The organism is uncultured Mobiluncus sp., from assembly GCF_902488535.1.
Taxonomy (GTDB): domain Bacteria; phylum Actinomycetota; class Actinomycetes; order Actinomycetales; family Actinomycetaceae; genus Mobiluncus.
Map to the genome: position 1 here is coordinate 1 of NZ_CABTWO010000005.1, position 110,929 is coordinate 110,929.

General features: G+C 56.5%; 90 protein-coding genes, 2 tRNA genes and 1 pseudogene. 58 read left to right on the forward strand and 35 right to left on the reverse strand.

From position 1 onward, the window contains the following. Positions 1-713, reverse strand: a 713-nt coding sequence (locus RDL66_RS02705; protein WP_308535017.1) for an MFS transporter, incomplete at its 3' end; no start/stop codon positions are given. 110 nt (positions 714-823) lie between these two features. On the opposite strand from RDL66_RS02705, the gene RDL66_RS02710 reads away from it, so the two are divergent. Further along, a complete protein-coding gene (locus RDL66_RS02710; RefSeq protein WP_308535019.1) occupies positions 824-1,537 on the forward strand; it encodes a TetR family transcriptional regulator in 714 nt (237 codons plus the stop codon). Between the two features lie 774 nt (positions 1,538-2,311). Here RDL66_RS02710 and RDL66_RS02715 read toward each other — a convergent pair. Continuing rightward, a complete protein-coding gene (locus RDL66_RS02715; RefSeq protein ID WP_308535020.1) occupies positions 2,312-3,040 on the reverse strand; it encodes a hypothetical protein in 729 nt (242 codons plus the stop codon). Between the two features lie 743 nt (positions 3,041-3,783). Here RDL66_RS02715 and RDL66_RS02720 point away from each other — a divergent pair. Continuing rightward, positions 3,784-6,042, forward strand: coding sequence for an AAA family ATPase (locus RDL66_RS02720; protein ID WP_308535021.1), 2,259 nt, complete (start codon positions 3,784-3,786; stop codon positions 6,040-6,042). Between the two features lie 162 nt (positions 6,043-6,204). On the opposite strand, the gene RDL66_RS02725 is transcribed toward RDL66_RS02720, so the two are convergent. Beyond that, positions 6,205-6,278: transfer RNA gene (locus RDL66_RS02725), tRNA-Gly, on the reverse strand. Positions 6,279-6,352: 74 nt separating this feature from the next. Between RDL66_RS02725 and RDL66_RS02730 the strand changes: the two genes are divergently transcribed. Further along, positions 6,353-6,426, forward strand: a tRNA-Pro gene (locus RDL66_RS02730). Between the two features lie 437 nt (positions 6,427-6,863). Here the strand turns inward: RDL66_RS02730 and RDL66_RS02735 are convergent. Both RDL66_RS02735 and purU read right to left on the reverse strand, forming a co-directional pair. Further along, a complete protein-coding gene (locus RDL66_RS02735) occupies positions 6,864-7,946 on the reverse strand; it encodes a diacylglycerol kinase family protein (protein WP_308535022.1) in 1,083 nt (360 codons plus the stop codon). A gap of 23 nt (positions 7,947-7,969) precedes the next feature. Further along, positions 7,970-8,833: a formyltetrahydrofolate deformylase gene (purU, locus tag RDL66_RS02740; protein ID WP_308535024.1), complete on the reverse strand. Its 864-nt coding sequence runs from the start codon at positions 8,831-8,833 to the stop codon at positions 7,970-7,972. A gap of 126 nt (positions 8,834-8,959) precedes the next feature. On the opposite strand from purU, the gene RDL66_RS02745 reads away from it, so the two are divergent. Continuing rightward, entirely contained in the window at positions 8,960-10,360 is a 1,401-nt protein-coding gene (locus tag RDL66_RS02745) for a hypothetical protein (protein WP_308535026.1), read from the forward strand. Positions 10,361-10,414: 54 nt separating this feature from the next. Here the strand turns inward: RDL66_RS02745 and tsaD are convergent, their stop codons facing one another. Together tsaD and RDL66_RS02755 are read right to left on the reverse strand one after the other, a co-directional pair. Continuing rightward, entirely contained in the window at positions 10,415-11,527 is a 1,113-nt protein-coding gene (gene tsaD / locus RDL66_RS02750) for a tRNA (adenosine(37)-N6)-threonylcarbamoyltransferase complex transferase subunit TsaD (protein WP_308535028.1), read from the reverse strand. Between the two features lie 30 nt (positions 11,528-11,557). Then, positions 11,558-12,823, reverse strand: a complete 1,266-nt coding sequence (locus tag RDL66_RS02755) for a class I SAM-dependent methyltransferase (RefSeq protein WP_308535030.1) — start codon at positions 12,821-12,823, stop codon at positions 11,558-11,560. A 201-nt stretch (positions 12,824-13,024) separates the two neighbouring features. Between RDL66_RS02755 and groES the strand changes: the two genes are divergently transcribed. Both groES and ddaH read left to right on the forward strand, forming a co-directional pair. Continuing rightward, positions 13,025-13,318, forward strand: coding sequence for a co-chaperone GroES (groES, locus tag RDL66_RS02760; protein WP_036324231.1), 294 nt, complete (start codon positions 13,025-13,027; stop codon positions 13,316-13,318). A gap of 200 nt (positions 13,319-13,518) precedes the next feature. Then, positions 13,519-14,301, forward strand: a complete 783-nt coding sequence (gene ddaH / locus RDL66_RS02765) for a dimethylargininase (protein WP_308535032.1) — start codon at positions 13,519-13,521, stop codon at positions 14,299-14,301. Between the two features lie 177 nt (positions 14,302-14,478). Here the strand turns inward: ddaH and RDL66_RS02770 are convergent, their stop codons facing one another. After that, positions 14,479-14,769 carry a WhiB family transcriptional regulator gene (locus RDL66_RS02770; RefSeq protein ID WP_279107354.1) on the reverse strand — a complete coding sequence of 97 codons (291 nt, stop codon included), beginning with the start codon at positions 14,767-14,769 and terminating at the stop codon, positions 14,479-14,481. 261 nt (positions 14,770-15,030) lie between these two features. Here RDL66_RS02770 and guaB point away from each other — a divergent pair, with 261 nt between their 5' ends. From guaB to RDL66_RS02810, 8 genes are all read left to right on the forward strand, one after another. Next, positions 15,031-16,566: an IMP dehydrogenase gene (gene guaB, locus RDL66_RS02775; protein WP_308535034.1), complete on the forward strand. Its 1,536-nt coding sequence runs from the start codon at positions 15,031-15,033 to the stop codon at positions 16,564-16,566. Between the two features lie 43 nt (positions 16,567-16,609). Continuing rightward, positions 16,610-17,332, forward strand: a complete 723-nt coding sequence (locus tag RDL66_RS02780) for an exonuclease domain-containing protein (RefSeq protein WP_308535036.1) — start codon at positions 16,610-16,612, stop codon at positions 17,330-17,332. A 134-nt stretch (positions 17,333-17,466) separates the two neighbouring features. After that, positions 17,467-18,156, forward strand: coding sequence for a queuosine precursor transporter (locus tag RDL66_RS02785; RefSeq protein WP_374042900.1), 690 nt, complete (start codon positions 17,467-17,469; stop codon positions 18,154-18,156). Between the two features lie 17 nt (positions 18,157-18,173). Then, the gene (gene tgt / locus RDL66_RS02790) at positions 18,174-19,487 is read left to right on the forward strand and encodes a tRNA guanosine(34) transglycosylase Tgt (RefSeq protein WP_308535040.1); all 1,314 of its coding nucleotides are present in this window, start codon (positions 18,174-18,176) and stop codon (positions 19,485-19,487) included. 85 nt (positions 19,488-19,572) lie between these two features. Continuing rightward, on the forward strand, positions 19,573-20,691 hold the full coding sequence (locus tag RDL66_RS02795) for a GuaB3 family IMP dehydrogenase-related protein (protein ID WP_299296968.1): 1,119 nt from the start codon (positions 19,573-19,575) through the stop codon (positions 20,689-20,691). After that, the gene (locus RDL66_RS02800) at positions 20,688-22,409 is read left to right on the forward strand and encodes an ATP-binding cassette domain-containing protein (protein WP_308535041.1); all 1,722 of its coding nucleotides are present in this window, start codon (positions 20,688-20,690) and stop codon (positions 22,407-22,409) included. The genes RDL66_RS02795 and RDL66_RS02800 overlap by 4 nt, the downstream gene beginning before the upstream one ends. Then, the gene (locus RDL66_RS02805; RefSeq protein ID WP_308535043.1) at positions 22,406-24,289 is read left to right on the forward strand and encodes an ABC transporter ATP-binding protein; all 1,884 of its coding nucleotides are present in this window, start codon (positions 22,406-22,408) and stop codon (positions 24,287-24,289) included. Before RDL66_RS02800 ends, RDL66_RS02805 begins: the two co-directional genes overlap by 4 nt. A 268-nt stretch (positions 24,290-24,557) precedes the next feature. Further along, the gene (locus RDL66_RS02810) at positions 24,558-26,663 is read left to right on the forward strand and encodes a neutral/alkaline non-lysosomal ceramidase N-terminal domain-containing protein (RefSeq protein ID WP_308535045.1); all 2,106 of its coding nucleotides are present in this window, start codon (positions 24,558-24,560) and stop codon (positions 26,661-26,663) included. A gap of 124 nt (positions 26,664-26,787) precedes the next feature. On the opposite strand, the gene RDL66_RS02815 is transcribed toward RDL66_RS02810, so the two are convergent. Then, the gene (locus RDL66_RS02815) at positions 26,788-27,180 is read right to left on the reverse strand and encodes an MmcQ/YjbR family DNA-binding protein (protein WP_308535047.1); all 393 of its coding nucleotides are present in this window, start codon (positions 27,178-27,180) and stop codon (positions 26,788-26,790) included. A 215-nt stretch (positions 27,181-27,395) separates the two neighbouring features. On the opposite strand from RDL66_RS02815, the gene RDL66_RS02820 reads away from it, so the two are divergent. The 4 genes from RDL66_RS02820 to RDL66_RS02835 all read left to right on the forward strand — a co-directional run bounded on the left by RDL66_RS02820 (position 27,396) and on the right by RDL66_RS02835 (position 33,355). Then, positions 27,396-27,878, forward strand: a complete 483-nt coding sequence (locus RDL66_RS02820) for a DUF2975 domain-containing protein (RefSeq protein WP_308535049.1) — start codon at positions 27,396-27,398, stop codon at positions 27,876-27,878. Next, entirely contained in the window at positions 27,879-28,097 is a 219-nt protein-coding gene (locus tag RDL66_RS02825) for a helix-turn-helix transcriptional regulator (RefSeq protein WP_297724064.1), read from the forward strand. A gap of 350 nt (positions 28,098-28,447) precedes the next feature. After that, on the forward strand, positions 28,448-31,735 hold the full coding sequence (gene ileS / locus RDL66_RS02830) for an isoleucine--tRNA ligase (RefSeq protein WP_308535051.1): 3,288 nt from the start codon (positions 28,448-28,450) through the stop codon (positions 31,733-31,735). 369 nt (positions 31,736-32,104) lie between these two features. Further along, positions 32,105-33,355 (forward strand): AAA family ATPase, encoded by a 1,251-nt coding sequence (locus tag RDL66_RS02835; protein WP_308535053.1) that lies wholly within the window; start codon positions 32,105-32,107, stop codon positions 33,353-33,355. Between the two features lie 46 nt (positions 33,356-33,401). On the opposite strand, the gene RDL66_RS02840 is transcribed toward RDL66_RS02835, so the two are convergent. From RDL66_RS02840 to rlmC, 5 genes are all read right to left on the reverse strand, one after another. Further along, positions 33,402-34,292, reverse strand: a complete 891-nt coding sequence (locus tag RDL66_RS02840) for an aldo/keto reductase (protein WP_308535054.1) — start codon at positions 34,290-34,292, stop codon at positions 33,402-33,404. 46 nt (positions 34,293-34,338) lie between these two features. Next, positions 34,339-35,676 carry an MFS transporter gene (locus RDL66_RS02845; protein ID WP_308535055.1) on the reverse strand — a complete coding sequence of 446 codons (1,338 nt, stop codon included), beginning with the start codon at positions 35,674-35,676 and terminating at the stop codon, positions 34,339-34,341. 45 nt (positions 35,677-35,721) lie between these two features. Further along, positions 35,722-37,098, reverse strand: coding sequence for an MFS transporter (locus tag RDL66_RS02850; RefSeq protein ID WP_308535057.1), 1,377 nt, complete (start codon positions 37,096-37,098; stop codon positions 35,722-35,724). Positions 37,099-37,165: 67 nt separating this feature from the next. Beyond that, on the reverse strand, positions 37,166-37,645 hold the full coding sequence (locus RDL66_RS02855) for an ABC transporter permease (RefSeq protein ID WP_308535059.1): 480 nt from the start codon (positions 37,643-37,645) through the stop codon (positions 37,166-37,168). Positions 37,646-37,700: 55 nt separating this feature from the next. Then, the gene (gene rlmC, locus RDL66_RS02860; protein ID WP_374042902.1) at positions 37,701-38,753 is read right to left on the reverse strand and encodes a 23S rRNA (uracil(747)-C(5))-methyltransferase RlmC; all 1,053 of its coding nucleotides are present in this window, start codon (positions 38,751-38,753) and stop codon (positions 37,701-37,703) included. 277 nt (positions 38,754-39,030) lie between these two features. On the opposite strand from rlmC, the gene RDL66_RS02865 reads away from it, so the two are divergent. After that, entirely contained in the window at positions 39,031-40,296 is a 1,266-nt protein-coding gene (locus tag RDL66_RS02865; RefSeq protein WP_308535062.1) for an alpha/beta fold hydrolase, read from the forward strand. A 21-nt stretch (positions 40,297-40,317) separates the two neighbouring features. On the opposite strand, the gene RDL66_RS02870 is transcribed toward RDL66_RS02865, so the two are convergent. After that, the gene (locus RDL66_RS02870; protein ID WP_299297017.1) at positions 40,318-40,743 is read right to left on the reverse strand and encodes a Fur family transcriptional regulator; all 426 of its coding nucleotides are present in this window, start codon (positions 40,741-40,743) and stop codon (positions 40,318-40,320) included. 126 nt (positions 40,744-40,869) lie between these two features. Between RDL66_RS02870 and RDL66_RS02875 the strand changes: the two genes are divergently transcribed. From RDL66_RS02875 to RDL66_RS02885, 3 genes are all read left to right on the forward strand, one after another. After that, positions 40,870-41,949 (forward strand): metal ABC transporter solute-binding protein, Zn/Mn family, encoded by a 1,080-nt coding sequence (locus RDL66_RS02875; RefSeq protein ID WP_308535064.1) that lies wholly within the window; start codon positions 40,870-40,872, stop codon positions 41,947-41,949. Between the two features lie 125 nt (positions 41,950-42,074). Beyond that, the gene (locus RDL66_RS02880; RefSeq protein ID WP_308535066.1) at positions 42,075-42,923 is read left to right on the forward strand and encodes a metal ABC transporter ATP-binding protein; all 849 of its coding nucleotides are present in this window, start codon (positions 42,075-42,077) and stop codon (positions 42,921-42,923) included. Next, positions 42,923-43,771 (forward strand): metal ABC transporter permease, encoded by an 849-nt coding sequence (locus tag RDL66_RS02885; protein WP_308535067.1) that lies wholly within the window; start codon positions 42,923-42,925, stop codon positions 43,769-43,771. Before RDL66_RS02880 ends, RDL66_RS02885 begins: the two co-directional genes overlap by 1 nt. Before the next feature lie 28 nt (positions 43,772-43,799). On the opposite strand, the gene RDL66_RS02890 is transcribed toward RDL66_RS02885, so the two are convergent. Then, on the reverse strand, positions 43,800-44,633 hold the full coding sequence (locus tag RDL66_RS02890; protein WP_308535069.1) for an exopolyphosphatase: 834 nt from the start codon (positions 44,631-44,633) through the stop codon (positions 43,800-43,802). Between the two features lie 444 nt (positions 44,634-45,077). On the opposite strand from RDL66_RS02890, the gene recA reads away from it, so the two are divergent. From recA to miaA, 5 genes are all read left to right on the forward strand, one after another. After that, entirely contained in the window at positions 45,078-46,190 is a 1,113-nt protein-coding gene (gene recA, locus RDL66_RS02895) for a recombinase RecA (RefSeq protein WP_308535071.1), read from the forward strand. Beyond that, positions 46,187-46,717 (forward strand): regulatory protein RecX, encoded by a 531-nt coding sequence (locus RDL66_RS02900; RefSeq protein WP_308535073.1) that lies wholly within the window; start codon positions 46,187-46,189, stop codon positions 46,715-46,717. The genes recA and RDL66_RS02900 overlap by 4 nt, the downstream gene beginning before the upstream one ends. A gap of 30 nt (positions 46,718-46,747) precedes the next feature. Beyond that, positions 46,748-47,233 carry a CinA family protein gene (locus RDL66_RS02905; protein ID WP_308535075.1) on the forward strand — a complete coding sequence of 162 codons (486 nt, stop codon included), beginning with the start codon at positions 46,748-46,750 and terminating at the stop codon, positions 47,231-47,233. 78 nt (positions 47,234-47,311) lie between these two features. Further along, positions 47,312-48,808: a tRNA (N6-isopentenyl adenosine(37)-C2)-methylthiotransferase MiaB gene (gene miaB, locus RDL66_RS02910; protein WP_308535128.1), complete on the forward strand. Its 1,497-nt coding sequence runs from the start codon at positions 47,312-47,314 to the stop codon at positions 48,806-48,808. Between the two features lie 10 nt (positions 48,809-48,818). Next, positions 48,819-49,778 carry a tRNA (adenosine(37)-N6)-dimethylallyltransferase MiaA gene (gene miaA / locus RDL66_RS02915; protein WP_308535077.1) on the forward strand — a complete coding sequence of 320 codons (960 nt, stop codon included), beginning with the start codon at positions 48,819-48,821 and terminating at the stop codon, positions 49,776-49,778. On the opposite strand, the gene RDL66_RS02920 is transcribed toward miaA, so the two are convergent. From RDL66_RS02920 to RDL66_RS02930, 3 genes are all read right to left on the reverse strand, one after another. Further along, the gene (locus tag RDL66_RS02920; protein ID WP_308535079.1) at positions 49,719-50,648 is read right to left on the reverse strand and encodes a hypothetical protein; all 930 of its coding nucleotides are present in this window, start codon (positions 50,646-50,648) and stop codon (positions 49,719-49,721) included. The two genes, miaA and RDL66_RS02920, sit on opposite strands and share 60 nt — an antisense overlap. Before the next feature lie 171 nt (positions 50,649-50,819). Next, positions 50,820-51,464 (reverse strand): methyltransferase, encoded by a 645-nt coding sequence (locus RDL66_RS02925; protein WP_308535081.1) that lies wholly within the window; start codon positions 51,462-51,464, stop codon positions 50,820-50,822. Positions 51,465-51,482: 18 nt separating this feature from the next. After that, positions 51,483-52,466 carry a hypothetical protein gene (locus tag RDL66_RS02930; RefSeq protein ID WP_308535083.1) on the reverse strand — a complete coding sequence of 328 codons (984 nt, stop codon included), beginning with the start codon at positions 52,464-52,466 and terminating at the stop codon, positions 51,483-51,485. Positions 52,467-52,481: 15 nt separating this feature from the next. Here RDL66_RS02930 and hflX point away from each other — a divergent pair, with 15 nt between their 5' ends. Then, positions 52,482-54,050 carry a GTPase HflX gene (hflX, locus tag RDL66_RS02935; RefSeq protein WP_308535085.1) on the forward strand — a complete coding sequence of 523 codons (1,569 nt, stop codon included), beginning with the start codon at positions 52,482-52,484 and terminating at the stop codon, positions 54,048-54,050. 13 nt (positions 54,051-54,063) lie between these two features. Further along, positions 54,064-56,136, forward strand: a complete 2,073-nt coding sequence (locus tag RDL66_RS02940) for an ATP-dependent DNA helicase (protein ID WP_308535130.1) — start codon at positions 54,064-54,066, stop codon at positions 56,134-56,136. A 20-nt stretch (positions 56,137-56,156) separates the two neighbouring features. Here RDL66_RS02940 and lexA read toward each other — a convergent pair whose 3' ends face one another. Continuing rightward, entirely contained in the window at positions 56,157-56,840 is a 684-nt protein-coding gene (lexA, locus tag RDL66_RS02945) for a transcriptional repressor LexA (protein ID WP_308535087.1), read from the reverse strand. A gap of 236 nt (positions 56,841-57,076) precedes the next feature. Here lexA and RDL66_RS02950 point away from each other — a divergent pair, with 236 nt between their 5' ends. Both RDL66_RS02950 and nrdR read left to right on the forward strand, forming a co-directional pair. Next, a complete protein-coding gene (locus RDL66_RS02950; protein ID WP_308535089.1) occupies positions 57,077-57,514 on the forward strand; it encodes a LysM domain-containing protein in 438 nt (145 codons plus the stop codon). A 94-nt stretch (positions 57,515-57,608) separates the two neighbouring features. Further along, entirely contained in the window at positions 57,609-58,061 is a 453-nt protein-coding gene (gene nrdR, locus RDL66_RS02955) for a transcriptional regulator NrdR (RefSeq protein WP_308535091.1), read from the forward strand. 50 nt (positions 58,062-58,111) lie between these two features. On the opposite strand, the gene RDL66_RS02960 is transcribed toward nrdR, so the two are convergent. The 3 genes from RDL66_RS02960 to RDL66_RS02970 all read right to left on the reverse strand — a co-directional run bounded on the left by RDL66_RS02960 (position 58,112) and on the right by RDL66_RS02970 (position 63,844). Beyond that, complete coding sequence (locus tag RDL66_RS02960; RefSeq protein ID WP_308535092.1) at positions 58,112-59,905, reverse strand: AMP-binding protein; 1,794 nt, start codon at positions 59,903-59,905, stop codon at positions 58,112-58,114. 220 nt (positions 59,906-60,125) lie between these two features. Continuing rightward, complete coding sequence (serA, locus tag RDL66_RS02965; protein ID WP_308535094.1) at positions 60,126-61,367, reverse strand: phosphoglycerate dehydrogenase; 1,242 nt, start codon at positions 61,365-61,367, stop codon at positions 60,126-60,128. Between the two features lie 68 nt (positions 61,368-61,435). Continuing rightward, entirely contained in the window at positions 61,436-63,844 is a 2,409-nt protein-coding gene (locus tag RDL66_RS02970; protein WP_308535095.1) for an AAA family ATPase, read from the reverse strand. A 115-nt stretch (positions 63,845-63,959) separates the two neighbouring features. Here RDL66_RS02970 and RDL66_RS02975 point away from each other — a divergent pair, with 115 nt between their 5' ends. After that, complete coding sequence (locus RDL66_RS02975; RefSeq protein ID WP_308535097.1) at positions 63,960-65,009, forward strand: PAC2 family protein; 1,050 nt, start codon at positions 63,960-63,962, stop codon at positions 65,007-65,009. 31 nt (positions 65,010-65,040) lie between these two features. Here the strand turns inward: RDL66_RS02975 and RDL66_RS02980 are convergent, their stop codons facing one another. Next, on the reverse strand, positions 65,041-66,351 hold the full coding sequence (locus RDL66_RS02980) for a hypothetical protein (RefSeq protein ID WP_308535099.1): 1,311 nt from the start codon (positions 66,349-66,351) through the stop codon (positions 65,041-65,043). A gap of 164 nt (positions 66,352-66,515) precedes the next feature. Here RDL66_RS02980 and RDL66_RS02985 point away from each other — a divergent pair, with 164 nt between their 5' ends. The 13 genes from RDL66_RS02985 to RDL66_RS03045 all read left to right on the forward strand — a co-directional run bounded on the left by RDL66_RS02985 (position 66,516) and on the right by RDL66_RS03045 (position 82,179). Next, positions 66,516-66,935, forward strand: coding sequence for a DUF3040 domain-containing protein (locus RDL66_RS02985; RefSeq protein ID WP_308535101.1), 420 nt, complete (start codon positions 66,516-66,518; stop codon positions 66,933-66,935). 292 nt (positions 66,936-67,227) lie between these two features. Beyond that, on the forward strand, positions 67,228-67,659 hold the full coding sequence (gene mraZ / locus RDL66_RS02990; RefSeq protein ID WP_308535132.1) for a division/cell wall cluster transcriptional repressor MraZ: 432 nt from the start codon (positions 67,228-67,230) through the stop codon (positions 67,657-67,659). Between the two features lie 152 nt (positions 67,660-67,811). Beyond that, positions 67,812-68,951, forward strand: coding sequence for a 16S rRNA (cytosine(1402)-N(4))-methyltransferase RsmH (rsmH, locus tag RDL66_RS02995; RefSeq protein ID WP_308535103.1), 1,140 nt, complete (start codon positions 67,812-67,814; stop codon positions 68,949-68,951). Continuing rightward, positions 68,944-69,360 (forward strand): hypothetical protein, encoded by a 417-nt coding sequence (locus RDL66_RS03000; protein ID WP_308535105.1) that lies wholly within the window; start codon positions 68,944-68,946, stop codon positions 69,358-69,360. Before rsmH ends, RDL66_RS03000 begins: the two co-directional genes overlap by 8 nt. Positions 69,361-69,453: 93 nt before the next feature. Then, complete coding sequence (locus RDL66_RS03005) at positions 69,454-71,262, forward strand: penicillin-binding protein 2 (protein WP_308535106.1); 1,809 nt, start codon at positions 69,454-69,456, stop codon at positions 71,260-71,262. A 6-nt stretch (positions 71,263-71,268) separates the two neighbouring features. After that, on the forward strand, positions 71,269-72,819 hold the full coding sequence (locus tag RDL66_RS03010; RefSeq protein WP_299297069.1) for a Mur ligase family protein: 1,551 nt from the start codon (positions 71,269-71,271) through the stop codon (positions 72,817-72,819). A 72-nt stretch (positions 72,820-72,891) separates the two neighbouring features. Then, positions 72,892-74,343 carry a UDP-N-acetylmuramoyl-tripeptide--D-alanyl-D-alanine ligase gene (gene murF / locus RDL66_RS03015; protein ID WP_308535109.1) on the forward strand — a complete coding sequence of 484 codons (1,452 nt, stop codon included), beginning with the start codon at positions 72,892-72,894 and terminating at the stop codon, positions 74,341-74,343. Beyond that, positions 74,340-75,440, forward strand: a complete 1,101-nt coding sequence (gene mraY, locus RDL66_RS03020) for a phospho-N-acetylmuramoyl-pentapeptide-transferase (protein ID WP_307741780.1) — start codon at positions 74,340-74,342, stop codon at positions 75,438-75,440. The genes murF and mraY overlap by 4 nt, the downstream gene beginning before the upstream one ends. Beyond that, a complete protein-coding gene (murD, locus tag RDL66_RS03025) occupies positions 75,437-76,924 on the forward strand; it encodes a UDP-N-acetylmuramoyl-L-alanine--D-glutamate ligase (RefSeq protein WP_307741779.1) in 1,488 nt (495 codons plus the stop codon). The genes mraY and murD overlap by 4 nt, the downstream gene beginning before the upstream one ends. Further along, positions 76,899-78,251 (forward strand): FtsW/RodA/SpoVE family cell cycle protein, encoded by a 1,353-nt coding sequence (locus RDL66_RS03030; protein WP_307741778.1) that lies wholly within the window; start codon positions 76,899-76,901, stop codon positions 78,249-78,251. The genes murD and RDL66_RS03030 overlap by 26 nt, the downstream gene beginning before the upstream one ends. A 117-nt stretch (positions 78,252-78,368) precedes the next feature. Further along, complete coding sequence (locus tag RDL66_RS03035; protein ID WP_307741777.1) at positions 78,369-79,541, forward strand: glycosyltransferase; 1,173 nt, start codon at positions 78,369-78,371, stop codon at positions 79,539-79,541. A 2-nt stretch (positions 79,542-79,543) separates the two neighbouring features. After that, entirely contained in the window at positions 79,544-81,043 is a 1,500-nt protein-coding gene (gene murC / locus RDL66_RS03040; protein WP_307741776.1) for a UDP-N-acetylmuramate--L-alanine ligase, read from the forward strand. Beyond that, on the forward strand, positions 81,040-82,179 hold the full coding sequence (locus RDL66_RS03045) for a cell division protein FtsQ/DivIB (RefSeq protein WP_307741775.1): 1,140 nt from the start codon (positions 81,040-81,042) through the stop codon (positions 82,177-82,179). The genes murC and RDL66_RS03045 overlap by 4 nt, the downstream gene beginning before the upstream one ends. 45 nt (positions 82,180-82,224) lie before the next feature. On the opposite strand, the gene serB is transcribed toward RDL66_RS03045, so the two are convergent. Next, complete coding sequence (gene serB / locus RDL66_RS03050; RefSeq protein WP_307741774.1) at positions 82,225-83,145, reverse strand: phosphoserine phosphatase SerB; 921 nt, start codon at positions 83,143-83,145, stop codon at positions 82,225-82,227. A 3-nt stretch (positions 83,146-83,148) separates the two neighbouring features. Next, complete coding sequence (glgC, locus tag RDL66_RS03055; protein WP_307741773.1) at positions 83,149-84,387, reverse strand: glucose-1-phosphate adenylyltransferase; 1,239 nt, start codon at positions 84,385-84,387, stop codon at positions 83,149-83,151. A 166-nt stretch (positions 84,388-84,553) separates the two neighbouring features. Between glgC and glgA the strand changes: the two genes are divergently transcribed. From glgA to RDL66_RS03090, 7 genes are all read left to right on the forward strand, one after another. Further along, a complete protein-coding gene (gene glgA / locus RDL66_RS03060; RefSeq protein WP_307741772.1) occupies positions 84,554-85,783 on the forward strand; it encodes a glycogen synthase in 1,230 nt (409 codons plus the stop codon). Positions 85,784-85,819: 36 nt separating this feature from the next. Then, positions 85,820-86,608: an ATP-binding cassette domain-containing protein gene (locus RDL66_RS03065; RefSeq protein ID WP_307741771.1), complete on the forward strand. Its 789-nt coding sequence runs from the start codon at positions 85,820-85,822 to the stop codon at positions 86,606-86,608. Positions 86,609-86,667: 59 nt separating this feature from the next. Then, on the forward strand, positions 86,668-88,011 hold the full coding sequence (locus tag RDL66_RS03070) for a glutamine synthetase beta-grasp domain-containing protein (protein ID WP_307741770.1): 1,344 nt from the start codon (positions 86,668-86,670) through the stop codon (positions 88,009-88,011). Positions 88,012-88,072: 61 nt separating this feature from the next. After that, positions 88,073-91,276 (forward strand): bifunctional [glutamine synthetase] adenylyltransferase/[glutamine synthetase]-adenylyl-L-tyrosine phosphorylase, encoded by a 3,204-nt coding sequence (locus RDL66_RS03075; RefSeq protein WP_307741769.1) that lies wholly within the window; start codon positions 88,073-88,075, stop codon positions 91,274-91,276. Between the two features lie 260 nt (positions 91,277-91,536). Then, positions 91,537-92,703 carry a xylose isomerase gene (gene xylA / locus RDL66_RS03080; protein WP_296180704.1) on the forward strand — a complete coding sequence of 389 codons (1,167 nt, stop codon included), beginning with the start codon at positions 91,537-91,539 and terminating at the stop codon, positions 92,701-92,703. Positions 92,704-92,786: 83 nt separating this feature from the next. Then, a complete protein-coding gene (locus RDL66_RS03085; RefSeq protein ID WP_307741768.1) occupies positions 92,787-94,106 on the forward strand; it encodes an FGGY family carbohydrate kinase in 1,320 nt (439 codons plus the stop codon). A 34-nt stretch (positions 94,107-94,140) separates the two neighbouring features. After that, the gene (locus tag RDL66_RS03090; protein ID WP_307741767.1) at positions 94,141-95,280 is read left to right on the forward strand and encodes an ROK family protein; all 1,140 of its coding nucleotides are present in this window, start codon (positions 94,141-94,143) and stop codon (positions 95,278-95,280) included. 17 nt (positions 95,281-95,297) lie between these two features. Here the strand turns inward: RDL66_RS03090 and RDL66_RS03095 are convergent, their stop codons facing one another. Genes RDL66_RS03095 through yicI form a run of 4 tightly spaced genes read right to left on the reverse strand, consistent with a single transcriptional unit; the run spans position 95,298 to position 100,696 of the window. Further along, positions 95,298-96,146 carry an ABC transporter permease subunit gene (locus RDL66_RS03095; protein ID WP_307741765.1) on the reverse strand — a complete coding sequence of 283 codons (849 nt, stop codon included), beginning with the start codon at positions 96,144-96,146 and terminating at the stop codon, positions 95,298-95,300. Further along, complete coding sequence (locus RDL66_RS03100; protein ID WP_295026938.1) at positions 96,143-97,072, reverse strand: carbohydrate ABC transporter permease; 930 nt, start codon at positions 97,070-97,072, stop codon at positions 96,143-96,145. Before RDL66_RS03100 ends, RDL66_RS03095 begins: the two co-directional genes overlap by 4 nt. Before the next feature lie 13 nt (positions 97,073-97,085). Continuing rightward, a complete protein-coding gene (locus tag RDL66_RS03105) occupies positions 97,086-98,321 on the reverse strand; it encodes an extracellular solute-binding protein (protein ID WP_307741764.1) in 1,236 nt (411 codons plus the stop codon). A 20-nt stretch (positions 98,322-98,341) separates the two neighbouring features. Beyond that, complete coding sequence (gene yicI / locus RDL66_RS03110; protein WP_308535122.1) at positions 98,342-100,696, reverse strand: alpha-xylosidase; 2,355 nt, start codon at positions 100,694-100,696, stop codon at positions 98,342-98,344. 225 nt (positions 100,697-100,921) lie between these two features. Here yicI and RDL66_RS03115 point away from each other — a divergent pair, with 225 nt between their 5' ends. The 5 genes from RDL66_RS03115 (at position 100,922) to RDL66_RS03135 (ending at position 105,258) form a co-directional block, all read left to right on the forward strand. Further along, positions 100,922-101,134, forward strand: a complete 213-nt coding sequence (locus RDL66_RS03115; protein ID WP_307741762.1) for a hypothetical protein — start codon at positions 100,922-100,924, stop codon at positions 101,132-101,134. 182 nt (positions 101,135-101,316) lie between these two features. Next, the gene (locus RDL66_RS03120; protein WP_307741761.1) at positions 101,317-102,333 is read left to right on the forward strand and encodes a helix-turn-helix domain-containing protein; all 1,017 of its coding nucleotides are present in this window, start codon (positions 101,317-101,319) and stop codon (positions 102,331-102,333) included. 53 nt (positions 102,334-102,386) lie between these two features. Beyond that, a complete protein-coding gene (locus tag RDL66_RS03125) occupies positions 102,387-103,091 on the forward strand; it encodes a histidine phosphatase family protein (RefSeq protein WP_307741760.1) in 705 nt (234 codons plus the stop codon). A gap of 68 nt (positions 103,092-103,159) precedes the next feature. Beyond that, a complete protein-coding gene (locus tag RDL66_RS03130; RefSeq protein WP_299297101.1) occupies positions 103,160-103,801 on the forward strand; it encodes a serine/threonine protein phosphatase in 642 nt (213 codons plus the stop codon). Positions 103,802-103,956: 155 nt separating this feature from the next. Further along, positions 103,957-105,258 carry an ATP-binding protein gene (locus RDL66_RS03135; RefSeq protein WP_299297103.1) on the forward strand — a complete coding sequence of 434 codons (1,302 nt, stop codon included), beginning with the start codon at positions 103,957-103,959 and terminating at the stop codon, positions 105,256-105,258. Here RDL66_RS03135 and RDL66_RS03140 read toward each other — a convergent pair. The 4 genes from RDL66_RS03140 to RDL66_RS03155 all read right to left on the reverse strand — a co-directional run bounded on the left by RDL66_RS03140 (position 105,255) and on the right by RDL66_RS03155 (position 109,012). After that, a complete protein-coding gene (locus RDL66_RS03140; RefSeq protein WP_374042901.1) occupies positions 105,255-106,193 on the reverse strand; it encodes an amino acid ABC transporter ATP-binding protein in 939 nt (312 codons plus the stop codon). The two genes, RDL66_RS03135 and RDL66_RS03140, sit on opposite strands and share 4 nt — an antisense overlap. Beyond that, the gene (locus RDL66_RS03145; protein ID WP_307741759.1) at positions 106,190-107,113 is read right to left on the reverse strand and encodes an ABC transporter permease subunit; all 924 of its coding nucleotides are present in this window, start codon (positions 107,111-107,113) and stop codon (positions 106,190-106,192) included. Before RDL66_RS03145 ends, RDL66_RS03140 begins: the two co-directional genes overlap by 4 nt. Positions 107,114-107,219: 106 nt before the next feature. Continuing rightward, entirely contained in the window at positions 107,220-108,152 is a 933-nt protein-coding gene (locus RDL66_RS03150) for a transporter substrate-binding domain-containing protein (RefSeq protein ID WP_307741758.1), read from the reverse strand. Positions 108,153-108,298: 146 nt separating this feature from the next. Beyond that, entirely contained in the window at positions 108,299-109,012 is a 714-nt protein-coding gene (locus tag RDL66_RS03155; protein WP_307741757.1) for a DUF4191 family protein, read from the reverse strand. A gap of 124 nt (positions 109,013-109,136) precedes the next feature. Between RDL66_RS03155 and RDL66_RS03160 the strand changes: the two genes are divergently transcribed. Further along, positions 109,137-110,753 (forward strand): protein kinase, encoded by a 1,617-nt coding sequence (locus RDL66_RS03160; protein WP_308535124.1) that lies wholly within the window; start codon positions 109,137-109,139, stop codon positions 110,751-110,753. A 29-nt stretch (positions 110,754-110,782) separates the two neighbouring features. On the opposite strand, the pseudogene RDL66_RS03165 reads toward RDL66_RS03160, so the two are convergent. Then, positions 110,783-110,929 (reverse strand): annotated as a pseudogene (locus RDL66_RS03165) (biotin/lipoyl-containing protein); the annotation flags it as partial.

Here is a 110,929-nt window from a genome sequence, read left to right on the forward strand (position 1 = left end):
AACATGAGGAAACCGCAAGCCAGGAACACGAATACTCTTGAATCAAAATAGGAAACTTTTGCCGGTTGAGCGACTTTTTCTTCGCCACCTGTGGGTTTGAATGTTAGCAGCAAAACGACAACACCTAAAAGCATGACCAGGGGCATCACCAGCAAGGGAGTCATGAAACCTCCTATAGCTGCAAGGCTGCCGCCCAATAAGGCTCCAAGAATAGACGAGAATCCTTGTGCAGCGCCCAAGACTCCCACACCTTTTACCCTTTGCGTCTCGCTGTAGGTATGAGTCACAACGTAGGTTTGCGCTGCTGGGGATACTGATGCGATGGCACCGCCGTACAGCACGCCCCTAGTTATGACTACTCCTAGAATCAACGCTATGCCGGTGAGCAGACCCTTAAATCCTAGCCACACCACCATAGCGAATCCGCTTAGAGCCAGGATTCCAGCAAGCATGCCAATAAGCAAGATGCGCCGAGATCCCCATCGCAACGAGATCCGTCCCCACCTGGTGGAGGTAAGAGAGAACATGATGGCTGCTAACGAAATGGTGGCGCCAATGTGCCATTCCTTCAACCCGATTTCGCGCGATAGCGGAGCCAGAATTGGATTAAGGATCATCTGCCCCATATATGCCAGTAACACCGTCAAAAACAGGGGAAACAGTCCCGTTATTTTTGATTCGACTTTCTCGTTTCGTTCATTAGTGGCGCACATGAAAACATCCTTTCCAAAGTGAGCTGCCAATCAAGCTGAAACAATACTAGAACAATGTTCTAGTATTGTCAATTTTCTAGTATTGTCGAGGTCGAGGGTATGCTGTTTTCGTGGGAAATAAAGACAAGCGGGTAAACACGGGTAGACGCGCCTGGCTGACACAGGAAAAGATCATGTACGCCGCAATGGAACTGACCCGAGAGTGCGGTCTAGAAAAATGGTCGATTCGCGACCTTGCGCAGCGTCTGGGAGTAGTTCCCTCTGTCATCTACCACCATTACCAGAACCGTGACGCCATTACCGCTTCTGTAATCGGCGAAATCACTAGCAGCATCGAGCTACCGGACGAGCAGCTGGAATGGAAAGATTGGTTCATCTCCCTAGCAGGCAATGTCAGGCCCGTCTTTCTTGAATTCCCCGGAGTCACCGACAAACTGATGTATGGACATATTGACGCCGCGTTGGTACCAATCTTGGAGGTGGCTTACGAAAAACTACAGGACGCTGGTTTTAGCCAGTACATTCACATCGCATACACAATTATCATCAACACGATGCTGTGGAGCATTACTGCTCGCAACTTGCGCAGCCCAACCAAGCAGGAACAGCGCCACGACCTAGGTCAAATGATTACCCGGCTTCAGCCCCTAGCTGCCAGTTCCACAACGCTGGCCGACATGATCCAGGGCTACTTAATTCCGCTAGCCAACCCGAAAAACGAAGACCGCATGAGCCAGGAATACTTTGAAATCATCATAGAAGTCGTACTAGCCGGTTTAGAGATAGAGATCTTGCCTCGCGAAAAACGCGTAACGAATCTGTGAGCAAGAGATCTCACCAATACGCATAAGAAATTGCCCAAAATCGCAAGGCATACAGCTAAGAGCAGAGCCTTTTCAGTCTCTCCCAATATTTCCCGCGATTTTCCAATGAATACAAGAAAATCCACCACGTCCAGAGCTTTCCTAACAACTGGTACGGCTATGTCGAGTACGGCAGCGCCAACGAACAAGCAATCGCCCTGCAACGTTCCGGATTCTGCCGAGAATCAGCAACTTACATCCCGAAAAATAACGCAAACTATCTGCGAATCGATGAACGAGGAAGCCTCCATATCGACTTCTGGCTTACCTCTTCGACGAACGTCAACGTGATGAAAGAGGCCGACGAAAACTTCCACTATTGGCTTCCTCGCGCTTATGAAGCTGGGCAAGCTGATCTCGACGCGCAGAAATGAGAATACCCGTCCAATCCGCTATCCCCGCAGTAGCCATACCACCCGGGGTTCCATCGACAAGAAAAAGCTCTACCGCTTTACCACACGCCATCACAACCACGCCCTTCGTTCACACGCACCTAACCATAAGAATAACCGAGAAAAAACAGGTCACCTCTCAATATGGGGATCCAACAGAAAGAAAACACCGTGGGTGAGCCAATGGATCTGGTTGATTGTTAATGTAATACTGCAGGAGATTTTGGGATCTCAAATCTTCTACGAGTGCTGTGGTAAAGTAGAAGGTGCAGAAGGTGGGAACAAGGTCTCCCATCATGTCTTTAGAGGGTCTAGCGGACGAAAGCGCTGCTAGGCTCTCTTCTCAATTCGTTGCCGGTCTACGGGTCATTACAGCGCTTACTTGGGAGATACCTGTTAGCCAATCTGCCACCACGGGGTTGATAGAAGCGACAAGATCGAAAGCTTCTTGAATCTGGGCTTTCACGTCCACGTTTAGCAATGGTTCAACATGGGATACACGATTGCGAAGTCGGTGTAGATGAGCTACCCGCCAAAATGTTACTTCTCCGTTTGCGTCGTCTAGGCGCGGAAACGCGTAACGTAATGCCTCATTCCATAATCGTGCCCGATTGATATTAGCGCGAAGCCTGGGATTAGCTGCTGGTAAGTGGTTCGGAAGCAGGTCTCGCCACATACCAAACATGATCTGGGCTAGTACATCATCGTGGGTAACATCTTGACCATAACGGTGATGCTCTATGGGCCTACTCGCGGCTTGGGCTTTAGCTCTTCGTAGCGCATCTTTACGCTTAGCAGCGCTCAAGGACCGCAACGGCGCGGCAGGTTCTTGTAGCAGCCAACTGTCTGTTCCTGGGATTTGCGCTTTGTTCCAGGCTTGCAGCTGATGGTCAATAGCGTTACGCAAAATAACTTCAGTGTTTCCGAGCACGGTTTGCACGGCTGCAGTTAATCCACCATGCCATCGGTACAGGTTCAGCGCCGCCTTGCGATTACCGTTACATTGTTCCAGGTAAGGATACATGCGGGCAGCAGAAAGCCTCTCGATGACTACTTGGCGCCAATCATTCACACCTCCGATTATCCCATGAGCCAACACGAGTTTGAAAAGAGGTAAACACACTATGGCTGGCTCGTCTTTTGGTTTGAAGATTGGCCCAGAGGGTGAGTGGAAGTTTAAGTGAATCGCCCAAGTGGAGCCAAAGACCTCGCATTTAATAGGGGGTAAGATTGCCGCGAATTGGCTGTTGGGCAGGGGTTTTGCTGGTTTTCAGGACGCTTGCGCCTCTCCTATGGTGTAGCTCGACAGTCTGGCCAGAGCGGTTCCACTTTCCCCTGGTGCGTGGGAGCTGGCGGCAGGAATCTGGTTCGGCGTTTGTGTTGATGAGTTCAAGGCGAGGGACGCATGAGTGTCTGAGATTATCCAGTTAGAGTTAGCATCTTCTCTCCCCGCGCTCTTATAAACGGTCATGAACACGCTTGTTCGATTCTGGCTAGAGTGACCGAGAGCACTTCGAAGACGCCAGCGGAAAACATGCACAGACCGACCTGCCAATAAACCGACGACCCCCCAGGATTTTAGTTCTCCACAATACGTGGCAAGCGTGGTTCGGTGACCCCTTCTATACGCTACTTTATGAAATCGGGGCTTACTGACTTATGGTTTCCAGTAGACTTCTGGTAGACGCATCTGCTTGCCACTACTCACCGCCCCAAGGATAGAGTGAAGACATTTGTGATAGCGGTCGCTCGAATTCTTCAAGCCCAAGAATTGAGCCACTCTAAGTTTGGTCAAACAGTTTACGGAGATTTGACATGATCCAGGTTGAAGCTAATGAATCTTTGCGGAATGTTGCAAAGGACTCGCTGAAGGGAATAAAGCTACTGAACGATTCAGTATTCTTCGGAATTAACGGCAGCGGGAAGACGACTGTATGTGAAGCGCTGAGTCGAGCCACTCTCAGTGCTCAGAAAGTAGGCTTGAGTGAGCCGATTCGTGTCTACGCTTTTAACGATCAATGGCGAAAAGATAGAGTTGGAGACTTTGTTGAAGGCGGCTCCGCTCCAGGCGTGACCACCGTCGCCTTGGGCGATGGGGCGAGCGACCGAGAAAAAGAGATTAAATCAGCCGAAGCAGCGTGGGAATCAGCTAAAAACAATGTTAAGGCAAAACAACAGCAAGAAGATGATACCAAAAAGAACCTAGAGAAAATCGTTGACAGAGTTGCGAACGGTGTTCGAAAAAACCTCGAAAAAGATTGTCCAAGCCTAGATGGGCGGCATTTTCAGAGACCGCAGATACGCGCCTTGCTCGATACAGAAGAGAACGAGGTTTTATCCCCAAATGAGGTTCAAGATAACATCGACATAGCAAACTCGGATGATCCTGGTTACCTTATTCCTTTGCCAACTCTCCCGAACGGCTGGGTCTTTTCCGATGAGCTCTGGCAGCAGACCACCGAAAAAATATCAACTACTCAGACGTTCACCATGGTTATAAACGATTGGGTTCGTGAAGGCTTGAATAAGCATAAGGCCGGGGACTCATGCCAGTTTTGCGGTGGGGTTGTGTCAGAACAGCGACTAAGAAGCCTTGAAGATGCCATTCGCTTTACTGAAGAGGAAGCGCCCGTTCTGGTAAAAAACCAACTAGTCGAATGCCAGGATGCCATTTCTGCGCTGGAGAACTTTCAGAGAAACTTAGAAGCAATTCGCCTCGATACCTCAATTTACTGCGCTGCTTTACCCATGATGCAGAGCGATGTCGTCCTTGAAACGCGGCGGGTGTTGGATGAATTAAACCGTTCAAAGAATTTGCTTGATGAACGTGTGAAAAACCCACATGACTCGATTGAAGGAGAGAAGCCGGAAATCGATTTTTCTGAGCTTAAAGATAAGTACACGCACCTTCAGGCTACCTATGCTGAGGCAATGGACAAGATAACCAAGCACGCCACCAACAGAGATTCTGCGATTTCACGTCTGAAGAAGCACTGCTGCGCCGCAGACGGGGCAAGTTGGAGCGTAGCCAAGAAGGAGTATAAAGATGCCACTGATGCGAAACAAGCGGCAGATAGAGTAGAAAAAGATACCAAGAAACACCTCGACGACCTAAAGAGACAAGTTTCGACTACTTCTGCTACTGCTAAATTTCTTGATGAAAACTTGTGCATGATCATGGGTAACCGAGATTTGCGAGTCACCGAAGGAAACACTGGGGAGGGGTATCGAAATACCCGCAGGGGTGAGAAAGCCCAGAGCATGTCGGAAGGCGAGAAGAAGTTGGTTTCATTGCTCTACTTCTGTGCAGAGTTTCTGGCGGAGGATCGCAAACAATCACTGAAAAATAGCGTGGTGCTCTTCGATGACTTGGGGTCAGAGCTAGACGAGGCAAGACTCATATCAGTCGACAGATTCATCTCCGGGCACTTCCAGAACCGAAAACCTGCCTCGCTGGTTTACTTCACACACAGTCACACTTATATGAAAATTTTACAATCTCGTCTTGCCGACAAGGCTGTTCCCAAGAAAGATGACAAGAAGCCCACGGCTATATTTTACGAGGTTTACAAGGATACCTTCAATTGCGTGGAGCAATCCACCCGTTGCCGACAGTGGGATAACGAGGCTGTGGGCCTGACTAACGACTACTGGCTTTCATTCTATATGGTGCTGCAAGCTTTTAAGAAAATACAAGAAGACGCGCCACCAGAGTTAGGAACCGGGAATTTGTGCCGAAAGGTGCTAGAGGGGTTCACTGAGTTCCGGGCACCTAACAGCGATAACTTTGGCTCCCGAATCGATACTATCGCCGCCCAGACCAATATTCCGATTTCGCCTGCCTTGTCAAAAATCGTTAACAATTTGTCTCATACCGACTTGAATAGACAGGGCGGTGCTCTGTCGAGGAATGAAGTTGAGTTTGCCGTGATTCAAACACTTAACTTTCTTAAAACCGTTGACCCCAACCATTTTGACGCGCTACTGATCAAATTCATAGGCAAAGAGAGAGCGAAAAAGCTTAAATCGGATATATCGAAGCGCATCGGATACACAGTCAGAGGCGACCTGTAGGCCTGTTCCACGTCACCTAGCCCACCTCATTCGAGGGGATCTTTTGCCTTAGAATCGGCGTCTAACTAGGGCAACCGCGAACTCGCCAAACGCAGCCGAGATTTAGACCCTAGGCGCGTACTCGCTAAACGCAACCCAGCCTTATCAAATCCGACGTCTAAGTGGAGCGGGCGACGGGAATCGAACCCGCGTAATCAGCTTGGAAGGCTGGAGCTCTACCATTGAGCTACGCCCGCGTGCGTTAAGAGCATAGCGGGTTTGGCCGTTTTCCTCCAAGTCGGAACTTCGGTTAAGATGGTATGTACCTTTCCGGGGTGTAGCGCAGCTTGGTAGCGCGCCTGCTTTGGGAGCAGGATGTCGCAGGTTCAAATCCTGTCACCCCGACGAGCGAGCCCGAGACGAAAACTTGTTTTCAGTCTCGAGGCGAGCGAGGAGGGGTATGCAAGGCGAGCGGAGCGAGGCCTTGCAAATCCCCCGACGAAATGGTGTTGAGTGGTGGGGGCAAGGCGAGCTCAGCGAGTCCTTGCAAATCCCCCGACAAATGCTCTGGTAAAACCCTGTTTCGGACAACAGGGTTTTACCAGCAAAATAGTAAATCTACTCTCAAAACTACTCTCATTACCTGAAAAATTAACAGCAATTTTCCTACATGGAGTGAGTGCATGGGTGGCGTTTTTTGGAGGGTAGTCACAGCTCCATTTCGCGCACTTTCTGCTCGTGACCGGCGACGTGTGCACGTGACGGCATCGTGCATTTCCTGCTGCTCTGGTCCGAGCGAGGAGGGGTATGCAAGGCTAGATCAGCAAATCCGTAGCTTTGCCCTAAATCCCCTCGGGCCGCGGCAAAATAAACCATCCGGCTCTAGGCACACATTCCAAGTTGACCGTCCCGTATCCCAAGTGTTCCCCATCGGCAATGGGAGCCAGCCCCTCCATCTCTAAGCTGACTTGGCGAGCCTCGTGAAAAGTCACCCCGGGAGCGCCGGCGAACTTTCCCCTCTTGGCAGCCAATAGAGGGCGCAGTACCTTTCGCCGGGGCATCGAGCTCAACGTCGCAATGGAGAAAACCCCGTCGTAGCTGGAGGCTTGCGGAGCCACCACCACGCCTCCGCCGTAGCACTTTCCGTTAGCCACGGCGCACAAAGTCAAGTGGTCTTCGCCCCAAACCACCCCGTCGAGACTGAGACGAACCGGGCGGGGATGGAACTTCGCCAGAATAATGAACAGGGACAAAATATAGCGCAGTGACCCGTGTGGCCAGCGCATTTCCTGGGTTTTATCCGCCACCATTTGGTCAAACCCCACGCAGGTTATGGTAGACCACCAACGCTGGCGCTCTTTGCCGCGCAAATCGGTAAAAGTCGCCAGTCCCAAATCGGTTTGGCTAACGAAACCATCCGCGATGATGCCCGCAGATTTACGCGGATTCAGCGGAATCCCATAGTGGCGGGCGTGATCGTTGCCAGAACCTGCCGGAATAATCCCCAAAGGCTTGTCAGAACCAACCTGCTCCTGCAAGACCAGCGAAAGAATCCCGTCTCCACCGGAAACAACAATGGCGTCCACCGTGGAATCTGCCGCGGCCCGGCGAGCCGATTCCCGGGCTTGTGCCGCAGTATCACTTGGAAAATCGACAATCTCCAGACCGCGTTGCTCCAGTACTTTCCGGGCTATCCGAGCAGTTTTGCGGGCGTGGCCTTTGGCGGAGGCCGGGTTCAAAATGAATGCAATACGGCGGATGTCACGAGTTTCTTGGCGATAGTGACCCTTTGAGGGTGCGGTTTTGGGGTCGTCCAGTTGCGCGCTGTCCGAAGGCCGGTAGGTCGGTTGCGCGCTGTCAGTGGTCAGGTCGCCAGGAAGTTGGTTGACCGTGTTCTCGCTGTGCGGAGGCTGGTTTTCTGACATGGCTTACTTCTAATCCGGCGTCATTAGTGGAAAATCACGGTACGGTTGCCGTTCATCAACACGCGGTGCTCGGCGTGCCACTTCACAGCTTGAGCCAAGACTCGACGTTCCACGTCCTGCCCCTGTTTTCGCATATCGATGGCGGTAAACGTGTGATCCACTCGGGAAACGTCCTGCTCAATGATAGGACCTTCATCCAAATCCGCCGTGACATAGTGCGCGGTAGCCCCAATGAGTTTCACGCCCCGATCGTGGGCTTGGTCATACGGTTTTGCGCCCTTGAACGATGGCAGGAAAGAGTGGTGAATGTTGATGATGCGCCCGCTCATCTGCCGGCACAGTTTGTCGGAAAGAATCTGCATATAGCGCGCCAGCACCACCAGTTCGACCTTTTCCGCGGCGACCAGGTCCAGCAGTTGCCGTTCCGCTTCGGGTTTATTGTCTTTCGTCACTGGCACCAAAATAAACGGCACCTGATAGAACGTCGCGATGGGAGCCAAATCTGGGTGGTTTCCCACGACCGCTTTCACATCAATCGGAATCGAGTGATCGCGTACGCGATAGAGCAGGTCAGACAGGCAATGTCCCTCTTTGGAAACCATAATGACGGTGCGCAGCGCCCGCCCAATCTGGTCCAAATCCCAAGCCATCTTAAAATCGGCAGCTAAAGCCTCCACCCGGGCGTTAATATCGTGAACGCTGGGAACATCCATCTCAACTCGCATAAAGAACAGTCCGGTATCGCTGTCTGCGAACTGGGCTGACTGGATGATATTGCCCCCCGCGCCGGCTACCATGCCAGATACAGCGTGGACGATTCCGGGTCGGTCGGGGCAGGAGAGCGTGAGCACCAGTTTTATGGTTTCGTTCGACTTCGTTTCAGTCATGGTTCTTAGCATACCCGGTTCATCTCTCACCAGGAACCAGGGCTCTTTGGCGGCTACAAATAGTTTTTTCGTACGTAAGAAACCGATTTCTCAATGCGTAAAGTGTGTCGATAGTAGCATGAGTTTGTGAGTTCTTTTGGTGATCTTCCTCAGGGTTCGGTTTCTGCTGGTTATCAGCCTGGTTCGATGCCTAGTCCGGGTTCGGATGGTGTGGCGCAGCCTCGTAGGAGTCGGTTGTTGGTGGCCGCGATTCTGGCTTTGTCTTTGCTGGTGGTTGCGGGTGTGGTGGTTTTGTTGTTTGTTTTGGGTGCCTCGCGGTCTCATTCCGAGCCGAGTTTGGCTAATGGTTTGAAGGTGAGTTTGAACAAGTTGGTGGTGATTCAGGTCGAGGGTGACGATGAGGGTGTGGCTGTGTCGCGTCCTTATTCGGTGTTTTTGCCGGAGGACAGGCTCGCGGTTTTTGCTCCGGTGGGGGAAAAGGTTTATTTCAATGTGGTTCGGAAGGCGACTGGTGGTGAGGTTTCGCCTGGTGAGTCGAAGGTGTCGTGGCCTGTGGGTTCTGATGGTAAGGGTGGTTCTTTGCCGGCTTGTGGGGCGGGTCAGCGTTATGCGTTAGAGAATGATGTGATGGCGTGTGCTGATGTGGCTGTTCCTCAGGCGGCTGGTAAGGATGAGGGTTTTGGGCAGGTGCTTTATAGTGGTAAGGATTTGAAAATAATCGCCGCTCCCAGCATAGATAACGCGAAGGCGCTTTCTGGTTTTTCTCCGGAGGGGAAGTTGTTGTGGTCTAAAGAGCTTGCTACTCCCGGGCAGGTGAGTCTTGATGGCTCGAACATTATTGTCACCAGTTTTGAGGGTTCGAAGGTTTCTATTGAGGGTTACGGTGGCGTGGAGGAAAGCCAGAAACCCACTGAGCCGCCGAACCTGGTCGAAGCCGCGAAAGGGCCGGACAAAGACGCCATCAAAGCCTTCGACTACAGGAATAACTTTGCGCTAGGTTGGGTCAATCCGGGTAATGACGATTGCGCTGGATACAATGACGACGGCAGCCCTGTGTTTAAGAAGATTCCAGATGAGAATGATGGCTGCTGGCTCACCATGGTTGAAGGAGAATCCCAAGAAGTAGTAGACGCTCGTTATGGGGAGACACCCTGGCTCTTATTTGACGTTTCCCATTCTTCACTCCAGCCGAATTATGAGGATGTCAATTCAGACGGGTTCTTGGATTTATTAGTGAAGGGTTTTACCCCCGATTGGGTCGAGGGTTTCGTCTACATTTTCGATCCCGCCGACCCGGAACACCCATATGTTGCACCCGTAGGATTTAATTGGAGTGCGGTTTCTCATCCTGAATATAGGGGTGAAGGTTTGTTCGAAGTCGAGGAAAGTATCGAATCCGGAGATGGTGAGTTCGAGCCGTGTGTTATGTTGCGCTTCCGGGTTGAAAATAATACGAATGGCGTGCCTCACGTGGTCGACTATGAAGAAGTCGATGACGATGCAACAGACGAAGAGGGATGCCTGTAGCTCGGCGTGAATCCGGTAAAAACGCTCAGCGCGGAAAATGACGATTCAGCTGTCCTAGACAGTAACGCGCGTCAGTTCCAGGGCGGAGACTGGCGAAAAATCTGCCCGGCTGGGGGCGTTCGTATCCGCAATCGCCGCCGTGATGGCCGCAATCTGCGCGCCGTTGTCGGTGCAGAACTTCAGCGGGGGAATCCGCAGGGTAACGCCAGCATGCGCGCATTCCTCCGTCAGCCATTCACGCAGCCGAGAATTAGCGGAATATCCGCCGCCCACCACCAGGGTTTTTGCCTCGAAATCGGCGAGCGCCCGCATAGTCTTGCTCACCAGAGAGTCGTTTACGGATTCCGAGAACCCCCGGCAAATGTCCGCTACCGGCAACCATGGTTTGCCCTCGCGCGCGGGGGCAAAATCCGCGGTAAAGTTCGGGCGTCCGCTGACTTCCGGGGCGGCTTCGAGCTGGCTGACGTAGCGCGCTACCGCGGTTTTCAGCCCGGAGAATGAAAAATCATAGGGGTGGGTTTTAGCGTATTTTGCCCCGGCCAGCCCGCGCGGAAAGTCAATCGCACCCAGCCTGCCTTCGCGGGCCAGGCGGTCCACGTGTGGCCCTCCCGGATAGGGCAGTCCCAGCACCCGTCCGACCTTGTCAAAAGCTTCCCCAGAAGCGTCGTCCAGGGTGCCGCCCAGTTCCCTGATTCCACCCTCAGCCGCAAAATCGGTGATGAGCAGCAGGTTCGTGTGTCCGCCGCTGACAACCAGACCCACCGCCGGCAGTTCCAGCTCGCCGTTGACCAGCTGGTCCACCGCCAGGTGTCCGATGACGTGATTCACCCCGTAAAGCGGCTTACCAGTAGCGACGGCTAGTGCCTTTGCTCCGGCGATTCCTACCGCCAGCGAACCAATCAATCCCGGACCAGCGGATACGCCAATCTGGTCAATGTCTGCGAGCTTCACGCCCGCCTCATCCAAAGCCTTGGTCACCACGGGCAAAAACGACTCCAAATGCGCACGCGAAGCAATCTCTGGAATAATCCCGCCATAGCGGGCATATTCATCCATCGAGGTAGCGACCACATTAGCCAACAGCTGGGTTTTCCCCGCTACAATGGCCGCTCCCGTTTCGTCGCAGGTAGATTCGATTCCTAAAGTCAGTCTTGCACCGTTTAACACGCGTATATTTTAGTTGGTTTTTCCCGGGGTCTAAATTTCCGCATAGCGTCGGCATAAGATAGCCCGGTGTCGGCTGCCCAAACGCGTGGCAATCAAAGTCAAATCCTCGCCATCTTTGGTGGGTTTTCCCAGCAGTTTTCGGCGCAGCTGGGCGGGGGAGACATCGGCTCCGCGTTTCTTAATTTCCAAAGACCTGATTGGTCGCGCCTTTAGCCCAGCGCGAATCTTTTTTTCGTCCAAAGGCAGGACTTCCAGAACCTTGAACCAGCCACCTAATTTCGTGTCAGCTAACTCTGGGGCAGAATCCCTGGTCAGATAGGCGATTTTATTTGATACCGTTTTTGTGTATGTTTGTTTTGCAACCTGAGCCAGTAGTCCCGCCCGGATAATCGCATCGTCGGGTTCAAAAATCCATTCCCCCAGTTCGTCTTCGGTCGCAATAGTCTCGCTTAACTGGGCAGGTGCGTTGCACGGGGCAGCAGTGTCATCGTGCAGCGCAGTCACAATTTTGCCGTGTTTATCCATCAACAGAGCGGAACGCCCCTTTTGACGAATCAAGTCACCCAACCAGATTCCCGCCTCCACAAGCTCGCCTCCCACAGAAATCCACTGGGTTTCGCACTGGGCCGGCAGGGCTTGATAGTTGATTCCAGGGGCAACCTTTACGCCGAGATTCCCATGTGGGATCTCGTCTCGCCAAGCGAGAATACGGGAGAGCGGGGGGTTCCACGACTCCGGCTGGAGTCGCCTGCCGGAGGAGTCACGCCGGGCTGGGTCCGTGAAAGCGCCATCAACCCCCTCAGCACGCAACTGCTCCCAATCCAGCTCCAAAATATCTGCCTGCGTAACCCGGGCTTCGGGATAGGCACGCAGGTTCATCAGCGCTACCGCCGCGGTGGCTTCATCGAGTTCAAATGCCGTGACCAGCATCCCCAAGCCGGCCAACGCCAGGGACTCTGTCCCTAACCCGCAACCCAAATCAGCGACCTTGTGACAACCGGCGTCACGAAAACGTCCGGCGTGCACGGCAGCCACCGGCAAACGCGTGGCTTGCTCCAAACCGTCTCGGGTGAACAGCATGCCTTGCGCGAAATCCCCGAATTTGACCTGCGCCGCCTCGCGCAGCTCCAGCTGGGTCAAAATGGCTGCCACCAGCTCCGGCGCGACACCGCGTTTTCGTAAGCCGGCGCTCAATTTGTCCGCGAGTGCCGGCGTGTAGGGTCCTAGGGTTCCCAAGGATTCCAGCAACTGGAACCCTTCTTTACTCAATACTGGCACCAGAGATTTTTCAGCCATAGTTCAATCTTAAGGGCGAGCATAGCCAAAGAGGGAACCTCTCGGGACGGCGGCAAAAAAGGGCGATACGAAAGTGACTTAGCACTCGGGTTGCGAGAGTGCTAAATGCGACATAAAATACAAAGCGACTGGCAGGGTGCCACCCGCGACGGCGCCCGGTTGGTGAAATATCATCAGAAACTTAGAGAAAGGGCAATCGCAGTGTCGGTTTGCATTAAACCTTTAGAAGATCGGGTTGTTATCAAACAGCTGGAAGCGGAAACGGTTACCGCTTCGGGGCTGGTCATCCCGGATATGGCAAAAGAAAAGCCGCAGGAAGGCACCGTCGTGGCGGTAGGCCCCGGTCGTGTTGACGACAAGGGTGTGCGTGTGCCGATGGACGTCAAGGAAGGCGACAAGGTCATTTACGCCAAGTACGGCGGCACCGAAGTCAAGTACCAGGGTGAGGAATACGTTATTCTCTCTGCCCGCGACTTGCTCGCTGTGGTCGAGTAATCGAGACACGCTTTGAAAAGGCCGGACATATGTCCGGTCTTTTCTGTTAAGTTATAACGTCTCTCCTCCCGGCACATTCCAGCGCCGCAACGCCGAAACCACAGGAATATGAAGGGCTACACCGATATCCCCAGCGAGCCCGGTTGTCACAGTACGCCGATCTCTTGACGGGTTTCCGGACCACCACTACGCTGGAAGCTATGACTAGGAAATTAGCATTAGTTCGTCGCCCCAGCCCCAAAATGGCTGATGGGATTGTGACACACATTGAAAAATCTGCCGTCTCTTATGATCTGGGTTTGCGCCAGTGGGAAGGCTACGTCAAGGCACTCAATGATAATGGGTGGGAAACCGTCGAGGTTGAGCCCGCTCCTGATTGCCCCGATTCGGTATTCATTGAGGATCCTGTATTTGTTTATGGGGATCTCGCCATCATCACTCGCTCCGGAGCTCCGGAGCGCCGTGCTGAAGTTGCGGGAGTCGAGAAGGCGGTTCGGGATGCCGGATACCGCGTGGTTTACATCAAGGAACCCGGCACCGTGGACGGGGGAGATATCCTGAAGTTTGACGGTAAAGTCTGGGTCGGGCAAACTCCCGGTGGCCGCACCAACGAAGAAGGGGTGCGCCAGCTTGCCGAGTACTTGAAGGAATTCGACGCGGAAGTCATCCCTGTGGAAATGACTAAGGTGCTCCACCTCAAGAGCGGTGTCACCGCCTTGTACGACGGCACTGTAGTCGGCTACAAACCGCTGGTGGACGACCCGACCGTGTGGGACAAGTTCATGGAAGTTCCTGAAGAGCCCGGTTCGCACGTCGTTTTGCTTGAGGATAACAAGATTCTGATGTCCGCCGCCGCTCCCAAGTCCAAGGAACTCTTTGAGAGCATGGGTTACGAAGTGGTCGCGGTAGACATCGGCGAGTATGAGAAGCTCGAAGGTTGCGTGACCTGCCTCTCCGTGCGTCTGCGCGGTCATGTGGGCTAGCGGGCAAACTGGATTTTCGCCACAATCCGGCGCGTCTGAAAGATAGTGTTTTGGCGCGTCGGGCAGGCGATTCGGTTTAAGTTTATATAGACATTTTGGGGGCTGAGCCACTGGCTCAGCCCCCAAAATATATGCAATTTCTAGCGGCGGATTTGCCCCCGCCCGGGTTCTACAGGTCTATGCGGATTTAGCCTCCCGTTCCTTCCAGTAAGCGGCGCGTTCCTCCTCAGTCATGCCGCCCCAGATGCCATAAGGTTCATGGGCATTCAGGGCGTAACTGCGGCACTGTTCCAATACCGGGCAAGTCGCGCAAATCGCTTTGGCCTGCGCGGCACGCCGCCGCCGGGTTCCCCCGCGTTCACCGTCTGGATGGAAGAAAGCCGCCGTCCCTAAATCCTTGCAGGCAGCTTCATCCTGCCATTCCCAAGATTCAATAGTCGGAGCGGGGAGATACGTTACATTACTCATTTTCTTCCTTTCCCTCGCGGTGTTTTCTTACCCTTCAAGACTAGGGGGTGGACCGGCAATCCAGCGTCCTACCACAGGACGATTTGGGCTCGCCGAACCGTCCTTCAGTAGTAGTGAACCAAACTCTGAACCCAATCCGAGCGAATCACCGGCAAACCCAACTTGAACTGCGATTGCCACCCCGTCAGCACTGTTAGCGCGAGAGCGTTAGAATAAACATCAACATTAAAAGATTTATTCCCAGGTATCTAAGGAAGGCATATGAGCGAAATCACGAATCCCTTGCAAGACCTTGAAAACGGTGTTGAACCGCGATTTTTAACTGGTTTGACCTATGACGACGTGCTGTTATTGCCTGAGGTTACTGATGTGATTCCCGCTGAAGTGGATACCTCCACTCGCTTTTCCAAAGAAATCAAGCTGCATATTCCGCTGATTTCTGCCGCTATGGACACTGTGACTGAATCACGGATGGCGATTGCTATGGCACGTCAGGGCGGCATGGGGATTTTGCACCGTAACCTTTCCATCGAAAGCCAAGCCCAACAGGTGCGCCAAGTGAAACGTTCCGAGTCAGGCATGGTGACTGATCCCGTCACTATCGGCCCTAACGCCACCATTGAACAGCTCGACGAACTGTGCGCCAAGTATCGGGTGTCGGGCTTGCCGGTCGTGACTGATGACTACGAATTGCTGGGAATCATCACCAATCGCGACTTGCGCTTCGTGCCCGCCTCCCAGTGGAGTACCAAGACAGTGCGGGAATGCATGACGCCGATGCCTCTGATCACCGGGCGCACCGGTATTTCTCGTGAAGAAGCGATGAAGCTGCTGGCGGAAAATCGCATCGAGAAACTGCCTTTGATTGATGAAAACGGCAAGTTGACCGGCCTCATTACGGTCAAAGACTTTGTCAAGACCGAGCAGTTCCCGCACGCTACCAAAGATTCCCAAGGTCGTTTGGTGGTCGGTGCCGCTATCGGTTACTGGGGCGACGCGTGGGAACGCGCCCAAGCCCTGGCAGAAGCAGGCGTGGATGCCCTGATTGTAGATACCGCTAACGGCGGGGCCAAGCTGGCTCTAGAGATGATTTCGCGAATCAAGAATGATTCTGGGTTCTCCGGGGTGCAGGTTGTGGGTGGAAACGTTGCCACCAGAGAGGGCGCACAAGCCCTGATTGATGCGGGCGTTGACGGGGTCAAGGTCGGTGTCGGCCCGGGGTCTATTTGTACCACTCGCGTGGTGGCTGGGGTGGGGGTGCCCCAGATTACTGCCATTATGATGGCTGCCGAAGCATGTGCCCGCGCGGATGTGCCGCTCATCGCCGACGGCGGTTTGCAGTATTCCGGCGATATCGCCAAAGCCTTGGTCGCCGGTGCTCAGACGGTGATGCTGGGTTCCCTGTTGGCTGGCTGTGAGGAATCCCCAGGTGAACTGGTGTTTATGAACGGCAAACAGTGGAAGCACTACCGCGGGATGGGTTCGCTCGGGGCCATGAGTTCGCGGGGCCGCAAGTCCTACTCCAAGGACCGTTATTTCCAGGCCGATGTGTCCAGTGACGACAAGATTGTTCCCGAGGGCATTGAGGGCCAGGTTCCCTACCAAGGTACCCTCGGCTCGGTGGTGTATCAGCTGGTGGGAGGGCTGCACCAGTCGATGTTCTATACCGGGGCACATACCATTGAGGAGCTGCGCCATCGGGGTCGTTTTGTGCGTATCACCCAGGCAGGATTGCGGGAATCACACCCTCATGATGTTGAAGTCACTGTGGAAGCCCCGAACTATCAACGTCACTGAGGCCAAAGATTTTCGCCTCTAGGGTGTGTGAGAGACTTTGGTTATGAACGAAATGAACCATATGAATACCCCCTGGCTTCATCAGGAAGTCTTGGGATTCGACACAGAAACGACCGGTGTCTTTACGTCCCGCGACCGTATCGCCACGGTGTCGTTAATCCGCAGGACAAACGGTGAGGACGCGCCGCTTTACTGGGTTATTAATCCGGGCGTTCCCATGCCTCCCGCTGCCGGTCGGGTTAACGGTTTGACTGATGAATATTTGCAGGCTAACGGGGTTGATCCGCGAGTTGGCCTCGAGGAAGTTGCGGGTATTCTCGCGGAAACTATGCTGCGGGGAGTGCCCGTCGTCGGTTTCAACGTCACCTTCGATTTTGCGATTCTGGAAGCGGAACTGAAACGTCACGGTTTGCAAACGTTGCGCCAACGCTTGGAGGGGCAGTTAGAGCCGATTGTCGATCCCTTGGTGCTGGACCGAATCTTGGATCGCTATCGAAAAGGGAAACGTAACTTGGCCTCCGTATGCACCGCCTACGATTTGCCGTTACGTGACGATTTCCACAACGCTCAAGCCGATGTTGCCGCGACTTTGGATTTGCTCTATGCCATGTCTGAGCGATTCCCGGAATTGCTGGAAATGGGCCCCGGGGAAATTATGCGGTTCCAAGCGGAGGGCCATAGTCAATGGGCTCAGAGTTTCAACGAGTTCATGGCGGCGCGAAAACCGGACTTTCACCCGGTATCCTTGCGCTGGCCGCAGTTTTAACGCCCTTTGAGGGATACGTCAGGTTTAAGAGTAAGGGAGAATAATCAGTGAAATCGACCGAAAGGTCTGAACAGGCAGTGCGACCGGTGGTTAACTTCGTGGCTGCGGGTAAGGGCCGTTTTTTTGATATCTTCATGACCTTGTTTGTAGCGCTGCTGCTCATCTCGAACATCTCCGCCACTAAGCTCATCGGCGGGCCGTGGGGATTGATTTTTGATGGGGGAGCCGTCATGTTCCCCTTCACCTACATCCTGGGAGACATTCTCTCGGAAGTCTATGGATTTCGTGGAGCTCGCCGAGCGGTGCTGACTGGGTTTGGGATTTCTATCTTGGCTTCGGCCCTGTTTTTCCTGGTTGCCAAGGCGCCGCCGGCCAGCGGAGACTTCATCACGCCCGCTTTTTCTCAAGTTTTCGGGTTCGTTCCACGCATCGTGACGGCTTCCCTGGTGGGGTATGTGCTGGGGCAGCTGTTAAATGCCCTGGTGCTGGTGCGGATTAAAGGCCGTACCGGAGAGCGTTTCCTCTGGATTCGCATGATTGCCTCGACCCTGGTCGGGGAGCTGGTAGACACCCTCGCGTTTTGCACCATCGCTTTTGCCGGGTTGATTTCGGGGTCGGAATTTTTCAACTACGTGCTGACCGGTTACGTATACAAGTGCGCGTTGGAAATCATCATGTCGCCGCTCAGCATTCAGGTCATCGGGTGGGTGAAACGCGGCGAAAAAAATTATGTACCGATTGATACAGAATTGCCCGTCGCACAGTCTCAGGGCCAAAATAATGGACCAATAGGTACAGAAGCCGCTTCGATGGAACTTTCTTAACCTGGAGTGATGCTTTAGTGAGTGAAAACTTTGAGGTCGTGGCTCGTCTAGGCCAGTTGGGGCGAGCCGGGGTTATTCACACACCCCACGGAGACATTCCCACCCCCGCTTTTATACCGGTCGGTACAAAAGCGACGGTGAAGGCGCTTATCCCTGAGATGGTTCGGGACCTGGGTGCGGCGGCGGTGCTAGCTAACGCTTACCATCTCTATCTGCAACCCGGTCCGGAACTTGTAGACAAAGCCGGGGGCCTGGGGGCTTTTATGCACTGGGATGGCCCAACTTTCACCGATTCCGGCGGTTTCCAAGTCCTCAGTTTGGGTGCGGGATATAAGAAAGTCCTCAGCCAGGAATTCGCCGCCTCAGCTCGGGAACGCAGCGCTTCGCGCGAACACGGCAACCACGAACGTTCCGGGGACAAACGCAAACTTTTGGAACAGGCCGAAGAAGCCGCGGAACTAGCTCCACCCGATAAACGCCAAGCTCACCCCGGTTTAGCGCGGGTTGATGATGACGGTGTTAATTTTCGTTCACACCTGGATGGGTCCAAACATCGGTTTACCCCGGAAATCTCGATGCAGATTCAGCACCACTTGGGTGCCGATATTATTTTCGCTTTCGATGAGCTGACTTCCCTGTTGCATTCCTACGACTACCAGGTAGTTTCCCTGGAGCGCACACGGCGATGGGCGGAACGCTGCCTGGCGGAACACGAACGGCTCACCATAGAGCGTGCCGACAAGCCTTATCAGATGCTTTTCGGAGTTATCCAAGGTGCGCAATGGGAGGATTTACGCCGGAAAGCGGCACACGACCTCGGGGAAATGGAAATCTCGGGGCGCCGCTTTGACGGATTTGGTATCGGAGGGGCCCTGGAAAAGGAAAATCTCGGCGTGATTTGCTCCTGGGTGTGCCAAGAACTGCCTGAGGACCGCCCCCGTCACCTGTTGGGGATTTCAGAACCAGAAGATTTCTTTGCCGGCATCGAAAACGGAGCCGACACTTTCGACTGCGTATCGCCGTCTCGCGTAGCCCGTACCGGAGCGGCGTATTTACCCACCGGCAGGACGAATATGGCGCGGGCAGCATTCCGAGAGGACTTTGGCCCTCTCCAAGAGGGCTGCGGCTGCTACACCTGCACAAACTACACTCGCGCTTATCTTCACCACCTGCTGAAAGCCAAGGAAATGCTGGCTTCGACACTGCTGACCATCCACAACGAGTACTACACCGTCCACCTAGTAGACAGTATCCGTCAGGCTATTATCGCAGGTGATGAGGCATATCGAGACTTTAAACAACAGACTTTAAGCAGGCTGGGACGGGAATGACCGTTGTGGTATGAGAATGGCGGGAAAACGTGTACCCGGTAATGCAAGAGACTCTCGCTGGAGCGCATTTTGGTAGGCTAAATCTATGAATGAAGAAGTTCAGATTGGGCGCGGCAAACGGGGGCGTCGAGCCTACTCTTTTGATGAAATCGCGGTAGTGCCCTCTCGCCGCACGCGAGATCCTCGTGACGTGTCACTGGCCTGGCAATTTGACGCTTATTATATGAAAGTTCCGGTCATGGGGGCACCGATGGATTCGGTGATGAGTCCCCAGAATGCCATCGCCCTGGGAAAGATGGGCGGAATCGGGGTCTTGGACCTGGAAGGGCTGTGGACCCGGTATGCTGACCCCCTGCCCTTGTACGAAGAACTGGCTGAACTTGACGAAGTCGGAGCCAAAGCTACCGCCAAGCTGCAGGAAATTTACACCGAACCCATTAAGCCGGAACTAATGCGGGCCAGGTTAGAGGAAATTAAAGCCGCTGACGTCATCGTGGCCGGTGCGATGAGCCCGGCCGGCACTCAAAAACTATGGGACTACGTGGCGGATTCAGAGCTGGATCTGTTCGTGGTGCGCGGTTCCACAGTGTCCGCAGACCATGTGTCTTCCCAGGTTGAACCCCTGAATCTCAAACAATTTGTGCATCAGTTGGATATTCCGGTCATTGTCGGGGGCGTGGCCACCTATACCGGAGCGCTGCACCTGATGCGTACCGGCGCGGCCGGGGTGCTGGTGGGATTCGGCGGGGGAGCCGCTTCTACGACACGCCGCACCATGGGGATCCATGTGCCGATGGCGACGGCGGTAGCGGATGTAGCGGCGGCACGGCGGGATTTCTTGGATGAATCCGGCGGCAGGTATGTCCACGTTATCGCAGATGGGGGCATTGGTTTTGCGGGCGACGTGGTGAAAGCCATCGCTTGCGGAGCTGATGCCGTGATGCTGGGAAGCGCTTTGGCCAGGGCTTACGAGGCACCCGGACACGGCTGGCACTGGGGCAGCGAGGCACACCACTCGACATTACCGCGCGGTTCTCGGGTCAAAGTCGGCACCGTCGGCACCCTGGAACAGGTGATGTTCGGTCCTGCCGACAACGCCGAAGGAACCCTCAACATGATGGGAGCCCTGCGTCGAACCATGGCCACAACCGGTTACACCGATGTTAAGGAACTCCAGCGAGTCGAAGTGGTCACCAGCTATTGAGCACCTCCCGCGTAGTCCCAAAAAAGCCAGGTAAACCCCAGTTTGCAGCGCTACAAACCGCTGCGGGTCGCCGCGCGAATCGCGTGGTACTGGGGCTGTTTTGGCTCATGACCCTCGGCCTGATTACGGTGTTTGTTGCGGCAGGTGAGATTCTGGACATTTACCTGCACCCCGAGTGGTCCTTTCCTGCCACTATCCATTGGGTTAGCGCGATTGCAGGTATCGCTCTGGTGTTTGGGGCAAACTTTTCGTTGTCGCGGCGCTCGACCCGCTCACAGATACGTGAAGAAAATCACGTCCGAAAGACTCTTTTGGCACAGAGTTTTCGAGCTGGACCCGCGCGGATGAATCAGGAAAGCGCGGGAAAAGTCGTGGCGTTGGCAACCGAGTCAGCCGAAAAGTTTACTCGGTATCGTCAAGGGTTTTTGCCGCAGGTCCAAGGGTCTTTCAGCGCGCCGGTGCTGATAGTGGCGGCGATGGGGATTTTTGTTCACCCCTTCCTGGCGCTGTTGTTGGCGCTGTGCCTGCCTCTGGCAGTGGGGACGGTGTGGCTGTTCAAAAAGCTCTTTCGGCGTTCCTCCGCGAAATCCGCTCGGGCACGGGCGGCTTTGGCGGCAAACTACCTGGAAGTATTGCAGGGACTCACAACCCTGCAGCTGCTGGGGGCGGCAGACCGGATGGGGGACAAACTAGAGACAGTAGGCGAAGAGAATCGGCGAGCCACCATGAGCCTGCTGCGTTCCAATCAAGTCATTATTTTTGTACTCGACACAGTGTTTTCGCTGTTCGTCATCACGTCCGTGGCCGCCCTGTCAATGTTCCTGGTTTCTATCGGTGAGATGACTCTGGGAAAAGTGGTGACGGCGCTGGGCTTGGCGATGTTGCTGCTGGAGCCGATTGACCACTTCGGAGGGTTTTTCTATATAGCGATGGGCGGCCGGGGAGCCGGAAGGGCCATCTTAGGATTCATGCACTCGCGAGACAGACATTCGGCTGCCAGATGCGAGGACATGTCCGCGATTCGTCCCGGTGCTGCTGAGGTTGCGGATGAGGACGTTCCGGCGGTGGAAGATGCTGAGACGCCCGCGGTATATCTGGAAAATGTGGGGGTATGTTACGGGAGTCATCAGGTCTTGCAAGGGGTGAATCTCAGGGTGTCTTCCGGCGAACGCGTAGCGATTGTGGGGGATTCTGGACAGGGGAAAACCACCTTATTGAACGTGATGAAAGGATTTTTGACCCCAAGTGAGGGCCGGGTTGAGGTCGACGCTAAAACCGCGGACTTGGCACAACACTCAGCGTTGGTCAGCCAAAATACCTGGCTGTTTACCGGCACCGTGCGGGAAAACCTCCAGATGGCAGCCCCGCAGGCATCTGATACCGAATTATGGGATGTTTTGCGTGCGGCGTATCTTGACGCCGAAATCCAACAGATGCCGCTGGGGCTGGACACTGTCGTGGGCGAAAATGGGATAGGCCTTTCGAGCGGACAGAAACAGCGTCTCAGCCTGGCACGAGCCATCGCGAGTGGTCGAAAAATTTTGTTGTTGGATGAAGCGACTTCCCAAGTTGATCTGAATTCTGAGCGAAACATCTTGGAGGCCCTCCAAGCCCTGGGGCGTGACTATACGCTCATCATGGTGTCACACCGCGGGGCTTTGACTGCGCTGGCAGATCGCGTTTTGCGGGTCGAGTGCGGAAAGCTGGTGGAACGGTGACACCTTCGAGCAATGTACCCGACTCAAAGAACACGGCACCTTCTCGCTCGACGGTGGGCCGGGGCTGTTCCTCGTCCGCAGTTACTCCCTCTGAGCCAGCCGCGGCGGGGCTGCGGACAGTCGTCCGCTGGTTGTTGTCCTCGACTCGCCCCGTGTTGGGGCCGGTAGCTGCCTCCACCCTCGCCAGGCTGGTCGATCAAATTCTGGGCATAGTCCTGTTCACCATCCCTGCAGTGTTGGTGGTGAACCTGGTGATGAGCGAACTGGACTGCGGTTGTGTCCGTGGTGTGTCAGCCAACTTGGGGGGACTGCTGACGGTGATGGTGGGGACCGCGCTTCTGAAAGGTTTGGCTCGCTACCTGGAGCAATACTGGGGTCATCTGGTGGCCTTCAAGGCTCTGGAACTGTTGCGGACCCAAGCGTATCGCGCCATTTATCCCCAAGCTCCCGCCATAGTGACCAATAATCACAGCGGAGACCTCTTGGCGCGGCTCACGAAAGATATAGATCGTATCGAAGTATTCTTTGCCCACGCTTTCGCTCCGGCGATGACCGCCTTCCTGGTTCCCGGTATTGTTACTGCGGCGACGTTTGCGGTGGCACCTTGGCAGCTGGGAGTAGCCGTGACTGGAATTTTCATCGTAGGACTTTTGATACCTTGGTATGGTATATATTCTGGACACATGGCCGCGCGCAATAAACTTGCAGCTCGCGGTCGTGTCGCCGCAGACGTCACGGATTCGCTGGGAGGTTTGGCGGAAGTCGTGGGATACGGCCTGAGCGAAGCGCGTCTCGCCGGCAGTGACAGGTTAGGCGAAGAACTGGTTCGAGCCAGCCTGCGTGAGACCAACAAATCAGCTTTCCGTGGCGCGTTTCTCTCCGCGTGGCGAATGGCTGCGGTCCTGATTCTGCTGGCGGTGGGCGGCGCGCTCTACCGGTCAGGCACTTTCGAAATGGCCGCCTGGATAGCGATACTCTTTGCGGTTCTGCGCTGCTGGGAGGGGTTTAAAGCCGTAGTGGACTTCGGAACTGAACTGAATACCTCCCTGGCAGCGGCGCGACGTGTCTACCAGCTGACCCACGCCGGACTGGAGTTACCTGAGGGGTTGGAAAACGTGCGGCACGCCACGCCTTTGGCGGTGGAACTTAGCAATGTCGGCTTTCGCTATCCCGAACCGACAAACGCGGCCCCACAGATTAGCGCGACACCGGGGACTATTGAACAAATCAACCTCAAGTTAGCGCCGGGCTCGTGGACCGCCCTAGTGGGGGCGACAGGTGGCGGAAAGTCAACCCTGGCACGACTCCTGCTGCGTTTTTACGATCCCGAAGCGGGAACGGTCCTCCTGGACGGGCGCGATCTGCGCGAATATCGCCTTGCGTCCCTGCGCAAAGCAGTGTCTTTAGTCAGCGCCGAGTCAACGATTTTCGATATGACCGTTGCCGAAAACTTACGTCTGGCCTGTCCGCAAGCCAGTGAAAGCCAACTGTGGTGGGCTTTGGCAATGGTGGGAATGGACGCGGAAGTGAAAGCGATGCCGGGGGGACTGCAGCACCGTGTGGCCTCGCGAGGGGCGGCCCTCAGCGGGGGACAACGACAGCGGCTATCCCTGGCTCGTGCCCTGCTGCGTCAATCCCCAATCCTTATTTTGGACGAGCATACAGCCCACCTGCCTGCACCTTTAGCTACCCGCATCAACGACAATCTGCGCAGTCTGACACCGCGCCCCACTGTCTTGGAAATTACGCACAACCTAGATCAGATCGCCCGAGCCGATTGGGTGGCGGTGCTGGATCTGGGGCACATTGTGGAACAGGGTAAACCCGAGGAGCTCCTGGCTAACCCAGAATCAGCGCTGTGCCGCCTGCGGGGCCAATAAAAGCTGAGACAGCACGCTCAGATTTGCCGTCCACTCCCGGCTGGCAGGGGTGGAAAAATTATTGGACTGACAAACCGGGGCAATTTTGAGAGTTTATTTAACTTAATTTTTGAACAATTTGCCTATAGGAGGGCGGAATATCATCGATTTCTTAAGCTATCGTGAAAGAACTCTGAAAAAATCCAGATAATTTCCGGTGTATGCTAGGGAGTGTCGGTGTCCTTCGCTGACCATGTCAACGTCAACTCAACGCAGAGCAGGAAACAACATGAAAAAAACACAACGATTTAAGCGGCTCGCCATAACCCTTACCGGGGCAGTGGCGCTCGTCGGAGCCAGCCTGGTAGGCGTGTCCGGACTGACACCCCAGGCTAGTGCTTCCGAAAGCACTTACTTGATTGGCACCGGTATCTCGGATGTGACCGGCGCTATTGCGGAAAACGGCGCCTTCGGCTACGCCTCGCACCAAGAGATGAAAGGCCTGCAGCAACGTGTGTATGCTCATGCTTTTATCGTCGCTGATCAGGTTACCGGCAAGCGCGTGGTTTATGTCAGCGTCGATACCGGCGGCATTTTCAACGCGGTGCGGGTACGGGTTTTGGACAAACTGAAGGCAATGTATCCCGGTCTGTACGATGAGGGCAACGTGATGATTGGCATCACCCACTCGCACGTGTCGCCGGCAGGAACCTCCACCGATAAACTCTATGAAATCGCCGCGGAGGATAAGACTATGCACGGGTTCAGCCAACAGGTTTTGGATATCACCGTGGACGGCATCGTCAACGCAATTTCGAAGGCGCACAACAACCTCGAGCCTGGAACCATCGAGATGAAGCGCACTAACGTCCACGGCATCACCCGGAACCGCTCTCTGGCGGCGTACCTGCAAAACGATGACGTCAGCAAATACGACGACTCGGTAGAAACGACGATGGACCAACTGGAGTTCACTTCTGCAGCTGGTGAGAAACTCGGCGTATTCAACTGGTTCTCAACTCACGCCACGTCCTTCCCGATGCACTGGGACCTGTATTCCGCCGACTCGAAAGGCTACGCGGAATACCTGTATGAACAGAAGTTTGGGACTGACCCGAATCAGGACAAAACCTTCGTGGCAGCGTTCCCTGCTTCAGGTACGGGAGACATGGTTCCCGTGGCGGGCAACTCGTCCTCCACCCCGGATTTCATGGGCACCCCTGATGATTACTACAACGCTGAAAAGCATGGTCAGGAACAGTTCGATGCATCTTGGCGGCTGTGGAATAGCCCGGGCGACACAGTTAAAGGTGCCGTTGACTATCGGGGACGTTACGTCCAGTTTAAGAACTATGTCGTCAAAGCGGCTTACACGGAAGGCGCCGGGGACCAGAAACTGTGCGTCCCGGCTCGTGGCTATTCCTTTGCCGCGGGCGGAGAAAACGGCCCCTCGGGAATTCCTGGAATCTATGAAGGTATGACCAGGGACAATTTCTCGGTTCGCGATGTCATCAACAAGGTCGATCAATCCAGCTTGGGCGGTTTGGTGCGTTTCGCCTTTGCCTCGATTTCTTGGACGGGCAATGATCCCTGCCAGGCGGAGAAGCCGGTTTTGCTCCCAGATGGCAAGTGGGGCTGGGCTTCGACCGTGGAGCCGGTACAGTTGTTGCGTATCGGCAACGTGGCTATCGTCGGGGTTCCGACTGAGACGGGCACTATGGGCGTGCGCCACCTGCGGGAATCTGTGGAACGGATTTTGGCACCGCTCGGCGTAGAGAAGGTCATCTTTTCCGGAGCTGCGAACGATTACGCCGGTTACGTTTCCACTCGTGAAGAGTACGCTGCCCAACATTACGAGGGCGCTTCCACCGAGTTTGGTCCTTATGAGCTGTCCGCCCTGCAGCAAGAGGTGGATGGCTTGGCGCAATCCATGGTCGACGGCACTGCGGTCAGCAACGATGCATGGCCCAATGTCAGCACGCGAGGCAAAATCAATCGTCCCGGTGTCGTGCTGGACGACAAGCCTTGGCGTCAAAAGTTCGGACAGGTGCTGGTTCAGCCCCTCGAACAGTACCAACCGGGAGATACGGCAAAAGCCGTGTTCCGTGGGGCACACCCCAAGAACAACCTGCGCGTGGGCGGGACCTTCCTCAAGGTGCAGCGTCAGGCCGAGGATGGAACCTGGCAAGATTACTTGACGGACCGTGACTGGGACACCAGTTACCGCTGGGAACGCGAGGGCGCCAGCTATTCTCGCACCACGGTAGAGTGGCGGATTCGCCAGGGCACCCCGGCCGGAACCTATCGGTTGGTGCAGGACGGCGACTGGAAGAACGGTTGGAATCACCGGATTATTCCTTACGAGGGTATATCTAACCCGTTCACCGTGAACTAGGACTAACGAAAAATTACTCCCCCTAGTCCGGGCAGCTGGTTTCCGCCGGCTGCCCGGACTTTGTATTTTCGTCAATCCGGCGAATCGACAAAGTTGGTGGTGCAACCCGGAGGCGCCGGGAGGGTTAAGCCTCCGAACTGGGCCAGTGCCGCAGGGAATCTGGCAGGTGTGGGCGGGACTTGACCGGCAGACGTGATACCACGTTCAGGTAAGACTCCTGAACCAGCACTTTCAACAGTTCCAGGTCGACTTCCGCGCCGGGATACACGCTGATCCAGTGGTCTTTGTTCATATGCCAGCCGGGAGTGATTTCCGCATAGCGCTGGGTCAGTGCCAGGCCGTCCTCCGGCAACACGGCCAAGTTCACTACCGGGGTACCGTGGACCTCCACCATCACCACGAACCACTTCCCACACACTTTTACGGCCTCCCACTGCGGGGAATACACCCAAAGCTCAGTCTCGGGCAGCTCCAGTGCCACTGCCTGAGCCTGGTCCCACAATTCCTCGGCTTTCATACGTCCCCCTGTGGCTGGCTGTCTGACTTCTAACTGACGTGCCCAGATGTTTGTCTGGCAGAATGTTCACTCTAAACTGTAGCGTTTTCACAGGTTTTATGGGTCTCTCTGGCTGGTTGGCGAGTTGTTCCAGAGGCACAACCGGGTGTCGCTAGGAACCGGCTGTCGCAGTAATACCTATTGACAAACGATATAAAAGTATCGATAATCGATATATGAAGTTTTCTCGAATTTACGTAATTCTGTCGCAAGTTTCCTTGATTGCAGCTCTTCCAGGGGTGTTGCTGCTCCAGTTATTTTGCGTATTAGCGGCATGGGAAACGGGGGAGGAATTCCCCGAGGTTCGCCACCTGGTCGTACCATATGCGCTGGCAGCCGTAGCGGCGCTTATTTGTGTGCAGGTACTGATTGTGGCGTTGATTATGCTGGTAAGGGCAGTTAGCAAAGGAGCTTTTTTTACTGCTAAAACCATGAAATGGATCAATTTAGCGCGTCTCATGGTTGCTATCGGTCCCGGTATCGTCGCGCTAACCGGTGGGCACATGAGCATTTTTGCACCGGCAACCAGACCAGAGCCGCCTCTTTTATTCCTCGGCGGAATAGTTTTGGGAGTGGGGCTATTTTCCCTGGTTAGCCTGGCTAAGAGTATTTTTCAAGCCGCGCTGGACGATGCGGCAGAATTAGCGGAGGTCATCTAAGTGATTACGGTAAATCTGTCGGTGTTGCTGGCCCAGCGAGGTATGTCGGTTCAGGACTTTGCGCAGGCTGTGGACATCACGGCGGCGAATGTCTCGATACTGAAAAATGGTCACGCCAAGGCAATCCGCTTCTCTACACTGGAAAAAATCTGCCGAGTTTTGGAGTGCCAGCCGGGAGACATTTTGAGCTACACTCCGCAGGGGGATAATCCGTCCTAAACTTTTGACTTTCTGAAACTCAGGCAAAAGCTCACTTTGTTTGAGTCCAGAGAAAAAACTGGATAGAGTGGAATCCGCGTTGAACCGGTCCGGACTGTTGAGCCCGGATATCGCCGGGGAGCTTCGGAAAGAACGGTTGTGTGCCGTGCATGCGACTCACTAGACTCCGACGGGAAGGCCCGTTACAGCCATATTGAGCGGCTCACTGGGCCAACTCAATAGTCTGGTTGCACCAATTGGTCGGCACCCAGACTTTTGCGGGACCACGTGAGCAAGCGAGGTGGTACCGCGCCCACCGACAGAGTGTCGCAGGCGTCCTCGTGAATGAACGATTCGCGATAAGGACGAAAATGAGCGAGAAAAAACGCGGGTTCTACCCCAAACACCGGGATACTTCCCTGGACGCCAGCCCGAATTTTCCCAGCCAAGAAACCGAAACCCTGGCGTTTTGGGCTAAAGATCATACTTTCCAGGCTTCTGTGGATGCCCGTCAGGCCGGCCAGGACGGTAGCAACGAGTTCGTGTTCTACGATGGTCCGCCCTTTGCCAATGGCTTGCCGCACTATGGCCACCTGTTGACCGGCTACGTGAAAGACATCGTGGGGCGTTACCAGACCATGCGCGGCCACCGCGTAGAGCGGCGCTTCGGGTGGGACACTCACGGCTTGCCCGCCGAACTGGAGGCGGAACGCATTCTCGGCATCGAGGACAAGGAACAAATCGAAGGCCCGGACGGAATGGGGATTGAGGCCTTCAACCAGGCCTGTCGCGAATCGGTACTGAAATATACCAAAGAGTGGGAAGAATATGTGACGCGCCAGGCGCGCTGGGTCGACTTCGAAAACGACTACAAGACCCTCGACTCCACCTTTATGGAATCGGTCATTTGGGCGTTCAAGACCCTGTACGACAAGGGGCTCATCTACGAAGGCTTTAAGGTGCTGCCTTACTGCTGGCACGACGGCACACCCCTGTCGAACCACGAACTTAAGATGGACGACGACATCTACCAAAACCGCACCGACCAGACCGTCACGGTGGGAATGCGTCTGCGTGACACCGACGAGATGGTGCTGATTTGGACCACGACCCCGTGGACGTTGCCCAGCAACCTTGCGGTCGCCGTCGGGGAGGACATCGACTACGTGCGGGTCACGCCGACCCAGGGGGAGTTGCAGGGACAAACCGTAATCCTGGCCCAGGCGCGCTTGGCGGCTTACGAAAAGGAACTTGGGGAAAACCCGCAGGTATCCGCTCCTTTCAAAGGCTCTGAACTGGTTGGCCTGGAGTACTATCCCATTTTTGATTACTTTGAAGATGCCAAAGCTGCCGCCATCGCCGATGGTACGGCAGACCAGCCGGGACACGTGGGACCGGGATCGAAAGCCTGGACCATCATCAGTGCCGACTTCGTGTCCACCGAGGACGGCACCGGGCTGGTGCACCTCGCCCCGGCCTTTGGCGAGGACGATATGAACGTTTGCGCTACCCAGCAAATCGGGGTGGTCATGCCGGTAGACGGAAACGGAGTCATCACCGCGGAAGTTCCAGATTACGCGGGAAAGAACGTTTTTGAGGCAAACCGCTACATCATCGCCGACCTGCGCGACGAAACCGGCCCGGTGGCGGCCCGTGAGGCGCGCCAGCGTCCCTACCTGGTGAAGGTCGCCTCTTACGAGCACTCCTACCCGCACTGCTGGCGTTGCCGCCAACCGCTCATCTACAAGGCAGTGTCCTCGTGGTTTGTCCGCGTTACTGAGTTCCGTGACCGCATGGTGGAGTTGAATCAGCAAATCACCTGGACGCCGGAACATACCAAGAACGGTATCTTTGGCAACTGGCTCGCAGGGGCGCGCGACTGGTCGATTTCGCGCAACCGTTTCTGGGGTTCCCCGATTCCGGTATGGAAGTCGGACAATCCCGCCTATCCGCGCATTGACGTCTACGGCTCTTTTGCGGAACTGGAACGGGACTTTGGGGTCAAGATCGATAACCTCCACCGGCCGTTCATTGATGGGTTGACCCGCCCGAATCCCGATGATCCCAGCGGAAAATCCACGATGCGTCGTGTCCCGGAAGTGTTGGACTGCTGGTTTGAATCCGGGTCTATGCCCTACGCCCAGGTCCACTATCCCTTTGAAAATCGGGAATGGTTCGAGACACATTACCCCGGCGACTTCATCGTGGAGTACATCGGCCAGACCCGTGGTTGGTTCTATACCTTGCACGTATTGGCGACCGCGCTGTTTGACCGGCCGGCGTTTTTGAACTGTATCTCGCACGGTATCGTTCTGGGTGATGACGGGCGCAAGATGAGTAAATCGCTGCGCAACTACCCGGACGTTAACGAAGTTTTCGACAAGTACGGTGCGGACGCGATGCGTTGGTTCCTGATGAGTTCTCCGGTGGTCAGCGGGGGCAACCTGATCGTGACCGATAAAGGTATTCGCGACACGGTGCGGCAAACGATTCTGCCGGTGTGGAACGCCTACTACTTCTTTACGCTCTATGCCGGCACCTGTCAGCAGGGCGCGGGCTACGAGGCGAAGCCCGTGGACGTGGATGATGCCGCGAGCGTCAACGCGCTGCCTATGATGGACCGCTACTTGCTGTCCGCCGCGCGCCAGCTGTTCGCCGAAATGCGCGATGACCTGGATAACTTCCACATTCCGGAGGCTTGCGAACACGTTCGCCAGTTCACCGAGGTGTTGAACAACTGGTACATTCGCATTTCTCGCCAGCGTTTCTGGGACGAGGATCCTGCCGCCTTTGACGTGCTCTACACCGTGTTAGAGGCGCTGATGCGGGCGATGGCTCCGCTGCTGCCTCTGATTGCAGAAGAAGTCTGGCGGGGGCTGACCGGTGGTCGTTCCGTACATCTGATGGACTACCCAAACTGGGACGATGCTGTGTACGATGGTGCGCTAGTGGACGCTATGAACGAGGTGCGCGACGTCGTTTCGTGTGCCCACGCCTTGCGCAAGGGCGCTAACCTGCGGGTGCGTTTGCCGCTGAGCCGCCTCCAGGTGGTAGCCGCGGATCCGGAGGCTCTGCGTGACTACACGACGCTCATTGCCTCCGAGGTCAACGTCAAGTCCGTGGAGGTGCTCGGTGTTGCCGAGTCCGGATTGCAATCAAGCCAGGAATTGACGCTCAACCCCAAGGCTTTTGCCCCCGAGGTGCGCAAACTCACTTCTGCGTTGTTCCAGGCGCAAAAGTCCGGTCAGTGGCGCTTGGACGGTGACGCTGTGGTGTTCGATGGGGTGGAACTCGGTGGACAGCCGGTGCGCCTCACGGGTGAACAGTTCGGGTTGGTGACAAAGGTTGCAGCCGAGCCGGGAACCGTTGCCGATGTGCTGGATAGCTGCACTTTTGTGGTGCTGGACACCGAAGTGACCGAGGAACTGGAAGCGGAAGGCTACGCCCGCGATGCGATTCGTGCGGTGCAAGACGCTCGCAAGAACGCGGTCCTGGACGTGGCTGACCGGATTGACCTGACGCTGGGCGTGCCCGCCGATCACCTCGAATGGGTGAAGACTCATGAGCAGCTCATCGCCGGAGAAACCCTGGCCGTATCCGTGAAGGTCAACCCTTCGAGCGGCAAAGAACTGGAAATCAATGTGACCAAGCACGTTTAGAAATCTGTTCAGAAAATTTCATAGCGAAGGGCGATAATCTTCCGGATTACCGCCCTTCGACCTTTTTACGATTCATTTTCCCTCGTGGCGTCTTGTCCCTTAGGTTAATGTGGGGGAGCGCGGCAACAAGACTGAAATAATACTGAGATGGGTACTGCGGTAAGCTCTACCGACAGTGAGAGGTTCACCGCTCTTTCCGTCTATACTCCAAACGCCACGAAGTTAAGTGTTTGTAAAAAACGCTGAGAATCTGATAGAAATGGATGTAAGAGGAGCCTCATCTAGGTGGAGGCCGGAGTCAGAGGAATTCCGGCATTCTGTCTAAAATCCCGAGAGAACGAGGCGAAAACACGCGAAAGTGGCGGAGAGATGCGCAAACTTTTTATACTTTATGGCCCGCAGGGGGCCGGCAAAACGACGTTTGTGCAGGAAAATAAGCTCGAAGAGTTTTCCGTCAGCGCTGATGAAGTGCGCCGTATGTTTTCCCGCTATGTTCCCGCTCTCGATGGCGACAAGGTCTTAATCGCCGGGGAGCATTTGCAGCGTTTGACCCGCCGCATTGTGCAAGAACAAGCTGATAACTTGATGTTTTTGGGCTCTCCGGTCATCATCGATGCGGTCAATGCCTCACCCCGCTCACGTTCGCAGTGGGAAGCGCTGGCGGATTCGCACGGCTACGACGTCTTAGCGGTGGACTTTACCCAGGTTAGTCGGGAAGAATTGCTGTCCCGTAACCTCAAACGCGGGGGAGACCGGATTCCCGATATTGAGTCATTCTTGGATCGCTTCGATTCCGTTCCGCCGCCGCAGACCATTACTCCGGCACAGATGTTGGATTGTTTTAAAACTTGTCAGGTTGACCTGGGCAATCGGCCGGTGCGAGTGGTTGGCGATGTGCAGTCCTGCGGGGGCGCCTTAGAACAGGCAGTGGCAGAACTGGGCACTCCGGATGCCAAGTGGATTTTTGTGGGCGACCTGTTTGACCGCGGTCCAGATGCCGGAAAAGTCTGGAAAATCCTGCGCTCCGTAGACAACGTGGTGATCACCGGAAACCACGAGAAATCCCTTCTGAACGCCTTGAAAGGACGAGGCACCAAGAGCGCCACCGAGGAATCTGTGAAACAGTTACTGACCGCTGGCGCGACCCGCCAACAACTCGAAGACTGGTATCGTTCCACCGTGCCGTTCTATGACTTCCGAGTCGGGGGGACGCCCGCCACACCCTCAGTTTCCGATACTCCGGGAACGAAATCTGGAGCGGAGAAACGCCCGGGGGCTCGCGAATATTTTGTATCCCACGGCGGGGTATATCCCGAAACCATCCGAGAAATCCGCCGCACCGGCTACTGCGATTTACCTGATGATTACTTTATTTTTGGGGTGGGTACGCGCGCCAACACCTACCGGAGGCGCTACGAGTTCAAAAACTTCCCTGAAATGGGGAACCATGAAATCGTCCAACTGCACGGGCATCGCAACGAAAGTCGGGAAAACTTTGTGAACCCCGGGGTGATTGACCTCGAATCCGGGGTGGAAAAGGACGGTTGGCTCTCGGTTTACGCTATCGATGGCGTTACCGGTGAGGGCCAGATTCACAAGTACCGCGAGCCGCGGGACTGATGACCGCAACCACGCTGGTGATTCCAGTCAGAAGCCCAGGAAACGTTTATTTCGCGCCGTTTACGTGGTCAGGATGGGAACCGGTGCGGCCCGCCTCACCACGATCCAAACTGTCGAGAGCCGCTCGCGCAGGCGCATCAAGTGCAAACTCCAGCACGGCAAAGTTCTCCCGCATCCGCTCAACATGATTCGACTTTGGGATGACCACGTCGCCGCGCTCTAGAGCCCAACGCAACACGACTTGCGCTGGGTTCCGCCCCAGGCGTTTGGCGGTCTCAATCAAAACCGGGGTGTCAAAGAACCGGCCTCGTGCCAGGGGAGACCACGCCTCAATGAGCCCGCCATGTGCTCTGGTGAATTCCCTAACCGCGTTATTGGCAAACCACGGGTGTGCCTCGACCTGGTTGACCTGCGGAAAAATCCCCGTTTCAGTCAGCAGTCGCTGCAGATGTGAAACTTCAAAGTTCGACACCCCCACGTGACGGGCTCGCCCATCCGCCACGAACTCTTGCAACACCCGCCACAAACCGGGATAGTCCCCACCGTAAGCCTCGGGCATCGGCCAGTGAATGAGGAACAAATCCACGTAATCGGTTTGCAGGCGCTGCAATGACTCGGCAAAAGTGCGGCGGGCCACATCGGGCTCGTGATGGGGATTGTTCAGTTTAGTGGTTAAGAAGAACTCGCTGCGCGCGATTCCCGATGCCCGCAGGGCCGCGCCAACTTGCGCTTCGTTTCCATACATTTGGGCGGTATCAATGTGGCGATACCCCACTTCCACCGCGTTCTCCACGATTTCTTGGGCATTTTCGGGAGCAATTTTATAGGTGCCGAAACCCAGTTGAGGGATTCTCGCAACCGGAGAACCTGACTCGTCGTCCCCGAGGGGAAGCAGTGGAACCCCAAAACTGTCCACCACGGCTTGTGACTGTGTCATTTTCCCTCCATTCTGGCGGTGGTGCCGTCCGAGAAACGAAACACGATTACTCTACGGATTTCACCTTATAAATCATCAGCCCGCCAATCACAAACATCACGGCCATAGCGCTGAACAAGACCGTGTAGCCAATGGAATAGCTGGCGATGAGGACAATTACCGGAACTCCAAATATGGGGGCTAACACCTGCGGGAGGGTCGCAGAAACGTTGAAAACACCGAGGTCACGACCGGAATCGTCGGTGGGAGGAAGGACTCGGGTGGTGATTGCAAAGCTCACCGCGATGAAAATACCGTGGCCAATCCCAATAAAGATCGCAGCGAGAATCGTCCAGGTCCAAGTTTGCAAGAACGCAAGGATGAGGCTGCCAATCGCCATGGTGACTGAGGAAATGAAGATGAGCCGTCGGTACTTCATCAGATAGTCGGCGACAAAACCGATGATGAAGGCGCTAACCATGGTCAGCACCGCGTAGATTGTGGACAAAATCAGCACGCCGGTGGTTGGATTCGGGTAATGCAACACATCTTCGAGGTAATAGAGCAGGTAAAGCGTTATCGTCATGAACGGTGTGAACATTAGGAGGCGGGAGAGCCAAGTCCAGATGAAATCCGGGTATTTGCGCGGCGGAATCCAGAATCGCTGGAAAAACTTTGTGATGGTGACGGGGTCTCGGCGGGCACCGAGGAAACGGTCGTTGGAGTTCCACAAGTAGGGAGTCACACAGATGGTCAGTAGCAACACTAAGACAACGTAGGCAGCCACTATGCCCATGTAGTTGTGGATTAGATTCGTACACAGGGTCGCCAAGCCGACTCCTAACAAAGCTCCCAGGTTCTGGCCGGCTCCCAACCAGCCGCCCATTTCGCCGCGGTACTCAATTCTGACAGAATCGTTCGGAATGGCGTTGGTAGCGATGAACGCGGCGTTTAGCGCCGCCTGGGTCAAAACCCACGTTCCCGCCAAAGACGCGGGACACCACGACAAAGTCAAGCCTGCGAGCGCGAAAACTCCGCATAAAACCCCGCCCAAGACCCAAGGCGCCCGACGTCCGTATTTTGAGTAAGTCCGGTCAGACAGTGCTCCGAAAATGGGAGCGGCAATCATCGCCATAAATGCCCCGCATCCGGTAACTACGGAAAGCACAATTTCCTTTTGGTCGTAAGCTATCATCGAGGCTTGCAAGCCGATGAGCAGCTGAATGGGGGCAAATAAACAGGCATAAATGCCGACCTGAGTCAGCAGAAGGGCGAATTTCCACCTGGTCGTGGGGATTTCCAGCGGTTCAATGGTCTCCTTCTTGGCATGAAAAATGCCGGGATTCCAGGAACGCGGCCACCGACGTGGTCCTTGCGTAGCGGGGGTCAGATCCGGAGAGTTCACGCGTTAAGCCTAACGTTAAAACAGCTAATTTCTGAGTGAGTTCGGTCATTGTGGGGGTAAAGTTGGCAAATTTTTCAGGGTCAGGAGGTAGAAACTCACGGACGCGAGCTGCGAAATGATGGAAACGGCAACCATCGCGGGGATATTGACGTCATAGAGGGCTCCTATCAGCCAAGACCCGAGGAACCAGGCGATTCCGAAGCCGGTTTCGAAAACGCCGAACCCGGTGGCGCGACGATTCTTGGGCATAATTTTGGCTACCGCAGCTTTCATGATGCTTTCCTGTGCGCCCATCCCCAGCCCCCACAGAACAATGCCAATGCTGATGAGCCAAGGGTTTCCGCTCAGGAATACGAATGCTGAAAACGGTGCCGTCAGAAGGGTTGAGACAATGAGCGCCCGCAAGCCAATACGGTCGAACCAGGTTCCAAAAATGAGCGCTGCGATGGCGTCGACCACCATCGCCCCCGCGTAGAGCAGCGCTAATGCCGCTTTCGGGAATGCCGCAGTTTTCGCGGCATGCAGAGTAACCAGCGTGAAGTCCGCGAAACCGAAAGCGAACAAGCAGATAGCGGCCATATAGAGGGCAAAAGCTCGGTTGAAACGAAAACCGGGGGTGACAGCGGAAATGGATGGTAACGCGCTTGTGGGGGCGTCGTTCGTAGAGGTGCCGACGGAAGGGGTGTCGTCGGTCGGGGCGGGCGCACAAGGTTCTCGGGGCGGGTCAGTCGGGGCGTGGGCGTTTTCCGGTGGGGTAGCGGCCTGGTCAAAATTTTCGGGGTGAGGATAGAAGTGCCAGGCTAGCACGGTGAACGCGATGGTGATGAGCGCGGGAATACCCAAGGTGAGAAAGCCGAGGCGGTAAGTTCCGAACAGGTCTTGCGTGCCGATAATCAGACCAACGAGGAACAGCAGCAGAGGACCCAGGAATGCGCCGAGTTGGTCGAGGAATTCCTGCAGCGCGAAGCCTTTACCAGTACCGATTTCGTCCGCTGCGAAGCTGACCAAGGTGTTTTTCGCGGGTTTCTTAATGGCTTTGCCCACGCGTTCCAAAACCACCAGGCTGCAGGCAAAAATCCAGCCGTTGTCGGGGACGAGCGCGAGAGCAGGAATGGCCAGCACCTGGATGGTGTAGCCGAAAATAATCAAACCCCAGTAGTGCTTGGTCTTGTCTGCCCAAAAGCCTGAGAGCAGACGCAACGAGTAGCCGCACAGTTCCCCGAAACCCGAGACAAAACCGATGGCTGCTGCCGATGCCCCGGTCAGGTTCAGATACTCACCCAAAACCGAGCGAGCGCCCTCGTGAGTCATATCCGAGAACATGGACACGATACCCATGAGGACAATAAACGTGAACACTCCGCGCGAAATAGTCCGCGACCAGCGAGGATTGTTTTGTTGCTCCGAATCCGAGGACACCACGGTTTCTATGCTAGTAGTTCAGGGGTAATCACGCCCATAGGTTAGACGGGCGTTCAGGGTATAGGTTTCAAAATAGAGTCAGCAGGTAGCCATCGATTAGGGCGATGGCAAAGTACATGATAAACGCTCTGATGAAAGCGGAGATGTGCTTTCGTGGGTCCTGGTAGAGAGCGGGTTGGGGGAGCTTTGAGAATCTGATGCGCGGGGTGTGTCGCCACCACAGCAAATCAATCACAATGAGGTCGAAAACGTTCAAGGTTTGTCCGAGAATCAGCAGGGAGAGGAAATTATGCGTAAAGTTGCGCTGGTGGATAAATATCCCGAAAACGAATAATATGACTAGGAAAAGGAGAAAATTGGCGGTAAATGTAAGGAAAGGATTCTTTTCCTGGAACCGGTGTTGGTATTCCGGGATAGTACGAATCCGGCTTTGCACTGCATCTGGGTAAGAGCTGTAGTTCTGTAAGTTTTTAGCATCAGTTCCAGTTCCTAAAATGCAGAGCATGAACAATACCGCGCACAAAACGGCCGTTTCTATAAACAACATACGATTTACTCACAATCAATTTACGGCTTGTCGGGTAGTTGTTTGCGTCTTACACTCACTTGGAGCTAGTTTTGGGTTTCGATGACTGCCTTTCCAGTAATACTAAACACTCCACATGCGAGGTGTGTGGGAACATGTCTACCAGTTTGGCTGCGGTAATCCGGTAGGAACGCATTCGGCGCAGATCCTCCACCAGGGTTTCCTGGAAGCAGGAGGAATAGATGAGGTGGGGGATACCGGAGTGTTCCAGCCAAGAGGACAATTCAGACCCGAGCCCGCGCCGCGGCGGGTTCACCACCACCAAATCTGGCGGTATAAGTTTTTGATTAGTAGCCCACTTCGTCGCATCGACGGTGATGAAATGCGGCCTAGCCACAGCGTCACCGCGGTAGCTCGCAACGGTGTTCTCAACTCCCTGCCCCACCGGGCTAGCCGCAGTCACACCCGCCATTTCTGCCACGGCCTTCTTCGCGCCATCAATAGCCGGCCCCACGACTTCCACGCCCGTCACCTGCGCAACCCCGGCGGAACTCAGCGCAAAGGCAAATCCGCCCACTCCGCAATACAAATCCCAAGCGGTTTCCGGCTGGAGTTCGCGTGCCCAAGTGGCAGCTTGTGTATACATAGCCTGAGATGCGGCGGTATTCGTCTGGAAAAACGCCCCCGGCGCCAGCCATAAATCCGTGCCGATACCGGGCATATGTATATATTTTTCTTCGGAAAGGATGATTTCCTCCCGGCCTTCAATGACGGTGGTGTGTTCGGGCTGAATGTTTACCGAAAACACCCGCAGGTGGGGCAACTCGGCCTGAAGCTCGGACCAGGTATTTTCAATCCGATGTAGGGCAGCTTTCGAACGCAACACCAGACGCACCATCAACTCGCCCGCAGGATTGGCACTGACCAGCACGTATTTCACTTCACCCTTAGCGGTAGCGATGTTATAGGGGCGGGCACCGAGGCGCTGCAGCCAAGCCCGAATGGGAGCGAAAGCGGCGCGAATTGCCGGTACATACAGCGGACACGACTGTAAATCGACGCCAGCGGGATGATCCTTAGTGGGGGCCAGTCCGAGCACAATCGACTTCTTGGAACCCGAAACCACCATTTTTGCCTTATTGCGAAATTCTTTCTGGGGACTGCTGTAGGTTGGCAGCCAGTCGAAATGTGACTTTGCAGCGGGTGGCTGAGCGGGAATTCGCCGTGAGGAGGGACGGTCCAGAGAGGCCAAAGCTCGGCGTGAGGCCCGTTCCTTATCCCGCACCTGCTGGTTGTAGGGCACCCCCATGAGGGGACACGACCGGCAGACCCGCGCCTCAAAGTATTCGCAAAACATGTCTTCAAGTCTAAGGCCAAGCCCGGCAGGTGGCATTAAGCTGAAACACATGAGTGATGAAGTGAAACTGTTGCCGGGACTGAAACTACGTGAGATTACTTTGCAAGTGCCGCTGGACCACCTCAATCCAGCCGCGGGAATGATAGAAATATTCGCACGAGTCGTCACCGGTAAGGACGGGGAAAAGCGACCCTACCTGCTGTTCCTACAAGGCGGACCCGGACATGAGGCGGCTCGGCCTGCGTTGTACCCCTCGCCGCAGCCGACCTGGCTGCCCCGCGCCCTTGAGGACTATCAGGTCGTTATGCTCGATCAGCGCGGTACCGGGCGATCCACCCCGGTTTCGGCGGATCCGGATTTCGGCCCACTGGCAGGGCTAACCCCATCGGAGCAGGCGGAGTACCTGACGCACTTGCGTGCCGATGAGATTGTTCGAGACGCTGAAGCCCTGCGCGATTACCTGGGCGGAAAACGCTGGACGCTGCTGGGGCAGTCGTTCGGGGGTTTCACTTCCGTGCGCTATCTCAGCTCCCATCCCGAAGGGCTGTCTGGAGCTATCCTGACCGGCGGACTGACGGCCGTGGGGCATCCTATTGAAGATGTTTACGCCGAAACTTGGCGGATCATGATGGATAAATCCGAAACCTATTATCGCCAGTTCCCCGAGGATCGGGACCGGGTGCGCCAGGTTTATAACCTGGCCCGGGAGGGGAAGATTATTACTCCCAACGGCGACAAGGTCGGTGCGGATCGTTGGCGTACCGTAGGGATTGTCTTGGGTGCACAAGGTGGGGGCATGAAGTTGCATGAACTGCTGGAAAATGATCCGTTCTCGCCGGCATTTCGCCATGATTTAGCTGCGATGCTGCCATTTGAGGGGCGCAATCCGCTCTATGCCATTCTGCACGAGTCTTGTTACGCGGACGGAGTGGCAACACGCTGGGCGGCTAGCCGCACTATGCCGAGGGAAGTGAAACGTGACGGGACGCTGTTCGCGGGAGAGCATCTGCCTCGTGAACTATTCGATGAATCGTTTGAACTGCGGCCTTTGCGTGAAGCTGCCGACATACTGGCCAATTATGAATGGACGCAACTCTATTCGACTGAACGCCTGGCCAGCGCAGACGTACCGGTTGCGGCGGCGGCCTACTATGAAGATGCCTACGTGCCGTTGAAGTTCTCGACCGAAACCGCTGGCATCTTAAAAGATTGCCGTCTGTGGGTCACCAGTGAATATGAACACAACGGTTTGCGTCAAGACGCGCGGGTACTGGATAGGCTAATCGGGCTGCTCAAAGGCCAGATTTTGCAGTAAATTAATATACAGCAAAGGGTATTATTTTTTCGCGGAGCACTTAGAGCACAACCCTGTCAGCTCCACCGTGTGGCTCAAAGCGGAGAACCCCATTTCCCGGCCCATTTCGTTCAGGGTTTCCTCCAGCCCTTTCAGATGGAACTCCTCGGTCTTTCCGCAGCTCCGACACACCAGGTGGTGATGATGTTCGGAACTCTCGCACTCTCGATACAGAGTAGTGCCATCGGCGGACTTGACTGTGTCCAAGACGCCGTCTTCCGCCAGCGCCGCGAGATTGCGGTAAACAGTCGCCAATCCTACGGGGGTGCCGTTTAGCTGGAGTTTTGTAAAGATGTCAGCTGCTGATTGAAAATCAGTCATTCCTCTGACCGCGGAAAGTACCGCTTCTAATTGTCGCGTTTTGCGCTGCCGAGCGGAGCTTTGGGGTGTCGATTTACCTGTGGTCACTGGTAGTTTCCCTCCCGTTTTCGCGCTCCTAACCTAACATTGTGTCTCGTTTTGACAGCGTTTTCCAGTTACGTGATAATGAGAACGATTCGCAATAAGAACAAAACCCGTGAGGGAAAGGAAAATATGAAGTTGAAAACAGTTGGCGCCCTGTTCGGCGCCGCCGCACTAGCCGTCAGTATGTCCGCCTGCTCGACCGCAAACGATACCCAAATGAAAGACGCAGCGGGAGACGCTGCTGCGACCAAACCGACGGTGTACGCCTCTACTGACGTATGGGCTTCCGTGGCAAAAGCCGTGGTGGGGGATAACGCGGACGTGATTACGTCTATCGATCAGCCGAACCTGGATCCGCATTCTTATGAAGCCAGCGTGAAAGATAAGAAACTGGTGAACCAAGCCTCCGTGGTAATCGTGAACGGCGGGGGCTACGACGATTGGGCGCTGCAGCTGGCCAAGTCAGCGGATAAAAAACCGACCGTGCTCAATGCCGTGGAGCTGGCTGGCATCGATTGCGGTGATGCCGAGGGGCATGAGCACGAGGACGGACATGAGCACGAGGATGCGCATGAACATGAGGATGCGCACGAACATGAGGATGGGCATGAACATGAGCACGAGCACGAGGGTGAGGAAGCTCACGAACACGAGCACGAAGGACACCATCACCACCATCATCACCATTGCTCCGTCAATGAGCACGTGTTCTACGATTTGCACGCGGTGAGTGAAGTTGCCAAGGCGGTCGCTAACACGATGAGCCAAACTGACGGCAAACACGCCGCAGATTACCAGGACGCCGCAAAAGCATTCCAAGGCAAGTTGGATGAATTGGAATCGCAGGCAGAAGACATTAAGGCGCGGGGCGAAAAGCATTCACTGGCGACCGAGCCTTTGGCGAACTACCTGTTGGAGGACGCCGGTATCCATGATCTGACTCCCGAAGAATACGTAGAACAGTCCGAAACGGAATCCGGGCCCAGTGTGAAGACGCAGGCTGACACCAAGGCCCTGATTACGGAGGGGAAAGTTGATGTGCTGCTGGTTAACTCGCAGACCGAAGACCCGGTGTCCCAGGCGCTGCAGGATGCCGCGAAAGCAAAGGGCATTCCGGTGGTGAAGCTGACAGAGACATTGGCGGGGGCCAGCGACTATGTTAGCTGGATTGCAGCTGCCTTAGACCAGATAGATAAGGCTTTGAAATAATACAGGATTATGGTATTGAACTGTCCGGGCTTCAGAATAGAGCGCAGCTCCTGGAGCCCGGACGACATCCGTTAAGGTAGATGAAACCAGGAAGTGAACCGGGGGACTGGGGAAGGAAAGGTCACATGAGCGAAGAACCGCTGTTGGAGATGCGGGATCTGGCATTGAAATATGGCACACGGCAGGTATTTTCCGGCTTGAACCTGCGGGTCGAACCGGGACAAGTCGTGGGAATCTTGGGACAAAACGGAGCCGGGAAAACGACCTTGCTAAAGTCGGTGCTCGGTGACGTGAAACCTGCCGCCGGAACCATTTTTCGGCGAGATTCGGCAACAATTTCTTACCTTCCGCAACACGGACGTTTCCCGAAATCTGTGCAGATTCGCGGGCGAGACGTGGTGTACCTAGGGCTTGACGGAGCGAAACTGGGGTTCTGGAGTTCGACCGGGGCGCGGGACAAAGTCGAGCGGGCGATAGACCTGGTCGGCGCACAGAGCTACGCGGACGCGCCGATTAGCGGACTGTCTGGGGGAGAGCTGCAACGCTTACGTATCGCGGCAGCCATTGTGCAACGACCCGATTTGCTGCTGGTCGACGAACCGCTGGCGTCTCTCGATCTCAAGCACCAAACCGACATTGTAAAAATTTTTGGCAATCTGGCGGCGCAGGGCACCGCAATCCTGCTGGTGACTCACGAGTTAAACCCCGTGGAAAAACTGCTGGATACCGTGGTGTATATCGCCCTCGGACGGGCCGCGGTCGGTTCGGTGTCAGAGGTCATGTCCAGCGAAACATTGTCCGCTTTATATGGTGAGGAAGTCCGTGTCGTCAACTTGGGCGGAACGTATTTCGTGGTGGGGGCGCAAAGCGGGACCGAATCCGGCTTCGTGGAGGAAGCCCTGCACGGTCACCATCACGCCAGCCATTTTGAATCAGCCGAGTCACCGCACAATCCAAAGGAGGCGGGCCACTAATGGATGCCATCATCAACTTCCAGGATTTTTGGCAACTGGTACCGTTGGTTAGGGAATCACTGGTAGCGGCGGCAATCCTGGCTGTCGTTTCAGGGATTCTAAGCCCGCTGGTACAGCTGCGGGACGCGGCTTTTGCGGTTCACGGAACGTCCGAACTGTCTTTTGCCGGAGCTTCGGTGGCGCTATTTCTCGGAGCCAGCGTCACCGGCGGAGCCATCGCGGGGTCCATCGTGGCGGCGCTATTGATGTCCGCGACCTACACTCGGCGCTGGGGCACGAATGCCCTCATTGGCGTGCTGCTGCCGTTCGGCTTGGGCATCGGGGTGCTGTTCCTGGCGCTTTACAAAGGGCGTTCCGCCAATAAATTCGGCCTGTTGACGGGTCAGATTGTGTCCGTGGATGAAAACCAGCTGGCGGTGTTTGCCGTGGTCGGAGCGATGGTTTTGGTTGCTATAGCCCTGTTTGGGCGTCGACTGTATTACGCTGCGGTCGATCCGGTGGTGGCGCTGTCCAAAGGGGTTTCCCCACGAGCGATGAACCTATGGTTCATGCTTATCCTCGGTTTGGTCGTGGCGCTAGCGGTGCAGATGGTGGGGGCGCTGCTGGTATTGTCGCTACTGATTACTCCCGGAGCGGCGGCCGCGCGGGTTTCCGCTAGCCCCTTGAAGCAACACGTCCTGGCGATTGTCTTTGCGCTTATCGCAGCGGAAGGTGGCATCTTATTGTCGCTGGGCCCCGGCCTTCCCATCAGCCCTTATATCACCACGATTTCTTTCCTGATATTCCTGATTTGCTGGGCGATTGGTGCCTTGCGCAACCAAACCAACTGGGCGGCTCGTCGTGCATAAACATTATCAAAGAACCTATTGAAAGGAATTACGCGGCAGTGAGGACCGGAGTGTAATCCGGGGCAACGGTCGCGACAGCCACGGAGGCATCACGGAAAGCCTGCACCTGGGCTTGCGCCCAAGCTTGGGAGGGATGCTTGCCTTCTTGAACCAGCTGCATTTGGTGAATCCAGAACTGGCCTTCCTGCACGCGCTTGCCCCACACCTCGGTTTCGGCCTTTTGGCGTTCCAGCTTGGCTTTGTGGGCTTCCTGCAGGTGGTTCTTGGCTTCACGAGCCTTTGCTTCGGCTTCGAGTTCGCGATGTTTGCGGGCGGCTTCGAGCGCTTCACGGGCCTTTTCTTCGGCCTTGCGCTGTTCGATGCGATCCTTGGCTTCCTTCTCGATCTTAGCCTTGCGTTCTTCGGCTTCCTTGCGTTCCAGCTCGGCTTCCTTGGCGTGCATCTTGTTTGCGTTATCAGCGGCTTGTATAGCCTTAGATTGCAGCGCCCGAGCCTGTTCCTCATCACCGGCGGCAGCGGCGGCACGAGCCTGGGAGGCATAGCTCAAAGCCTGGGATTCGTAGGCGCCAGCCATCGTGGAAGCGTGCCGGGCATTGACAGCGGAAGACCCCACCTTACTAAAAGCATTAATAGCGTTGCCGTCACGATTAGCCTTCTCTTTAGCGGCGTCGTTTTTCTTCTGGATTTCCCTGGCAATCAGCTGTTCACGGTCAAAACGATCCAGGGCGTTTAAAAGGTTTTGGCCACTTTGGGTAAGGGTTCCGTGTGCTTTGGCAAAAGAGCGGATGGCAGCGCGTTGCTGCATTCCGGGAGTGAGGTAGTTCCTCATCCCGAGCATAGACGTGCCTAGTACGACGCTCATTTTGCCCTCCGTGGCTCTAGCGTTTGTGCCGCCTTCCTGGCGACAGCCTTCATATCGACAATTGGTTTATGAATTTTAGGAAATCATGGATTTTGTGAGGTTTATCACACAGGTTTCTTTAGTAAAAGAATCGTCAAAAGTGGAGGTTTACGGGGGATATTGCCAGTTTACGTGCCTTGGTAGGACGGGGTAGGAGGCGCGCAGAATCGCACTGGGCGGCGAATTTTTACGAACAGTCGGCGTGTCGGATGATTCGAACTAATGTTCGATATAGGGTTTTCCACAGATGAGTCGAAAAGGGACTTTTCCACAGGTAAAAAACCTTTCGATTTTTCGCTTCCGGGGTGGGGCGTAAGTTCATCTTGAGAGCTTCGGAGAGGAGCTCAACAATGACACCCGAACTATTGGAGCGGCGGAGAGCCGCGCAGATGAAAGGAATACACAATGGCAAAAGACGAGCGCGCGAAAGCGCTGCAAACTGCGCTTGGTCAGATTGATAAGCAGTTTGGTAAAGGTTCCGTGATGCGGCTGGGCGACTCAGCCGTGAACACGAATGTTTCGGTCATTCCGACAGGGTCAGTAGCCCTGGACGTGGCTTTGGGGATTGGGGGACTCCCGCGGGGCCGCATTATTGAGATTTACGGTCCAGAATCTTCCGGCAAGACCACCGTGGCTTTGCACGCGGTGGCGAACGCTCAGAAACAGGGCGGGAACGCGGCTTTCATCGATGCGGAGCACGCTCTCGATCCGGTTTACGCACAGAAACTCGGCGTTGATATTGACAATCTGCTGGTCAGCCAACCCGACACTGGGGAACAGGCGCTAGAGATTGCGGATATGCTGATTCGCTCCGGCGGCCTGGACATCATCGTTATTGACTCGGTCGCGGCTCTGGTGCCGAAGGCTGAAATCGAAGGGGACATGGGGGATTCCCACGTGGGTTTGCAGGCCCGGTTGATGAGCCAAGCGCTGCGAAAAATTACCGGCGCGTTATCCGCCACCGGCACCACCGCAATCTTTATTAACCAGCTGCGCGAAAAGATTGGGGTGTTCTTTGGCTCGCCTGAAACCACTACCGGCGGGAAAGCATTGAAGTTCTACGCTTCTGTGCGTATCGACGTGCGCCGGATTGAGACACTGAAAGAAAATGGGGACGCTATCGGTAACCGGACTCGTGCCAAGGTCGTTAAGAATAAGATGGCGCCGCCTTTCCGCCAGGCAGAATTCGACATCATGTATGGTCAGGGCATTTCCCGAGAAGGTGGCCTGATTGACCTTGGTGTGGAAGCGGGTATCGTGACGAAATCAGGCTCTTGGTTTACCTACGGCGAACTGCAGCTGGGGCAAGGCAAAGAGAACGTGCGGAAGTTCTTGGTGGATAATCCTGAGCTCAGCGCCGAAATCGAAGATAAGATTCTCATCGCTCTGGGCGTGCGTGAGGATCCGAATGCGGTAGCGCATCCAGAGACCGGCGAGGGCAAGAAACTCGCTGTCGTGATGGATGACGACTCCGCAGATGGGGGTGCGTCCGTCAAGAAGGTTCAAAAAGCCTCATGAGTTTGCGGATAGTGGATGCGGCGGCGGATGCCGCCGCGGAAGCTGGTTTATCTCTGCTGGATCGGCGGGCTGTTACCGAATCTCAGATGCGCGACTACCTGGCCGAAAAGGGATTCGGTGACGAGGCCATCGATGACGTGGTGGCGGCTTTCGCTGCCCGTGGCTGGCTGAACGACCGCGACTACACCGTGGAGTTCTTGCGTCAGCGCTGCCAGCGCCCCGGGATGTCCCGAGCCAAGTTGGCAGCGGATATGGAAAAGCGTGGGTTGGATGCCCAGTCTATATCCGCGGGCATAGCGGCTCTGGATGCTGAGAATCCAGACTGGGAAACGGAAAACGCCCGAACCCTGTTAGAGAGCAAACTTGCGGCGGCGCGCCGGGGCTTGGATCTGAGTAATTTCGAGGATTGTCGGAAGCTGAAAGCCAAGCTGTGGCGCTATGTAGCGACACGCGGGTTTTCCTCAGCTCTGGCCACCACCGTAGTCAATACCGTGATGGATGAACTGAAATCGGAGAGTCAAAGCTAGCGAGGGGATGAATCGTGAAGGGACGAAACGATGGGTGACGCCGTATCGGCTGATGAATTAGCCGCAAGGGCTCTGGGGAAACTCACCGAACAGGGACAATCGCTTTCCTGCGCGGAGTCGCTGACCGGGGGTCTGCTGGCGGATGCTTTTGTCAGAATCCCCGGAGCCTCCCAAACATTTCGCGGCGGAGTCGTGACGTATACCGATGCGGTGAAAACTGCGGTGCTGGGAGTGAGTCCACAGCTGCTGCTAACAAACACCGCCTATGATCCCCAGGTTGCGGTACAGATGAGCACCGCGGTACGAAGGTTATTTCGCTCGGATTATGCGCTGTCTACCACCGGAGTTGCGGGTCCAGGCCCGGATGAAGGCGTGGCGCCGGGGAGGGGGTATGTCTGTCTGGCCACTCCGCAAGGCACGGAAGTGCGGGAGGTCGACCGACCAGGCACTCGCGCAGAAGTTCGCGCGGCGTTTGTGCGGGCGGCTTTGGAATTGCTGGTGTCTCACCTTGGTTGAACATCCCGGACGCGGCGCGCAGTCGCGGCAGTCGGCGAAAGTGACGGCATCAGCGGCATGACATAAAATGAGCCGGTGATGGAAACTCCGCGAACTTACCTGGTGAAAACGCTTGGCTGCCAGATGAACGAACATGACTCGGAACGCATGGCTGGCTTGCTTGACGCTGCCGGCTGGGTGCCGGTTGAGGAGGTTCCGCAAAAAGCTGCGCGCGCTACCAACGCCGGAGATGGCGGGGCTGACCTGGTGGTTTTGAATACCTGTTCGGTGCGTGAGGCTGCAGGGACAAAACTCTACGGCAATTTGGGACAACTGGCAGACGTGAAACGAAACCGTCCCGGAATGATGATTGCCGTGGGAGGATGCTTCGCCCAGCAGGAAGGCGCGAAAATCCTTGACCGGGCTCCGTGGGTGGACGCAGTCTTCGGGACGCATAATATCGACGCTCTTCCGGTGCTGCTGAAGCGTGCCGAACACAACCAAGAGGCCGCGGTGGAAATCGAGGAGAGCCTGAAAGTGTTCCCCTCCGTTCTGCCGGCGCATCGCCAATCTCCGGCTTCAGCCTGGGTATCTATCTCGGTGGGATGCAACAACACCTGCACTTTTTGTATTGTGCCTTCCCTGCGGGGTCGGGAACGGGACCGGAATCCTGCAGACATCCTGGCGGAAGTGCAGGCGGTAGTGGATGCGGGAGCCGTGGAAGTGACCTTGCTGGGGCAAAACGTGAACAGCTACGGAATGAGCTTCGGAAGGCGCGGCGCTTTTGCCGATTTGCTGCGAGATGTTGGAAAAACGCCGGGGCTGGAACGCCTACGTTTCACTTCGCCCCATCCCGCGGCCTTTACCGAGGACGTCATCGCCGCCATGGCGCAGACCCCGACGGTGATGCCTTCTCTGCATTTTCCGTTGCAATCCGGTTCGGACCGGATTTTGCGGCAAATGCGACGTTCCTACCGGTCTGAACGATTTTTAAGGATTCTCGAGCAGGTCAGGACCGCTATCCCCGAAGCCGCCATCACCACCGATGTCATCGTTGGATTTCCCGGCGAAACTGAAGCTGACTTCCAAGACACTCTCGATGTTTTGCGCGAAGCTCGGTTCCAAGCTGCGTTTACGTTCATTTACTCCCGTCGTCCCGGTACTCCCGCCGCCGACCGAGACGACCAGGTGGACCCGGAAATAGTGGCGCAGCGCTACCAAAGACTCTTGGAACTGCAAGAAAAAATCACCTTGGAGGAAAACGAAAAGCTAGAGGGGCAGACGGTGGAAGTCTTGGTCACCGCGGGTGGTCGGAAAGACGAAGCCACCGCGCGAATGAGCGGACGCGCCCGGGACAATCGTTTGGTTCATTTTGCGGTTCCCCAAGGCGTTAAGGTCCGTCCCGGGGATTTTGTGACGGTCGGTGTGACCCATGGCGCGCCGCACCACCTCGTGGCGGATTCCGCCCTCACTCCGGGTGGTGTATTCACCCTTCGCCCCACTCGCGCCGGTGACCTGTGGGAAGCGGCACACCTCGAAAAGCCTCGCGGCACCCTCTTGGGAATGCCCGGACGTAAGCCGGGACCAACGAGTTAGGGACCAAACCGTGATTGTTGCGATTGTGGGGCCGACCGCTACGGGGAAAAGCAACCTGGGGCTGGACTTCGCACAGCGAGTGTCCCGCGACCCGGAGCTAAAAGCTAGGTTTCCGGGCGGGGTAGAGATTATTAGCGCGGACGCTTTCCAGCTCTATCGGGGTATGGACGTGGGTACGGCAAAAACCCCGGAATCCCAACGCCACGGGATTCCGCACCATCAGATAGACGTGCTGTGGCCTGATGCAGAAGCCTCGGTGGCGGCATATCAAAAATATGCCCGCTCTGACGTGACGGCGATTGCAGCACGTGGAGCTTTACCCCTGGTAGTGGGGGGTAGCGGGCTGTACGTGCGGGCGCTGTTGGATGTGCTGGAGTTTCCTCCCACTGACCCCGCGGTTCGCGCTCGGTGGGAGGCGCAGGCGGAGCAACTCGGAGCGCCACAACTGCACGAAATCTTGCAGCGTAAAGACCCGAAAGCAGCCGAAACCATCGAGCCGCTCAATGCGCGTCGCCTGGTCAGAGCCTTGGAAGTGATGGAAATTACCGGGCGCCCATTCTCCGCGACTTTGCCGCGCGGGGAATACTGGCAGCCCGACACCCACGTCTTTTATCTGACGCGAAACCTTGATGAACTGGACGAACGCATCAATGCGCGATCGCACGAAATGTTTAGCCAAGGACTGCTCGAGGAAACGGCACGACTTGCTGCAGACCGGGCTCACCCTCTGGGGATTACCGCGCAAAAGGCCACCGGATACAGCCAAGCTCTGGCGGTGCTACGCGGTGAGATGACGGTGGACGATGGTATCGCGGCCACCGCTTTGGCGACCCGACAGCTGTCCCGGCGACAAATCAAGTGGTTCCGCCGCGACAAACGGGCAACAGAAGTCGCCTGGAGTCACATGAACTTAGAGGAACAGGGTCGGAGATTTTTTGCGCAGGCTCGCAGCCAGATTCTGGGTCACTGACATCCCCGTCACGATTTCCGTGTCTAGCTGGCGTTCACTCAGGCCTTCGCCCACGGAAACCAGGTAATCAAAACGCAGGTAGGGTTGGGTTCGCATCCCCAGAACAGAAGTCACGCCCAAGGCATTGAACGTATTTAACTCATTGATGGCATCGAACAAGTTTTCGGCAGGGAACGGCTGTCCCAGCTCAACCAGCAGAGACGTGGACAGCCAGGTGTCTTCCCCGAATAGCCGCAAAACCATCAAGTCGTCCGAATCGCGCAGGCGCAGCACCGTCCCGTCACGGTATACTCGCAGGTCTAGGCGCGCTGCCGCTTGGGCAACCGACTCTACGCTGACCGGTGCGGTGAGAGAATTATCCGAAAACCCCGGAACAATCTGGACGATGTGCTGTTTGGGCAGCAGGTCATGGTGGGAAAAGTCCGTTTCTGCATCCAGTTCGCAGGGAAAATCGGCTTCCACACCAGAAAAGAAACGGTCAGTCATAATCAAAGCCAGCAGCAGATGGGCTTCCAGCTGCTGGTCACCCATACCCACAGTGACTTGGACATTCGTCTGAGCACAGAGATGATAGTGATTGCCGTGCAGATAAGTCACCACTCGTGGACCGACAGCCTCGCGATTGTGGTGCAGGACGTAGGGCAGTAGTCGGGGGCGTTCGTGAATGGAAACCGTGGCGCGCCAGACCGAGCGCACGCGCAAGACCCCCGTCACCAAGTCAATGTAACTGGTGGCGGTTGTGCCAGGCACCATTACTGTGCGCCTAGAGTCATAAACGTCCACAACATAGCTGCGAGAAGCGCCATCGAGGGCTTCGCAGATGCGTTCTAGTGTCACCACCCGCGGACGTTGAGCGGTCAACTGCGGCATAATTTAATGTTACGGGGCAGGCTCGTGCTTTGGGCGAAAACGGGGAGCCGAATAATTTAGACACCCCTAACGCCGCAGTTCGCAAGGGAATCTGTCGTTTTGTCGGTGACGCTCGGGGGGAGGCTGCAAGCCCGCGGCGCGGGTTCCTTTGCCGGAGACTTTCGGGGTGCCTCAGGCGGCGCTCCGGCGCAGCTGCAGCACCCGAAATCCTTTCGAGGAGGCGATTTTTTCCCCGGCCCAACCGTGCTCGTTTAGATATGCCAGGAATGGATCAGAGCCGAGGTTGCGTCCCATCACCAGGTAGGCGACCCCATCTGGCTTTAAACGAGTTCGCCAGGCCTCCCACATTGCGTGCAGGGCAGTTTTGCCCACGCGCACCGGCGGGTTGGACCAGATAACATCCACGGAGTTGGGACCCAGGGCAGCAAAAGCGTCGGCTTCGCTCAGGGCTTGGATATTGTGCAATCCGTTCGCTGCCGCGTTTGCCCTGGTTAGCTCGATAGCGCGAGTGTTTACATCCACGGCGTAAACCTGTGCGGAGGGACGCTCGGCGGCTAAAGTTAGCGCCAACGGTCCCCATCCGCAGCCCACATCGACGAAAACTCCTGAACCACCCAGCTCCTGAGTGGAAGGCAGAGGGGGCACCTTACGCAGTAACACCTCAGTGCCCTTGTCCAAACCGTGACCGGAAAAAACCCCGTGAGCAGTCGTGACGCGAAAATCACGACCGGCTAAGGAAACGGTTAGCTCCCGAGTGGATCCCTCGGAATGGGGAGTGGCTGCGAAATAGTGCTCGCCGGCAGGCTGCAAACTCAACTGGTCTCCTAACTTGTCTCAAAAAAGTTTAGCGACCACGTGGCTGATTAACGAAGTGAGCACGCTGACAATCAGCCCCAGCAGGAACGCTCCCAAAACGCTGTGTGTAAAGAAAAATAGGCAAACGCCCGCGCCCAGGGCGGAAAGTACGAACTCAATCATCCACTCCAGTAGCTGCGGAATATGCAGGCGCAACGCCACGGCTTGTGCCGCCTCGTCCAAAATGACTAAAACGACCGTGACCAGCAATGACAGACCGAGGTAGGGCCAAAAATCTTCAAAGATAATCGCAATCTCTTGAGGACCCCAGCCGGAGAGCAGCAGCACACACAGGGTAGGAATCATCAGCACCAGCAGGTTTCCCAGCAGCCGTGCCGCGATGTTGGCGATTTCCACAGGGGAGCGCGGGTCGGTAGGCTTCGCGGGATGGTTCGCGGAAGCGCGGGGTTCCGAGGGCTGCGAAATCCGTTGTGTGTGGCCGGGAATGACGGAGTTTTGCGCCGTTTCAGAGGGGTGGTCCGCAGAAGCGGGGCCGGGCGGGTTCGCGTTTTTTTCCTGTTTCGTCTCTGGGGACGATGCCGGGGCGCTAAAGGTCGGAGCACCGGGCTGGGGATAGACTGTTTCGTCCCCGGTCGTCTCCGTGGTCGCTGACGATGCGCTGACTTCAGCAGCGGGATCTGTCGGAGCTTCTATCTCAGCAGGCTGCGAGGGGTTCGCGGCGGTTCTAGCGGGACCGGAATCAATAGTCTTCGGCTTCGTTCGACGCAGTCGTTCGGGAACCATGATGGTGGAATCGAGTTCGGCCGCTTCGAGGATGATTTCCTCCTCGGAACGCCAGTCAGGCACGTTGAACAGGGCCTTGTGGCGTTTCTTAAGGCGTTCATCGGCAGGATTAGGGACGGGAGCCGTGCGGGGGAGCGACTGGCCGAACGGGGACGCACGCCGAGCAGACGGAGCGTCAAAATTTTCGTCTCCGGGGTCCGTTGTATCCTTTAAAACCAAAGCTCAAACCTTTACTTGCATGGGCCGGGGGATACCCTAAATTCTAGGCGGAAGGACTATAACTTGCAGGAAAACACGGAGGATTACCCAAACTTGGGTTTCCTTTCGGGTGCGCCGCTGGTGGGAGAGGTGACCGCGTCGGACAATCCGACCCGGTCTCAGCCCGACGCTGCCGAGCAAGCCCAGCGGTGGGCCGATCGCTATGCCTTGGGGCGGGTGGAATCCATCGGTTCTGAGCTACAGGACATCAGCGAGGTTGAATACCGTGAAGTTCGCCTGGAAAAAGTTATTTTGGTGGGGATTTTCGCCGCCGACCGGGATGAGGCTGAACTGTCGCTGCAAGAGCTTGCCGCCCTGGCGAAAACGGCGGGAGCTGTCGTGCTGGCCGGGCTGTTGCAACGGCGTGAGAAACCTGACGTGGCGACTTTCCTGGGGCGAGGCAAAGCTCACGAACTGCAAGCTCAGGTGGCGGCTCTCGGCGCGGATACCGTCATCGTCGATGATGAGTTAGCCCCCAGTCAACGCCGGGCCCTGGAGGACGTGGTAAAGGTCAAGGTCATCGACCGCACCGCCCTCATTTTGGATATTTTTGCCCAGCACGCCACCTCACGGGAAGGCAAAGCCCAGGTGGAACTGGCTCAGCTGGAATACCTGCTGCCGAGGTTGCGCGGCTGGGGCGAATCGATGAGCCGGCAGGCCGGCGGACGTGCCGCCGCGGGTGAAGGTATCGGCGCGCGCGGACCCGGTGAAACCAAGATTGAACTCGATCGGCGCCGAATTCGATCCCGGATGGCTCGGCTGCGGCGCACCATAAAATCTTTGGCTCCGACACGTGAAGCGAAACGAGCCAGTCGTAAGGCTGGGGGAGTACCCGCGGTGGCGATTGTGGGCTACACCAACGCGGGCAAATCCTCGCTGCTGAATCGGCTGGCGGGAGCCAATCTGCTGGTGCATGATGCCCTGTTTGCCACTCTTGACCCCAGCGTGCGCCGGACTCATACTCCGGAAGGGCGGGAATACACCCTGACGGATACGGTTGGGTTCGTGCGGCGCCTGCCTACCGAACTGGTGGAGGCTTTTCGTTCCACGTTGGAAGAGACCGCTATGGCTGATTTGATTTTGCACGTTGTGGACGGTTCCAACCCCGACCCGCTGGCGCAAGTCGCCGCGGTTGACGCCACCCTGGAGGCTGTGGAGGGCATCGAGGACGTCACGGTCATGATGGTGGTAAACAAAATCGATCAGGCTTCGGCTCCCGCCCTCGCGCTGCTGCGTCATTCCTTACCGGAGGCATACTACGTTTCGGCACGGACCGGGGAAGGCATCGAGACGCTGCAGGAAGCCATTGCGGACCGTTTGCCTTGGCCGGGGCAGCGGGTTCGGGTAGTGGTGAAGTGGGAAAACACGGGTCTGCTGGAACGGATTTATCGTGACGGCAAGCTTTTGACCCGACAGACCCGCGAGGACGGCACCTTTATAGACGCATGGGTCCCCCCGGTTTTGGGAGCAAAACTGCTGGATCAGGCTATGGAAGATAATTACGGAATCGGTGAGGGGGTCGACAGTGACGCAAACGATAGATGACGACACCGCGGACATGTCCGACGCTGAGACAGGCGCTTTTTCGGACTATGTTCCCAGTTCAGAGTTGCAAAAGGTGTTGACTGAGGCGGTGTCTTTGTTGGGAGGTAGTGAGCGGCCCGGTCAGGTGGCGATGGCGGCCGCGGTGGAACAATCGCTGCGCTCAGATGGCAAATTAGCAGTTCAGGCGGGGACTGGAACCGGGAAATCCCTGGGATACTTATTGCCTGCATTGCTGTACTGCCTGCACGAGGACGCCAGAGTGGTCATTTCGACCGCAACTTTGGCTCTGCAAAACCAAATCATCACTAAAGACGCCCCCCTAGCGGTGGAGGCGGTTAAGAACGTGACCGGCTCCGAACTGCGCGTGGAGGTTCTCAAAGGCTGGCAAAACTATGTTTGCCTGCACAAGTTGAATGGCGGTTACGAGGGCAGCGAGGACGATTTATTTTCCACTATGGAAGATTCTCTCGCCCCTGGGGCAGGCGGGGGCGGTGAGGCCGCTTCGGGACGGGGAACGAAAACCGCGCGCCAAATGCGGGGATTTGCAGCTGAGACGAAAAAACTTTACGAGTGGGCTCGGGAAACGACCACCGGGGACCGGGACGAAGCTCCGCGCGGTATCGGGGCCCGGGCCTGGCGGCAAGTTTCCCTGTCCAGCCTGGAATGCGTCGGGGAAAAATGCCCGTTCCGTTCCGAGTGCTTCCAAGTTTCGGCTCGCGATAAGGCAGCATTAGCGCAGGTGGTGGTGACTAACCACGCCATGATTGGGCTGGAGGCCGCCGGAAAACAGAATCCGCTGCCCCCATGTGAGGCCATCATCGTTGATGAGGCTCATGAACTGGCCGAAAGGGTGCGTTCGCAGGCGTCTACTGAGTTTAGTGCCAATATGTTGGCGACTTGTGCCAAGGCGGCGGGCAATTTGGGGGTTTCCGGCAGCGAGGAACTCTCCCAGCAAGCCATCATGCTGGGCGTGGCGCTGCAGAATCTGGAAGATAGCCGTCTCACGCAGATGCCTGAGGCAGTAGCGGAATGTCGGACTCTGGCTCTGCCGCCCTTGAAGGCTGCTCTAGCCGAGTTGAGTGCAAAGGGTGGGGGTGACGCGGGGGTAGACGGCGAAAAACATGCAGACGCGGCGAAAACGGCCGTTGCGAAAGCAGCACTGACCAGCCTATTAGATACGCTTGAGACGATGACCCCGGAATCGGTCGCGAACGGCGAAACAATCCTGTGGCTGAGTCGGGGACGTGATGGCGACCAGGAACCCCGGCTCTACACCGCTCCGCTGGATGTGGCCGGAAAGCTCGCGAATCGATTGTGGAGCGAACACGCCATCATCGCGACCTCGGCCACCCTCAAGCTGGGGGGCACGTTTGCGCCGCTCATACACAAGATGGGTTTGCAGCTCGAGGAACCGCAGCCGGAAACCTTAGATGTCGGCTCGCCGTTTCGCCACGATCGGCAGGGCATTTTGTATTTGGCTCGGGACTTACCGGCGCCCACTCGCGGGGAGCACCCCGAAGTGTTTTGGGATCGCCTGGTGGAGCTGGTCGAGGCCTCGGGAGGCGGGGCGCTGGGGCTGTTTTCCTCACGCAAGATGGCTGAGCGGGCAGGGGAAGTGCTTCGGGAACGCACCGATTTGCCCATTATGGTCCAAGGTGAAGATTCCATGGCAGCCCTGGTTAACGATATGCGCGAGGACACTTCCGCCTGTCTGATGGGGACTCTCTCGCTGTGGCAGGGGGTGGATTTGCCGGGGAACACTTGCCGTTTGGTGCTGATTGACCGGATTCCTTTCCCGGTTCCCAGCGACCCGGTCATTGAGGCCCGATGTGCCGCTGTCAAACGGGCTGGGGGCAGTGACTTTATGGAAGTTTCCCTGACCCATGCCGCCCTGTTGCTGGCGCAGGGAACCGGGCGGCTGCTGCGTTCCGCCGCGGACCGCGGGGTGGTGGCGGTATTGGATTCACGTCTGGCGACCGCGCGGTATGGGGGATTTTTGCGAGCCTCCCTGCCGCCCTTGTGGCCCACGGAGGACGCGCAGGTAGTGCTGGACGCTTTACGGCGACTGCACCAGCAAGTTTCCTAGGGGTGGGCGCTGCCCAAACCTTACAGGGAACGGATTACGGTGACGACCTTGCCTAAAATGGTGGCGGTATCGCCGGGGATGGGTGCGTAGTTATCGTTGTGGGGTAGCAGCCAAACGTGCCCTTCAGCTCGGGAAAACTCTTTCACCGTGGCCTCGCCGTCAATCATCGCCGCCACGATTTCACCGTTGCGGGCTTCGCTCTGATGGCGCACCACGACCCAATCGCCATCTAATATGCCACCGTCCTGCATTGATTCGCCCTTTACTGCGAGCATGAACAGTTCGCCGGAACCGGTGAAGCGCCGGGGCAGGGCAAAAGTGTCCTCGACCATTTCCTCCGCCGTGATGGGGGCACCCGCTGCAATCTGTCCGACCAGGGGAACTGTGGTCGCCGCCGCGGTATCGGCGATGCCCACCGGAATGGTGGTGACGGTGGCAGGCTGTGTCGCGCCGGGTGCCGGTTTCGGCTGCGAAGTCACCATCCCCTCGGGAAGTTTCACGAATTCCAAAGCGCGCGGTGTGTTGGGAGCGCGACGCAGGTAGCCTTTTTTGGTCAGCACATCGAGGTGGTGTTTGACCGAGGAGGGGGAGGACAGCCCCATGGCCTCAGCGAGTTCGCGTACCGAGGGGGGGTAGGCGAGCTTTTGACTGAGTTGGTACAAAGTCGTCAAAACTTCCTGTTGTCGTTTGGTCAGGTCGCTCACTGCTGCTCCTTTATCCGAGTACTTTGCGCGGGATAGCTGGCAAAAGTCCGTCTGACGTAACTCGCGGATTTTCGTCTCCGGGGTCCATGTCAGACTGGCAATTGTCAGGCTAACTGCGGTCAAAATTAATATTCGCACAAATGTTCGATTTTGACTCGACAACGCGCCGGCAATGGTTTATATTATACGTACAGATGTTCGAACGAACAAATGTTCGAATGAATGGAGGGATTACCATGACAGCAGTTTTGGCACCGACTTTTGAGGTTAGCGAGCTGGCTCCGAATCACCCGGCGGTGCGTGCTTTCAGAGCCCGCCAATCGCGCCCGGCTTACTTGCGTTTGGTTCCGAAGGCATCGGCGTCACCCGCTGTGGTTGCGCGGCCGGTTTTGTCATGGGATGCCGTAGCTTTGCGAGTGGGGCTGTTTATTCTGGCTGCCCTCGTGATGGTGTTCCTAGGCATGGTGTTGGGGCTGGGGCTCAGTCCTGATTTCGTTCCCACGGATTTTATGCAACACACGGTCGTGCCGGGCGATACGCTGTGGGATATTGCCGCAGCTAATGCCGCCGGTGTGCCGACTGACGAGGTCTTGGCGGACATGATGGACGCAAATGCCTTGGACGCGGGTTCCGTGCTAAATACTGGGCAAACGGTGTTGGTTCCGGTTTATTGAAATGATTGGGTTCAGCACGACTCTCCAGCTTGCGAAAACTTCGGTTTGCACTTACGGTGAAACCTGTAGTCTTGCAGCGGTGAAGGAGGGCGACGTGCACTGTCCGTTTTGTCATCACGAAGATTCCCGTGTGATTGATTCACGTACCGCCGATGATGGTGCCTCCATTCGGAGGCGTCGTGAATGCCCCAGCTGCGGTCGGCGTTTCACCACCCTGGAAACCACGCTGCTGCTGATTAAGAAACGTTCCGGAGCGACCGAGCCGTTCCGGCGCAGCAAGGTTATTGCCGGTCTGGCCAAAGCCACCCAAGGCCGTCCCATCAGCTCTGACCAACTTGCTCTTATGGCTCAAGGCGTCGAAGAAACTCTGCGGGCTTCCGGGAAAGCTATCATCAACTCCGAGGAAGTCGGCAAGGCTATTTTGGAGCCGCTAAAGGAACTGGACGAAGTCGCCTATTTGCGCTTCGCTTCGGTTTATTCCGAATTCAACTCACTCGAAGACTTTGAGGACGCTATCGCCTCGTTAAAGAACCACTCTCAGAACTAGCCGCCGGTTTTTATGGATGCTGGCTGGTGACCCGCACTCGGCGCTTAGCCCTACATACGGAAACCCTCGGAAAGCCGCTCCAAAACGGATTGGCGCACTTTGCGGCGTTGAATCTTCCCGAGTTCGTTATGCGCCAGCTGCTCCGGAAAAGAAACTGAACGCGGAATCGCGTAACGGGGGAGGGAATCGGCAACCCAAGCCCGAATCTTGTCCAAATTGAGGCTCGCTCCCGGATTGAGCACCACCGCCGCGTGTACCTGTTCACCCCGGGCGGGGTCAGCTTGATCGGGAATGCCGACCACGGCGACTTCCGCCACCTGGGGCATCGTGGCTATGGCTGCCTCCACGACCGAGGGATAAACATTGAAACCGGAGATAATGATGAGCTCTTTGCGCCGGTCACTCATCCGCAAGAAACCCTCGTGTTCCTCGACCAAATCACCGGTGCGCAACCAACGATCTGGGGTGAACAGCAAATCAGTTTCTACCTGGTCGCGCCAATACCCCGGGGAACACCCCGGTCCCTTCACCACGAGTTCCCCCACCTCGCCGGGCTCGACGTCAACGAGGGTATCCGGGTCGATGACCCGCACTTGGATAGAGGGGAACACGATGCCCATGTAACCAAGTTTGCGTTCGGGACTCATCGGGGACCCCAGTACCGTTGGCGAAGTCTCCGTCATGCCGTAGCCTTCGATGATATAGCCGGAAGTGGCTTTTTCCCAGCGTTTTGCGACTTCCTGAGTCAGTGGCATCGCTCCGGAAATAGCGTATTTAAACGTTGATAAATCTATTTTCGGGTTTTCCTCAGCGGCTTTCGCTAGGCGGTCAAAAATTGGAGGCACTCCCACTATGAACGTGCCCGGACGCCGGCGTTGGGCAGCTAGGGCTGCTCGGGTGCTGAACTTCGGGAACAACACCGAGGTGGCTCCCAAACCAATCGCCCCGTTCAGAGACAGGGTCAGGCCAAAAGCGTGGAAGAACGGCAAGACACAGAACCAGGTTTCTTTGCCGGGACGCAGCTTGGTCACCCAGGTCGTATTGGCAAACAAGTTCGACACCAAGTTGCGGTTGGTCAAAATGACCGCTTTCGGTTTGCCGGTGGTTCCACCCGTATGCAGCATCACGGCTGGGACATCCGGATCGACTCGCACAATGCGGTTATATGGTTTCTGCTTTTCCAGCAGAGTATCGTAGTCGGGCAAATCCTTGGCCTGCGGGTCGCAGAGCTGATGGTAGAGGTCTTTTGCCTTCTTAATCGGCAGGCGCAAGGCAAAACGCAGCCGGCGCGGCAAAGCCGCGGAAACATCGAGGGAAATAACTTCGGTGTCCATGTTGCGCACCAACTCGGTGACACTTACGGCGGCCTTTTGCCACACAAAAACCAGCTTTGATTCCGCGTTTTCGATTTGCCACTTCAGCTCTGTCGGGGCAGCCAAAGGGTTGTGCAGCACGCACACCACTCCCAGCTGCAGGCAGGAATAGAGCAGATAGACGAACTGCGGACAGTTCGGAGCCACAATCGAGACCCGGTCACCGCGCTTGACGCCGTGTTCAAGCAGCAGCGCCGAAGTGCGTTGCACGTTTTCGCCCAGTTCCCGGTAGGTCGTGGTGGCGCCAAAAAAATCCAAGGCTACGCGGCGCGGATATTTATTTGACTGAGTTCGCAAAACATCAATCAGCAGCTGATCGGTGACGGGGATTTGGGCGGGAACATCGGGGTTATAAAGCAGACGCATCCGTTTGGTCAGCTCAGAATCCTGCTCGGGTGGGGTATGCACATACCTAGGCAGGTGAATCCCCGCATCGGGGGCCAGTTCCAACAAATCCACTGTTTCAGTCATACATCCACCCTAACGCAAACTTGCCGGTCAAATCCTTTTCGCCAGGAATTTGTCCGGTAAAACCCGCGCCCCAGCGGCGGGCGATCCAGCGAAAGACTGGTGAGAGCGCGGCAAAACTCGGTACGGCGAAACTCCTGCCAGCCAAACTGCTCTTGGACCGGCACCCAGTACCCCGCAGGGACGCGCCCGCCTCCGGCCTGGTGCGATCCGTCAAGGTAAGTTAGTTAACCGCGGTCTCTTCGTCCCGAACGAAGCCCTCCATCGGAATGCAGCGTAGGGACAGCGTGGAATCGAATTTGGCGATTTCATCGAGCGCCGCCTTGGGCATTTCGGAGGAAATGTCGCCGATAACGTAACCGACTTCACCGGTGGTGCCCAGGACCTGACCTTCGATGTTCACCCCGGCATCTGAGAACAACTGGTTGATCTTTGCCATCACGCCGGGGATATTCTTGTGAATCAAAGTAATGCGGTACTTGGTATTGCCAGTCGGTTCCAGGCTCAAGTTCGGCATATTTACGCTCATCACGGTTTCGCCGGACTGCAGGTAAGTGCAGAGTTTTCCGGCCACGAACCAGCCGATGTCCTCCTGGGCCTCCAGGGTGGAACCGCCGATGTGCGGGGTGAGGATGGTGTTTTCTTTACCCATAATCGGGGAGTGAAACTCCTCGCCATTTTTGCGCGGTTCATCGGGGAACACATCAATGGCGCAGCCCCCAATCTGACCCGAATCAAGGGCCTCGGCCAAGTCATCGAGGTTGACGACGAATCCGCGGGACAAGTTCAACAGTTTCGCCCCAGGCTTCATCTGAGCCATCTGTACTTTGGTGAACATATTTTCGTTAGAGGCGCGCCCGTCCACGTGCAGGGACACGAAATCGGCACCCTCCAGAGCTTCCTCCATCGAGTTGCACTGTTTCGCGTTGCCGATGGGCAGCTTCTTTGCCAAGTCGTAGAACTGGACCTTCATGCCCATGGCTTCAGCCAGGATAGACAGCTGAGTACCGGTCGAAGAGTAGCCGATAATCCCCAGGGTCTTGCCGCGCACCTCGTGAGAGCCTTTGGCGGTCTTTTGCCAATCGGCATGTTGCAGATGAGAGTTGCGTACCGGCAGCTGACGGGCCAGCGCAATGATCTCGGCGATGGCCAGTTCCGCCACGGAACGCGTGTTGGAGTAAGGGGCGTTGAATACGGCGACCCCGTGTTTCGCTGCTTCTTTCAGGTCGATTTGGTTCGTGCCAATCGTGAAAGTTCCGGCGCAGACCAAGTCCGGGCATTCATCAAAAACTCGCTTGCTCAGGTTCGTTTTGGAGCGAATCCCGACCATCTGATAGCCCTGGAGGGCCTTAATCAGGTCGTTTTCGTCCAAAGCGCCGTCGACCCGGTCGACTTGAACATTTGCGTCGCTAAAAACTTTGTTGGCGACTTCGTGGGGGTTTTCAAGCAGCAGTATCTTCGTCATGGCACCACTTTAGACCAAAAAAACGCGGCGCTGAAATCCCACGTCAGGGGAAAACTCGCGGGAAGTCGTCAATCCTCACTGGTGGGAAAGTCCATTCCCGCGGGCAAATCACTGGCCAGGATGTGCATCCGTTTCGTGCAGCGCGTCATCGCCACGTACAGGTCTCCGACTGACTGGCTGGCGATAACGGCGGGTTCCACCAAGATGACGACGTCGAACTCCAGCCCTTTCGCTGCCCGCGAATCCAGACAACATACCTGGTCAGCCACCACATCGGCGGTGTCTAGGCCCAAAGCCGCAGCCAGGTACGAATGCGCCTCGGTGGGGACGATAATCGCTAGTTTGCCGGCCCCCTCACCGACTTCCGCTTCCAAACGCGCCGTTTCCGCCTGGAGGGTTTTCCGTAGCACAGGCACAAGGTTCCCCGCCCCGGACATTGGTTCCTCCAGGTTGGGCTGTGGCTCACCCTCCAGCCGGGTAAAAGCCAAGGCACCCGCCACGTCTCGTGCCGACTGCAGCGGCACTACCGCGCTTTCGGGACTGGCCGCCAGCACCTTCTGCGCCAAATCCATCACGGCACGCGGGGTGCGGTAGTTGATGGTGAGCTGCTCCATCACCGGATCGGCGCGCATGGCAGGTCCCAGCAAGTTGGACCACGAGGGCGCGCTTGACCAGCTGTGCGACGCCTGGTTCACGTCCCCGACTACAGTGAAAGACCGGGAAGGGCACCGGCGCAGCAGCAGATGCCAGTCCATAGGCGAAAGCTCTTGGGCCTCGTCCACGACCACATGTCCGTACGCCCAAGAACGATCCGCGCGGGCACGCTGAGCCAGGGGAGACAGGCTCACTTCACCGCGGGTTGACCGCGCCAGCATACGCGCGTTGATGAGCCCTCCACCCAGATCCATCGCTTCGATAGCCTCCGCGGCTCGCTCGATTTCACGCTGTTCACGGGTGCGACGTTGCGCCGCGGAATCGGTCAGTCCCGGCAGCGGCCCCAGCAGCTCCGCCAGTTCATCTAAAATCGGCACGTCAGCGTCCGTGAAAGGGCTGGTCTTGGGACGCTGTAGGGCAGCGCGTTCCTCCACGGTGAAAATCCCCGAGGCGATACGGCGCAAATAATCCGGGTAAGCGTAGAGGCGCGCCAGCAAGTCGGGAGCAGACGCGGGTAGGTAGCAGCGGTTGACCGCCCGGCGTACTTCAGCAGAGCCGCGGATTTCCTCGGTCATCCACTCCATGTCCTCTTTGGTAGGGGTTTGCCCGGCATAGAGCTTCGTCAACTCGCGGACCAGGAATTTGGCGTAGGTGGCCCAGTGCTGATTGTGGGTGGAACCGCCGTGCGAACCGGCTTCCATCGCCTCACGAACCAAAGCCGCGCTCAGATTCAGTTGAACGTGGTCTAACTGCAGAACTTGGTCCTCGTGGGGAGGCCGTTTCAAATCGGCCACGGCCGCGGCGGCGACTTTAATCCAGCGGGTGTCGCCTTTCAAGGCGCGCAGCTCCGGACGTTCCGCCACGGTGTGCACGCCGGGGAAACATTCCCCGATGGTCAGGCTGACCACTCCGGTTTCGCCCAGGGCGGGAAGCACCCGCTCTATGTAACGCAAAAACGTGTGGTTGGGGCCAATGACCAACACCCCTTGAGAGTTCAGTAAGTCTCGGTGGGCATAGAGCAGGTAGGCGGCTCGGTGCAGCGCCACCGCCGTCTTGCCGGTACCGGGTCCGCCCTGCACCACCAAAAAAGCGTTCAGGTCGGAACGAATCACCTGGTCTTGTTCGGCCTGAATAGTTGAGACAATGTCGGACATCTGGCCGCTGCGCGCTCGTGATAGCGCCGCCATCAAAGCACCTTCACCCTGCAGCGTTGCAGTCTGCGCGGCGTCGGTGTCGGCGGCGGAAGTCAGTAGTTCGTCCTCCACGCCCACCACTTGGCGCAAACTGGTAGCTACGTGCCGCCGCTTCCAGACCCCCAGCGGAGCCACCGCCGTAGCCTGGTAGAACGGTTGGGCGACTTTCGCTCGCCAATCCACCAACAGTTGGCGAGACACGCCTTCACCAGGTTTTTCCTCAAGTTTTTCCGGTACAGTCGGTGTTTCCAGAGGGTCCTCTGGAGAGTCCTGGGACGAGGCAAGCTCCGGGGAGGTGCCGAGAACCGGAGCCTCGGTATCGGTGACGTCAAAGTCTCGCAAACCGACACGGCCGATGTGGAAACTCGTTCCGTCCTCTAGGTCTAGACCTCCGAAGACCAGGCGATTTTCCACGCTTTCCAGGCGGGTAGCTTCGTCTCCGTAGTGAGCCGCCAAGGCGTCGCGGTCTGCCCTAGCCGAGGGGTTAGAACTCATTTCCGCAGCGACCTCATCCTGGCGCCGGCGGTAATAAACCCGCATTTCATCGAGAGCTTTATAGGCACGGTCAACGAAAGTCTGCTCCTTGGCAATTTCGGATTGCCAGGACGACGGCACCGTTGCGTCAGCCAATTTATCTCTCCTCAGGGCATCAAAAGGGTAATCAATTATGCCCTAAAAGGTTTACGGGGCGCGAATCGGGGACAAGTCTTGATAACATTTAGGGGTTGAACTTTTCGAGGGAAAAATGGACGCAGACAAATTTGATACGTTATTAGCGCCCGGCGCAGACCTGAGCGGCCACGCCGACGTTATGCTGCATCACCTCAACGGGGCGATGGATGCCGGGCACTCCGGGCGAGGAATGCTGGAGCACCTGATAGACGCCCTCCCACATCAGACTATTGCGACCTTTAACTCCGATAAATTGGTGGATTTTCGCTCCCATCGGCCCTGGCTGAGTTTTTCGGACTGGAAGTTTACCGAAGTGGAAATGCCCGAAATTCGCCTGGAATTGCTCAGTGACGACAACGACAGAAATTTCTTGGTGCTGCATGGACCGGAACCGGATGCCCAATGGAATCTGTTTTTGGAAACCGTCCAGGAAATTGCCCGGCGCTTGGGAGTACGTCAGACGGTAGGCGTGACCGGAATGCCGGCGGGTGTGCCCCATACCCGGCCCACTCCGGTGCATATGCACGGGGCGCGTTCGGAAAGCTTGCCCAAACAGCCCAAGATGGTCGGTGAGATGATTCTGCCGGCCGGGATGGATCAGCTCATCGAATTCACCCTGGGACAAGCCGGTTTGGACGCGGTAGGAATCATTGCGGCGGTGCCGTATTACCTGGCAGAAGGGGACTACCCTCCGGCGGCCGCGGCGCTTATGTCCGCGGTGGCTGCCAAGACCGGGTTGGCACTGCCGGTGGGAGACATTGAAGCTGCTTCCACCCTCACTTTGGGACAAATCAACCAGATGGTGGAGCAGTCTGAGGAAGCCGAACACATCGTCAAGATTTTGGAACAGCACTTTGACGAAGCCGAGCCGATGGCGATTATTGAGACTCCCGAAGAGCCGCTGCCCACCGCCGAAGAACTCGGGGCTCGTCTCGAAGAATTTTTGAAACGCACGGATCGGTTGAATCGCGGCGCGAAGCTCTCGAATCTTGACGAAGAGGTTCCCCCGGTCGCCGACGCCTCCGGAATTTCCTCCCTGCGCGACACGCCTTATGAAAAGCGCAATATCGAGCAGTTCCGTCCTCGCCGGGGTCGGCACCGCCGCGACACCCCGGAGGATTAACGCTACCGGGGACCCTTGTAATATCGGACGACTAGCGGGTCCAGCCGCCCAGCGGCTGATCACCGGAGGGGGCTTCGAAAATCGGGAACATAATCTCGGGATTGATGAAACCGAGCCACGCCACAGCCAGCCCGGCCAGTAATGCAATGCAAAGCCAGCCGATGCCGGGCCCAACTAGGTTCGAGCGATTCCCCGGAACCGTACCCACTCCCACCAGGTTCACCCGCGAGGGGTTCATCGGGTAGTACCACGCTTGTGGACCTTGGGCGGCGACCTCATCGAGACTGTTCTCTTCGCTACCGAGTTGCGCCCGGTTAGCTTCCTCAATCCGGGCTCGTGCGGTGGCGCGTTCAAAGGCTTCGCGCTGCGCCAACAGTTCCGCCTCACGCTTCAGGCGGGCTTTTTCCGCAGCGGCGCGTACTTTCGGGGGGCGCGGGTCGAAACGAGGGTCGTTTGCCGGCAGGGCAGTGATTTTCACGGTTGTAGGCCCCTGGGGGGTGTGCAGTTCGGAAACTGCCGTGTGGGGTCGAGTCTGGTTCTGGAGGATTCCCGGGGTCACTCGCCACACCCCTTTCGCTTCTTCTTCCAGTTGGGTTCGCACCAGTTTCTGCAGCAGCAGACTGGTGCGGCGCTGGAAGCCGGGAATCCGCACTTTTCCGTACTGTGCCGGCATTCCCAGCGGCGCCCACATGAGGGACACTTCAAAACCACCGGGGTGACCGGCATGACCGCTGATGCGCCGGATTCCACTGATTGACGCCGGTACGGTGGCAGGGTTGGACGCCACGCGCACCCACACCCTGACAGCTTGTCCAAAGCGCATGAGGCCGTAGAGGGCGGCGAAGGCAAAGAACAGTATTGTAGGCGGGAACAACAGCACGAAATAGGGATCGGAGTTCGTGACGAGTTCCAAGTTGACCAGGCAGGTACCCGTCATGATGAACTGGGCGGCCAAGAGCAGAACCGCGTTGATGATTGTTTCTGTGTTCCAAGAGCGCGAGTTTTCGAAGCGAATGTCGCGCGGATCAACGGCGGAAACCCACACCGGCAGCGGGATATGGTTGCGGGCGCAGGTCCGAGCCCGACCGACGTGGAGGTCTTCGGGGTTCAAAGTTACGTAGTAGTAAGTGTTGGTTTCGCCGGGGTTCTGAGAAGGTAGGAGGACGGTGACCTCGTAAGGTAGGGAGCGCATGGTGTCTTTTTCGGTGAGGGGCTCAACTTCTTTGATATAAGCCCGGATGCGGTAACGTTCTACGCTGTTCTGAGGGCGCGCTCGATAGATGAGAATCGCAGCTAATACCAGCGCTACAATCCACCACAGACCAATAATCAACGCTTGCATAGCGCAATTAAACCAGTAAAAGTGGCTGTTTATCAGGTTTCGATGGATTCGTGTACCGGCCGCTGTGGCGCGACGAGGGTAAAAACAGGTAAACTGGTTTGTGTTAACACATTCGTTTTGGGTTTGGGGTGTTTTCCTCAGCCGCGCACTGAAAGGACATGGTCATGGCACTGTCAGACTATGAGAAGCAAGTCCTGGCGCAGATGGAGGCTCAGCTCCACAACGAAGATCCCAAAATGGCCGATAGGATGCGCCAGACTTCCACTAAGGTAGGCGGGCCCATAGTGAGCCGTCCGCGGCGAGTTGCTTTTGGGGTCGTTTTGGTTCTGATTGGGGCAGTGGTCCTGATTGGTGGGCTCATCGCCACGCCTTACCTGAAAGGCTTTGAATTTTTGGGTACCGCTATCGGGGTGTTGGGGTTCGTAGTTATCGTCCTGGGGGTTCTGAAAATTTTTGGGGTTGGCTCGAAGTCTCCCGAGTCAAAACCGGCTCCTCGCAGCCAGCCGGCCGGCGCGTCAGCTTCGCACGCGTCCTTTATGGATCGTCAAAATGAGCGGTGGGATCGCCGCCAGCATGGCGAGTAGCACTCTGATTTTTCCGTGAGTCTCTGACTCACCTGTTTTATCCGGTTACCGATTTTCGGTAGCCGGTTTTTGTTTCCCGTTTTGTTCTGGTCCCGTCCCGTGAGACATTCGCTGCAAAAATTCCCTCCACCGAGTAATTCTCTGAATTTCCAATAAATAATTTGCAAAAAATGCAAAAATCATCGCGTTTTTGCAAATTTGTGGATGGAAGTGGAGTAAAGTGGGGTATAACGAAAACCTGAAAGGTATCGGGTCAAAGTTCAGCATCACGCTGAGGGTGAAAGGGAAGGACGTGTTCTTAGGGACCTACGAGCCAAAGCTCGACGACAAGGGTCGCCTGATACTGCCTGCCCGTTTTCGGGAGCAACTCGCAGGCGGAGTCGTTTTGACCAAGGGTCAAGACCACTGCGTTTATGCGTTTGAGACTGGCGAGTTCCAAACCCTGTATACGGAACTTCGCCAGGCTCCCATCACCCACAAGCAGGCGCGGAACTTTTCCCGCGTGCTGCTGTCCGGGGCGACGGATCAAATTCCGGACAAGCAAGGGCGGATTAACATCCCGCCCGCACTGCGTGAATATGCCGGCTTGGAGCGTGACCTGGCGGTTTTCGGCGCGGGTTCCCGAGTGGAGATTTGGGACCTGCAGACCTGGAACGAATTCTTGGCTGCCGCCGAGGAGGACTTCTCGGAAGTCTCGGAAGAAATCCTCCCGGGACTGCTGTGAGGAAACTCGCGGATAACTGCATAAACCCGCGTGGGTTTGGTGTCCTACCGATTCTGAATGCTCTTCCCCGCAGGCAGACACGGTGGGAAACCTGGCTAACGCGGGAGCCGCTGGGAAAACCGGGGGCCGTTCTCAAAGAAAAAGGAAAAAACGTGAAATCAGTTGCCGAAATCCACCAGCCGGTGCTGGCTGAGGTGTGCGCTGATTTACTGGCACCCGCTTTGGCCACTGCACCAGACGTGGCCACCCCACTTTCCACCACCGCTGATTTCCGCAGTATCCAGGGTCCTGTTTTAGTTGACGCCACTCTCGGCTTGGGGGGACACAGCGCGTATCTGTTCGTGCGCCACCCGCGGCTGCGCATTATCGGTATCGACCGCGACCCGCAGGCCCGGGATTTGGCGGCATCCCGACTCAGTGCTTTTGCCAATCGCCTCCGCATCGTCGGCACGACTTACGGGGAGTTGGACAGCGTGTTGGCGCAGCACGGTTTGAGCCAAGTGGACGGGATTTTGGCTGACCTGGGAGTGTCGTCGCTACAGCTGGATGAAGCGGAGCGTGGTTTTGCTTATGCCCACTCGGAGGCTCCCTTGGATATGCGGATGGATCAAACCGCTGGTTTCACCGCCGCGGATTTCTTGAACCTGGCCGAGGTGGAAGAAATCGCCGCGGTGCTGCACACCTACGGTGAAGAAAAGTTCGCGTGGCCCATCGCGAAAGCTATCGTGAGGGCCCGTGCGGAACAGCCCTTGCAAGTTTCGGGCCAGTTGGTGGAGATCATTCGCGACACCATTCCCGCTCCGGCTCGCCGCACCGGAGGAAATCCGGCGAAACGTACTTTCCAAGCCTTGCGGGTAGCGGTCAACGACGAGCTGGGCGATTTGGAACGGTTCCTGACGAAGGCGCTGGCTGGGGTGCGAGTCGGCGGACGCATCGTCGTCGAAAGTTACCAGTCCCTCGAGGATCGCCTGGTCAAGCGCGCTTTTGCCGCGGGGATTCATCCCGCAGTTCCCAAGGGGTTGCCCGTGGTGCCTGAGCAGGCTCAGCCTTGGTTGCGCGACCTCACACACGGTTCGCGTTTAGCTGATGAGTTCGAGGTCGCCAGCAATCCGCGCGCCGCCTCGCTACGGCTGCGAGCCGTGGAAAAGACGCGGGAACCCGACCCGGAAACCCCCGCGGGGAACCTTGTGAAAACCAAGCAAAAACCGGCAGAAAAACGGTTTCCCACCCTGACGAAACTTCGTGCCCAAAACCCTGTCCACCCCCTAACTGAAGGAGACCATCGTGACTAACGCAGCTACTTCCAGCCTGGCTTTGCGTAAACCCGGCAGCGTCGCCGGGATGCCGCTTCCCGTTCGGAGCGTCCCGAGGCCGCAGCTTCAGCTGGTCCCGACTTTTCAGAAGCGCCGTATCACGTGGCCGATGTGGCTGACGGTGGCGGCGATGCTCGTCGCCGCGCTGGTCGTGCCCGTCGTCATCAACACCCAGTTGGCGATGACTTCCTACGATATGTACGCCATGCAAAACGAGTTGAACTTGTTGCTGGATCAGCAAGCCGACCTGGTGACCCAGGCTCGCGAGGCTCAATCACCGCAATACCTGGCCGAGAAAGCCCGAGAAATCGGATTGGTCCCGGCCGGAGAACAGGGCTACGTGACGTTGTCGACCGGAGAAATCATCCCGGGAAAAGCTGCGCATTAGGGGCTGGCGGGGAAGCGTCTGTGGTGCACGGAACCCCTCGCGGTCACGGCGTGGGAGCGTGAAAACCAGGCAGAGCTGGACGAAACTGGTCAGGTGAGTAGAGTCCGAAAAAACCTGTTGGCGGGGGCCATCATCGCGGTGCTGTGCATTTTTGCGGTCCGCTTGGTGGTGGTGCAGCTGGTGCAAGGACCGGAACTCGCCGCGGCGGCGCAGGAACAGCGCAGTCGCACCCACATTATTAAGGCTCAGCGCGGGGACATTCTGGACTCCTCGGGCCGACAGATGGCGACCTCCGTGAAACGCTACAATATCGGGGTCAACCAGGTAAAAATCAATACTTATTTTCAGCCGAAAACCGCGGGGAAAGACGCGAAGGGCAACCCAAAGATTATCTATGACCAATTCGACCGGCCCGAGGTTGCGGCTTTCGGAGCGGCGGCAGCGGCGAAAAAGCTGGCTCCGCTTTTGGATGCCGACCCCGCTGAACTGGGTGGGAAACTGACTGCTCAGCCCGGTAAAAAGCCCTCGACCTTTGTGTATATCGCCAAAGAAGTGACCCCTGAGGTCTGGCGAAAAATCGCGAAGCTGGGGATTCCGGGCATTGAGCCGGAAGAAATCACGAAACGGATTTATCCCAACGGCAATGTGGCCGGAAACATTGTCGGTTTCACCAATATCGATGGGGTGGGCTTAGCGGGGCTGGAACTGAGCCAAAATAGCAAGCTCGCCGGGGTGGACGGCAAAGACTTCACCGAAATTGGCAGGCGGGGACAAACTATTCCGGTCCAGGACAACTATCGCAAAGACGCTATTGCGGGACAAACCATTAAGACGACCATCTTGCTGGATCTGCAAAATACCTGTCAGCAAGTGGTCGAAAAATCTAGATCCCAGTTCGGGGCACAATCCGTCATGGCGGAAGTCCAAGAGGTTGGCACCGGAAAAATCCTCGCCCTGTGCGAGACAGACACGGTCAACCCCTCAGAACCTACGAAAACCAGCGAAAAGAATCGCGGTTCCAAGGCTGTTTCTACGGTTTACGAGCCCGGCTCGACCCTGAAAGTTCACACTATGGGAGCGGTCCTTGAAGCCGGCAAAGTGGAGCCCACCAACACTTTTACCATTCCGGGTGAAATCACCATGTCCAACGGGCAGAGTTTCCGCGACTCGAGTGCCCACGGTACCTATGCCCTGACCGCGGCGGGGATTATTGCCAAATCGTCGAACGTGGGGATTGTCCAGGTTGGCGACCTGATTAAGGACACCGACAGGTATCAAAAGCTGCGGCAACTCGGCTTTGGTAAACCTACCGGTATCGAACTGCCCGGCGAGAGTGCGGGGCTGCTGGCTCCCTCTGAGAACTGGGATGGGCGCCAGCGTTACACCATCATGTTCGGTCAAGGTATCGCGGCGACTATCCTCCAGGTCACCAACGGAATCGCCACGGTGGCGAACGGGGGAGTGGAAGTGCAGCCTCACCTCATCGAATCTTGGACAAAACCCGACGGCAGTGTGGAAAAGAAATCTGTGGACGCGGGCACTAGGGTTTACACGAAAGACACTTCCAGGAAACTGCTGACCATGATGGAGGGGGTTGTCTCCGAAAAGGGTGGTGCCCCCGGTGCCCAAATCGAAGGATACCCGGTGGCTGGGAAAACCGGAACCACCCAGATTATCCAAGCGAATGGCACGCAAACCGGGACCGTCGGGTCATTTACCGGGGTGTTTCCCGCCGACAACCCCCGCGTGGTCATCACTGTGGTGGTACATCGCCCTACTGCCTCGATATACGGTTCGGTGGTCGCGGTCCCGGCGTTTAAAGAGATTGCGGGGGCTACGATTAGAGAGCTGGGAATCCCGCCCACAGACACTAAGCCGCAGTTGTATCCGATTGGAGATTAGAGAAATATGACTTTGGAAGTTGCTTTTGACCCTTACGCACCGGATTTGCTTCGCCTGCCGTGGGTCGAAGTCGCGGATTTGGCACAAGCCGTGAACGGCACTGTTCATGGTAAAGACGGCCGTGTGCGCGGCGCGGTTATCGATAACCGGGTGGTGCGCGGTGGCGAGCTGTTTGTGGCGATGCCGGGGTTTCATGTGCATGGCGCCAAGTTTGGTGCGGACGCCGCGGCTCGCGGGGCTGGGGCAGTGTTGACCGATCCGGCTGGACTGGCGTTTCTCACCGACGTGGACATCCCCGCTATTATCGTTCCCGATGTGGCTTCCATAGCCGGCCGGGCGGCATCTATTGCTTTTAATAATCCCTGTCAGCAGTTGTGCGTGTGGGGTGTGACGGGCACGAACGGAAAAACCACCACCACCTACCTTTTGCGTCATTTGCTGCATCGAGTGGGTCACCTGTCCTCGCTGGTGGGCACGGTAGAGGCCGCGGTGGGCAAGAAAACCGCCCCCGCTTTCATCACGACCCCCCAAGCTCCCCAGGTGCAAGCCTTCGCGGCCACGACGGTGCAGGAAAACGTGCATCACATGGTGGTGGAGGTGTCCTCGCATGCTTTGGCGATGGGACGGGTGGATCCCCTACATTTCGCCTGCGCCGGTTTCACGAATCTGTCCCAGGATCACTTGGATTACCACGGCACGATGGAAAAGTACTTCCAGACCAAGGCCTCGCTGTTCTCCCAGCAGCGCAGCGATCGCCAGGTTATCATCATTGACGGCGTGTGGGGCCAACGCCTGGCTGAGCAGCTGGAACGCAGCGGGCAACATGATTTTGTGACCCTGTCCCTGACGGGTCTACCGGCTGATTGGCAAGGGAAAATTATCGAGTTGGACGGGGGTTTCACCGAACTGCGGTTGCGGGCTTTTGACGGTAAAGAAGCGTCCGTGCAGGTCATGATGCCCGGTACGTTCAACGCGATTAATGCCGCCCTGGCCATCGTGATGGTGGTAACGGGGTTGTCTCCCAGCCCACGTCAGCTAGATGGGGACATTTTGCGCCACCTCACCGTGAATCCCATCCGTCTGGACGTGCCGGGACGGATGGAGTTGCTGTGTGAAGCACCCCGGGTGATTGTGGACTTTGCGCACAACCCGGATTCCACCAAAATTTTGCTCGATACCATGCGGATTTCGACCAAAGGCCGGTTGCTGCTGGTCATGGGCGCGGATGGGCAGCGCGATCCGGGCAAGCGACCGATTCTGGGTCAGATTGCCGCCGAGCTGGCGGATTTCACCTACGTTACGGACGGCGACATTCACGAGGAAGAACCCAGCGGGATTCGCCGGGACATCATGGCGGGTATGAAGGGGCACGAGGACAAATTCGTGGAGGTCGCCCCCCGTGAGGTGGCCATTGAGCGAGCTATTTTAGATGCCCGTCCCGAAGACACCGTCGTTATCACGGGGCGGGGGCATGAGCCCATCATGTTCACGCCGGATGGACAGTACGACCTCGACGACCGGGTAGTCGCCCGCGAGGCTCTAGCGAAGCGAGCTTGAGCCCTTTTCTGACCAGAGCCGGCTTGGGATAAGATTAAAGCCGATTTGTTTGCCTTTTGAAGGAGTCCACCTTTGATAGATATGACCCTTGACGCCCTACGTGAGGCGATTGGTTTGGAACCTGGGGAAAACTCGACTCGGATTCAAGGCAGGGTGCACACCGATTCGCGGCTGGTCAGTACGGGTGATGTTTTTGTAGCGTTGCCCGGAGAAAATACAGACGGTCATCACTTCTTGGGTTCCGTGGCTCGCCGCGGGGGAAAGGTCGCCATCGTCAGCAGCGACCGCGCCGAGATTCTGGACCAGGGGTGGGCCACCGCAGACGAACTGAACCAGCTGACAGTACTGCAGGTCCCCGACCCGCAGTACGCTCTGGGGCGGCTGGCACGGGCGCACCTGCGCCAACTGCGAGCCCAAGCTCGCGGGGGAGTCGGCAAACTGAAACTCGTCATCGGAATCACCGGTTCCGCTGGTAAAACCACCACCAAAGACCTGACGAAACAGCTTTTATCCACCAAAGGCTCCACTGTCGCCCCCGTGGCATCGTTCAATAACGAGGTCGGCCTGCCGCTGACGGTTCTGGAAGCTGACACTGCGACGGAGTACCTGGTTCTCGAGATGGGGGCTTCGCAGCCCGGCGACATCGTCTACCTGACTGACATCGCGCCCCTAGATGTGGCTCTGGTTTTGATGGTGGGGGTGGCGCACTTGGAGTCGTACTCTTCAGTCGAGGCCCTGGCAGCCGAAAAAGCCACCATTCTGGAAAACCTGGGACCCTCGGGCATGGCCATTTTGAACGCTGACGACCCGCGCGTGGAAGCGATGAGCGGGCGGACTTCGGGACGCCTCATGTACTTTTCGACGAAAAAGAACACTCCGGTACGTATCACCGACTTGCGCCTGGACGAGGCTTCGCGGGGCAGTTTCCTGCTGCACACTCCCGCGGGCAGTGCCCCGGTACAGCTGCAGCTCCTGGGCGCGCATCACGTCTATAACGCGCTGGGAGCCGCGGCGATTGGACACGTCGCCGGGATGACTCCCGCCGAGATTGCGGCGGTGCTGTCCAAAGCCACTCCGGTCAGCGAACACCGCATGAACTTGGTGCATTTGGCGGACGGAGTAGACCTCATCGACGATGCGTATAACGCGAACCCGGACTCGGTGCGTGCCGCCTTGGACGTGATTGCGAAATCGGGAGCCACCCGGCGTGTGGTCATAGTGCTGGGGGACATGCTGGAACTGGGTGAAACTGCCCCGCAACTGCACGGGGAAATCGGGCGTTACGCCGCGAACCTCGGAATTTCGGTGCTGTTGACGGTCGGTCCCATGGCGAAACACATCGAAAGCGCTTATTCCGCGTTGAAACATGATGGGGAAAGCCATCAGGTGATGGATGCCACTGCCGCTGGTCGGCTCTTGCAGGAAATTGTGCGTCCTGGCGACTTGATTTTGGTCAAAGGTTCGCACGGTTCGGGACTGTGGAAACTGGCTCAAGAGATTGAAGAAAGGGGCCGTGTCCGATGACTGCGGTATTGACTGCCGGGTTTATCGCCCTGTTATTCTCGCTGCTGGTCACCCCGTTCTATGCGAATTGGCTGGTCAAAAGGCAGTATGGTCAGTTTATTCGTCAGGACGGCCCGACCGCGCACTACACGAAACGCGGCACCCCTACCATGGGCGGGGTCATCATTATCCTGGCCATCATTATCGGCTGGGGAGTTGGCCACATTCACCAGGCCATCACCAGCGGCAAAGGCCCCAGCGCCTCGTCCCTGATTCTCATATTTTTGCTGGTAGGCCTGGGATTCATCGGCTGGTTAGATGACTGGATTAAAATTTCCAAGCACCGTTCCTTGGGGCTGAACCCGACCGGGAAAATCCTCGGTCAGCTGGCTGTGGGCTCCATATTTTCCGGTCTGGCCCTGGGATTTGAAAACTCACGCGGCTTGAGCCCTGCCTCCACCAAGATTTCTGTCATCCGGGACACGAACCTGGATTTGGCTTTCGCCGGTTTCGGTCTGGGGGTGGTGCTGTTCCTGATTTGGGCGAACTTCCTGGTGGCAGCCTGGTCTAACGCGGTTAACCTGACGGATGGTCTGGACGGCTTGGCGACCGGTACTTCGATTTTTGTGTTTGGCGGCTATGCCTTGATGTCCTACTGGCAGTTCTCGCAGCGCTGTGGCATCGACGGTACCAGCGCCCCGGCGTGCTACTCCGAAATTCGCGACCCTCTGGACATCGCGTTATTCTGCGCGGCTGTGGTCGGAGCCCTGATTGGATTTTTGTGGTGGAACGCCTCGCCGGCCCGCATTTTCATGGGCGACACCGGCTCTCTGGCGCTGGGAGGTATCCTGGCGGGAGTCTCGATTTTCACGCATACAGAATTCCTGGCGATTATTATCGGCGGCCTGTTTGTGATGGAAGTTATCAGCGACATTATCCAGGTCGGATTCTTTAAAGCCACGCACAAGCGCGTGTTTAAGATGGCTCCGATTCATCACCACTTTGAACTGTTGGGCTGGAAAGAGATTACCGTGGTTGTGCGGTTTTGGATTATTGCCGGGCTGATGGCCGCCGCCGGGGTGGGGCTGTTCTATTTCGATTGGGTGATAAGGCTGTGAAAGATACGCAATTCACCGGTGCTTCCATCGGAGTTTTGGGACTGGGAAAGTCGGGGCGCGCTTCCGCTGCCGTGCTGGCAACCCTTGGAGCACACGTGACCTGCTACGATGCGAACCCAGACGCCCTCCAACAGGCTCGTGAGGAACTCGGCGACCAGGTCGACTACTGCACCGCCACCGGCGAACAGCTTCAAGGAGAGGCGGCCGCCGGGAAAGGCCATAAACTTTTCGTGGTATCCCCCGGGATTGCCCCGCATAACCCCATGTATCGCCTGCCTGAGACCAGTGCCCCCATGTGGTCAGAAGTCGAGCTGGCTTGGCAAATCCAGGAAGCCATTGGCAATCGCAACTGCAAGTGGATGTGCATTACGGGCACAAACGGGAAAACCACTACGACCGGGATGCTGGCCCAAATGCTTATCACTGGCGGCGTGGTGGCGACCGCGGTGGGCAACTACGGCACGCCCATTGTCCAAGTCGCGGCCGAAGGTGCTGTGGATGCGTTGGCGGTGGAGCTGTCTTCGGCGCAGCTGCATTCCACCTACAGCCTGAAACCCTGGGCTTCCGTGTGGCTGAACTTTGCCCCCGATCACATTGACTGGCACGGCAGCGCCGACAACTACGCTTGGGACAAATCAAAAATTTATTGCGGAGTGCAGCGTGCCGCTCTGTACCCTGCCACCGAGGAGCTGCCGACCAAGGTTCTCAGTAAACGTTTCGTCCAGGAACAGGGATTTCCTGCGGAAAAGTGCATCGGCTTGACTCCGGGCATTCCCGCTCCGGGCTTCCTGGGGGTGATTGAGGACGTCATCGTGGACCGGGCTTTTGGGGAACATAACGAAACCCAGGCCCTCGAACTGGCGACCTTTGCCGACCTGGAACACTTGTGCGGAGCAAAAGTCCCGACCTCAGCGCTGCTGGCCGATACTTTGGCCGCAGCGGGACTGGCACGTGCTTATGGTTTGCAGCCCGAATGGGTGCGCCGCGGAATTCTCGAGTTCGAGCTGGCGAAACATCGCCGCGCCGTGGTTGGCACGTTTGAGGGTGTGACCTACATAGATGACTCCAAAGCTACGAATACGCACGCGGCGGCGGCTTCTCTGCGTGACATTGACGACAAGCACGCCGTGTGGATAGTCGGGGGAGACGCGAAAGGTCAAGACTTCCACTCTCTGGTCCAGGTAGCAGCCCCGAAAGTGAAAGCCGCCGTGCTGATTGGCCTGGATCCCGAGCCTTTTGAGAGCGCATTTGCGGAAAACGGCGCGGGAATCCCGCTGAAACGGGTCGCTCCGGGGGACAATCTGATGGAAAGGACGCTTCTAGAGGCGCGAGCTTTGGCCGCTCCGGGGGACACCGTGCTGCTGGCTCCGGCGTGTGCCTCGTGGGATCAGTTCAACAACTATCACGAGCGCGGCGACCAATTTGCTCAGGCGGCGCGGAAACTGGGGGAGAACCAAAATGGCGGGGAGGAACAAGGCTCCTAAGGCACCTCGAGACGCGAAACTGACGAAGTTTTCCTCGCGAAACTCGACGCCCACCCTGGTTGACGCCAGCTCCGCCCCCGCCCCATCCACAGAGCCGGGCCGGGAACACTCCGCTCTGCACGACTTGTCCGAGGGATGGAAGAACCAGCCGGTTCTGAGCTACTACCTGGTTTTGGTCACCACCCTGCTGCTGTTCATAATCGGGCTTATCCTGGTGTTTTCCGCCTCGACCATCACCGCCCTGGAAAGCGGGGTGAACCCGTTTCTGTCCTTCGGGAAACGTTCGCTGATTTATGTGGCGGCGCTGCTGATTTTGTTCATCGCTTCCAGGATCCCGCTGACTTTTTATCAAAAGTGGACCTGGTGGTTCCTAGGGGCGGCGTGGCTGCTGCAGATTATGGTGTTCGTGCCGGGCATGCACGGCACGTCCGCGGGCGGCAACACGAACTGGATTAACCTCGGTGGGGTCTTTACCATTCAGCCCTCCGAGTTCATGAAGTTGGCTTTAGCTGTGGCGTTGGGACGGGTCCTGGCCGATCCGGAACTGCGGGAGGCCAGGGACAAGAAACGTTGGCTCATCAACGTGGGGGTGCCCGCGGTAGGGTCGTTGGGTTTGGTCATGGTCGGTCGAGATCTGGGCACCGCGATGGTGATGGCGGCGCTCATCTTGACGGCGATATTCGTGGCGGGGATTCCTTGGCGTTACTTTGCGGGAATCGTCTTGCTGGGAATTTTCGGGGTCACCCTGGCCGTAATGAGTTCCGCCAACCGGCGGCGGCGGGTTTTTGGCTTCATGGACGCTTCCACCACCGACCCCACCGGTATCGGCTACCAGCGCCAACACGGATTGTGGTCGTTGGCAACTGGGGGATTGACCGGGGTCGGACCGGGTGCCAGCCGGGAAAAATGGTCCTATCTGCCCGAAGCGGATACGGACTACATTTTCGCCATTCTGGGCGAGGAATTCGGAATTTTGGGCACTTTCCTGGTTCTGGGTTTGTTCGTGGTGCTGTGCCTGACGATGCTGCGGCTGATGAGCCGGGCAACTAATCCTTTCGTGAGCTACACGGTGGCGGGCCTGATAGGCTGGATTTTTTCCCAAGCCATCATCAATATCGGAGCCGTGGTTGGCTTGCTCCCGATTATTGGGGTGCCTCTGCCGCTGATTTCCTCCGGCGGTTCCTCCCTGATGTCCATCATGGCAGCGATGGGCATGGCGATGTGTTTCGCGCGCGCCGAACCCGGAGCGGGTGCAGCTTTGAAAGCTCGGCTGCGTCCTTTGCGGCGCGGAGCGGCGGTTTCGCTGCCCGGCCGGGTACACCGTTGAACGCTGGCGCTGCGGTGTCGGCATGGCGCAGAACCCGGGGGAACACTTTGCTGACAACCGCCCGAGGAACCGTGCCCCTGAAAAAGTTTCCGGACAAAACACGCTAAAGTTGAGGGTGTGAGTGACATCTCAAAACCGGTCATTGTTTTCGCTGGCGGCGGCACTGCGGGGCACGTGAACCCCTTGCTGGCGACTGTTGCCGCGCTAAAGTCCACCGAATTCGACTTTGAGCCGCTGGTGGTGGGCACATCCGAGGGGCTGGAAAACGAGCTGGTTCCCGCCGCCGGCTATGAACTGTTGACCATCCCCCGTCTGCCCATGCCGCGTCGTCCCAGTTCGGACCTGGTTCGTTTGCCGGTTCGGATGCGTCGTGTGGTGGCGTCGCTGCGCGATACTTTCCAAGCGCGGGGGGTGCGGCTGGTGGTGGGCTTTGGTGGCTACGTTTCCACTCCCGTGTACTTCGCGGCGAAACGCCTGGGTATCCCCATCGTCATTCATGAACAAAATGCCCGGCCAGGGCTCGCCAATAGGGTAGGGTCACGCTACGCCGCCGGAGTCGGCCTGACTTTTGAGGGCACCGGGCTGAAAGCGAAACACGGCGAGACCCGCGTGGTCGGCCTGCCCTTGCGCCCCAGCATTCTCGAACTGGCGCGTCAGCTGGAAACACCCCAGACCAGGGACGCGGCGCGAGCCGAAGCCGCCGAATTTTTCGGTTTGCCGGCTTCTCACCCCACGGTGCTGATCACCGGAGGTTCCCTGGGGGCGCAGCGTCTCAACGAAGTCTTGCCCGGTGCGCTTTTGCGGGTGTTCCAGGAAAACCCCTCCGCCCAAGTCATTCACTTGACCGGGAAAGGCAAGGACGGTCCTGTTAGGGATTTCGTAGCTGCACACCACCTGGAGCAGCGTTACCAGGTGCGAGACTACCTCACTGAGATGCACTACGGTTTGGCCCTAGCTGACTGTGTGGTGTGTCGAGCGGGGGCAGCGACTGTCGCGGAAAACACCGCCCTGGCGATTCCCACTCTCTATGTGCCCTTGCCCATCGGCAACGGAGAGCAGGCCCTAAACGCGCGAGGGGTCGTGCAAGCCGCGGGGGCGTTCTTGCTCGACCAAAAGAAACTGACCGAGCAGGCGGCTGCTGACCTGCTGATTCGTCTGTTAGACCCGGAGCAAAACGCGGCCATGCGGGCGGCGGCAGCCCAAGTCGGCACCACTCGCGGCGCCGAGAATCTCTGCGCGCTCATCTTAACAGTCCTGGGCGAAACGACCGGGAAACCCGAGGAGGCCTAATCATGCCCGAAATTAAAGACAGTTCCACGAATTTGTCCAACGTCGCACAAGCCCACGAGGTTCCGCCCGACCAGGCATTTTACCTAATCGGTATCGGAGGGGCCGGCATGAGCGTCCTCGCGCTGCTGCTGCATGACCTGGGGTATCACGTGTCTGGTTCCGACCAGGTGCAAGCCGATACGCTGAGACAGCTGCGCGCGGCGGGCATCACAGTTTTCGTGGGGCACCGGGAAGAACAGGTCCCTGCTAACGCTATTGTGGTGGTGACTTCGGCGGTACATGAGGACAATCCCGAAGCGGCTCGTGCCAAAGCTCTGGGCTTAGAAATCTGGCACCGTTCCCAAGCTTTAGATTTTTGTACCCGTTCCCACGATTTGGTGGCGGTGGCCGGGGCGCACGGTAAAACCAGCACGTCTTCCATGATTGCCCACGCCCTGCTGAAAATCGGCGCGGATCCTTCCTTTGCTATCGGGGGAATCATCGCCGAACTGGGGACCGGCGCGCGTTTGGGGTCGGGTTCCGCCTTTGTTATTGAAGCCGATGAGTCCGACGGGTCTTTCCTGAACTATTCCCCCGCGGTGGAAGTTATCACCAACATAGAGCCTGATCACCTCGATCACTGGGGCAGCGCGGAGGCCTTCGAGCAAGCTTTTGTGGAATTTACCGGTCGACTGCGCGAGGGCGGTGCGCTGGTGCTGTGTGCCGATGATGCCGGGGTCAAAAGGCTGGCCCAGCAGGTGCCAGCGCGGCGCGGCGTGGGTGGTCCACGGGTTATTTCCTATGGTTTCGGGGTTCCCTTGGCTGGCGATGTGGTAGTTCAGTTGAGCGAGCCCGAGCTGGGGCCGGGCCGCGGACATTGCCAAGTCAGCGTTGCCGATGCTGGTCAGCAGGTGTTTCGCGGGCAGCTCGAGTTGCGGATAGGGGGCCAGCATATGCTGCTGAACGCGGGCGGAGCGTTGGGAGCCGCCTACGCCCTGGGCGTGGACTTGGCTCAGTTCATCGCCGCGTTGGGGACTTTTTCGGGAGCCAGCCGCCGGATGCAGCTGGTTGGTGAACGTGATCACGTGCGCATTTACGATGATTACGGGCACCACCCCACCGAAATTGCGGCCACGCTAAAAGCCGCTCGTGACTTAGCCGGTAGTGGTCGGCTGCTGGTGTGTTTCCAGCCTCACCTGTATTCTCGGACCTACCACAACGTTGAGGCTTTCGCCCGCGTTTTTGCCGACGTGGACGACCTGACCGTGTGCTCGGTCTACGCCGCCCGCGAAGCGCCGATTCCCGGAGTAAACGGCAACATCATCACCGAGCGCCTCGGTCAAGGAACCTACGTGGCGGATATGTACGCGGCGGGACTGCACGCTTTCCGGTCTGCCCGCCCCGGCGACCTGCTGCTGTTCTTAGGGGCGGGTTCTATCACCCACGTGGGCCACGCTATCGCCGCGGGACACGACTTTGCCTCGGTGGAGCAGGCAGCCCAGGCGAAAGTGAGCCAGGCGTGAAACCACCTCCTCGTCCCACCCTTGGGAAATCCTCAGAGGACCGCGATGCGAGCCGGGGGCGGCATCGTCGTCCCGTGGTTGACCCCAAAAGCGTTGACATCGACAAGGACGCCCCGCGCCGCCCTCGTGACCGCGCCGCCGCGACTGACACGACAGACTCGGGAACAGCCCAACCTGAGACGAAGTCCAAAAGGCCGACCCCGGCTCAACTTGATAAACAGGAACGCAAGGAAAAAAAGGCCGCCAAGAAAGCTCAAAAGCAGGCCGCGAAGGCAAATCGTGAGGCAGTGAAAGCGGCCCAAAGGGTTTCTCAGCGCAAACACAATCCGAAGGCGACCCCCTCTGGTGGGGCGCGCTTCGAGGTGAGTTCCCCCTGGGATTCGCTGCGGGTGGCAAGCGTAGATAACTCGCTGCTGGACCGGTTGGAGGAGCAGGCGTTCATTCGCCGTCATCGGATACGGCTGCGGATTTCCAGCCTGATTGGCGCGTTGGTAGGAATTCTCATCGTTTTGTACGTGGTGTTTTTTTCTCCGCTGTTCACCTACCAACTCTCACAGTGCCATGTCACGGGTGCGCACAACGTGGACGTTAAAGAGGTGTGCCAAGCCACTCAGCGTTTCGAGGGACGCACTATAACCAGTTTGGCCACGGCGGGAGTAGCCAAAACGGTGCTGCACGAAATGAGCGCCCTGAAAGATGTCCAGGTCTCACCGGCCTGGCTGCACGGTTTGAATATTCACGTGGTGGAGCGTGTTCCGGTAGCCACCGTGCGGCAAAACGGCAAGGTCGTGGGGGTGGATCGGTCCGGAGTCGTCCTGGAGATAGCCCCTGGCGACGTTGCGGGACTGCCGCAGCTGGACGTTGACATGGAGAAACTGGGTGGGCAAACCCGCAAACTGGTCGACGCGGCTTTGACTGCTTTTGGGGATATGCCCGCGGAACTGCGGTCTATGATTGCCTCGGTGACTTCCGACGACCCAGCTCAGCTGCAGTTCAAACTGCGCGACGGCCGCACCTTGGTGTGGGGTAATTGCCATGATTCGGTAGAAAAAGCCCAGGTAGCTAAACTTTTGTTTACGGTGCAGGGCGTGAAAGTCGTGGACGTGTCAAACCCGGAGCGTCCCTCGACCCGCTGAACGTGAGCGGCCTTTTTTGGGCGAACAGTTTTCGCGCTGAGAAAGTCAGTCCGGGAGAGTGAGCGCAGACAGCACCGCCAAGTTGGGCCACGAGAGGCGCACATCAGCAGCGGCTTGCAAAGCAGGTTTTGCCAGGTAGGCGACTCCCAAACCGGCGGCACGCACCATTTTCAGGTCGTTGGCTCCGTCTCCCATCGCCACGCAGCTTTCTAGGCTGGCTCCGAGTTTGGCCGCCCAGGAACGCAGGCAGGTTTCCTTGGTTTCGGCGGTGACAATATCGCCCTCGGGATTGCCGGTCAGCTGGCCGTTGGCCACCTCGAAACTGTTTGCTTTGACAAAATCCAGCCCGATTTCGGTGGCGTGCGGCGCAACCAGTTCTCTGAATCCGCCGGAAACCACCCCGACTTTCACGCCGCGGTGATGAAAATCCGACACCATTTGTGCTGCTCCTGGCGAAAAGTGGTAGTCCTGGCGCACTTGGTCCAAGACGCTGGCCGGAAGGCCCCGCAGGGTTCCCATGCGCCGCCGCAGGGACTGGGCAAAATCGAGTTCTCCGCGCATCGCGGCGGCAGTGATGGCAGCGACTTCCATCTGCGTACCGGCGTGGGCGGCCACCAGGTCAATGCCTTCCCCGGTAAACAGCGTGGAGTCCCCGTCCAAAACCACCAGGGCCGGACCGTGCTGCGCCATTTCTCCTGTCGTTATCGCCACAGCCAGTCCCTCTGAGCCCAGGTCAGGCTCCATAGCGCGGATCCACGCGGCTCTTTGTTCACGAGTCGTGGGGGGTGCGGCAGGAACGTATAGGGACAGCCGGTGCAGACTCCCTGACAAAGACCGGGTGGGGGACGCGGAGGTACTCAGTCCGGTGACACGAACCACCGCGGACAAAAATGCCTCCGGCGCTACGCCCGCAGAGTCCCCCTCCCATACGCAGGTAAAGCGCAGGGGCAGCAAAGTTTCTGTCATGGGCTAGTACTCGACGCGGGTGTCTTTGGGGACCACCGTAATTCCGGAATCCGTCACCAGGAAACCGCGTGCCCGGTCTTGTTCGAGGTCAACTCCGATAGTGACGCCCTCGCCAACGTAAACGTTCTTGTCCAAGATAGCCCGGTCGACTTTCGCGTGCCGCGCCAGCACCACGCCGTTCATCAGGACCGAGTCCGTCACTTCGGACCAGGAGTTCAGGCGAACACCGGGGGAAATAATCGAGTGAACACAGCGAGCCCCGGAAATAATCGTGCCGCTGGAGACGAAGGAGTCAATGGCGTGTCCCATACGGGAGTCGTCCCCATAGACGAACTTCGCGGGGGGCAGTTCACCGTCCACAGTCGTCATAATGGGCCACTTCGGGTTGTAGAGGTTAAAGACGGGGTGAACTGCGATGAGATCCATAGAGGCCTCGTAGTAGGCATCGATAGTACCGACGTCACGCCAGTAGTCCCGGTCACGTTCGGTCGAGCCGGAGATGTCATTGCGGATGAAGTCATAGCAGTGGGCTTCCCCGCGAGACACAAAATACGGCACGATGTCCCCGCCCATATCGTGATTGGAATCCTCGTTTTGCGAGTCCAAGCGCAGTGCGTCGAGCAGGGCATCGGTGTTGAACACATAGTTGCCCATCGATGCCAGTACCTGATCCGGGGCGTCGGGCAGCCCGACCGCGTCTTGAGGCTTTTCCCGGAAAGCTGCGATTTTACCCGTTGCGTCAGCTTCAATGACGCCGAAAGAAGATGCTAAGCTGAGCGGCTGACGGATTCCGGCCACGGTGGCGGGCAGGCCTGACTCGATGTGTTCGGCCACCATCTGCGAGAAGTCCATCCGATAAATGTTGTCAGCCCCGATAATCAGCACGTAGTCGGGGCGCTCATCGCTGATGATGTTCTCAGATTGGAAAATCGCGTCAGCTGAACCCATGTACCAGTGCTTGCCGGTGCGCTGCTGAGCCGGAACCGGTGCCACGTAGTTGCCCAGAATATTCGACATGTGCCAGGCCGTGGCGATGTGTCGGTCTAAGGAATGCGACTTGTACTGGGTCAGGACGATGACGCGGTGGAAACCGGAGTTGACCACGTTTGACAGCGCGAAGTCGATGAGGCGGTAGTGTCCGCCGAAAGGCACCGCGGGTTTGGCGCGGTCTTCAGTGAGAGGCATCAGGCGTTTGCCTTCGCCACCAGCGAGAATAATTGTCAAAACTTTTGATAGTGCCACGCTTTAACCCTATAGAGAATTTTTAGCTTTTGTGGGGCTTTTGGGTCATCTTTTACTTGCAAATGGGATAAGTTAGAGGTGCAGCCGCGGTTCGCTGGCCAGGGATTTTCCGGGGACACTACGGGTCGGGTTGTACTGGGTCCATTTCTGTTGAAGCGAGGTTGCTATGCGCGTTGATTTGATGAGTCGGGAATACCCTCCGAAAGTTTACGGGGGTGCAGGTGTTCACGTCACTGAACTTGCCAAGGTTTTGCGTCAGCGGGCAGAAGTGAGGGTGCACTGTTTTGAGGGTCCGCGCGCCGCGGGCACGGAAGGCGGCGAGCCAGGGGTCACCGGGTACGACTATCTGGAGGGACTGGCTGACGCGAACGCCGCTATCCGCACTTTGGGAGTGGACTTGGAGTTTGTGGCTGGTGCCGATGGTGCTGACGTGGTGCATTCCCACACCTGGTACGCCAATATGGGTGGGCATTGGGCTTCCCTGATGTATGACATTCCACATGTTATTTCCGCGCATTCCCTGGAACCGCTGCGTCCATGGAAAGCGGAACAGCTCGGCGGGGGATACCGGATTTCCTCCTGGGCGGAAAAAACCGCTTACGAAGCCGCGGACGCCATCGTGGCGGTGTCCCACGCTATGAGAGCCGACATTCTGCGTTGCTATCCCACCATCGACCCCGACCGCGTCCACGTCATCCACAACGGCATTGACCTGGCGACTTGGGACTTTTCTAATATCACCCCCGAATTCCGCAGCCAAGTTTGGGCGGACTACGGACTGACAGAAGGGGCTCCCACCATTACTTTCGTGGGGCGCATCACCCGTCAAAAGGGTCTGCCCTACCTGCTGCGGGCCCTGCGCGACGTACCTCGTGACGCCCAAATCGTGTTGTGCGCGGGGGCACCTGACACCCCAGAGATTATGGAGGAAGTCGAAAGTCTGGTGCGCGACCTGCAGCAGGAGCGTCCGGGAGTGGTGTGGATTGCGGACATGCTGGACCGCGCCCACATGATTGCCCTGCTGACAGGCTCGACCCTGTTTGTGACCCCATCGATTTACGAACCGCTGGGAATCGTGAACCTGGAGGCGATGGCTTGCGGCTTGCCCGTGGTCGCCACCGACACCGGGGGTATTCCCGACGTGGTTATTGATGGGGAAACCGGCTTTTTGGTGCCGATTGAACAGGTCAATGACGGTACTGGCAAGCCCCTGCATCCAGAAGAGTTCGAGCAGGCGATGGCCCAGCGCATCACCGAGATGCTGTCAGACCCGTCTCGGGCTCAGGCAATGGGCGAGGCCGGACGCAAACGCGCCCAAGAACACTTCACTTGGGAGGCTATTGGGGAAAAAACTATGGCGTTATATGAAAAAGTCATCGCCCAGCGTCACAATTAACCCACAGTTGCCCAGCCGCGGATAGGAAAGAACAGTATGACTTTGGTCGCAAGGTGTGACAACGTCGAATTGTGGCGCAATCACACCTCCATTTTGCAAGGCCTCAACTGGCAGATTCACCTGGGACAGCATTGGGTGGTGCTGGGGCCTAACGGGGCGGGGAAAACCACGCTGGTCGATATGCTGGCGGGGAGGATTTACCCTTCGCGCGGTCGGGTCGAAGTTTTGGACGAAGTCTTGGGGAAAACCGAAATCGCCGAGATTCGTCAGCGGGTGGGGTATGCCTCCCCAGCCTTGGCGGCGCAGATTCCTCCCCAGGAAACCGTGGAAAAGGCCGTGTTGTCCTCCATTTGGGGGGTGACGGCATCTTGGCGGGAGAGTTACGAACCGGTTGACTTGCAGCGCGCCCAAGCCCTGATGAGTATGTTTGAAGTGGCTGACCTGAAAGAACGCGAGTTCGCTACCTTGAGCCAGGGCGAAAAACAGCGCGTTTTAGTGGCCAGGGCTCTCATGATTGACCCGGAGATGCTGATTTTGGATGAACCGGCGGCTGCCCTGGATCTCGGCGGGCGCGAACTGCTGCTGAGCGGCTTGGCGGAACTGGCTCGTGACCCGAAAAGTCCGGTTATGGTCATGGTCACTCATCACCTGGAGGAAATCCCCCCCGGCTTTACCCACGCGCTGGCTCTCAAGGAAGGCCGCGTATTCACCTCCGGCCCTCTCGAAAACGTGCTGACCAGCGAGACTATGAGCGCCATGTACGGCCTGGACTTGGACATAGCGCACACGGAGCAGGGACGTTACACCGCCAGAATGAAACTTTAGTTCAGGAGACCTTGAGCATCCGGAAAACCGCCGGAAAAGACTATTGAAGGGAGAAAACCGTGGATTCTCGCCAAGAAGACGTGATTCGCCAGGTGGGGGAACGTGACGTGAAGTATGTGCGTCTCATGTTCACCGATGTGTTGGGCGTATTGAAATCTGTCACGATTGCACCGGTAGAACTGGAACGAGCCTTTACGGAAGGGGTAGCTTTCGACGGTTCCTCCGTGGAGGGTTTCACCCGCGTGGCGGAATCGGATATGTTACTTTTCCCCGATGCCCAGACGTTCCAGATTATGCCCCAGCTCGCCGACATTCCGCAGGACACTATCGGGCGGATGTTCTGTGACGTCTACAACCCGGACGGGACCCGCTCGCACTCCGATCCCCGCTACGTGCTGGAACGCACCATGAAACGGGCACAATCGTTGGGATTCGTTCCCTACGCGCATCCTGAAATCGAGTTTTACCTGTTCAAACAGCCCGGCAGTCTGGATGAGCGCCTGCGGCCGGTGGACCAGGGGGGTTACTTCGATCACGTTTCGGCAGGGCCGGGCAACGCATTTCGCCGGTGGGCGGTGCGGATGCTGGAAGAGTACGGTATTTCGGTCGAGTTTTCCCATCACGAGGGCGGCCCCGGACAAAACGAAATCGACTTGCGTTCCGTCGATGCCCTGTCTTGTGCAGATAATCTGGTAACTACGCGTGAAGCGGTAGAGGACCTGGCAGAAGTCAAAGGTCTGCTGGCGACGTTTATGCCGAAACCGGATATTGATTTTCCCGGCAATGGGTTGCACGTGCATTTTTCGCTGTGGGAGGGCGACCAAAACGCGTTCTACGATCCCGCGGCGGCTGACCACCTGTCCATTGTGGGACGCCAGTTCACTGCCGGTTTGCTGCACTACGCCAAGGAAATCTCGGCTATCGTCAATCAGCATGTGAACTCGTACAAGCGGCTGTGGGGCGGGGATGAGGCACCGGCTTTCGTCTGCTGGGGCCACCACAATCCTTCCGCCCTGATTCGCGTGGCCGATCACAAGCCCGGTCTGCACACTTCCACTCGGGTTGAGTACCGGGCTCCTGACCCCGCGATGAATCCATATTTGGGTTTTGCCCTGATTATCGAGGCGGGCCTGAAAGGGATTGAACAGCGCCTGGAACTACCCGAAGAAGCCGAGGATAACGTGTGGGAGATGAGCGACGCGGAACGCAAAGCCTACGGTATCGAGACCCTGCCGCGCTCTTTGGAGGACGCGATTCGCTACCTGCAGGACTCTGAGCTGGTGCCAGCGGTTCTGGGCGAAGAAGTTTTTGATTATGTTTTGCGCACTCGGTTGGCGGAATGGACCGATTATCGCCACCAGGTGACGGAACAAGAGAAACGCTTGCTGCTGCATCTGCATTAGTCACTGCCACAGGTTCCTCGCCTCGGTGAGCGGCGGGACTGCGGTGCTGAAAGGGTAAAGAATGGCTCGAGAGTATTCCGAGACGGTGGCCTTGCTGACCTCCGGAGTGGAAGATGTCGGGCGCGCCAAAACCCTTTTGACCGCCATTATGCAGGCAGCCCCCCAGATTGAGATTCCGAAACTCATCGAGAACCTGGGTCAGACTGCGGACCCTGACCAGGTGCTGCTGAGCCTGAATCGGATTTTTTCCGAGGATGCCCGTCACCCGTCGGGCATAACCGAGACGCTGAGTACCCGCCAAATCGGAAACCGCACGCTGCGCCTCCTGGGTGCCTCCGAATTTTTTGCCAGCTACCTGGTGACCCACCCGGCGGCCCTTGCGCCCCTGGAACAGCAGCCCGAGCCGGAAACTTACTCCACACGGCTACTGAACGCGGTGGGGGCAAAGAACCTGGGAAGCGACGAAAACCCGTGCTGGGTCGCTGACCTGCAAGCTCACGACCTGGAACTGCGTCGGGTTTACTATGCCCTGCTGGCGCAGCTGGCAGCCGAGGACTTGGCTCATGCGGGAACGGCGGCGGCGAAAGCCGAGTTTCAGGCGACCTCCCGGCGCATCAGCGACCTGGTAGATGCGGCTTTGGAGGCTGGTTTGGCGCTGGCCCGCCGCGACCACGACCCGGAGGGCCAGATTGCTTTCACCGTGGTGGCGATGGGGAAAACCGGGGCGCGGGAACTGAACTATATTTCTGACGTTGATGTCATCTACGTGGGACAAGCCCGGGACGGCGTCGACCTGGATAGCGCCGAGGCAAACCGGCGTGCCACCGCTATCGCTCAGGCGCTCGGGTCCTATTGCTCCGCGACCGGCCCGGAACCAGCGCTGTGGGTGTTGGACGCCGCGCTGCGCCCCGAGGGCAAGGACGGTGCTCTGGTTCGTACTTTGGAGTCTCACCTGGACTATTACCAGCGTTGGGCGAAAACTTGGGAGTTCCAGGCGCTGCTGAAAGCCCGTCCGGCCGCGGGGGACCGCGAACTGGGCTCTCGCTATCTGAGTACCATCCGTCCTTTTGTGTGGTCCGCGGTGGAACGCGAAGGCTTCGTGGAAGATACCCGAGCCATGCGCCGGCGGGTGGAAAAGTTGCTGGACCCAAAGAAAGCCGGACGCGAAATCAAGCTCGGTGCCGGGGGACTGCGTGACGTGGAGTTTACCGTGCAGCTGCTGCAGCTGGTACACGGCCGGGTCGATGAGAGCCTGCGGGTACGCGCGACCCTGGACGCTTTACAAGCCCTCATCGCCGGCGGTTATATCGGCCGCGACCAAGGCGAAGAAATGGCTGACTATTACCGTTTCCTGCGAGTCATCGAGCATCGCACCCAGCTGGATCGGATGCGCCGCACCCACCTGTTCCCCCAAGATGCCCAACTACGCAGGGTGGCGCGTTCTATTGATGTGGCGCGGTTTTCCGAGGGGGCGAAGCTGACCCAGGCTTGGCAGGAAGTGCGCCAAAAGGTTCGGGGACTGCACGAGGAAATCTATTACCGCCCGCTGCTGCCTGCCGTGGCAAAACTATCGGCTGGGGTAGCGGCCTTGGACAGCGCCGCCGCGCAGTCCCGGCTACAAGCTATCGGATACCGCGATTCCAAACGAGCCTTGGAACACATCGAGGCTTTGACCACCGGGGTGAGTCGGCGGGCGGCAATTCAACGCCAGCTGTTACCGGTGCTACTGGATTGGCTGGCCGATGGGGTAGATCCGGATGGCGGTTTGTTGGCTTTCCGGCAAGTGTCAGACGCGTTGGGGGACACGCATTGGTATCTGGGTTTGCTGCGTGATTCGGGTACGGCTGCCCGGAGTTTGACCCGGTTGCTGTCGTCTTCGCCGCTGGTGGCGGGGTTGTTGCCCGCTAATCCCGACGCTATTAAGTGGCTTGACGACGAGGCCCAGTTACGCGGGCGGACTCGCGAGGAGCTGGAGCGCGAAATCCTGGCGTCCTTTGAGCGCCAACCTGATCTGGACAAGCAAGCCGCGCGGCTGCGAGCAGTGCGGGGTCGGGAGCTATTGCGGGCGGCTATGGTGGACGTGCTGCAAGGCATTGACCCGTTGCGAACCGCTCAGCGACTGACTGACGTGGGTGAAGCCGTCCTTGCCGGGGCTCTCGATTTGGCGTTGCGAAAGCTTAATGCGCAGGTACCCCCGACGGCTCCCGGTCACAAGGGCGGTGGGGAGCCGCTGTCCGCGCAGGTTGCGCCCGCGATGTCCGCGACGCGCACCCTGGCTTCCGGGGGTTATTATGCCGACCACTTAGTCGTGGGGATGGGTCGGTTTGGCGGTGGCGAATCCGGCTATGCGTCGGACGCTGACGTGGTGTTTTACTATCGTCCGTGGCGGGAGCCGGGCAATCCGGCAGCGGGATATTTGCCTACCGCGCCGGTGGCGGAATCCTCGGCAGCGGGTACAGAAACCGACCCCGCGGCATCAGAAATTCGCAAACAAGCCGCGGCGGAGGCAGCGAGCTTGGTTAATGCCGTCAGCTCAATCTTGAACGGAGCCCAAGCTGGGGCCTGGCGCGTCGACACTGATTTACGTCCCGAGGGTCGATCCGGGCCAGTATCCAAGGACTTGGGGTTGCTGGAGGATTATTTTGCCCGGTGGGCCAGTGCTTGGGAACGTCAGGCCCTGCTGCGGGCTCGTCCCGTGGTGGGTTCGCCGGCCTTGCGCACGGATTTTGCCGCAATTGTGGATCCGGTGCGATTTGACACCCCTCCGGAGGCGAAAGAGCTGAAAGAAATCCGGCGGTTGAAAGCCCGCATGGAGGCCGAACGGATTGGCGGTGGACAGGTCAGCGGTGCGGGCAAGACCGCGGCGGCGGTGCGCCACGTCAAGCTGGGTCCAGGGGGATTATCCGATGTGGAATGGTCGGTACAAATATTGCAGATGTGCCACGCCAGCGATGTGCCGGGGCTGCGCTGTGTGTCTACCGGAGACGCCCTGCGCGCGGCTGTGAGCGCAGGGCTGATTTCCGCCCCGGACGCGGAAACACTGCGCACCGCGTGGATGATGGCCATGTCGATTCGCGCCGCCAATGTGTTGGGATCGGGGCGGACTACCGGGAAAAAACTCGATGTGCTGCCCGTCGATCGCCTCTTGGTGACCACGGCGGCGCTGCTGGGCTACGCAGAGGGTGCGCACCAAGACCTGACCGACGACTGGATGCGCACCGCGCGCTTGGCTCGCGGGGTCGTGGAACAAATCTTTTACGATTAGAGCCTTGCGATGCTCTGTGTTTCTTATGTTCCTGGTGATTGGGTCAACGCGCAAAAGTGTGGGTGCGGCGCGGCACATGGGCATCCCGGAGGAACCTTAGTTTTCGGGACGTGAAAGATTAGTAAAACCCTTGACTCTCTAGAGCTAGCGTGTTAGTTTTAAGACTAAACAAAATAGGTTTTTGGAGGCTATCACATCAGCGGGGAATAAAGCATAGAATCGCTGGTAATGAACGCCACGAGTGTAAAGGAGCACAGATAATGCGTAAGCCGTGTAAAGAAGATAAGTTCTCTTTCGGGATTTGGACAGTGGGTTGGCAGGGGGTTGACCCATTCGGTGTGGCAACCCGGGACGCCTTAGATCCTTGGGAATACGCCCAGAAACTTGCTGAACTTGGAGCCTGGGGAGTGACTTTCCACGACAATGACGTGTTCAATTTTTCAGCTTCGGAATCTGAGCGCCAATCCATCATTAAAAAGTTCAAAGAGGCTTGCGACCAGTCTGGTTTAGTTATCGAAATGGTAACTACCAATACGTTTACCCACCCCATCTTTAAAGATGGCGGGTTGACGAACAACGACCGGGAGATTCGTCGTTTCGGCCTCAAGAAAATTCTGAAAAACGTTGACTTGGCTGCGGAAATGGGCGCCTCGACTTTCGTCATGTGGGGAGGTCGCGAAGGTGCTGAGTACGATTCCTCCAAGGATCTTAACGCCGCTTTTGAACGCTACAAGGAAGGTCTAGACGCTGTTGCCGGCTACATCAAAGAAAAAGGTTACAACTTGCGCATCGGGCTGGAACCCAAGCCAAATGAACCTCGTGGTGACATCTTCCTGCCCTCGGTTGGTCACGCGTTGGCGTTAATCGCCCAGCTTGACAATGGGGACATCGTGGGCTTGAACCCGGAAACAGGCCACGAACAGATGGCAAACCTGAACTACAACCACGCTCTGGCGCAAGCGCTGAACGCCGGGAAACTTTTCCACATCGACTTGAACGGTCAATCGGGGCTGAAGTACGACCAGGATAAATGCTTCGGTCATGGAGACTTGGCCTCAGCTTTCTTTACAGTGGACCTGCTGGTCAATGGGTTCCCCGGCGGCGGGAACCGCTACGATGGCCCGATTCACTTCGACTATAAGCCCTCGCGTACTGAGGGATTCGAAGGGGTTTGGGCTTCCGCGGCGGCCAATATGGAAATGTATCTGATGCTGAAAGACAAAGCGTTAGCTTTCAGGGCCGATCCGCTGACCAAGGAACTCATGGAAGCGGCTTCAGTGTTCGAATTGGGCGAACCTACCATGAATGAGGGCGAAACCTACGCGGAGTTCATGAACAGTCCTACCGTTGACCCGGAGCAGGCCGCTCAGCGTGAATATCACTTCGTGGAGTTGTATCAACAAGCCATGCGTCACCTCGTAGGGTAGGGACTAGTCGAAATCGATTCGTCGTCTCACACCCACGTGTGAATTAACATTTTTCATAGATGTGTGGGCTTTAGGAGCAGAAAATGGCCGTTGTAGCTGGTGTGGACTCCTCTACTCAATCCACCAAGGTGTTGGTTTGGGACACTGAGAGTCAACAGATTCTTCGACAGGGAAGTGCGCCACATCCGGAAGGGACTTCAGTCAATCCGGAGCATTGGTGGGAAGCCTTTATCTCTGCGGCTAAACAAGCTGGGGGACTGGCTGATGTGGAAGCCGTTAGCGTGGGAGCTCAACAGCACGGTTTGGTCACTTTAGATCAAAACGGGACTGTCGTGCGTGATGCGTTACTGTGGAACGATACCCGTTCGGCTGCTGCCGCTAAGCAACTTGTGGAGGAAAAAGGATTAGATTTCTGGGTTGAATCCTGTGGTTGTGCTCCTGTAGCCTCATTGACCATTACGAAGTTGAGGTGGCTAGTTGATCATGAACCACAATCCTGGTCGCGCGTTGCCGCGGTTTGCCTACCTCATGATTGGTTATCTTGGAGAATACAAGGCAGTGCAGATATCCATTCACTGTTCACTGATCGCTCAGATGCTTCCGGTACTGCATATTTAGATACTCACATCGGTGAGTATCGGTATGATTTGCTGGCGCACGCTTTGCGAATTCCCGAGGACAAGGCACGGCAACTCGTCTTACCTAAAGTTGTATCTCCTCAGGAATTGGGCGGGGAAGTAACTCGCGACATTCCCGAGATCGAGCTGAGAGCGGGAACAAAAATAGCTCCGGGTTGTGGGGACAATGCGGGTGCAGCTTTGGGCTTAGGTTTACGAGTTGGCGAAGCGGCTATTTCGATTGGAACCTCTTGTGTGGTTTCGGTAGTTTCCGATAAGCCGGTTATTGATAAATCTGGCTCTGTTACAGGATTCATGGATGCCACCGGCAATTGGCTCCCCTTGGCCTGTACTTTGAACGGAACTCAAGTTATGGACAAAACTGCAGCTCTCTTGGGTGTAGATGTGTCTACTTTTGACCAGCTAGCCTTGCAAGTTCCCGATACGGACGGGTTACAGATGATTCCATATTTCCAGGGCGAACGCACTCCGAATTTGCCTAATGCCACTGCCGAAATCCGGGGAATGACTCTGAGAAACTATGCCCCAGCCCACCTAGCCCGAGCCGCCGTGGAAGGGCTGGTGGGACTTATCGATTATGCCCTGCAAGCAATCCAAGGGTGCGGAGTTGAGGTTAACAAAGCCACCCTGATTGGTGGAGGAGCTAAATCTCCTGCCGTTACCCAGATACTGCCCTCCAAGCTTGGTATAGAAATCGAGGTGGCGCCACCGGGAGAATACGTGGCGTTAGGAGCGGCCAAACAGGCTGGTGACTTGATAAGATAACGCTGTTGGGGATTTCGGGTCCGTAAGGAGCGTTATGCAAGAGTTCGTCTCTGTTTCCACCCAGCGTGCCATGAACCTGAGACGAGTGCTCCATGAGGTGCTTTCTTCCGGTCCTGATGAAGTTCTCACTCGCGCCGCAATTGCTTCCCGGGTGCAAATAACCAGGGCTACGGCAACGCGACTTTCTGACCAGCTGGTCGCTTTGGGGTTAATTCAGGAGCTACCGCCCGTTATGACGGGCGGTCCCGGTCGTCCGGGCAGAGTCCTAGTGGGGAACAATAATTTAGTCTCACTGGGAGTGGATATTGGGGTTTCCGAAATTCGCCTGCTGGGGTTGGGCTTGGGAGGCCAGGAACTGTGCTGGAAACGATTTGAACTCGAGGTCCCATCATTACCACCAGAGGAAGTTTTTTCCCGGGTCGGCCACGAGTTGAATGGGGTTGTTTCCCAGCTTTCCGTCGAAACAATAATTTTTTCCGTGACGGTGTCAGTGCCTGGCTTGGTTGACGGTGACAACAGGAGAGTCATCTATGCCCCGAACCTGGGGTGGTCTAACGTTGATGTGTGCCAACAGATAAGGCGTTCCATTCAGTTCCCGGTAAAGTCGATTGAAGTCCACAACGAGGCGAACATGGCGGCATGGGCCCAAACGTGGAAACACCCGGGTTGTCCCTCCGGACTGGATACATTTGCCTATATCTCAGGCGGAATCGGGGTCGGCGCCGCCGTTGTGGAGAACCGGCAGCTCTATCAGGGCTGTCATGGCTGGGTGGGGGAAATCGGACACCTGACCATTGACCCGCGCGGAATTCAATGTAAATGCGGGGCGCAAGGTTGCCTGGAAAGATATGTAGGCCGGGAGGCGCTGGAAACCCGGCGTGGGAATGAAGCTGCCTTAGTCGAATCTGCCCGGGCATTAGGCCTGGCCATGGCCGCTCTTACAAATATCTTAGATGTGTCTCTCATCATCATCGGCGGAGATTTGACCAACTTTTTTGCTGAATACAAGGCCGAGGTAACCCGACTGATGCATTTGCACACCATCGCTGACGAGCAAAGATCCCTGCAAATTACCAGCTCAGCTTACGAGATGCCAGCTGTGCGGGGAGCTGCCATCCGGGGGTTCCGAGCGCTCCTAGATGCCCCTACCGAGTTCGGAAAATTCACCCGGTAGGGGACACCCACGCAGTTTTATCCCTTTGTGGCACCTCCGGCCAGACCCGCTACGATGTAGCGCTGCAGGAATATAAAGATCAGCAACACAGGCAACGCTATGACTGTTGCTACCGCCATTAGATCGTTCCAGTTGGTTCCGTACTGACCAATAATCCGGTTCAAAGCCACAGTGAGCGGTTGAATATTTTGATTTGTGGTTAAGGTCAACGCAAAGGTAAATTCTCCCCAAGCCATAAGGAAAGAGAAGGATCCAATCATGACGATTCCGGGTTTAATCGTTGGCATGACGATTCTAATGATAGTCTGTAAAGTATTCAAACCATCCAGCTGTGCCGCTTCTTCTACTTCATAAGGGAACTGTTTAAAGTACGGTCTTAGCAAAATGACAGCAAAAGGTAAAGTTACGGAAATATCCGCCAAAATGACCGATACGTATGTGTTTACCAAACCGACTTGTCGGAACATTACGAACATAGGAATTGATATGGCGATAGCTGGCAGTAATTGTACTACTGTTAACAAAACCATCATTGAGGTAGTAGTGCGAGTCCGTAATCTCGCAACAGCGTAAGATGATGGAATAGCGATAACCAGGGTAAGCAAGAGCACCGAAACTGAAATGATTATCGAATTAAGCAGCGCGCTCCATGTGCCGTAATTTCCTGTGAAAACAGCTTTGTAAGAACCGAGGTAAAAGTCTTGCGGAATAAGCGTGGGTGGGTTAGCAAACATTTCCTTACCTGTTTTGAATGAAGTATTTATCATCCAATAAACAGGGAAGAGGTAGATGACAATTATAAGCCACCCAATCACAGATTTGAAAATAGTTGTTTTGCTCTGACTGGATAAACGAACATTTTTCATCGTAAATCCTCCTCATTTAGGGAACGTACATAGAACCAGGAAAGAACCAAAGGCAGTATTAAGGTGAGAACTGACGCTGCAGCGCCGTTACCGAACTGGAAGAGCTTGTATGTCTCCAGATAGGTGTAGACGGGCAGGGTGGTGGTGGCGTCTACCGGGCCGCCTTTGGTCATGGTATAAATCAGGTCAAAGACTTTGTAGGTGTTAATTACTCCAAGCAATAAGACAGAAATCGAGACAGGTTTCATCAGAGGGAAGGTAATCTTCCAGAACTGTTGCCACGGATTTGCCCCATCGACATGGGCAGCTTCATAAAGTGAATCGTCAATAGTATGAAGTCCGGAAAGCAACAGTAAAAGATTAAAGGGGATTCCGACCCACAGATTTGCAATAATGATTGCTAAAAGTGCGGTTGGACCTACTGTTAGCCATTTGATGCCTTCGTCAATTACTCCCATATTTATAAGGAGGTAATTTAAAATTCCGTAATCTGAGTCAAATATCCACTTAAATATGGTGCCAGTAACCACTGGCGGAAGTATCCAACCGACAAGTAGCAAGGCTCGCATGACGCCGTTGCCTGGAAATGGTCTCCTGAAAAATAACGCCAAGGCAAACCCTATGACGTATTGAGTTATCAAGCATGCAATGGTGAAAATTAACGATAGAACCAGACCGTTCCAGAATCCGTGATCATTAAGAACTGTTGAGTAGTTCTTAAAATTATTGAACGTAAATGTTCTGGAAATTAGGTTCGCACCGTTAGCTTCTGTGAGACTCAGGAAAAAATTGTAGAAAAGCGGAAACGCCATGAATACGATGATGTAAATCAAGGCTGGAGTCGCCAAGAGCAGTCCCAGGCGTAGCTGGCTGTCCTGTTTTTTCTTAATTTTTCCGCTTGTCTTGTTGGATACTTCCGCTGACATGGTTACCCTAACTTTATTTCTTGGGCAAGAGTTCAGAAATAGTTGTTTCAGCATCCTTAGCGGCTTTTTCAGGGCTCTTAGCTCCGGTTAAAGCTTCCTGGATGGAAAGCTGAACGGCTTCGGAAATCTTGTTGTAGTTCTCACCGTACGAGCGTGCATGCGTATCTTGCATTTGTTTTTCAAAGACTTGCATATTCGCATCGGTGGATAGCTTCAACTTTCCGGATAAATCCGGGCGGGGTGAGAGCTGTCCTGAGATATCGCAGAATGTCTGAACGCCCTTCTGAGAGGCCATCCACTTCACGAATTTCAGTGCTCCTTCCGGGTTCTTGGCACTCGCGAAAGCCACGATGTTTTCACCGCCCAGACCTGTCGCAACACGTTGTCCCTTCGGTAAAGGAGCTACGCCCCACTCAAAGTCAACGTCCTTTAGGTTGGAAATCTCCCACGGACCGTTGACCATCATTGCCACTTGTCCTGTCGTGAACTGGGTGCGGGCATCTTCCTGGGAATAGTTAGATACGGCCGAGGACATAGCGCCATCGTCAATCATCTTTTTGAGGAAGCTCAAGGCTTCGCCACCGTACTTAGCGTAATTGTCAATGTCGCCGCCGGCTTGCCAAACAAAGGGCAGTACTTGGAAAGTCCCTTGTTCATTCTTGACACCTGAAATCGCCAAGCCGGATTTTCCGCCGGTAGCAAGTTTCTTGGCTGTGGTGGCCAATTCCTCCCAAGTACTTGGCGGCTCCGTGATACCGGCTTGGGCAAACATAGTCTTGTTATAGAACAAAGCCAGGTTATTTGAGTTCATGGGAAGCCCAAACGTTTTGCCGTCCAGTTGCGTAGAGTTCCACGGTCCTTCGAAGTATTCGTCTTTCAGCGAAGACACTTCCGAGGTAATGTCTTGGAGCAGACCGAGGGCAGCAAAATTCTGGTTGTCTACGTTGTCGATAATGGCCACATCAGGCACTTCGCCACCTACACCGCCTTGGACGATAGATTTGGATAAATCTCCAAAAGCAAATGAGGTGCGTTTAATCTTTAAATCAGGATTCTCAGATTCAAAGGCCTTGACGGCTGATTCCATTGCTTCATTGGAAACTCCTTGGCCCTCATAATCCCAGACTTCGATTTCCCCTGAGCTGCTGGCGGAGCCTCCTGCTGAGCTACAAGCAGTTAGGGCACCGCTCATCGCTACTAGAGCTGCGGCGGCCAAGGCAATAGCCTGCTTTCTCATACTGACTTCCATAGTCCTCTCCTTCGTATTAGTTACTTGTTTGTTTCAATGAATTGATAAGATATAACACGCTTGTTACCGACATCTGGCCCGGTTTGCGGCAGTATTCTTAGCCCGGAAACGACTTCTGGACAGAAAGACTCATCAGTTACCTGGCCACTGACTACCTGAACATCTTGGTTGGTGACAACACAAACGGACCAAGTTTTCTCTGATTCGCTGAGAATTTCAACTTCCGGACCCCGGCGGGAAATGCGGAACAACTCATCGTCATACTGGCCGGGCACTCTGAGCGTAGTTTCGCCCGGTGGCGGATTGAAAATGTAGAGGCAGACGCCCTCGTTCCAGTCGTAATCAGGTCGTTTCGAGTTAGCGCCTAGAGGCAGCACCGTGCCGTCTGGAATCATCACTGGAAGAGAATCCAGCTCGTGAGTTTCGATATGCCAGCCAAGCTGGTCTTTGCGGGTGCCATCCAGAAAGTTAGTCCAACCCGCGGTCGGTAGGTAGTACTGAACAGTCCCTCCATCGGTAAACACCGGGGCAACTACGATTTTGTCACCTAAATAGTACTGGGTATCGACGTTTGCTGAACCTCTGTCTTCGGGATGTTCCAGTATCATGTGGCGTAACATCGGGGTCCCGGTTTGGCTCGCTTCTCGAGCGATTGTCATCAGGTAAGGCATGAGGCGATTTTTCAAAGCGGTGAAACGCTGGGCAGTCTTGACTGCCGCATCCCCATAAATCCAAGGTACCCGGTAAGAGGACGAGCCGTGGAGCCGTGAGTGGGAAGATAACAAACCGAAAGGCAGCCATCGAATAAACACGTTCGGGTTGGGTTTTCCTTCGAATCCGCCCATGTCGTGGCTCCAATACCCGTATCCGCTCAGTCCAAGCGACAGGCCGCCGCGGAGAGTCTCGCCCATAGACTCAAAAGTCGGTTCGCTATCTCCGCCCCAATGCACCGGGAATTGCTGGCCACCAGCGGTGCCAGATCGCGCAAACACGATGGCTTCCTCGTGCCCGCGAACCTCTTTGATGGCTTCAAAAACAGTCTGGTTGTAGAGGTGAGTGTAATAGTTGTGCATCCGTTCAGGATTAGCGCCGTTGTGCCAAACTACGTCCGTGGGTACACGTTCGCCGAAATCGGTTTTGAAACAGTCTACTCCTTGGTCAAGCAAAGTTTTCAGATGTTCTTTGTACCATTGCCTAGCGTCAGGATTGGTGAAGTCTACCCACGACATGCCGGACTGCCAATGATCCCACTGGCGCACCGAGCCGTCGGCATTTTTCAAGAAATACCCTTTGTCTTTCCCCTCTTGCCAAATTTCACCCTGTTGACCAACGTAGGGGTTAATCCAGACACAAACTTTTATACCCCGTTCGTGCAGCCTACGCAGCATACCATGCGGGTCTGAGAATGTTTCCGGATCCCACGTGAAATCGCACCAGTGCGAGGGGCGCATCCAGTAGCAGTCGAAGTGCATCACCGAGAGGGGGATGCTAAGTTGCTCCATCTGATCGATGAAACTGTTGACTGTATCCTCTGAATAATCGGTGGTGAATGAGGTCGAGAGCCACAATCCGTAAGACCAGGAAGGAAGCTGGGGAGGACGACCGGTCAATTTCGTGTATCGGTTCAAGATTTCTTTGGGGGTAGGGCCGTAGATGACGTAGTACTCCAAGAATTCCCCTGGAACTGAGAACTGAACGCGCGTGTTAACCTCTGACGCGACTTCAAAAGAAACTTTTTCAGGGTGATTTACAAAAATTCCATAACCGCGATTTGTCAGGTAAAACGGAACATTGATGTACGTTTGTTCGGAAGCGGTGCCCGCGTCTGCGTTCCACATATCCACAATCTGGCCGTTTTTCACTACCGGTCCGAAACGTTCACCGAGGCCATAAACGGATTCTCCGGGCTGTATTACCAGCTGTTCATGGAGGTATTTTTCGCCTGTCGGGGAAATCGCAATACCTTCGCACCGTAACTTTGACCGTGTAAGTTCGTGGTCAGGACTGGTGAAAACGAGGTTGTAATCGTCAGCGCCTGAAATTTCAGCCTGTAAATCACCTGCTATTACCACAGCACGTAGGTGCTCTTTATCTGCTTGTACTTGCCCGAAAGCCTCAGTGTTAAGCGCAAAATGAGGTTCGGGTTCCAGATAACCGCGGTAGTGCTCGAGCCTAACTTTGATTATTCCGTCGGATACAGGTGTGAGGCTGATGGTCAACTGGGTCGAGTCGAGTTCGTCTCCGCGTTTATTCAATATCTTGGTGGAAGCGACAGCTCTCACCGTTTCGTTTTTCACCTGTACGTCTACTATCTGGCGGGGGTGAAATACTTTCCATCCATCGCGATTCAACCAATAGCCGTCAGTAAACTTCATTGTCCCTCCCTCGAGGTTAGGTTATGCGTTGCCGGCTACTTCATTGGATGCCAGGCAATCAAACTCGTTGTTGCCAGATTACTCTACGCCAGCAATTAAGTCAAGACTTAAAACAAAATACTTTATTGGCACATTCTTGCGGAAAACATGTCCTGGTATGAGGGGGGCTAGATTTCATTGAGATGAGCATTTGAATTGCTACCCTGCTGCTCCCGAACATTGCTAGTGGCAAGTACTAATACCGCTCGCGCCGCCAATGTGTTGGGATCGGGGCGGACTACCGGGAAAAAACTCGATGTGCTGCCCGTCGATCGCCTCTTGGTGACCACCGCGGCGCTGCTGGGGTACGCAGAGGGTGCGCACCAAGACCTGACCGACGACTGGATGCGCACCGCGCGCTTGGCCCGCGGCGTTGTGGAACAAATCTTTTACGAATAACCCCTTGCCGACTCTCCGAAGAGAACTGAGCAACCGCTCACCTGCAAAATGCAACCACAAGTTGCGGAATATAGATTAGATTCAAGGTGGAGGTGCTGGAATGCAACTGGGGAATTTCTCACAATGATTTGAGGGTGCGATGGCACTCGAAAGAATCTAAGTTAGGAGCATTAGAAATGATAATGGCAGAGAAAATCATTCAGCTACGGAAGAAGAACGGTTGGTCACAGGAAGACTTAGCGGCCGAGTTAGGTGTCAGCAGGCAGGCGATTTCCAAGTGGGAAAGCGCCCAATCAATACCTGACATTACACGAATTTTGGATATGAGCAAGATTTTCTCGGTGAGTACGGATTTCCTGGTCAAAGACGAACTGGAGATGTCCGATGCTACCACATCTGTTCAGGAACCCGCCGTCAGTGATGCCTCCCCCTCCTCGCCGCGCGTCGTTTCCATGGAAGAAGCGGTGGGTTTGCTGGACGTGAAAACACAAAGTTCCAAACTTGCCGCCTGGGGAACCGCGCTGTGCATTTTTGGGGCTGCCTTTCTGGTGCTGTTTACATTCCTCATTGATTTTCCGGGAGTGAGACTTTCGGAAAACTTAAGCTTAAGCATTGGTATGGTGGGAATGGTGATACTGGTAGGAACCGGCGTGGCTGCGCTCACTGCCTATGGAATGCGAGTTAAACCATTCGAATACCTGGAAAAGGAACCCTTTGAAACGGCTTACGGGGTGGATGGCATGGCTAAACAACGCCGGGAAAAATTCCATCAAACCTATGTCACCAAACTGTTTGGCGGGGGATTACTGTGTATGGCAGCCGTTGTCATGGTGTTGCTCGGTTCAATGTGGAGCGAAGATTCCTCTGGTAATACCACTACACTGGTCAGTTTGGTACCCGCAGGGGTCGCTGTTGCCGGCTTCGCCGTCTACCTGCTCATCAGTGCGTCCATTCCAATGAGAGCCTTGCGCCAACTTTTACAAGAGGAATCAGTGGCGGCTCCGGACAAGCGCTCCGCTCGGATTATCGAGCCCATTTCCACAGCCTATTGGCTTATTGTGTTGGCGGTTTTCCTTGCCTACGGCTTCATCAGTAAAAACTGGGGCATGAGCTGGGTTATTTTCCCGGTTGCTTTGGCTCTATATGGGGCGCTTGTGGCCATTCTGCACGCGATATTGGATAACAAATCCGCCAAATAGACCCGGGGCGGCAAAACAAGCTAAGGTTGGGTGCGGGTGAGAAAGGAAAAACGTTGCGACTGGTATTGATTCGTCATGGGCAAACCGACTCGAACCTCTCTGGGGCTTTGGATACGGCTTGGCCGGGGTGTCCTTTGAACGCCGCGGGCCGCGAACAGGCGGCGGCTTTGGTCGATAAATATCACCAGCTGGTGGGGGCGGCTCCGCAGCGTTTGGCCAGCTCATTCATCCTTCGGGCGCGCCAAACTGCCGAACCGCTGGCTCAGAACTTGGGCCTTCCTGTACAGGTGGATTCGGATTTGCGTGAAGTGCGAGCCGGGCTGCTGGAAATGTCCACGACCCAGCAGGACACCAGAGAATATCTCAATACTGCTATTGGCTGGGTGACCGGTGACCTGGATCGGCGGATGTCCGGAGCGGAAACCGGGGCGCAAACTTTGGCACGCTTCGACCGGGGCATTGCGCGGTTGTGCGCCGGGATGGAGGACGATCCGCAGGCCACCGTGGTGGCCGTCATTCACGGCGCGATTATGCGCGTGTGGGGCGCAAACCGCATCGAGGGACTGACCCTCGACCTGTTGGCACAGTTCCCTTGCCAAAACTGCTCCCTTACGATGGCCACCGGCAGCCCGACCGCCGGTTGGAAAGCTGAGCTGTGGTCGGATCGCCACCTGGAAGATTGGCCGGTGGTGCCCGGAGCTCAGCCGCGTACCTCCAAAGAAGCCCGCGAACAGCTGGAATCCATGTTGCTCAGCTGAGTTCACCCGGCCAGTATCAATGACGCGACACAGCCCCAGCAATCTGCAGAACAGAAAACCTTAGAAACGTGAATACCCTAACCAAGTTGATAATTATCCAGGCCGCCGTCCTGTTGTTGCAGATTATCCTGTACTTCGGCTCGGAGCGTTTTCAGCACGTGTTTCATAATCCCCAATGTCGCCTGGATGAGCGCATTCCACGCATTCCCGCTTTCGTCTATCCATACGTACTGTGGTTTCCGCTCATCGTGATATTCCCGGTTTGGCTCTACTATTTTTCACCAGAAAACTGGGTGGCGCTCCAGATTGCGTGGATATTTTGCGTGTTCGTCTCAGTTGCGGCCTACCTCGCATTTCCCACGACTTTCCAGCGCCAGGAGTTGGGTCAGGGCACGACCGAGCGTTTGTTGGCGCTGGTCTACAAGACGAGTTATCGCGGGGTCAATTGCGCCCCCAGCCTGCACTGCTCCACTTCGATGATGATTGCTTTCGTGGCTGTGGTGACCAATCAGATGCCCTGGTGGCTACGAATCATTTCGGTGCTGGTGTCCCTGGCCATCATCCTGGCTACCCAGTTCACCAAACAGCACGTGCTGCTGGATTTGCTGACTGCTATTCCGGTTGCGGTGGTTTCCTTGTCAATAGGTTTCCCGCTCGCGTTTTCGGGTGCGGGTGCGTCAATCTTGGGTTGGCTCGGGCTGGCATTTTGAACCGTCGGTTCTTTTTTTGAAAGTGAGTAAAAATGGCGCAAACGCGGCCTCATACTTCGCCAAAAAGTCCGTGGTTGAAAACCGGAAATCTCCGTGGATAAAAACCCAAAATCTCCGTGGTTGAAAACCGGAAATCTCCGGGGTTATAATCAGGTATGAGTACTTTTTTTCCGCGGAATGGTAAGGAATACATTCCACGCATCATCGATGCAACAATCGCGGATTTTCTTGCCACTTTTGGTGCTGTTTGCGTGGAAGGTCCAAAGTGGTGTGGTAAGACTTGGGCATCACTGAATCAGGCTCACAGCGCGGTGATGATTGGCGATCCGGCAAACAATTTCCAGAATCGTGAATTGGCCAAGATGAATCCGGGGCTGATTCTTGAAGGAGCGGTTCCACGGTTGATTGATGAGTGGCAAGAAGTGCCTTCAATATGGGATGCGGTGCGTTTCGAAGTCGACAATCGGGGGACTAAGGGACAGTTCCTGCTGACAGGTTCCGCTACGCCGAATCGTAAGGGAGTGTTGCATTCCGGTGCGGGACGTATTGCAACCTTGCGGATGCGGCCAATGAGCCTTTATGAATCCGGTGACTCCAATGGGGTGGTTTCCCTGCTGGAAATCTGTAATGGCTCTGCTGATTCTATTGGCACCGGGAACGTTGAACTACAACAACTGATTGACTTGATAGTGCGCGGCGGCTGGCCGGAAAGTACGGGATTACCGGTGGAGCGCGCTGCTCAGATTGCCAAGAGCTATATAAAGACAGTAATTGCTGAAGATGTGAATCGGATTGACGAAGGTGTCGTGAACCGTAGTCAAGAAAAGATGGAGTTGTTGCTGCGCTCTCTGGCCAGGAACGAATCCACCACCGCCTCTGGGGCTGTTTTACGTTCCGACATGGAGGGGATTGACCGTGAGACCCTTTATGAACATACGGTGGCTGATTATCTGGATGTATTCCGTCGCTTGTTCCTTGTCGACGATCAGCCGCCGTTTTCCTGGAAGTTGCGTTCTTCAATCCGCTTGAAACAATCAGCTAAACGTCACTTGGCCGATCCCTCGCTGGCCGTTGCTCTTTTGAAAGCCACACCGAAAAAACTGTTGAATGACCTCAATACTCTAGGTTTTCTGTTCGAGGCAATGGTGGAGCGTGATTTGCGCATCTATTGCGAATCGTGGGGAGGGGAACTCTACCATTATCAGGATTACAAGAACCGTGAGGTTGACGCGGTTATTGAAATGCCTGACGGCGGTTGGTGCGCCATTGAGATTAAGCTCGGAGCAAACCAAATTGAAGAAGCGGCGGCTAACCTCACGAAGCTCCGTGATGCCTTAGTTAGGGAATCAACCGATTTAGCTCCTAAGAGCCTAATCGTGGTTTGCGGCCTCAGCCACGCCGCCTACCAACGTCCCGACGGTGTAATTATCGTCCCCATCACAGCCCTAAAACCCTAGAGCACCTTCGAGACGAACTCGCGGGTACGGGCCTCGCGGGGATTATCCAAAACCTCAATTGGGCTTCCCATTTCCACGATTTGCCCCTCGTCCATGAAAGCCAAGGTGTGACCGACCTCGCGGGCGAAACCAATTTCGTGAGTCACCACCATCATGGTCATGCCGTCCCGAGCCAAATCTTTCATGACCTGCAGCACTTCTCCGACCAGTTCAGGGTCGAGAGCGGAAGTCGGTTCGTCGAACAGCATCAGTTCAGGATCCATCGCCAAAGCGCGGGCAATCGCCACTCGTTGCTGCTGGCCGCCGGACAGTTGGGAAGGGTAGTGCTCCATTCGGTCGCCCAAGCCGACCCGATCGAGCAGTTGCCGAGCCTGTTCGGTAGCTTCGTCCCGGGATTTCCGCAAAACGTGAACCGGGGCCTCCATAACGTTTTCCAGGGCGGTCTTGTGCGGAAACAGGTTGAAGCGCTGGAATACCATGCCGATACGTTCCCGTTGGGCGGACACGACTTTATCGGGCAGTTCGCGCAGTACCGTGTTGCGTTCCGTCAAAGCGCCGGTTTTCAGGTACCACGAGCGTCTCCGGCCCGGCAGGGGGGCCTTTTCCTCGGACATACCTAGCAGCTCCCCGTCCAGGTAAATCCGCCCCGAAGTGATGGTTTCCAGCTGATTAATGCAGCGCAAAACTGTTGATTTACCCGAACCGGAAGGTCCAATGAGAACGCAGACCTCGCCCTTGTGAATGTCCAAGTCAATGCCCTTCAAAACGTGCAGGTGACCGAAGTACTTGTGGACATTGCGCAAAGACACCATGGTGTCCGCCACGTCTGCGGGAGCGGGCACCAGATCCCCCGGCTGCAAATCCGGGAAAGCGTCAACGATACCCTCGGGAATTGTAGTGTCCAGAGAACTGTTCGTCATCAGATCATTACTCAAGATTTCACATCCAATAGCGTCTTCGTTGTCGCGGCTGCGCTCAGAGTTTTGCTGCGCGTCGAGGTGGTGGCTTGTTGAGTGTTGAAGCCCTTGCCGAAATATTTCTCGAGGTAGTACTGGCCCACCATCAGGATTGAGGTGATGAGTAGGTACCAGATGGCGGCGCAAATCATCATCGGCACCGGCATGAAAGTCAGGCGTCCCAGGTTTTGAGCCTGGAAGTTCAGCTCCAAGGTAAACGGCACCACCGAGACTAGGGAAGTCGTTTTCAGCATGGAAATCGTTTCGTTGCCGGTGGGCGGGACAATGACACGCATGGCTTGGGGAATGACGATGCGGCGCAAAATCATGCCGCGTTTCATGCCCAGCGCGGTAGCCGCCTCCCACTGTCCGGGATTGACCGAGTTCAGTCCGGCGCGCACGATTTCAGCCAGGTAGGCGCCTTCGTTCAGGCCCAGTCCCAGCATGGCTGACCAGAACATGTTTAGCACCAGTTTCGTTTCCACCGCAAACAGTTGGGGTCCGAAAGGAATTCCCAAGGTAATCATGGGGTAGAGTGTCGGCAACAAGCCCCAAAAAATCAACTGGGTATAGATTGGGGTGCCGCGGAAGAACCAGATATAGAACCAGGCAACGCCTTTCAGCACCGGGTTCGGAGACTGGCGCATGACCGCCATGGTAATAGCGAGGGTGACACCGATAGTCATTGCTCCCACCGTCAGCGCCAGGGTGAAGCCGATTCCTTTAATCAAGTTCGGGTGCGTCAAGTATGCCCACACCATTTCCCAATGGTAGTTGGGGTTGGTGAAAAGGGAGTTGACCAGTCCTAGCACCACCAGCGCGACCACCGCCACGCTGACCCACCGGCTTAAACGAAATACCGGTCGGGGATGGTTGAATTGTAGGTCTTCTTCGCTCATGCGTTTTCTTCCTTCGATTCGTTTACTTTGCACAGTTTCGCCGATGCGGTTTTCACTCAGAAGCCCGGGGCGGAAAGTGAGACGTCAAAAGGCTGGGGCGTCGGGGTTATTTGCCCACGGAAGTTTTCAGTACCACCGCGTCGTACAAGCCCGCGCCAGCCCCGTAGTTATCCATGATTTCGCGCAGTTTGCCCGAGGCGAGCAGGGAATCCATCGCCGCTTTAATCGCGGCTGACAGTTGTTGATTCTTGTTATCCACCACAATCCCGATGGGGCTCGGATCCAGAATCTGGCCAATTTGCTCCATCTGACCGCGGGTCTGTTTCACGTAGTAGGTCGTGACGGGATCGTCGGCGAGCATGGCCTGGTACTGTCCCGAAATGACCTTCGGGAACACATTCGACAGCAACTCTTCCTTTTGAATGACGACTGGCGGTTTGCCACTCTCTTCGCACTGTTTGCTCATTTTCGGCAGCAGTTCCGTTTCCTGCAAGGTACCGGTTTGCACCCCGATGGTTTTGCCGCATACGTCCTTGGGGTCAAAGCCCTGCGGGTTGCCTTTGGCCACCGCGAACAGGGAACCCATATCCATATATGCCAGCATGTCGTAGTTGGCCACGCGCTCTGGCGTAATCGTAAACGAAGACGCCCCCAAATCGTAAGTCGTGCCAATCTTGGGCAACAGCGCGCCAAACGCTTCGGTAGTGGTGGTGCCGTCCTCGAGACCCATAGTCAGGGCAATAGCCTTTACCATGTCCACTTCGTAGCCGGTGGGGGTGGTGCCGTCCTCCATCAAGAATTCCGCCGGGGCATAGCTGGTAGAAGCGCCGTTGCGCAGCACCCCGCGTTCCTTTACGTCGGCGGGAACTAACGCCTCGACCTTGGGATCAGGCTTAATGGTCGAAAAGTCGAAAGCTGTGGCCGAGCCGGATTGATTAGCAGCATCGTCACCACCAGCGTTTCCGGTGGAAGCGGTGGAACATCCGGCCAAGCCCAGAGAGGCTGCAGCCAGGAGCATGGCAACGGGAAGACGACGCATAAGATTCTCCTTGTCGACGGTCGTATAAATGAACTACCGGTATAAATTTACAGAGCCGTGCAACTTTATGCAAGTCTTAGCGCATAAAAAGTTTGAAATTGTAATAATTTTCCATCCCGCATATCCGGGGAAAGCGTGGATGAATTTTATCCATACAAAGCGCGCCGATTAGGGCGAACCCGGTAAGGGTCAATCCCCTTCGGAATGGGCAGCCCCTGATTGCGGTGAATCGCCAGCAGACGTTTTTGCACCGCGGGAATCTCGTTTCGATTCAAAGCACGTGGAGCTTTATACATGGTTTTCATCACGTGTTCGAGGCGTACCTGTCCCTCCTCAGTGCCGCACTCCACGGCGTGTACCGGCACCTGAGCGACGACCCGCGTGGTCTTTTTCACCTCATCGTTGAGCAGCTTGCTGGCTCGAGTATGCGGTCCCTCGCTGACCAGGAAAATGCCGCGGGGACCTACAAAACGCCACACTAAGTCTTGATCCTTATTAACCGCAACGGGCTCTTCCTCGGCAAACCAGGAACGGCGCAGCAGCTGGCGCAGCGCTCCGACGCAGCCTTTCATGCCTTCAATCTGACGCAGCATCGCCCGCGACAAAAACACGGAGATCCAGGCCATCGGCACGACCATCAGCACCATCACAATGGTGATTGCCCCCATGATCCAGTGTTTGCCCACAATCATGTACCACACGGTCAAGGCTTCCGCCACGACTAGCGTCGCCAAAATCGCCCACACAATCCACGGGAAAGACCGCCGCACAATGGTGAAGGAGTCCTTTAAGTTTTGAAATATATTGCGTTTCTTCCCGGACGCGTCGCCCCCGGTCGTAGTGTTGTTTTTCTTAGCCATCGCCTTTATCTTAGGGGATTTTTGCCGCAGGGGTAAACCGAGTTCTGACGTCGCACTCAAAGTTATCCACAGGTTTGAAAATGTCTGTTGATTTTTGCTGTCGTATTTAGATATGTATTGAGTTATGGAACTTGTTGGTTATGTCTTATATGAACCGGTTGGTTTTGGTAAAAGCGGACCGATGTGGCGGGTGGTAGACGACCAGGGCGGAACCCACGCGCTGCAGCTGCTGGGCGGTACGCTATCGGCTCAGCTGGAATCCCGGCTGCGGACGTTGCGAAAGGTGTCGTGCCCGAACCTGCTGAAACTCCACGAGCTGCGCAAACTGACCGATGGACGCTACGTAGCTATTTTCGAGTATCTTGACGGGCAAGACCTGGAAGTTCTGCGGGCGGGACGCGAGTTCAGCACGCCGCAGGTCAATTTCATCGCTCTGTCCCTGGCTCGGGGTTTGGCGGCGCTGCACGAGGTCGGTTTGAGTCACGGGGACGTTTCGGCGGCCAATGTGATGGTGACCGCACAAGGTCGGGTGGTACTGGTAGACCTTCTCGGTGACGTGGTCACGACACGGGCGTTTAGCGCGCCGGAAACGGAGGGGCTCACCTGGGGCGACGCGGCGGGAGAATCCTCTGGACCGGCGGCGGCATCCGCTGTTGCTGCCGGGGCGTCCGTGGCGGCGAATCAATCCGGCGATGTCTACGCGATGGCGCAGGTGCTGCTGGCGTTGGGAATGGACGCGAGTCTGTTGAAAGCCGCGTTGAACCCGGTGGCGAGCGCGCGTCCTCGCGCGGGGGAACTTGCCGAGGCGTGGGAAAGCCTGCCGTGCTGTGGCATTGACCTGCTGGGCGGGGCGGAGCTAATGGCGGCACGGATGCGGGCGGCCGGACGTGACGTGGCCACCGAGCTGGTTTCGCCGTCGAGCCGCCCGATGCCGGAACGGCGGCAACGTCGCGAAACACGTCCGACCAGCCCGGTATTGCGCTGGGGACTACCGGCTTTGGCAGGAGCCGCGCTGGCGCTGGGAGCGGTCCTGTTTCCACGGCTGGCGGAGTTGCCCAGCGTGGCCCAAGCGCTGCCCGCCCCGTCTGCAAAACCGAGTGCGGCGGCGCTTTTGACGGATAGTGCCGCGCCCAGCGCCAGCGCGAGGCAAAAAGGCAGCGCCAAGACGTCGAACCCGCCGCACCGCCCTTCTGCGACCCACTCCAAAGCTCCGGCTCCATCGGAAAGCCTCGCGGATCCGGCGGCCCCCGAAAGCACGTCACCAGCAACGCCACCGGCTGACCTGTTACCCAATTCCCCTGACAGCCAAGCGAAAACCCCAAACTTGCGCGATCCCATCACGGACGACGCCTCGGCTCAGGAAATCCTGCAAGTGTTGCTGACTAAACGCGATGCGGCCCTGACACGCCAGGATCGGGCGGCTTTGGAAAAACTCAGTGTCAAGGATTCGATAGCCGGGTCTGCTGACGGGAGTTTGCTGGCCGCCCTGCAGGCCAGCCAAGCCCAGGTTGAGGGCTTATCCACCGCGGTGAAGTCGGCGACTATCGTGGCGGGCAATAAGGGCAGCGCCGGCAAGAATACGCGTTCGGTGCGTCTGCAGGTGACACTTACGCAAGGCGCCTACACCCAAATTGACCGTATCGGGAACCGCCACCAAATCGCGGCGATTCCCGATACGGAATCTGAGATTCTGTTATCCGGCAATCCGTGGAAGATTGCTTCGGTGGTCCGACTCAATTGAGACAGTTTTTAGCGTGAAATCCGGCTCTAGCCGACGTAGGCCAGTACAGTGCCGACGTCTACGGTTTCGTCTTCGGAGACGACGATTTGGGTGATGGTGCCGGCGATGGGTGAGGGGATTTCGGTGTCGACTTTGTCGGTGGAGACTTCCAGGAGGGGTTCGTCCAGGGCGACGGC

Bases quoted from the DNA above. Each gene is read 5' to 3' on its own strand.
- RDL66_RS02720 (WP_308535021.1), top strand. From the start codon at position 3,784: ATGATCCAGGTTGAAGCTAATGAATCTTTGCGGAATGTTGCAAAGGAC.
- RDL66_RS02735 (WP_308535022.1), bottom strand. From the start codon at position 7,946: ATGTCAGAAAACCAGCCTCCGCACAGCGAGAACACGGTCAACCAACTT.
- purU (WP_308535024.1), bottom strand. From the start codon at position 8,833: ATGACTGAAACGAAGTCGAACGAAACCATAAAACTGGTGCTCACGCTC.
- RDL66_RS02755 (WP_308535030.1), bottom strand. From the start codon at position 12,823: ATGGCTGAAAAATCTCTGGTGCCAGTATTGAGTAAAGAAGGGTTCCAG.
- ddaH (WP_308535032.1), top strand. From the start codon at position 13,519: ATGACTAGGAAATTAGCATTAGTTCGTCGCCCCAGCCCCAAAATGGCT.
- RDL66_RS02770 (WP_279107354.1), bottom strand. From the start codon at position 14,769: ATGAGTAATGTAACGTATCTCCCCGCTCCGACTATTGAATCTTGGGAA.
- guaB (WP_308535034.1), top strand. From the start codon at position 15,031: ATGAGCGAAATCACGAATCCCTTGCAAGACCTTGAAAACGGTGTTGAA.
- RDL66_RS02780 (WP_308535036.1), top strand. From the start codon at position 16,610: ATGAACGAAATGAACCATATGAATACCCCCTGGCTTCATCAGGAAGTC.
- RDL66_RS02785 (WP_374042900.1), top strand. From the start codon at position 17,467: ATGACCTTGTTTGTAGCGCTGCTGCTCATCTCGAACATCTCCGCCACT.
- RDL66_RS02795 (WP_299296968.1), top strand. From the start codon at position 19,573: ATGAATGAAGAAGTTCAGATTGGGCGCGGCAAACGGGGGCGTCGAGCC.
- RDL66_RS02810 (WP_308535045.1), top strand. From the start codon at position 24,558: ATGAAAAAAACACAACGATTTAAGCGGCTCGCCATAACCCTTACCGGG.
- RDL66_RS02815 (WP_308535047.1), bottom strand. From the start codon at position 27,180: ATGAAAGCCGAGGAATTGTGGGACCAGGCTCAGGCAGTGGCACTGGAG.
- RDL66_RS02820 (WP_308535049.1), top strand. From the start codon at position 27,396: ATGAAGTTTTCTCGAATTTACGTAATTCTGTCGCAAGTTTCCTTGATT.
- ileS (WP_308535051.1), top strand. From the start codon at position 28,448: ATGAGCGAGAAAAAACGCGGGTTCTACCCCAAACACCGGGATACTTCC.
- RDL66_RS02835 (WP_308535053.1), top strand. From the start codon at position 32,105: ATGCGCAAACTTTTTATACTTTATGGCCCGCAGGGGGCCGGCAAAACG.
- RDL66_RS02840 (WP_308535054.1), bottom strand. From the start codon at position 34,292: ATGACACAGTCACAAGCCGTGGTGGACAGTTTTGGGGTTCCACTGCTT.
- RDL66_RS02855 (WP_308535059.1), bottom strand. From the start codon at position 37,645: ATGTTGTTTATAGAAACGGCCGTTTTGTGCGCGGTATTGTTCATGCTC.
- rlmC (WP_374042902.1), bottom strand. From the start codon at position 38,753: ATGGTGGTTTCGGGTTCCAAGAAGTCGATTGTGCTCGGACTGGCCCCC.
- RDL66_RS02865 (WP_308535062.1), top strand. From the start codon at position 39,031: ATGAGTGATGAAGTGAAACTGTTGCCGGGACTGAAACTACGTGAGATT.
- RDL66_RS02875 (WP_308535064.1), top strand. From the start codon at position 40,870: ATGAAGTTGAAAACAGTTGGCGCCCTGTTCGGCGCCGCCGCACTAGCC.
- RDL66_RS02880 (WP_308535066.1), top strand. From the start codon at position 42,075: ATGAGCGAAGAACCGCTGTTGGAGATGCGGGATCTGGCATTGAAATAT.
- RDL66_RS02885 (WP_308535067.1), top strand. From the start codon at position 42,923: ATGGATGCCATCATCAACTTCCAGGATTTTTGGCAACTGGTACCGTTG.
- RDL66_RS02890 (WP_308535069.1), bottom strand. From the start codon at position 44,633: ATGAGCGTCGTACTAGGCACGTCTATGCTCGGGATGAGGAACTACCTC.
- recA (WP_308535071.1), top strand. From the start codon at position 45,078: ATGGCAAAAGACGAGCGCGCGAAAGCGCTGCAAACTGCGCTTGGTCAG.
- RDL66_RS02900 (WP_308535073.1), top strand. From the start codon at position 46,187: ATGAGTTTGCGGATAGTGGATGCGGCGGCGGATGCCGCCGCGGAAGCT.
- RDL66_RS02905 (WP_308535075.1), top strand. From the start codon at position 46,748: ATGGGTGACGCCGTATCGGCTGATGAATTAGCCGCAAGGGCTCTGGGG.
- miaB (WP_308535128.1), top strand. From the start codon at position 47,312: ATGGAAACTCCGCGAACTTACCTGGTGAAAACGCTTGGCTGCCAGATG.
- RDL66_RS02920 (WP_308535079.1), bottom strand. From the start codon at position 50,648: ATGCCGCAGTTGACCGCTCAACGTCCGCGGGTGGTGACACTAGAACGC.
- RDL66_RS02940 (WP_308535130.1), top strand. From the start codon at position 54,064: ATGTCCGACGCTGAGACAGGCGCTTTTTCGGACTATGTTCCCAGTTCA.
- RDL66_RS02950 (WP_308535089.1), top strand. From the start codon at position 57,077: ATGACAGCAGTTTTGGCACCGACTTTTGAGGTTAGCGAGCTGGCTCCG.
- RDL66_RS02960 (WP_308535092.1), bottom strand. From the start codon at position 59,905: ATGACTGAAACAGTGGATTTGTTGGAACTGGCCCCCGATGCGGGGATT.
- serA (WP_308535094.1), bottom strand. From the start codon at position 61,367: ATGACGAAGATACTGCTGCTTGAAAACCCCCACGAAGTCGCCAACAAA.
- RDL66_RS02975 (WP_308535097.1), top strand. From the start codon at position 63,960: ATGGACGCAGACAAATTTGATACGTTATTAGCGCCCGGCGCAGACCTG.
- RDL66_RS02980 (WP_308535099.1), bottom strand. From the start codon at position 66,351: ATGCAAGCGTTGATTATTGGTCTGTGGTGGATTGTAGCGCTGGTATTA.
- RDL66_RS02985 (WP_308535101.1), top strand. From the start codon at position 66,516: ATGGCACTGTCAGACTATGAGAAGCAAGTCCTGGCGCAGATGGAGGCT.
- RDL66_RS03010 (WP_299297069.1), top strand. From the start codon at position 71,269: ATGACTTTGGAAGTTGCTTTTGACCCTTACGCACCGGATTTGCTTCGC.
- mraY (WP_307741780.1), top strand. From the start codon at position 74,340: ATGACTGCGGTATTGACTGCCGGGTTTATCGCCCTGTTATTCTCGCTG.
- RDL66_RS03030 (WP_307741778.1), top strand. From the start codon at position 76,899: ATGGCGGGGAGGAACAAGGCTCCTAAGGCACCTCGAGACGCGAAACTG.
- murC (WP_307741776.1), top strand. From the start codon at position 79,544: ATGCCCGAAATTAAAGACAGTTCCACGAATTTGTCCAACGTCGCACAA.
- serB (WP_307741774.1), bottom strand. From the start codon at position 83,145: ATGACAGAAACTTTGCTGCCCCTGCGCTTTACCTGCGTATGGGAGGGG.
- glgA (WP_307741772.1), top strand. From the start codon at position 84,554: ATGCGCGTTGATTTGATGAGTCGGGAATACCCTCCGAAAGTTTACGGG.
- RDL66_RS03065 (WP_307741771.1), top strand. From the start codon at position 85,820: ATGACTTTGGTCGCAAGGTGTGACAACGTCGAATTGTGGCGCAATCAC.
- RDL66_RS03075 (WP_307741769.1), top strand. From the start codon at position 88,073: ATGGCTCGAGAGTATTCCGAGACGGTGGCCTTGCTGACCTCCGGAGTG.
- xylA (WP_296180704.1), top strand. From the start codon at position 91,537: ATGCGTAAGCCGTGTAAAGAAGATAAGTTCTCTTTCGGGATTTGGACA.
- RDL66_RS03085 (WP_307741768.1), top strand. From the start codon at position 92,787: ATGGCCGTTGTAGCTGGTGTGGACTCCTCTACTCAATCCACCAAGGTG.
- RDL66_RS03090 (WP_307741767.1), top strand. From the start codon at position 94,141: ATGCAAGAGTTCGTCTCTGTTTCCACCCAGCGTGCCATGAACCTGAGA.
- RDL66_RS03095 (WP_307741765.1), bottom strand. From the start codon at position 96,146: ATGAAAAATGTTCGTTTATCCAGTCAGAGCAAAACAACTATTTTCAAA.
- RDL66_RS03100 (WP_295026938.1), bottom strand. From the start codon at position 97,072: ATGTCAGCGGAAGTATCCAACAAGACAAGCGGAAAAATTAAGAAAAAA.
- RDL66_RS03105 (WP_307741764.1), bottom strand. From the start codon at position 98,321: ATGGAAGTCAGTATGAGAAAGCAGGCTATTGCCTTGGCCGCCGCAGCT.
- yicI (WP_308535122.1), bottom strand. From the start codon at position 100,696: ATGAAGTTTACTGACGGCTATTGGTTGAATCGCGATGGATGGAAAGTA.
- RDL66_RS03120 (WP_307741761.1), top strand. From the start codon at position 101,317: ATGGCAGAGAAAATCATTCAGCTACGGAAGAAGAACGGTTGGTCACAG.
- RDL66_RS03135 (WP_299297103.1), top strand. From the start codon at position 103,957: ATGAGTACTTTTTTTCCGCGGAATGGTAAGGAATACATTCCACGCATC.
- RDL66_RS03145 (WP_307741759.1), bottom strand. From the start codon at position 107,113: ATGAGCGAAGAAGACCTACAATTCAACCATCCCCGACCGGTATTTCGT.
- RDL66_RS03150 (WP_307741758.1), bottom strand. From the start codon at position 108,152: ATGCGTCGTCTTCCCGTTGCCATGCTCCTGGCTGCAGCCTCTCTGGGC.
- RDL66_RS03155 (WP_307741757.1), bottom strand. From the start codon at position 109,012: ATGGCTAAGAAAAACAACACTACGACCGGGGGCGACGCGTCCGGGAAG.
- RDL66_RS03160 (WP_308535124.1), top strand. From the start codon at position 109,137: ATGGAACTTGTTGGTTATGTCTTATATGAACCGGTTGGTTTTGGTAAA.